The following is a 115,343-nucleotide window of genomic DNA, read 5'->3' as shown; positions in this document are numbered from 1 at the left end:
CAAATCATAGTAATACAAATAAAAATAATAGCGATTCTAGTACAAGTAAATCCACAAAACAAGACAATCCTTTTGACGGGTTTGGAATGGCTGGAGCGGTTACCAAACAAGTTAGGAGCCTTGCTTCGGGCTCAATGCTAGATCCGATGGCTGCAATATCTAAGGCAATGGAAACCTTTAAAATTGCTCAGTTAGAACAGTTAAAGATTACACAAAACTTCTCTTTGAAACCAGAATATAAAAACAAAAATGGAAATACAGATTGGTTAAAATTAGATAATGATACTGGAAATCTAATGAATAATGTACGTGATTTATCCACTCTTTACGGTATTGATTATGAAAGAATGTCTAAGGTAGCTGGTATAGCATCAAATGTAACAGGAGATAAACAATCTGCACGACAATTTGTTGATCAAGCTTCTAAGGTTTATCGCTTAGATAACAAATCAGACTTAGTTGAAACAATTGCTCCAGGATTACAGACAATTATGGCACAGTTTAAATTATCTGTCTGGGAGTTGGATGGAGTAGTTAACTCTTTTGCTGTTGCTACGAGTCAAACTAAAGCGAACAGTGAAGATGTTATGAAGGCTATGTCAAAATCGGGTACAGCACTCCATTCAGTGGGAGTGAATGCAGAAGATGCTGTGACATTAAATGCTTTAGCTATTCAAACTTCAGGAGAAACAGGGGAGAATGCAGGTGCAGCCATAAAAACGATTGCAGAGCGTATTACTTTACCATCTGTTTCTAAACAATTAGAAAATTATGGTGTAAAGGTATTTGAAAAAAATGAGAGTGGTATGAAAGTACGTCGGAATTTCATTGATATCCTATCAGACACCGCGAAAGCAAGCAAAAATAAATATATTGGAGAAGATAAAGTAAAATCCATTCTGTATGGAGAAGGTGGGGCAAATCAGCCACCAAAACTGATGTCCTTTTTAGAGACCATGCATAAAGAGGGTATAAATAACAGTAAGGATTTATCGTATTGGAAAATTAAGCAAGAAATTAATGAATTTAAAAAAGATCCTGCGCGTCTTCAAGAAATGATGGCTGTGACAATGAAATCACCTACTGTGACAATGGAACGAGCTGGGGTATCTGTTAATAACGCATTAGTATCAGTATTAGATGCGCTAAATCCAGAGGTACAAACTTTAGCAAAAATTATTACAAACTTAGCCCAGGGAATGGAGAAACATGCAGGGCTATTTGCACAGTTAATTACGATTTTAGGTAATGCCTTGGTAGGTTTTGGTGCTATTCATGGAGTAAAACGATTAGGTCAATTGAGTAATTATGAAGAGCATTACAAGAAAGCTACTATGGAAAACAAATTCTTTGGTGGTACATCTTTAACAAATCGTAAAGTGGACGGAGCGATAGGGTTTTTAAATGATCATGTTTTGGGGGAGAGCCAAGATTTACGCAATCAAGTAAATAACAAAAAGTTCTATCGTGCGGCTATGAAAAATGATACGTTAAAAAGTTATTTTGAAGAATTAGCGAATTTAAAAGAGGATAGAAAGAATGAGATAAAAGAATATGTAAAAGATCATGGTGGAAAAGCTGAAAATATGTCCGATTTTCTTAGCATCATGGATGAATCTAAAGGCTATTATAAGGGTGAAAAGAAAGAATTAACAGCTGATGAATTACATACTCGTTCAGCCTATAATGCTCGCAACCTTACCCAAAGTAAATTATTAACAGATGTTTTTACCACAAATTTCTCAGAGCATTTAGTCAATACCTTATCAAATAGAACTAACTTTGACAGTATGAATGAGAATCAAAAATCAACAGCTGGTCGTTTGGCTCAAATGGATGATCAAAAACGTATTGGATTTGAGACCTATCTAGATCAAAACTATCAAAGTGTAGGCAAATCAATAAATAATATGGATGGACTTAACAAGGCACTCGATGAATATGAGGCTAATAACCGTAAGGCTACTATACAAACAAGACAAAGTACCACTGCGTATAGAGATTTATCGAGTGCTGTAAAAAAAGTAGCTGATGAAGCTGAAGGTGCATCAAAGAATAGAATGCAGGGTTTTCTTGATTTTCTTGATACTATCCCACAGCGAACAAGAGGAGCTGGTGGGGCTATTATGGGACTTGCACGCAGCGTAGGGAAATTTGCTAAACAATTAGCTATTGCAACCGCTGTTGGTGATGTTTTATCAAATTCTGCTGAGAGCTTAGGGTTAACGCCCAAGCAAACAAAAATACGAGATTATCATAATCAAACCGCAGGTGCCGCTGAAGCATATGTTAAATATGAGGAAGATGAAGGCTGGAGTGGCTTTCTAAGGGGAGCTGGACTAGCGTGGAATGGAATTACAAATCTTTTTTCACCAGGAACTCCTGATGTAGGTATTAACGAGGTAGGAGTAATTAAGGATTGGCCTATTATCGGGAAAGGAGGATTTAAAGAGGGATTTGAGAATTGGATTAAGAAAGAATATGGAACATCAGATTGGAATGAAGCTTTAGGAAAAGAGAATGAGAAAAGGGCAAATGATGCAAAATCTAAAGGTCAAGATGGGAATTATTCAAAAGCATCTTTAACAGATTTAACACAATCGTATTTAAATCAAACTGGAATGTATGCTAAGAAGCAGCAATTGGAAAAAGAAGAGTTTATAGATCAATATACGAAAGCAGCCATCTCTGAATCAGAGCAGAATATGCGAAGGGATGATGCAGAAAAAGCTCGTAAAGCCCGGGAAAATAAAATGTTAGGTGAGGGTCAATATGATTCCTTTTCTTATGATGATTTAAAATCTCGTATTCAAGAGAGCCAGAAAGTTGCTAATAATAAGGGAGAACTTAACTTAATTACCGCCCTTTTAGATGGTGTGAAAGCTGACTCAAAAGAGTATATGAAACTTAGATTACAAGTAATTCAACAAGAGCGCGAAGCTTACAAAAAAGAGATGGACGAGCTTCATAATTTTACTCAACAGCGAGAAGCTGAGTTGGAATATTTAGAAAAAAACGGAAAAAGATATACTGAGGATCCAGAAACTAAAGAAAGAATAGAGACGGATGATTATAAAAAAATTAAAGAATCTGTTGAAAGAAGTAAGGACAAAGAAAAGAAATTAAAAGCTGATTTTGATCTAGAATATAAGAAAAAACAAATTGAAGCACAACGTATTAAAACAGAATTTTATGTTAACGACACTCAGAAAGGGTTTTCTAGAGCTCAGGCTAAGAAACAGTATAAGGATACATTAAATGCTATTAGCATGAACACAGAGAGCCCTACTTATATTGATTCGCAAATTGTTTCAAGCCAATCTATGATTGGAGAAATGAAAAGTAAACTGGCAAATCTGCAATCCCAACAGTTAGCAGATCCAGATGGTCAGTTACAAGATACTATTCAAGGATTGAGTCAACAAATCGCAAGTGCTGAATTAGAAGTTAAAAATTTAAGGATACAAAGGCTTACAGCTTGGAGACATGATTTCGGTAATAATATGGATGATTTGGAAATTAAGTACATGCAGGAACGTGTGAACTTTGGACCAAGTATAGGAGATGATAGTTTCTTAGCACGTGACCTAAGAGTAAGAGAATTACAAGATCGTAAATCACTTATAGATAAGACCTTAGCGGTAAGAATTGCAGAGCGAAATAGTGGTAAGTTTGAAGAAGGTTCATCTGAATACGAACAAATCATGAAAGATATTCGAGAATTGACAAAGCAATCTTTACAAGCACAGATTGGTATCCACCAAGAGTTAAGAGCACAAATGGGTGGAACGTTTAATCTTCCTGAAGGCGTACAGGTTATGTCTCAGTATGATTATCTAACAAGTAAAGGTACACATTCAAACTTTAGTGTTCAATCAGGAGATATGTATGTCAATATTACTTTACCTAATGTAACTGGACAAACTTCTAGTCAACAGTTAGCGAATCTTGGAATGAATTTAGGAAAAGGGTTAGCACAAGGTAGAACAACACCACTACGAAATCAGTTAAATTCAGCCCCTTGGGGATATCCAACATTCTAATTACAAAACCCCATCTAATTATTAGGTGGGGTTTCTTATAATACTAAGGGGTGATTAAATGGCACAACAAAAACCAAGTAAATCTAATGATGATGTATTTAAACGTAAATTATTTTATGATAACGGGATTCGTTTTGTACAAGTAAGGGGGCGTATGACTGGCGATTATAAGCCACCAACACCAGTATTAAAATCCCATATAAACGAAAATATTCAATCTTCTGCAGGATTGGTAGGGAAAGGGACTTCTCATTATTCTACTACCATTCAATTTTTATTTGCGAGCAAAGAGGAATTTGCAGATTGGCTGCAGTTTATTGGTACAGAACACAAATACTATGATGAAAAAGGCACGATTTATTTAGGGATTGTTAATGGTGATTTAGATATTAAAACAGCAGAATTTGAGACGAAATATATCATTACTGTAAACCTTATGTTAATTCGAAAACAAGATTTCGAATATCGTCATCAATATCCTTTTATAGATATTGAAAATCATTGGGCGCAAACGTATATAGATGAAATGCAAAAAAGGGGCCTTGTCACTACTTATGCTAGTGATGGAACACCTGTACAATATTTTCAACCTGAAGTTTGGATTACAAGGGCTCAAACGGCATCCTATATGACAAGGACTTTTAAATACATCGAAAAGATATTGAGGGGGTATTAAAAATGCCAAAGCGATGGTTAGATGTGGGTCCAAAGGATTGGTTTTATCGCGCAGTATTAGAAACAGATAATATGTTTATTGATGCAAAAAAAGAAGAAACCTTATTTAGTGGAAAAACCTATAACCAATTTATTGGTGGCAAGTCACGTCAGGTTCATAATTTTACTTCAACAGAGGGACAAACCAAGTTTGAAGTAAGTGGATATAAACCTGATTCTAGGGAAATGGTGTTTGTTTATATTGATGGGGTGCCTACACTTCCATCTAAACTTGAGGATAATTTTATACATATTGGTTACCCGTTAACCAATGGAAGAGAAGTTAGTATTCTTTTATCTGGTGTAGTGGAAATGCATGAAGGAGATCATACACCTGAAAACTGTCAGATTTATCCTTTGATGAGCGGATGCTCATTAGCATATCCGGCAAAAAAGTTAGAAAAAGCAAATAATTACGTATTTGATATCACTTACTCTTTAAATGAAATAGCAGTTTGCATGAACAAGAAGTTAAAGAGAATACATGTAGATGTAAATGAAGATGAATCCATACAAGATGCGCTTACAAGAACCTTAGGATTTAAACGAGACTGTTTTACTATAATTAATGGATATCTTTATGTATCTTATAATTTAAATCAATTTCCTATTTATGTAAATTATAATTATCAAAAGGGTGCTCAAATCAAAAATAGGCAGGGAGAAAAAGTTGTCCCTATGTCAAGTTGCGCACTCTATAATGATAGATTCTTTCCTGATATAACGATATATAGAGGAGAGTTTTTTACTTTGTTACAACGTTTTAGAATGAATATTTATAATCGATATACAGATAGAGGATATGTGAATAATACAATTAAGCAAACAGAGAGATACATTAAAGATAAAGATAAGATTGTAGGAAAATGGTATGCCGAATCAGTCTTAAATATATTAGATGAAAAATTTAATGATGGTTGTTATGTATTTCCACTTTACGCAGATGATTCCTTTCAACCTGAGGTATGTGTAACTAGAGCTGAAGCAATTGTATATTTACATAGATTTACAGAATGGGCACTAGAAAGATTTAGATAGGGGGGAATAAGGTATGCCGAACGTATTTGATCATAGAACTCCTGCGCCTCAGTTGTTAAATGACGTAATGAGAAAAGTTAATGCTTTAGGTCATGAACCTAGGGTTATTATTGAATTTGACAAAATGGCCTATGTACCAGGAATGAAAAATAAGTTTGAAGTTTGGGACAGAATTCGAGAAGCATCTATTGTGCATCAGGCAGCAGAGGCGACTTTAACAACACCAGTAGCAGGTGCTGAGCCAAGTTCTGTTACAAAAGGTGGAGAGTCAGGGAATAGATTTGAGTATATTAAATGTGCCTTAAATAAATGGGTAAAACATTATAAGTGTCCCAATGTTGCTTATTTCTTTCTATTAGCTGTAGCGAAACATGAAACAGGATTTGGAACATTGGGACAAGGGAAACCTGAAAATGGAAGTTATATAGTAGGATATGGTTGCCCGGGTTCATGCAAGCCTGCATATAAAGGTATAGATACCCAAGCGAAGTATGCTGCAAAACGTTTTTCCGAGGCAATGAGGAGCAGATACGGAAAAATTTCTAATGGATATATGGATGCTAGTGATGTTGATTATTTCCATGAAGGTGGAGATAAAGGGTATAAAAAATGGAAATGGTCAGCAGATGGACCTAACTGGAAAAAACTTGTGAAAAGCTATTTTGATAGAATTATTGGTGAATCTAGTCAAAAAAAATGGCATTGTAAAGAATCTGGTTCTATTATTAATAAAAATCTGTTTCCAAAGCATTCTACAAATCTAAATGTTTCGAAGAAGGAAGACTGTGGTTGTGAGAAAGCTGAGACTTATACAATTGAGGAACAAAGGAAAGAAGTTCATAATGCAAGCTCTAATGCGTTATCCGGTGCTACTTTTCCTGTTGAAGGAATTTCATTTGGAAATGGTGCGAAAGTATCTTCACACCATATGAAACATAAGGGCGGAGGTGCACGTTCAGGGCATAAGGGTACTGATATTGTACATACATCCCAAGGTAAGATTAATGGTATGTGGGTAGTAGCGGCTTGGGCTGGACATGTACATAAGGCTTATAAAAGTACATCTTATGGTAATTGTGTAATGATTCAACATGATAATGGATATATGACAGTTTATGCCCACATGCAAAATAATTCTTTACAGGTTCGAAAAGGTGATTTAGTTACTCCAGGAACACGTTTAGGGAAAGTCGGAAATACAGGTCAATCTTATGGCGCCCATTTACACTTTGAAATTTGGAAAGGTGAATGGATTTATGGTGGAAATAATCATATTGATCCATATCCTGTTTTAACAGGTGCTCAAAAATTAGGAGTAGCACCAAGCGGTAAAGATAATAATGGAGGCGGTAATACGGACGGAAATGATAATAGTACAGGAAATGGAAGTGGTGTTAGTCAACCACCACCCCAAATGACCATTACCCAAAATATTAAGTTTAATAAGTGCTTTGATAAGGATGCAAATCTGGATGGGAATTGGCATGGACAAGAGAACATAACCCATTTTACAGCTTGGTCAACAGGTGAAAAGTATTTAGGTTTTAATGAGAATATTGCCAAAGGAGCAGTTGAAGATTTTGGATATAAACATAACTTCTCTTCAGATGGATTTTATGAATATGCTTTCTATGCAGATCTTAAAGAAGGAGATTCCGTAACGGTTACATATGACGGAATGATTGTAAAACGATATACAAAAGAGAACAATACAACACAACCTACATATGAACCTCCAGTTTATGCAAAATGGGTTGCAAGTGATATACAAGGGACCAATTCACATATATTAGATTTCTCCTTAAATAATGTAAGTGGTGAGGCTGTATTTGGACTAAAATGCTTTAAGGTAGTGGAAATTGAAACTCAATACGGTGCACAATATGTTGATGAAAGAATTAAGGCTCGTAAACGTGATGTATGGGTTGATACAGGGGCATTTGTATACGATAAAACCTTTACAGTAGACCAAGATGTATTACAGTGGGAGATAAATAGCCATTTTGACGCCAGAGTCGCAACTGCAAGAATTACTTTAGACAATAAACATGGTATTTATTCTCCTACATATGAACGAGCCAATATCTTCCCTGAAAATTTAAGAGAAGCAGAGATGTCATATTATGAGAATGGTGCAATCAGACATGTGTTAAGTGAAGCTACCCCAGTACGTATTTATGCAGGCTATGGTGAAAACCTAGTAAGGGTTTTTACAGGACGTATAAGAGGAGAAATTGAGCAAAATTCTGATGAAAAAACAATTACTATTAATTGTGTAGATATGTACGATATGTTAGAAGAACATGTTTTTGATAGGGTCCTAACTTTTCCTCGAAGAGATGAGATACATGGTGATGAAAAACAACCAGTAACCATGTGGGTTAAATCATCTATTATTCATAATATCGTAAATGAGGCAGGAATGATTGGATGGAGAATCCATGAAGATGATTTGAGATATGCTGATGCAATCATTGAAGAAACGTATTATATTGATATTGATAGGGGTGGGAAAAAGGCAATCGTCTGGGATACTAAAAGTCAACAATATGTTGAAAAAGATATAGCAACTGTACAAGATGCACAAGGTTATAAAAATCCTTATGTACAGGCGATAGATTTTTTAGAAGGTACAAGGGCATCTGATGCGGTTCATGAAGTGATTGGAGATATTATGTATCGCTCCTACTGTGATCGTTATGGAACATTTAGATTGGAAAATATCCGTAAAATTAATGCAAGTGAGGCAAAATGGTCATTTATAGATGGTGAGAATTTATATTCTCTTTCCACTTCTATTGACCATTCTCGTATACGTAATCATCTTATTATTGTTGGTAATGGTGGGCAAATTGAGCATTTTGTAGATAAAGATCTTCTTATATCTACAAAGGGTAATATGAGAACGGCTAAGATTGTTGCTGATTGGATTGATGAGCGATTTGGTTCAAATGCAAGAGGAACCAAAGAGGATATTTCGAACAAATTATTTTTTGATATGAAAAGACAAGCCCGTACTTTTAATGCCGTTGTTAAAGGAAATCCAATGATAGAGTTATTAGATGGTTGTTATGTTTATGATAGTAATACTTCTAATGCAGGGTATTATGTCATAAAAGGGAACCGACTTGTTGGAAATAAGGAAGGGATGTTAAATTTCCTAGAATTTACTTGGCATGACAAAGAGAATTATTATAGCTAAAAAAACAAGGAGATTCCTACAGAACGTTAGGAATCTCCTTGTTTTTTCTTATAATGCTATGGAAAGCGAGGTGGGAAAATGGCGCAAAAGAGTCATATGAACGTAAATGATGTATATCCAATACTTGATATGATCAATAGAAAAGTTAATCAAGGAAAGGGAACAAGACACCATTTTACTAGTCCGCTATTCAATAATGATAACGACAATGGTGTAACAACATTGAATTCTTCTCAATGGCAAGTAGAGTCATTTGAAGTCATAAGGGAAACAGAAAATTCAATAGCTAATCATGTAATTAATGAGATTAGAATTATTTATCGAAATGGTGCAATAGATAAAATCTCTTTAGTCCGTGGGCTCAATCCACCTGTATCTGATGAAATTCAAGATTATGAGTACATCAACAATATTATGATTACAGAAGTTTCTATAAGAACAGAGTGGTTTGGTAAATCCCAAGAAGTTGTTGCAAAGATTATAAGGGAAAATGATTACGGTAATTTTAAAAAGGTTAAACTTACGTATTTTGACTCGGAATGGGGCTCGAGTGAGGAAGAAATCGAAGAAGATTCTATACCGTCTAAATATGAAAATCCATCTGATTTTTATAACGGTAAATATAGTAATTATGAAGAAGTGATAGTAGAAGATTATGTAGACTATGCAGAAATAGGATATGCATCTAATGAAGAAATTGAAATCTCTCCAGATGGTTGGTCTGATGGATACAATCCATCGTCTCCTGTAGATGTGAATGTGGAACTCGGACCAAAGGTAACAGATGAAATTTAGAGAGGAGGTCCTACATGAGTTTTGGAGCAAATGTAGTAGTTGGAGGGGAAATAGATAGAGTAGGTAGATTGGGTGGTGGACGTTTAGATTATCCATTTATGCCTACAAAAACAGTTCCTTATATAAAGGGGAAAATTTTAGAGGTACTAGGTACTTTAGGGCACTTTGATATTCAATTTATCCCTGATTTTGATATTGAGCTGGTTTCCGTAGCTGTAGGAGCGTCTAGATATCATTCCTTTGATAATTGGAGTTTGTTTATTGGAGATGATCATAAAAATAACTACATATTTGATGAAATATATACGAAGGATTTACCAGAAGGTGCTTATTTAATGGCTGTGAAAACAGTAAAAGCAGGTACCCCAATTACATTCCGCTTTGATAATAAAGGTGGGCAATCGAAATATGTTTGGATAAACTTTCAATGTTTAAGGGATAATCCCAACAAATAAGAGAGGTGGATATAAATGCCTTGGGTAGAGGAAACATTAAGACACGATAATTTTTTAGATGATATGTTTGATAAAGTATTTAGAAGATTTAAAGATAAATCAGGTAATTACTGGTGGCAGAATTTTAACAATCAAGTTTCAAAAGTAGATCTATATAAAATTACTTTTGAAAAAGGGTTATTTGTAAAAGGAGAAGAGGGATATCTAACCCCTTTTGAATCTCGAGAAGGTATGTTATGCATCACTCGGCATATGATTATGCGTAGGTGGGATAATGAGTATTTAGCATTCGCACAGTCAACAGGGGCTGTAAAAATTAACACTAAAGATATTCCTAGAGAAAAAGAAGGTTTCTTAGAATGGATTTCTAATTTTTATAGAAAATCTGTAGACTATACAACTGTTTATTCATACACACTAGACACATATGCTGGATATACGCATTATGTATCACCTAGTGGTGAACTTGCCCCAGTTACTATCATGAGTGAAAATCATGGTTTGGATATATTTAGGGATAGCATGGATATAGAGTACTACGGTGAGGATGAATACTATGAAAGTATGAAACAATCACCGATTATTACCATGCAATTAAAAGGAGATACAGGTGATTTAGTTGCCTCCATAGGGAAATTAAATTATCGAACTAATACGAATTGGTGGGGGGACTCTTTAATTCAGTTAAAAGGTGTATTTGATGAGACAAGTGCATTTTTCACATTAAAAGTAGATTCGGCTCCTAGCTGGGAAAATAATATGGTGACTTTAATTCCCTTTTTCTTTGGAAATCTAGTATCTAAAAATACATCTTCGAAAAATGAAACACCAATCGCTATGCTTGGAGGTAGGCAAGTAGGAGAATTTTTTGACTTCGATAGTATAGGGACTAAAACTGAAATTTTACAACCTATCACAAGAAATTATGTAAACCATCCATCAAACGGAGTAGATTCCGTTATGATCAAAAAAACAAAATATGGAGCACGTTATCAAGAACATTTTTTACGTTGGAACGTGCCACCTAATCTAATGCCACCTACTCGTGAAGAATTAAGACTGGTCAAAAATGCACAAGGAACCGAGAAGGAGGAAGAATATGCTCGTAAGTACCCAAGGGCATGGAATTATTTAAGATATGGTTACTATCAATACGATTTTCATGCATCTAGGTATAGTAATAAGATTCATACATCTCGTGCAACAGTCATGCATCCTGAAGATGGGGTATTAGGGTATATTCCTAATATCGTACTTCTGCCCGTTATTAATGTTTCCGAAGGTGAGAAGTTAGTGTTCCCTTATTGGTGTGAAGAATGTAATGAATCTCAATATCAACCTGAGGTACCTAAAGAATCTACTAAATTAGAGTGGGGAATTGCTAAGAGTACAAGCGAACTGAATAATCTTCATGTGAATTTAGGAGATTCAACCAATAATTCTAATTCCAATTCTGATAAAGGTAATAAATTTTCTTATTATTGCGATGGGGCAGTAAGGGCACAAGCAGTAGATGATACTTATTGGAATCCCTCTGTTATTACGCAAGATTATTTGGCTAACAGCACAGATGGTATTGGAAAGGAATTAAGCAAATCGTTCTGGGAGGGGCGAAATGATTGGTTAGATTATTTACAGGAACCTCAAAGTCAGTATCATTTGGATAACTCTAAAATAAAAATTGAAGATTTTCATAAATTTTTATGGAAAACTTTAAAAGATATTAAAGAGGAAGGTTATAGTTTACAAGATAGATGGCTAGATTTTAACGAGTGGGGAAAGGCAAATTTACCTTGTTTAAATGAATTGCAAAAAGCCTCAGTATTTATGTCAGCTAAACTCAATAAACCTGTCTTATTTTTCCCAGGTTCAGAGGGGTTTTTAAAGGGCGATATATTAGATAAAATGCTTCCTTTAATTAAGAAAGTACCAAGTGCTATATATGATTGGATTGACTTTAATAACGTATTTATTGAAAACGAAGATGATACAGGTCTTGTTGGAGCTTGGGTAATGGATAGTTTTGCTACAGCCATGCATAGTAATGGGAAAAAGGAAAATATTTTATCTTCTTTTCGTTCTTTAGTTAACTTTGAACCTCAGGTGCTGCTTTATAATATTTCAGCTGCCAAGGCACATCGCCCATATGACTATATAAAACCTAACCTGGGTTTTGGCAGTCATGTTGTTGATGGAGAATATAAAGCATATTATTTACCGGATATGACTAATGATAATTATATACCTTACGTTGCCGCAGAAGTAGCTGTACATGAGATGGGCCATGCATTATCTAATTATGGATATGACATATTAGGTGAAAAACTACATGAAATGCAAGAATGGTTAGATATTAGTGGTTGGATCGAGAATATTGATGGTTCATTTAATGAACTAACGAAAAGCTCGCCGGGTACAGCGCTAGATAATGGAAAACTTGCTCCGGTATCAGATTATGGATGTTTTAGCCCGGCCGAAGACTTTGCTGAGGCCTTTATGATGTATATCATTAATAGACAGTTTTTAGCTAGCAATTTTAAAGATAAACACGATTTTATAGTTAATAAATTAAAAGAAATGGGTATTGATTCAAAAATGTAGGAGGTAAAATATAATGATTCTTAAGATAAAAAGAGGAGAAGATTTTGCCTTTATTGATAATGAAGGTGATATTCAGCATAAAGTCAGAGTAAGCGGTAATAATGAATCTCTTGTAAAATCCTTGGATAATATTTTGAATGTTCAAACTGGAATAAGGTTTAGAGGAGAGATTAAGGGGATTCCACCTAAATTAATTACAAAGGACGGAAAAAATCCTTCGACAATCAATAAATCTAATAAATTATATCTTATGGAATATTTTAAAAGAGACTTAGAATTACAAGGCTTTACCGTGGAAATTATAAAAGCGTAGAGGTGATTTTGATATGGCATTAACTCCCGTTCCTAATTTATCAGTACCGCAAAATAAAGGGTTTAAAGGAACTGATTCACTACCAATTATACATTCAATTAGATGGAGGCATTTACCATCGAGGTACATTTTTAAAGACGTAGATGATGTAATTACATATCATTCTCATGGGCCACTTACTATAGATATTAACAAGCATGGTGTATCTTATCTTGATGTTTATTTCCTAAAAGATACTGATATTGTTGAAGTAACAGCATATATCAGATTTTTAAGAGAAAAAGATCAGCTATTAATAGAGGAACCCTATAAAATTGGAGAGGCTGGGGCAGTAATTGCTCTAGAGGATGATGAAGTAAACCATGAATTAAGGAGAGTTAAAGGAATTGCTTTTACGCAAAAAGACTTAGGTGATGGTACACCTATGTACGACTTTATGAATATGTCTAAAGAAGGCATTTATGAAGTCTGGATAAAAGTAATTACAGGGTTAGGAAAAGAAATGCATTTAAGGGTTCCTTTTCAATGGGACAACTTGGTGCCTAGCATTCCTCCAGAAAAAGATGGTCATGATTCTGATAATGCGGGCAAGGATAACAAAAAATCAGAATATAATGATGAATATTACGTGACGATTGTAGAGGGGGACTCAGCTTTTACTAAAAGGCCTTCTACCCATTTTAGAATGGCAGGTATAGGTATGTTAAAAGATGCGGGTTGTTTTAAAAGAATAGAGACTCCTGTATTAGAACCAATTTCAAGGCCTTCAAAAATACAGATTATTAATGATATCCCAATTAGTAGCTGTGGTTTAAATTTAATTACATCACGATTTAATAAGGTAGTAGGAGAGGTTGTTACATTCTCGCTTGTACACACAAATAAATCTGGTATTCTACGTATTGATACGAACTATGATAAGAATGGTTTAAAGAGTCTTGGGAATGGAACGTTTAAAGTTATTAATAAGGGCGTATATAAAGTTACATTTATTGTAACGTATAACGATGGACAAGAATGTATAACTGAGGGGACTATTATTGGCGAATTTATTTGTGAATTAAACATTACTGGTCCTTCTTTAAAATCACATGTAGGAGATTCAATTGTTCTTCATTTAGACCATGGACAAAATAGTTCAGCTTCAAATATTGGTGTACTTGTTCAAACCCCTCCTAAAGTCATGCAGACAGGAAATTACACTTTTACTAGTAGTTCACCAGGAGTATATTCAATTAAATTTATCGTTGATTATGGTTTTGGAGTTTGCGAAAAAATAGTGAATATTGAATTTATCTCAAAAAATATTCCCCCTGAAAAACCAGAAGGTGAAGGTGGAAAACCAGAAGGTGAAGGCGGAAAACCAGAAGGTGAAGGTGGAAAGCCAGAAGGTGAAGGCGGAAAACCAGAAGGCGGAGGTGGAAAGCCAGAAGGCGAAGGTGAGAAACCAGGTAAAAATGTACTAAAATGCGGACAAACAGCACAGGGTGGCATGGGATATGGGGAATATATTCATGCTGTAAGTGAAGAGGGCATCTGCTATGTGGAGTATGATTTCTTCTCTGCACCAGATAGAATGCGAGTATTTGTTAATAATGAATTGATTTATGATACTTCACGTAAAATGGATAAAGAAGGAAGCCCATTTGGTTTTTATTATAAACCTGATGATGGGGAATTAAGAGTAGTAATGAATGATGGCCAAGATAAAGGGAGCAGGTGGAGTTATACCCTGTATTGTGGAAGTAGTGTACCTTCGGATGTAAAGCTAAAAGCTAAAATTATTAATTAGACATAAGTGTTGTTAACAGAATAAAAAGACTACTTATAATAAATTTAAGTAATTAGTTGCAACTTATTACCTACTCATAACGATAACTAAGTTGCAGAATAAGGGCGGGTAAGATCTCGTCCTTAATTAATAGAAAGAGAGGTGTAGAAATGCCGTATATTGATAGCACACCTGCACTTTCCCCTTATAAGGTTCGTGAAGGTAACTTACAACACGGTTTTATGGATTTACTGATTAAACACGGCTGGACCAAAGTAGTAGAGTTTAAAAAAGCTGTAACAGGTTCTTATTATGTTACAGATCATCCTTTAGAAGGAAGGCATGATGAAAAATTTACAGTTGCCAATCATATTATTCTACGTAATGCACGAGGTGATTTGTTTGGTTTTGCTGTAGTTGCAGATTGGAAGGAGTTTACTGCTCATGATAAAGGGATTCCATATTACAATGCTTTTAAATCAACAGCTACTGAAAAAGAGGCCCTTATTAACTATATGGCCAAAGAATTTGAAAAAAGAAAAGTAAATACATCTCTTTATTTTTATATGTTGGAAAAATTACCAGATGTAAAAGAGGGAGATAAATTATTTACCCCATGGGGAACGGGATCTAGTGCAGATGAAAAACGACTTCAAATGGCTTTAGATATTGAAGTTACACAAATTGATTTTAAATCTACAAGTGCTGGTTCAGAATTTGTAAAACAAGCGAATCCTATTGTGATGCAGTCGCCTATTGTAGAGTCATCTCTACGTTCACCATTACTTGAAAATATTGATTACCCTTATATGCATACAAATTGGTGGGTTGATTCGGAAATTAATATTAAAGGACATATTGACAGTAATAGTCTTTTCTTAATTATCCAAACGGATAATACACCAATGTGGGAAAATAATGTCGTACCTATTGTACCGATTTACTTTGGCGATATTGAAGCAATAGATGAAGGTGATCCTGCTATCGCATTATTCGCAGGAACTGTTCCAAAAGGTACTGATACAAATGGCGTTGCTGCTTATAACTTTGATGATATTAAGATTAAAGGTGGGCGTCAAATTATGCCTGTCCTGAAAAAATATCCTTCTAATCCATCTAATGGTGTTGACTCTGTAATGGTGAGTCGTACTAAATTAGGTTCTCGTTATCAAAGTTATTACTTGTCTTGGAATGCACCTGCACAAGATATGCCTCCTAAGCGTGTATCTGAAGTAGGTAATAAACAATACCCACGAGCATGGGAACGAATTAATAATTATCAATTCAATCCTTCACGTTATTCGGATAAAGTACAAACTTCATTTATTTATCTGATTCATCCAGAAGAAGGAGTAAGAGGATATTTAAAGAACTCTGTAGGATTTAATTCAATTAATATGGGATCTAGTGAATTAAGAATTCGTCAAGAGAGTTGTCCAGAAAAGGTTTTTGATGTATATCAGTGTGTCCCAGTTAGTGCAATTTCACCACTAACGAAGCGACCATCCACACAATTTCGACCAATGGGATTAGGGTTGTACAAAGAAGCACTAAATACTTCTAAGAAACCAGCAGCGAATAAGACTCTAGTTAATGTTTCTAACCTAAAAGCTACAAATCCACAAGAAGGAACTGTATTACTTACTTGGACAAATCCGAATGATATGGAGCTCTCAACGGTTAACATCTTCGTAAATGGTATGAAGTATGCAACAGGTGTCACTGAAGTAGAATCATATACTATTAAAAATGTGACAAAAGGAAATGGTGTAAAAATTAAACTAGTTTCTGTAGACATGAAAGGAAATGAATCTGCAGGTATTGAAGTATCTGTGAACGTAATGTAGTAATGCAACTTACATGTTATGAAAGAAAGGTACCTACCTATAATATACATGACATAGAAGAATTGCTATTTATAAAACTAATTAACCTATTATTAAAATAAAATGATGAAGCGGGTGATGAGATGCCATATATTGATTCAACTCCTCAGGATTATCCCTCTAAGTTTGAAGAAGATAACTTGCAGGACGTATTTGCACAAATGTTAATTGATAACGGTTGGACGTTAGTGAGGAACTTTTATAAAGCTGCGGTAGATACTAGGGCGTACAATCGCCGAACGGATCAAGTCAATTATGCAATTGCAAGACATACCATTTTTAGAAATGCAGATGGGAAATTACTAGGTTTTGCGACAATTAGCCAATTCCCTCTTAAGTACAAGTATGAGAAGAAACAACCTATTCGTAGACCTCACGATGATACCGATCCTAATGATCCTAACTTTAAAATGAAACCTACTTGGGATGAATGGATTAAACAAAAGTATGTAGATAATACAACAAGAACAAACTTGTATTTCTATATGTTAGAAAAGTTACCAAACTCTAATCTTGTTAAAGAAGATGGTATTGTTTCAATCGTTACTATGCCAGGTATGGGTGGTACATCCTTTGAGCAAGACAGAGATAGGGATAGAGATGACTGGTCTAAGTGGTGGTATGAATATTTTGAAGGAAACTACCATGTAGAAGATAGAGACTACGATCCAGAAGACTTAATTTATGAGGAAAAATTATTATCAGCTTCTCCTTTCCATGTAATACGTTCAGCACTAGATATTGAAGTGTTAGAAACACGTTGGGATACTGATATGCAAGAAGCGGTAATTGAAAAAGCTGATCCTCGTGTAATGCAGTCACCAATCGTTAAGACTACATTACGCGCTGAATTTTTAGAGCATATAAATGATCCTTTATGGCATACGAACTGGTGGACAGATTCAGAAGTTCGTGTCAAAGGTCATATTGATAGCACAACATTTTTCCTAGTTCTTCAAGCTGATACAGCCCCTGTTTGGGAGAAGAATTTGGTTCCGACTATACCGCTATATTTCGGTAAAGTAAATTCTTTAGATGGAGATAAAGATGAAGGCTATGCATTATTTTCAGGAACTATTCCACCTGTAAAGCGTGTGGATTCAACTAGAAAAGAAACTACATTTTCTTGGCGGAAAATTATGCCTGGCGATACAATCCTTTATGTAAATGATGCAACAAAATTACCTGAGGCACCAGCGTTGTTAACGATTAATGGTACAGAGGTAGTTAAACTTATTGAGAAAAAAGGTAAATATTTAACTGTTGAACGTGCGCAACTAGGAACATTCATGCGTGCACCTTATTGGGACACAGGTGCGACAATTGCTCGTCTATCGACTAATAACGCTAGCAAACGAGTGAAGAATGAAGATGTAGTATCTTTATTTGATTTTGATGATCCTGGCGCAACTGTTGGCGAAACGATTTATCCTTTACTTAAATTATATCCACATCATTCTTCAAATGGTGTAGATTCTGTAATGGTTTCCCGTTCTAGATTTGGTGCACGTTATCAGGCTCACTATCTCTCATGGAATGCACCTTCGAACCAGCTACCACCAAATAGAGTAGATGAAATTGGTAAGAAATATCCGAGAGCATATAATCCTGTTGAAAAAACTAACAATTATAAATATCAATTTAATACTTCCCGATACTCAGATAAAGTACACTCCTCTCGAATTTATGTAGTTCATCCTGAAGAGGGTGTGAGGGGATATTTAGATAAAGCAATCGGGTTTAACTCACAAGGAATGAGTGCAACGAATTTACGCGTTGCAAAACAAAACTGTCCGGAAAAGGTTTATGAAATGTATAAACCACATAGTATAGGTGCGGTATCTCCTCTAACGAAGCTACCTGTTACACCTTTCCGTCCTGTAGGTTTGGGGATTTATTCTGAGGACATTAATCCAAATGAAGTTCCTCATGACAATAAGAATGATAAAACTCCTCCAGGAGAAGTGAAGATTACTAAAGTATTAAGTCCAAAGTCACAGACTATTGATGTAGAATTTGACCTTCCTACAGATAAGGATTTAAAGCATGTCAATATCTACTTAGATGGTAAGATCTATGCTACTGGAATTACTGGAACAACTTATTACAGATTAATGGGATTAAACACAGGATTTAAACCTGAGATCAAAATTACTACGGTGGATTCAGCCGGTAACGAATCTGTAGGTATTACTGTAACACCTATAGAGGTTTCTTAATAAATATAGAAGGGGTGACCAATATGTCATTAATTAATACAGATGGATTTTTCGATGTAGATTTGTCCGTGCAACTTCTACCTTTAGATTTAGAGAAGTTGTTTAATGCGGGAGGATGGAGTACTTTAGGGAAATACCGTGCGGTATCGCCTTTAACAGATGCAAATGGAAAGAAGGATCCATACCGAAAAACTTTTGCTGAAACTTTTCTATTTGAATCGAAAGGTAGCGATAAACAACATCGCTACTTTGGATTCACCACAGGTTATGGTGGGAATGTGAGAAAGCTTGGAGAGGAACCTGTAATTTCAAAAGATACATTTTTAGGTGAAATGAAGGATGTAACTCCTAGTGGGGCCAAAAAAACAAAGACAGTATTTGAATTTATGGTTAAACCAGTTATTCCTTCTAGTGTAATTTTATATCGTGAAGATGGTTCAATGATTGACCAAGCTACAACAAAGTATTTAATAGATGGAGAGAAAGGGACTGTAACATTCAATGATAGTCAAGTAGGTAAGGTTCTTTCTACATACTCGCTTACAGATAATGCTCCGGATCTAGTAAAACGCTTATGGTTCTTTACGTTTGAAGGATTTATCCCTACTCGATTTATTTTACGTTCTGAACGCCCTGACTTGGCTGAGTTAGAAGACAAAAAAGGTGGAGTATTTAGCTTTAAAATGAAGAAAGGGAACCAACGTATCCGCGAGAATTCATATAAGTTCTATGATAAATTAACTGGAACAGTACCCCTTGATTCCGCTGATTATACTGTGGACCATGAGGCCGGTACAGTAACGTTTTCAGGAGGAACTGAGCCGTTAGCATTATTCGCTGACTATGAATTAGAATATGTAAAAGATGCAAACGGTAGTTATGGAGATATTGAAGTAAATAAGTTTAATCCGCAAGTTCCAACAGAACTTATGGGGGCCGCTTATGATGCAGTTCGCTTTGTGTATCCTTCATTACCAACAGCCGTATCGTTTATTCCGCAAAATGATATCGGTTTAGGATGGGGACGAGATTCTCAAGTTTATTATTGGGGAAATATTACAAAGGACCGTATCGTTTCTTACTTCCGTTTAGATCCTGCGCCGGATCCTGAAAGTACGTTCTTTGCACCATTATATATTGGACGTCTATCGACAATTGGTAAGACTCCTCGAATGAATAATGTAATTATTGGTGGAGCTCGTTCTGATGATGAGATTCAATATAAGACGGGTATGAAATTAGGACGTAGTGTAGTTGACTATGGTGTAAATACATCTAACGGTAATAGTTCTGTACTTGTACAACGAACTGTTGGCGGGGCAATGTATCAAAAACATTACTTAGCATTTATCACTCATGATGCTGACGTAGATCCAAGCCATGAGTCTCGTTTTAATCCGTCTGTATATTCTAATAAATATCACATTTCGCCAATGTATATTGTTCATCCTTCTGATGGTTATGTGGGTAGACTAGATGAAGTTTATGCGATTCATCCAAAAAATATCTCACAATTAGATGAATTAGAAGTAAAAGAACGATCTGAAAACGAGCAAGTAGGTACAGGAGATGGAGCAATCAAAGAGTTTCATTTATTCCATAGACCTACAATCGATGATGAATTTGAAGTTCGCTTAGTAAGTTCAGCTGGATGTAATACGTTAACTAAAGCGAATTATGTTGAATATAAAGCAGATACACCTCCAGCTGCTGGGAAATTTACAGTAGATGGTTCTACCAAACGATTAATTTTGGGTGATGCTCCAAAAGATCGCGTAGAAGTGATTGTTTCTTATAATTACGCCCAAACATATCGTTACACTTTAGCAGATACACCTAGAACACCTTTCCGTTTAGCGAACATGACTCCATATGCTCCTATTGGACTTGGTTTCTTAAAAGAAAATTTATAATAACCGCAACTAAGTCATGACTTGTACCGAATACTACGGTGCAAGTCTTACTTTGTCGAAAGGTGGGTGGTGGAAAATGAGTAACAGTAAGCATTATTTACTCAGTTTCACTACCCTTTTTTATAATAAAAAGGGATATGTATTCAGGTTCAATCGTCATCAAAATGTACCTAATCTAGATGTTGTCCCATTGGCTTTTGATCCTTGGAATAGGTATAGTGCGTTAGCTTTAGATGATATGAAAATGGGTACAAAAGTGAAACGAGCGGCTGGTGCGATGCACTCTGTATTAGCTGATTACAAAACTATATTTGAAGGCTCCAATTTAAATTTAGAAAAAGGTAGTCTTATTTATATAGCGGAGGTAGGAGAAGCATTAACTAGAGGGGATAAAAGTGCACGACAAGGGGATTTAATAGAAATAACAGAGAATAAGGATTTTTTACGCTTATTTTGGAGAGGTTATTAGTCAAATAAACACAAATCTAGTTAAGAAACTAAACAAATATGACTTGAAATCTAGTAAAAAGTCGATGAATGATACAGAAACTCCATTTGAATTTAAGAGAAGTAATAAGAGGGTTTATAGTGAAAGGAATTCTTATGATTTTGGCTTTTTGAAAGAGTTAATTGGAGAAAATATTAGTTTAGAACTACTCGAGTTATTACCGAGTTTTGGTCATAATCAAGTAAAAGAGTTAGCAGATGTATTATTTAAAAGTGGGAAAATTAATACGGGAGAAAGATTACTAACCTTACAATATGGCGAGAAAGTTGTAGAAATAGCAAAAGCTAATTTTTTAAAAGTGGTTTGGGATGCTCTCTATAGCCAATTGGATAAGGGTAACAAATTAAGTGAATTTGGGAAAGAGCCCAATAAGATTGAGAACTTTAAAGTTATTTTTACAAGTTATCATGATGAAGGAATATTAAAAGGAAAAGATACACCAATTCAAGGCGTTCTGAATTTAGGAGATATAGGTGAATCCTATAAAGGAATTTTAGGTTTTCTACAAAAGCATGAAATGAGTAATGGAAATAAGCTGTTATCAAGTAAGATTGCAAATACGGAAACAGGATCTTTAATTGCATTAGAAGGAAACGTTTCTCAGGATAGTAGAGGGAATTATCATTTATATGGATTAGTCCCATTTGATGTATATGAGGCGTATATTGAACCTAAAATTTACGAGGGTGTGTCTCATATAGCTGCATTAAGTGAAGCGAGTGAAGTCTATAGATTAATGAATCAGAAAGCTTCATTAGATGAAACACAAAACGTACATGATGTAATTATTCAGGGTTTAGGTGCAGGTAAGAATATTTCAGACGTAAGAGTAGATTCAATGACAGTACCAAGGGCAAATGTGAATTATACTTTGAATGATTTTAGTCAGTATATTGGTAGTACCTCTTTCAAGTCTGTAAAACAGCTAATTCATAGAATGGAAGATAGTAAATCTTATCAGTATACGAAGAATAGTGAGAAATTTATCATTGCAGATAAGTATAAAAATGTTCAAAATAATTTATCAGGATTCGAATTAGGTCAGGTTTACCATTCTGGTTCTGAGTCACTGGATATGGAAAAAACACAAAGCAAATCATTTAAGTATGGATTTGAAGATTCAGTATTAAATAGTAACTTTAGTAGTCATTATCAAGCGAATGTTACTACTTTATTGGATAGCACAGAATTTATTCGTGAAGCAGAAAAGTTAAATCTACTTAGTGGAGATAGAAATTACCAAGTTGGTGAAAAGGTTGTTATAAATTCCGGTGAAACATTCCAGATTCAAAATGGCCATTTGAATAATTTAGAGAATGGCGCTAATCGTTTTGCTTTTAAAGGGGAATTAATAGCTATAGAACAGGTCTTTAGCAATGAGGATATGATAGATGTTGAACTTAACGAGTTAAATACAATGCAAACTCACTCTTTATTAAAGGACGCTAAAATAGATGGTTTTTCTTCAAGTGTGTTGGAACAATGTGAAGATGTAGTGGTTACACATGTAGTAAAAAAGAGTGAAAAGAAAAAAACAAATGAAACAAAAATTGAACAAAATATTTCTGTTAAAAATAGTGTAGCTGATTATGAGATAACTATAGAAAATGAAATTAAGTATCATCTAGATAAAGAATTTGACACATTTATTTCAACGACTATCTTAAGTGATCAAAGAGAAATCGTAGTTGATATTTCGAATGACTATGGAGATTTTGGGGAGATAGAGAAGAATTTAGAACTTTATGTAGAAGAACAAAGTGTAGTAAATAAACCCGAAAAGAACATGGAAATTCAGCAAGACACACTAATCAATTCAAAACTTGAAAAGATATTTGAATCTTATATTCAAGATAGTAATGTAGTAAATCAATTGAAACAAGAAGAAGAAATAAATTTAGTGAATTTTTTAGATGCTAAAAGTGAAAAGGTATTGAATACTGATGTGTCAGCCCACATGATAGCAGATGATATACAGAGAGAAGAAAAAGCTCATGTTGATAATCTAATTGGATTGGAATTAGAAAATATAGTTGAAACCTATATTCAAAATAACGATTCAGCAGCGCTTGCAGAACGAGAAGAAGAGCTGAATGAAATATATCTAATTAATGCTGTTCTAGATAATACAAGAGACTTGTATTTATTAGATAGTAGTAGAGCGGATCAAACTGATCATAAAGAACAGGTATATATTGAGAAGTTAGTTAGTTCGAAACATGAAAAGATATTAGAAACGTATGTGCAAAGCGGTAATATGGCAGAACAAAATGAAAATAGAAAAGAAACGCTAGAGACGTATGTACAAAATAGTAATAAAGCAAAACGAATGAACGAAGAAGAACTACATGTCGAGAAGCTATTAAGCACTAATCTTGAAAAAACGTTAGAAACGTATGCGCAAAGTGGTGAGATAGCAGAACAAATTGAATACGAAGAAGAAACAGCTGTAGAGAAATTGTTAGGCATAAATCTGGAAGAAACGCTAGAAATGCATGTGCAAAGTATGGATAGATTGGATCAATTACAACGTGAAGAAGAACTACATGTCGATAAACCACTAAGTATGAATTTGGAGAAAACACTAGAAACGTATGCGCAAAGTGGTGAAATAGCAGACCAAATTGAACGCGAAGAAGAAACAATAGTAGAGAAATTGTTAGGCATGAATCTGGAAGAAACGTTAGAAATGCATGTGCAAAGTATGGATAGATTAGACCAATTACAACGTGAAGAAGAACTGCATGTCGATAAAATGCTAAGCATGAATCTTGAAAAAACACTAGAAACGTATGTGCAAAATGGTGAGATAGCAGACCAAATTGAACGCGAAGAAGAATTACACGTCAATAAATTACTAGATATGAATCTGGAAGATACGCTAGAAGTGTATATGCAAAGTGACGATAGAGCATTTCAAAATCTTCGTGAAGAGGAAAATTACCTCATTAATCTAAGTACAGCAAAATCTGATGGGATAATTGATAGTGTTGTCTATAAGGAAAATACAATGTCAAATATGGCTGAAAAAGACAATGGTATTCTATTGGATTATGTATCAGAAGGTATAGTAGGAGAGACTTATGAAACGTTAATAGAAGAGGTAGAACCATTAATTATTCATAAAGAATATGAAACAATGATACAAGATGTAGAAAACGCATTAAGTGGAAGTGAAGTCCACGTTGCAGTAGAAAGAAAACATTTAGCTCATCTGTTTAACATATTTGATATTGAAATGAACAATCAAGTACTAACCAATGTAGGGAAAGAAAAGGATGCTACCATTGAAGATACAGTTTCAGGTAATCAAACAAATGAAATTGGAGTTGTAGTTACTGATGGGGTTCTTATGAGTTTGGGAGATACCTATGAGTCAATTATTGATCCTACTATTAAAGGTGAAATGGGTGCAACTATAGACACTGTAGTTATAGATGCGAATTTAGCAGATCACAATGCATCAAATGAAGTGGATATTGCAACAATTGAATTCGTAAATAGTGGTAATGATAGAGAAACAACATTAGAAGAAATAGAGTTTGCAGGTTCAGAAAGTAATTGCGAAACTACTATAAATCACTATGATTTTGCGAGTAATAGTCAAGAAACAGATTCAATTATAAACAATAATGAAATGGCAATTTCGGGAATTCATGTAGATACAGAGGTAGAAGAAAGTACCTTAGCAGAATGTAATGTATTCTTAGATGTTATCGAAGAACAATTTGATAAAACAATATTACGTAAAAATAGAAAAATGACAATAGAAGATGAAATGCAAACAGAACAGGTAAATAAGAAGAAAATAAGGATTTTCCAAGAAGAAGAGGGAAGTTCAAGTAATGAAACTATAATGATACTGGATGAAGAAGAACAGATAAACATTAATTCTGCTTCAAATATCACAATAGATAGTGAAACTACAACGAAAAAATTAATATTAAATACAATGTCTATAGAAGATGATGAATTGTTAAATATTAATAAAAGGAATTATGGATTTATTGATGAGATTGATGAGGGAATGCATTCGAATTCAAATATAATTTCTATAGAAAATGAAGTTGATTTAAATATTGAAAGACAGCATGAAATGAATGTAATTGATGAAGATGATACAGGTATAGGCTTACCTGAACCAGATAAGCCATGGGATGAAAAAGAAAAGGATAAAGTATGGCTCATTATGGGTAAACCATTCCCTGCATGGAATGGTTGGAATATCAAGAAGACGCGATAGGAGGAAGTTACTATTGAGCATTCATAGGGTTCAGACTGGACTTATTTTTGATGATAATTTTGAAACACTTGATTCACGTTGGATCGTATCCCCTACTGACTCTTATACGTACAGTGATTCTGATAAACAATTAGTACTTAAACACAACTCTACTGATAGAAGTACAAATGCTCTTTTTTCTCTTCCTCAAAATGAAGATGAATTGTTACTACAAGTGCATTCGAACTATACACCAAAATATTTGGGAGATGAAGGTGGTCTTGTTATTTGGAAGAACGCTCTTGAGAAAGTTGAGTTTTTGGAAAGTGAAGATAGCATTCATGAGAATACCTATAATATTTGGAGAACAGTAAAAAAACAAAATCTGTGGACCTTTTTTGCAGAGCGAGGAAATGCGTGGGAGTTATTTGACTCAACAATTTGTATCGATCCAGCTATGGCTGGAGTTGTATTAAAAGGTACGCCAAGGGATGGGTATACCCCCCTTATTGTAGAAAGGGTTATCCTGTGTAAGGGTACTAATATTAGTGTGGGTAATTTAAATAGCTTTTATAAAGTTGAGCTTATTGATTATGAAAGAAATGTTGTAACTACTCAAATAGTTCCAGATGGATATTCAGGTATAGAGATTGAATTACCTACCATTCCTTTTAAGGGGAAAATTAGAGTTTACGATAAGAGTGAGACTGGTGAGTATGTTTTAATAGATGAACAAAAAGAATACGCTGAAATGTACGGCGGAGATTTGTTTTTAAGAGGTACAAACTTAAAAGTCAAATGGAAAGGCCAAGAGTTAAGTGAAACAAAAGCTACACATTTAGGTGCACTGAAAAGTGACATAATTGAACAAAAATTGACTGTCTTAAACGATACTTCGGGAAATGTAGCGGAGAATATTGAAATTCAGATTGCTGTTTATAACAAAGAGTTTGGCTGGGAATGGTGTGACCTTGCCACAGACAGCAACGGTACTCCTAATCAATATGAAGATACAACAATACGTATAGGAACGTTACATGAGGGAGAATCAAAGGATTTTTGGGTGAGAATTGCTAGGGTCGATACAACCGATCCTGAAAAAATAAAACAACAGATGAGACCTTCGCACTTCTTCTTGGAAATAAGAAACGAATAAGGGGTGGCTAAATGGGAACAAGAATGAAGCTCCATAGATATAGTCCTATCACAAAAGATTGGGATGAAATATTACACGTTGTTGATCAAGATTTCGTGAAAACATATGGTACATCAAATCCTATTTTACCAGTTGGTCATACTTATGAACCAAATAAAGGGTTATTAAAAGTGTATTATAATGGCCGGCGTTTACTAAGCGGAGTTGATTATATTGAGCTGGATGATTATCACATCCATTTAGGTGTAGGTTCAAAAAATGAAGAGCGTTCTATACAGCTACAAATTGGTGATGAGGTGTACATAGAAGTGTATAAAAACCAATATTGTAGTAGAGGGCAAGCTACTATTAGTGGAACCCAATTTTATGACTTACAAAAGGAAGTTTATGATGCTCGGCAATTCAGAGAGAGTGATAAGCCTCATATTTCATTAGATGCACGTCTAGATGAAATACAACGCCAGTTAGAATTGGTGTACGGTGGAAATTCTAGTGTAGATATAGATTATGAATATAACGAAAGAGGTCAAATTATTCGTGAAATTATCACGGGAGATCATACTATTATTCGAGAGTTTACGTATTATGAGAACGAGGCACCTATGGTAAAGGGTGAATTGAAAACAGAGACTGTATATTATACAGATGGTCTTGGAAGTCTATCTCAACAGGTTACAAGGGAATTTTCATATGATCCTGCAACTAGAAGACTATTAAAGACAACAGTACGAGGGGATAGCTAAGTCTATCCCTTTGTTAATTTCCAATGGAAAGTTCTTATAATGACAGTGCATACCTCGATTTATAAGGAGGATAAATTTATGGATTTTATTGCTTACAATAGAGCACATCTCAATAACAGGCGTATACGGAAGCTTGACGATAAAGTGATGGTATTTGTTGTGCCATCTATTGTACAAGTAGGTATTGTTCGTACAGAATTACGTTTCCCTTATAAGGGAGAGTTAATTGATGCGTATGTAACGTGCGGCACAATGGGAGAATCAAAAACGTGTATTGACATTGAAAGATGCAGTCAAAGTTCATATGATACAACACCTATTTGGCATAGCATTCTTGCTGATGAACTTGTTATTGATGGAAAGAGCAAATCTAATCGTACGTCCTCTACACCATATTCTTTTAAACCGTCACAACTAGCTGTTAATCGTGATGATCACTTTAGAATCAATATCAAAGAGGTAGGTAAGGGCGTAAAAGATATTACTGTAGAGTTGGTAGTTGAATTAGCTCTCGAAGAATAATAAATAATTCATCACAACTTTATAAAGAGATGTAGCGATAATTAAAGTGTAAATAAAAATTAGGAGGTCATTTATATGCCAGCACCACAAGTGAATTGGAGAAAACAAGACAACTCAGGAGCTGTACCGTCTTGGAATATTGGGACCATTGATGCAGGAACACCTTCCTCTGATTTTGGAGTATTAATTTGGAATAACTTTACGGGAACAACAGATTTATCTACTATGACAAACTGTACTATTACGACAAAAGATAGTGCAGGGGGTAATACGGGTGAGTTAGTAACAAATAAATGGGTTGAGGTGACTGTTGCATCGGCAGCTGAAACTGGTCGTACACCTATTGGAGGTAATTCTACTCATCCAATCCAAGCAGGAGGAAATTCAACGAATACTGATGGTACGTTTTCTCCAAATGCAAATGAAATTTTAGGTGTTAAAAATGATGGTAATAAAACTAGTGCAAAAGGTAACTATGCAGAAGTTATCCTTCGTGCCAATGTTCCAGGTAACGCGACAGCAGGAAACGTAGCATTCTTAACACGTGTTGCATATCAGTACGTATAAAAAATAGTTACTTCAATGCAATGAGGTAGGGGGAAGCAAATTGATTTTACAAAATGATAAATATACACATTCTCCTGTGGCACAGGATTTTATCTGGGTGGCTGAGTATCCTGACGGTACTCATCTCCCAGAATTTGATTTTAATACAAAAGAAGAGAATAGCTTTTATAAGATTGATAGAAATAAGCTTTTCAGATTCGGGTTAATTGGTCATGGTAATAAAATTTATTTTGAACGTGATGGTATTTTCAGTATAGCAGGTCATCGCATTCAGTTCTTTTATGAGTTTGATGGAAAAACTATACCTTTAAATGGCGATTTTAAGTATGACATTAACGATATTATCACATTTAAAGATGCAGAAGCATCAGGACTTGTAGCTGGTTTTCAGGGAAACGGAATGTTATCGAATCGTATCACTCATTACAGCTTAGGTTATAAAACGAATATTAATGTAGAAGGTATTAACTTTCATTTTAAGCCCATTGTAAAACTTCCACTTAATCAACCTGCCATGATTAATTTACGAATGGTAGCTGATCAGAAATTAGATGGAAAAGTGATTATAGTAAATAATGGACGAGTAGCTTTTGAAACTAAAGCGCCTCTTGAACCTAATATAGGTGGTGAATTGAATTGGATCATTCAGTAAAGTTAACAAGAGATCAACTTCTAAATATCCTTTATGGTACGTCTTATAACATGGATGGGAGTGTAGTAAAAGATACTGAAACGATTCGAAACTACACAATAGAAGTTATAGATAAGAAAGTTCACTTAAAAACATTTAATATACCAGTTCAAATCTTAGTAGAAAACGAATGGTGTGATATTGAAAATGTAGTAAGTGATGAAGATTTAAATCTAGTATATTCAACATTTCAAGAAGTTCATCTGGACAGTGAAATTATTTTAGATACAGATGATCCGACAGGTATTTCTGTACGAAGTCGTGAACGAGTTCGCGATTTATCTAATTTAATCTCTGAAGCAGGTATTGTTTTGCCGAGGGAATTTACTTGGGTAGACGGGGCATCTGAAACAAGTGGCGTTATTATTTTACCACAAGATGACTACGACAAAGTATTTATTGCTACTGATCCGGACAAAGATGGAAATCCTTTAATTGTCTTTATTAAACAAAAGACAGAAAAGGATCAAGAAAGACCATACTTTGTAAAAGAAAAAGGTAAGACATATATATATGTTGACCATTTCTCTGGTGGAGGGGGAACACAATCTAGTCCCTATTTAGTTGAGGATGAAAAGGATTTAAATAATGTCCGAAGTAACTTAGGTGCTTACTACACGCAAACAAAGGATATTATTATGACTAGTTATCAAACTGGTTCTGGTTTTGCTCCAATTACTAGCTTTAAAGGTTATTATGATGGTGCGGGATATGATATTAAAGATTTATATATTAATCGTACCCAATCTAATGTGGGTTTGTTTGGTGAACAAACCGGGGGGACTATTAAGCGTGTTCGATTAGTTAATGTAAATATTGTGGCCAACGGATCAATGGTAGGTGCTTTAGTAGGAAAGTCTGATGGAGATGTTGAAGATTGTGCCGTAATTTCGGGAACAGTTAAAAATGAGGGGAGCTCTGCTCAATATACAGGTGGCTTAGTTGGTTACCAAAATGCAGGGAGAATTGTAAGAAGCTATAGTCATGCGGATGTGATGTCTTCAGGTAATAACTGTGGTGGTTTTTTAGGAATTGTTAATGGTGGATCTGTATCTCAATGTTTCTCAACAGGTTCTGTTACTGATTTAACAGTTGCTAAAAATGCTTCGTATCATGGGGGGTTTGTAGGTTCAGGAAGCAGCATATATTCTTGCTATTACAATCTTACAAAACAAGGCGGAGTAGCTAAAGGTGGAGGCACTGCACTTAATGAAGCAGACATGAAAAAAGCTTCTTCATACTCGTTTGATTATCAGAATTATTGGCATATTGGCGATTATAAAGTTAATAAAGGATATCCTGAGAATAGGAAGTTTATTAAGTATAGGAAAGGTAAAGGTACTTCAAATGATCCGTTCCTCATTTATAATCAATTTGATTTAGAACAAGTCCGTCATTTCGCGGACAAACATTTTCGTATGGAAAATGATATTATACTGAACTATCCCAAATCGGGTCCTGGTTGGCTTCCAATTGGAGATGGCATGACTAATCATGAAACTGGTTGGTGGGCTAATAGCTTCGAAGGGACGTTGGACGGTAACAATAAAGCTATAGGTGGGCTTTATATGCGTAGACGTTCTACTTCTAAATGTGGAATGTTCGAAACATTATCAACTAATGCAGTTGTTAAGGATCTTATAATTATTGATGTTGATATGGAAGTAGGAAACCATTGTGGTATTATCGCAGGTTCCATGAATAAAGCAAAATTACTTAATGTGAGTGTAAGGATGTTTAATTCTTTTTCATACAAGACTTTTTCTAGTGCAAGTGATGGAAATGGTTCAGGTGGTTTAGTAGGTTTGGCAACTAACGATGCGGTTATTGATAATTGTCTATTTGATGCACCAATACAGCAACAAAGCGGTTACTTTGGTGGTATAGTTGGCTGTGTAGATATGAAAGCTACTATTTCTAATTGTACTGTTTCAGGAATTTTTGATCAAGTCAGTGGATATATGGGAGGAATTATTGGAAATATAGCTTATACAACTTATTCAAATTCTTCCAATCAACTGATAAAGATAAATGATTGTGTGGTCCATGCAGATATGAGTAAGGCAAGTGCTGGGGGGACTATAGCTGCAATTCACTATAGAAAAGATGATTACTATAACAGTGATACTGCTAGAAAAGGTGTATGGAATGTCAATATTTCCCGAGTCATTATTACGGGTACTGCTTCTGCTTCTAATTTATTAAGAGCGGAAGCAGATCGTGTTTATAGTGGACAAGCAATAGACCTATCATATTACTTCAGTAGTAGTTGGCAAGTTAGTAACAGTTTTTATAATAAGAATAAGGTGTCAGCCAGCACGTATTACAATTTTCAAGCCAAATATACACCAGAAATTCGACATCCTTCCACTTACAATGCCTATGATTTTGTAAATACTTGGACGTTTGATGAAAAAAATCGAGATGGAGATCCGGTACTAATTAAACACATTCCACCAAAATTACCAATACTAGGTTTTAGGAATGAAATAGGCCTGTATTATACTGATGAAGCCGGTAACATACTAAGATACTTAGAGTATGGGACACTGGTAGCTGGTAGTACCTCAGAAGCTTATCCCATATGGCTGCAGAATAATGCTGATTTCCCTGTTAAGGATATGAAAGTTTGGGTCGATCCACCTACAGTAAAACCAGGTATTACAGTCCAACTAAGTTTATCAAACAATCCTTTCGTACCTGTAAGTGAAATACCTTTCTCTGGAACTATACCTATTGGAGATGCTAGACAGTTTTATATTAGGTTTTTGTCCGAAGTTACAGTTACAGAGGGTGGTACATTTGATATGAAGGCAAAAGCAAGTCCTGCTTAATGAGCTTTTCATCTCAATACAATGGGATTGGATGTGATTAGAATGGCATATCCGTTAAAGGGACTGACCTTACATTTACACTCTGCGTTAGCTAACCAAGGTTATTCACAGGGTGTAAATACAATCCCTGTTAATTCTTGGTTTGATTTAGCAAGAAAAGGGCATAACGGAAGTTTGATAAGTTTTAACTTCTCGCAAGATAAAACTTGGACAGGTATGAATATACCTACGGATCCTTATTCACTTTACTTTAACGGCCTTAACAATCACGTGGTAATCCCTAATCATTTGGAATTACTGCCAACAGACTCAGGTTTTACTTTTGAAACTTGGGTCAAACCAGTTAAGTCAGGTTATATCGCATCTTATGGTGCGGGGAGTGAACGAGGGTTTTCACTTTATTTTGACTTAGATACTCGTGAAATTCGGGTTCAAATAACGACAGAAACAAAGAAAATGTCTTTTGTTTTTACTGAAGTTAACGTAAAGGCTTGGCAACACATAACTTTACTGTATGATGGAGAACGCTTATGGGGTATGATCAATGCAGCTCCGCAGGGCTTTAGCTTACCTGTATTGGGGGAATATGTTAATACAACAGCCCCATTAGTATTAGGTAAATCATCAACAGCAAATAATAGTTATTTTGAAGGAAATATAGCAACTTTTAGAATATATCAAAGGTCACTTAGTTGGGATGAGGTAACGAATAGTTATAATGCAGGTTTTCTTATTACCGACAATAAAAGTGAACTATCTTCTAAGGGATTAGTATTATGGCGTGATGAGATAGAAGCTACCTTAAATGTAAGCATAATGTCTCAAGCAACAGCGAAATATGAGACAGCCAAAGTAGATAGTCAAAATATAAAAGGCTTCATAGATATTATGAAACCTGAAGATATGATAAGTTCTATTATAATTAATCCAAGTATTAGAATAGCCGCTAACTATGAGATTGATAAATTCGGAGAAAACGATTTAGTTGCTACAATTAGTGTTACACATTTCCAAAAAGATTTAAGATGTACATTGAATATCAATCCTATCAGTTATATGCGTTCTGAATATAATATGGAGGGTTATGGATCTAGCGATTTAAAATCAGAAATTAGAGTATGTACACATAATAATCTATTTTCAAATATATCTATTAATCCTTATGTCAAATTAGTAGGTCATTATGAGATTGATGAACAATATATTTCAAGTTTACTTTCTGAAGTAAATGTATTGACGTATCCTGCACATTTAAAATCAAACATTATAGTGAATATGAAAGAAATTCATTTGTCTGCTAAGTATGAAATGGACAAAGCTTCATATCATGACTTTAAAGGTGCTATTTCTGTAACATATTTTAAAGATTTACCTTCCAATATTGGAGTTAATATAAATGTAGATAGATTGGTAAGGGCTACATACTTTACTGAGCCTTCGTATTATAGTGATCTTTATTCCGAGATTTTTGTAATGGGTACGAATAACTTGGAATCAAGTATACACATTTCGACTAATTCATATATAAGAGCAACCTATGGAGTAGATGGTATTACCATTAGAGATTTCCCTGCAAATCTTACTGTAAGAGCTGTACAGGAACTTCTCTCTACCATTAACGTAACGACCCGTTCATCCATGAGAGCACAGTATGGTATGTCTGGGATTATCATAGATGATTTGGTTTCAAAAATTACTATTACTAGTCTTTCAGAGCTCGATGGTACCTTAACGGTAGCTGTAAAAGGAATAATGTCTGCCAGTTATGAAATTTCTCCAATCTTTATAGCAGATTTACCTATGGATTTAGGGATTAAAGAGTGGAATGAATTATATGGAGACATGTTCATTAATTTGAAAAACAGTATGATGGCTACCTATGAAATAGCGCCTATTTATTTTGAGTGGTTATCATCTGAGTTATCGATTAGAGTAACTGAAAATTTACAATGTAAATTGTTTGTCTCTAAGCCATTCGTATTAAGGGCTAGTTATGGCATGATGGAAAGGCCAAAGTTTAATATGAAACTGTATCCGAATAAGGATGCATTTGTTCGTGAGTTTTTCCCGAAATTAAACTATGGTTCAGAAACACAGATGTATATAGGTAGGACTGGATCACCGTTTCCTGAGAAATATCGTTCCCTTGTGGGATTTGATATTTCAACAATACCTACAGTAAATACTGAAATAGGTAAAGCTATTTTACGACTGTATTATGATGGGAGAGGACAAGGTTCTCAGTCTGTCCAGGTCATTGAAAGTAATAGTCAATGGAATGAAACAGGTGTAACGTGGGCTAACCAACCTCAAGCTGCAATAGATGGATTTTCTGTAACTAGAGTAATAGGTGGAGCAGCTGGATACGTAGAGTTTGATGTTACGCAGTTAGTTAAGAAGTGGCATATATATGAAAAACCTAACCTTGGTTTCTTAGTGCGGGCAGTAGAAGAGTCCGAAAATTTATCTAGAGGATTTTATACAAAAGAAGCAATCGAGCGAAGACCAGAGTTAGAAGTTACATACTATGACATGCAGATATATTCTGATGATCATGCGTATATTTCAGCAGAAATCACAATTATTCAAAATAAGGTAAAAGATTTAATTGGTAACATTCTTGTTAGAGATAATAAAGGATTTGGTAATCTATCATCTAGTTTACATGTTCATCAACCTAGGGAGTTAGAATCCCGAATTTGGATTAACCATCCACAAATTATAGGTAGTATTGTATCTAGACAAAAAGATTTTAGTGAAATTCTTGCAAAAATAGCTATTAAAACAATAGGTGCATCTGACCTTGATGGTTATATTCGTGCCAATGAAATAGAAAAACGTTCGAGGATTTATGTTCTTTATAGAAATGATTTGAGCACTAATATTACCGCTCGTGTATGGGGGAACCCTATAGTTAATGGTGGGCAAATAGTCTCTACTATGAGTATTACTGAAAATAATAAAGTCTCTAGTGTTTATGTTCTTTATAGGGATGATCTCATTTCTAATTTTGATATAAGAGTATGGTCTAATGATACTGACTTGCAAAATAATCTACTCATGGAATTTGAAATCACACGTAGTTTTGAGTTGCCTGGTAGTTTAGATGTTAAAGAGCGAGTTGAATTAGATAGTACAATTGGAATTAGGGTTGAAGAATGTACGGATCAACATTCTGAAATGTACGTTAAGTATAGAGTGGATTTAGAAGGTTATGGTAACATAGGAAATCCTAATTTAAAAACGTACATTAATGTTTGGGAGAAATCTTTATTAAATGGCCATGTAATTGCAAGACAAAATAATGAGAACAATCTTCCTGCGACTATTCATATTCCGCTAGGTGGGTGGGAGGAAATTCCTTCTTCAATTAATCTACGCATGATGTATGATGTTCCAGGTATTGTAACAGTAAATTCAGGTAATTTACAATCGTTTATTACGATTCCTATTAATGCGCAAAAAAATTTGGTTTCCATGTTAAATGCGCGAGTAAGAAGAAGCTCAGATTTAGACAGTATATTTGAAATAAATTCAGGTAACTTCTATTCAGAACTAACTGTAAGAGCTATAGGTCATATAGATATTAGAGGTTATGTAAGAGTTAAACAAAATACTGAAGATAGGCTTCCGATTAAGGGGTATGTAAGGCCGTGGGTTAACTTGTTCTCTAGCATTACTGCTAGTAAGCCACGGTATAGAGATTTAGCTTCTTCTATTAGAATAAGACAAACTGGTGCAGTGATACTAGAAAACTCTATTGCAGTAAGGGTATGGGGTGACTCTTGGCTTGATGGTGGACAACTAGATGGAACAATAGCTATTCGAATATGGGATAACCAGAATCAAGAATCAAGTATTAGTATTAGACGAAGTGCTGAAATCGGATTAAATGGATTTATTCAAGCTAAACAAGTTAGTGATTTACCTTCCATGATTGCTGCAAGACAAATTGCCTTAGCAGATTTAGCTTGTGAAATAGCTTGCTATGATCATGTTAATTTGTTCGGGAACGCTACTGTACGAGTATGGGGTGATTCTCAAACAGATGGTGGTTTACTTAATGGTAAAATTACCGTAAGACAGTCTTCGAATAGTAATCTTGTTGGTTTAGTTAAAGCATTTGAACATTACAGTGTAAATTCCACGGTTATTATAAGGCAGAGTGATAAGGAAGATTTAAGCAGTACAATTGCAGTAAGACGATCAGCTGTATATGATAAACTTGGAACAGTAGCTGTTAGACAGTCCGATAAAAGTGAACTACAAGCTTACAATTTCTTTGTAAGACAAAGTGATAAATCACAGATATCGGTAACAGCTTTAATTAAGCGTGTTAGCAATTTAGAGAGTAGTATTGAGGTCGTAACAGCATATCCTTATGCTTATATAATGTAAAAGAGAAAAGTAGCCTGCCATTTCACTGGGTAGGCTATTTTTTATGAATAAATTCTTATAATTTGTATTGAATAAGATAATAAATTTATAAATATATGAGTCCTATAAATTCTTATGATTTTGTTGTAAAATCCAAATTTCATTGTCTAAAGAACTTTCAATGGTTTAATTAAAGTACCTTTTCTTAACGGATTGTATTGTAGATATTGTTTCTCTAAGAAAGGTGTAATCTTTTTATTTTTGAGTAATGTGAGAGGGAATATATACATTTTCTACTTAAATTCTTTAACAGCGTAAATATATTCAATGTAGAAAGTTAGTTTTATGTATACTGACTTGAAAATTGTTTTAACTTGTTTACGTAAGAAGCGAGATAAGACTCAATGATAGAAAGTGATAACTGCCTTAAGTTATAAGGATAAATGAAATAGGAATACGTTTTATCTCTGACAATACATGGAGATAAAAATTTTGAGTGTATTTCATGTGTAACATCTCTTTACCTTGTAATAATTCACATTAGGTTATGTCTAAGGTAGGAGAATTTCTAAAAGTAGGAGGCTATTATATATGCCTAAACAGGGAAAATACAATCTTGTTGAAATTGGTTTGATCAGTATAGCACTGTGGTGGGCAGTTCTATTGTTATCTCCCATTGCTACATTTAAAAATTCTGTATACAGTACTATGGAGCAAGTTATGCCGGAACAGTTATGGGGCATGCAATGCTTATTTATATCTTTCTTCTTATTATATGGGGTGGCTACAGATAATAAGATTATTAGAAGTATTGGATTGTTAATTTCTATTGGATTTTGGACATTTGTTTCCGTTTCCTTATGGTTAAGTGATAGTGCTACAACAGGTACAAGTTATTTTGTTTGGGCACTTATGGCCGCAGGTCTCTATCTTAAGCTGATGAAAGTAGGTGACGGTTAATGAAAGATAGTTTAATTTCTGCAATTGCTTCTGTATTAGGCATGTTTATTACAGGAGGTTTTGGTTACTTAACTTCTAAGAACAAACCAACTTCTAACACCAGTATCGATACAAGTACAAACCGTCATTCTTTATCTGATGACGAAAGGCAGTTTCGAATTGAACTCAAAGATATGATGTTAACATATCAAAATCAGGTGAAAGAACTAACTCTAGAGGTTGCTAGATTAACAAAAGCGAACCTTCAATTAGAAGTACAAGTAAGACAATTAACGGCTCGTAATGAGAGTCTGGAAACGCAAGTGCATGAATTAACCACTGCGAATAGAGAATTAAAAGAAGAGGTACAAAGGAGACGCAATAGTATTACGGAATAAGGTGACTCATGGGAAATGCATTCAGAATAATTAGTTATTTTAAAAACAAGGACTACCTCTATATGTTTTTATTTTAAATATATTTATTATTCTTAGTAAATGTTAAACCATTAAATATTCTCCTTATAATAATGCAAATCAAGTATTGCAATACGAGATTAATGTTCTTCGTTTTATTCAGGCATGAGGAGGTCTTGATGTGGGATTTAAGAAAAAATTTGAAATTGAAACGGATTATCTGGATGAAGGATCAACCAAGCGTCCTGGTAATCGTATTTATGTTCAATTTATTGTGGCACATGGTATAGAGCATCCAAACTTAACAGCAAGAGAAAGTGTAGATTATTATCAACGTACACAGAATCAATCAAATACTGCGGTACATTTTCTCGTAGATGATAAACAAATTATTGAGTGTATACCTGCTGTGACACATGAACCAGAATATGCCTTTCATGTAATTTATGATGTTAATACTAGTAATGCATTATATGATACATGTGCTAATAATTCTGCCATCGGAGTGGAATTATGCTACGGTGAAAAAATTGATAAGGTAGATTCGTATAAGCGCTATATTTGGCTGCATGCTTATATTTGTTATAAGTTTGGACTAAATCCTCGCCGAGATATTATAGGGCATGATGTACTAGATTCTAAGCTGAGAAGTGATCCCACTAAAGGACTAGAATTTGTAGGTAAAAGCTTTAATCAATTCATTATGGATGTAGTAGACGAGTTTGAAAGTTGTACAAAGGAAACCAATATGATAGCTAAACAGGTATCGGTCAAAAATGGAAAGTTATATACAATACGTGCAACTGATACGCTTCAGTCTTTAACCACACAATTTGGTATAAAAGCAGATTGTTTAAAAAAATTAAATCCAGAACTGGACATCCATGCATTGTATGAAGGACAAAGTATTTTAATCGAGCCAGGTTCACCTCAATTAGGCAAGAATTACATCAACTTAGAACTAAAAGAGTATATGAGAATTCCTCCTGTTCGACCATATCCAGGGAAGCCTATAAAACAAGGCGATAGGGGACGGAATATAGAGGCGATTCAAAGAACGTTAAAAGTGAGTGTTGATGGCATATTTGGTAAGGAAACAGAAGAAAAGGTTAAAGAGTATCAGCGTAATTCTAGTTTCTTATCTATTGATGGTGTAGTTGGTATGCAAACTTGGTATGCACTATTTTAAATTGGAGGAATAGAAAATGAATGACCTTTTACAGTCAATGCTAGAGAATGGAGCATTGTTAGTGATTTTAGCAATTCTAACAGAATCTCTTACAGAGATTCTAAAAAACATGATACCTAATAGAACCATTCAAGATCGTTTCACGTATCTGTTATCTATTTTGGTAGGTATTTCTTTAGCATTTGCTTTTAATTTAAACTTCTTTGACTTGAATGGATATGGAAAATATATATCCATTATATCTGCAGGATTATTGGCAAGTAGAGGGGCAAATTATGCGAATGGATTTTTGAAAAAATTTGATATTTTACGTTAAAAAAGGATGGGATTAAAGTATGGGATATATTGTTGATATTTCAAAATGGAATGATAATATTAATTGGGCTGTGGCGGCGAAAAATCTAGATCTTGCTATTTGTCGTGTGCAATATGGTTCATTGAAACGTGATAAATTGTATAATCAGCATGTGCAAAAATTAGAAGCATATGGGATCCCGCATGCAGCATATGCTTACGGGTGTTATGTGAGTGTTAATGATGCAATTGTGGAAGCGAAAGATTTTATGGCACGAGTTAGTCCAAATGCTAGATTCTTAGTGTTAGATGTAGAAGATGATACACTCGCAAGTTGTGGACCAAGTAAATTAGCTGCAGCATCTCAAGCATTTATTGATACATGTAAAGCGGCAGGGTGGAAGGTTGGTTTATATGTAAGCCACCATATGTATGAAAAATATGGGTTAAGTAATGTAAAAGCTGATTTTTTATGGGTTCCACGCTACGGCAATAAGCCGAAATATAGTTGTGATTTATGGCAATATGCAGACAATACAACAGGTGGGTATGTGTCTGGAATTGGGAATTGTGATGTTAACCGTTTGAATGGTGACAAATCTCTTAAATGGTTCTTGGGAGAAGAGGAAAACAAAACGTTTTATCGTATCCACCTTGGTGACTTTAATACGTCTGAGTGGAAGGATTCCACAATGAATAGAGTAAAAGAAATTCTACCTGGTTATGGTTTGTGGGAGGAGAATTTAGGAAATGATAATTATCGAATTATCGTAGGAGATTTTAATACTAAATCATGGGTTGATGAAACATTTAATAAATTAAAATTAGCTCTTCCTAACTATGGTATGTGGATTCAAGAAATTTAATAAATAAGCAGATTCTTTATTTTAAAGAATCTGCTTATTTATATATATAACTAAAATGATTTTTAAAGAGTGTTGTAGTTTGAATTTTCTGTTATTTTCTGTTATATACTTTCTTAATTAAGTTTTATTGCGAGCAATTATTGCATTCAGATAGGTTTTGATCTAAGCGACTTATAGCTTGTTGACGAATATAATATAAAACCCGAGAGCTATACTTGCTTATAGTGTAACCACATACATCTAATAAATCTTTGAGTTGTTCTATATTCATTATGCAGTTTAATTCGATCATTTCTTCTGCAATTAGTCCAATTTCACTTTCATATTTGGACAATCGTTTTGACTCAAAGTTGTTATCTAATTTATTCTTTATACGGTTTAAAGCACGATTAACTGTCATTGGATAGACATTTAATTTTTTTGCTATCTGTGAGTTATTGTTACCATCCATAATAAGATTGATCACTTGAGTTTCAAATTCGGATAAATCGGAGTTTTTAAGTAGATTTTCTACATAGATTTTATCCATTACTTTACTTTCATAACCTATTGAGTAATCCTCGGGTTCAAAGCTTTCAAGTGAATTTAAAGAAGTTAATTCTGAAGCGAATCGAAGAACATTTTCAATGCGCTCTACAGTAACATCAAGTAATTTTGCTAATTCTTCAGTTTTTGGGAAATAACCTAGTTCATTTTCAACTTTCTCCATTTGTTTGAGTAGATCTACTGCACTTCGACTTAAGCGTACTAGTCTAGAATCATTATAGAGCAATTGGTTAATTTCCCATATAATTGGCCGATAAATATAAGTTGTAAATTTAATTCCTTTATTAAAATCAAAATCTCTAATAGCTGTAATAACAGCTATATAAGCGTGTTGAAGTAACTCCTCTTCATCCACGTTGAATTTATTTTTTAGGGATTCAATGCTTCCTTTGTAGTGAGCAATGATTGAGAAGAGAAATTCTTTGTTTTCATATAAAAGTTCAGAGAGTAAATCAGGATCCTCTTGGCAAGCTTTCAATAACACATTGTTATGCAAGTCAGGTAAATTATCTTCTCTAAGGTCAATATATCTTTGGGAAGGCACTTTAATTCACCCCAACTCTATTAACAAAGAAAAGACTGTTGGTTAATTTTAAGAAATAAGGTTGATGTAATGAATCAAAGTATGGGTCCCGATTTAAAGTGTTCAAATTGAAACATGATGTCTGTAGTAACTTGTTTTTTGTCATTTTTAAATCCTCCTATTTGTTGAATCTGCATACTAACTGTCGTTATGAGAAGTTAATAGGTTGCGATGGAAAAAGTAGAATGATCTAAAGGGGGAAGAAAATATAGATTTATCGAGTGAACAGATGGAGGCTACTTGTAAGTATGGAATTAGAGGTTAGAAAAAACTATTTTTATATTAGATTTTTAAAATCTAACAACTATTATTAGGGATATTTCGATAGCTACTATGAAAAAGGAGGAGTAATGATTCTGTTTTATTCAAACTAAATTTCAGTTAAACAAAACTAAAAGCAAAGAAAACTTTTTAAAGAGTAATAAAGCTGTTAAAAGTTGGATTTTCTTAGGAGGTGAAGAAAGTGGCATTGACTCCGCATGGTTATAGAATATACGGTGATAAAAAATTGGAGGATGTTATTTCTATTTTAGATGAAAACTTAGAAATTAAGATTGATGGAATAGTATACAATGTCATATTAAAGACAGGGGAATATAAAACTTATCATGAGCAGTTCGAAAGTGAAATTCCTGAAATGATTACAACTATCTTTCGAGATAATAACATTCCTGTGTTTTGTAAATTAGGTGGGGTATATGATTTTTCTAACAATCGTACTGTATTAGTGTTTGAGCACATGGATACAAAGAAACATCATGATATTAATTTAATTGGCGGCTCAGCATACAATTTATTAATTGGAAAAGTATTAAATACGGAACCATTTGCAGATGGTACTTATTATAAATTTATGGAGATTCATAGCAATATTTTAGTGGTGTACCCTGATATGTCACAAATAATGTCTACAATGTTAACAAGACAGTATGCGAGTTATACTCTTAGTGGAACTGCTATTATTAGAATGAGTATGTTTGAAGAAATAAAAAGTTCTATTTATGTAGCAAGTGCATCGCGATTAGAGGGAAGTATTTCAATTCGCAAATCAAGTAACTCTCATATTAAAGGAACTATATCAATACCTATAGATGCTTCTCATGATATTGGCTCGTTTTTAATTATTAGGAAATAAGTTCGCAACATTCTAGTTAAGTAAAACGACTATAAATATATAACTGTAAGGATAAATTCCATATCAAACTAATTAACCTATTGAAGCTTTAGAGTAAGATCAGGTGTAGATGAAAGATTATAATCTAGGAGGAATTTAAATATGAAAATAAATAAATTTAACGTTTCTGCAGTCTTTTATTTTAAAAGTGGAAATTCAAAGAAAGTTGATTGGTTGGAGGATAAATTAGTAAAAAAATTAAAGAGTGAGACACAAGAATTAACTGAAGGTCTTAGCTTAGAGGAAGCAGATGTTTTTTTTCAAAGTAAGTTTAAGGAATGGCAAGAAAATGGTACTACTATAATTCGTAAAAATGCTAAAGGTGAAAATTCTATCATATCCTTTGCAGAAGTTGAATATATGACCATGTTAGTTAGCTTAGCTAAAGATATCTCTCTAGATACAACTGAGTTGAATGAAGATGAATCTAAAGCAACAAGAAGTATTCAAGAACATCCTGCATTTAAAAAATAACAATGAATAAGGCAGCATCATTCAAAAAATATATATTCGAATATAGAGAACTTTCCTTTTGGGAAGTTAAACAATATGACTATACAAAAAGCTAGAATTATTCTACAAAAAATTAAATAAAAAATTTTGTAAATCCTTATAATGAATGCGATACAAGAGGGAGGATGAAATATGAGGGCAAAAGAAATTTTAACGAAGTTAGGCACTTTAGAGCAAAAGAGAGATGAGGTAAGTTCTGCTTTAATTGAGACTTCCTATAGAGAAGCAAAGTTAGTTTTGGAGGACTCTCTAAAGAAGTACCAGAAGAAAGTTGATGCTTTTCTTAATACAGAATTCGAGCCTTTATCATCAACAGCTTTTCTAATGGTTTCCCACAAGAGTTTAAATCTCAACACGGGTGATCAAGTTCAGTTGAATGTAGAAGCTTTAACTAGTGATGGGGTTACAAGGAATGTTACTGCTGAACTTCGTCCGGCCATGTTATTTAAAGATATAGATAATTTATATAATAATAAAGGTTTAATTACAACGGTAGACATTAGTAATTATAAATACGAAGAACGAACAGTTGAAATAGTAAAGACTACCAATGGTTTTGGTGTGGGTGATGATAGAGAAACACAAGGATTACAAGTTATAGCAACGAATAAACGAAATGAATATCGAATTGTAAATTTAAATGGTGACTATTTAGGGATTACTTTCCAAACAGATGGTAAAGAAGAAGTTGGTGATAACTGGTTAATTTATGTATATTGGGCGAGTACAGGCACTACTTATTCTGTCAAAGATAAATATATAGCAAAGGTGAGCCCTGAAGGAATTGTAACAGGCCTTAGTGGAGGAACTACAGATATAGTCATTACAAATGGGGTGCATGAAGTATTTTTACCAATTACAGTCGTAGGAAATGAAGCCCCTGAACCACCAGCTATTACTTCTGTGAATAATATGGAAAGTGGAGTAGAAGTTAGATTTGATTATAGTACGTCACCTGATAGTGAGACTTATAACATTTTTGTAAATGGTGTATTAGTTTTAACAGGTGTTGAGTATTCACCTGCTAAATTAGATCATAACATTTTTAATGATAAAGTATCTGTAATTGAAATGACGGCAATTAATTTAGAGGGTAAAGAGTCTGAAAAATCTAATGCATTTCAATATAAACCATTAGATGAATTACCGACTACTTAAGATTTTTTAATGTGAATGTAAAAACATAGTACAGTATTTTTCATAAGGAAGTACGTATTATAGCAAGTTTAATATTTAAATTTGCTATAGAAAAAAATCGCAACTAAATTGATATATATTTCGACTACTATAATACCAGTATGAAATAGGAGAGGTAAACGATATGGAATTATCTAAGAAAATTAGTCGATTAGTACAGTTAATTCAAAGTGGCGAAAATTTGTCCATTAGTATCGACATTAATTCCGGACTTGCTAGAATTTGTGACATAGATTTTTCTATGGAAGAACAAAACAAAATTATTAATGGTCATATTGATAACACATGGCTAGTCCAATGGTTTAATTACTTGCAAAAGGCAATAAAAAAAGAATTAGAACAAGGTGAAAATAATGCCTTGAAACATGTAGATTTGCTTGAGGTACAACATTTGCAAGTAAGAGATAACATTGAGGAAAAAAGTCAATTGAATAAAAAGGCTAAGAATGCTTCTGAATCAGTTTCTAATAATGAGGCAGATATGAGTAGAAATCTTTATATTGCGGAGCTGGAAAAGAGCTATCGTAATATGGAGAATCGGCTTAAAAAAGCAGAAGATTATGTGAAATATTTAGTGAAACAACTAAATGTAAAAAATGTAACGGAGCAAAACTTACAGTATCCATTACATTTTTCTAATAGTAGCAACAAAATAGAAAATGCAATGAAAGTTAAGAATAAAGAGATTCAAAATGTTATTGATGCAATGAAAGATATTGAGGTACCTTATGGATCATTTATAAATCATCAAATTAACGAAGTGATTATAATTAAAATTCATAATGATTCAGGGATTAATTATATTGTATCAGGGGATTATGATTCAGCAATTTTAGTGTAGTTAATAAATGAGATTTAGAGGGTATGATTTTAAGGTTGGTGATAATTTAATATGCTATTAAATACATTTACAACGGATCAGTGGAAAAAGCATAGAGAAAACCTCGCTAGTAAGTTAAAGGAGATACATATCGAACATTCCATTAAGCGAATGGTAAGATATGATTCCACTTCACTTGGTTTACAAGATTACCATCTTTCTTTGGTATTTGATACTGAAAAAGAACGTCTCTATATTTGCAATAAAGCATCTAAAAGAATGATTGAAAGTACTTCTATAAGACGTTTGCAGGAAATAGAAATGGTGTTAGTAAATTGGTTAAAAGAAATGAAGGAAATTATTAAATAAATTTATATGAGGATTATGTTTAGGTTGAGGAGATATGGATAATAAAAAAGTTAAAATCTATAGATATTATAAGGGTGGAATTTATCTCGTTACTGGTAAGGGAAAACAAACAGGAACGGATGAAGAAATGGTAATTTATGAAGATGCTAAAGGAAATACTTGGATTGAACCTCAGAGTACTTTTATGGCGGATATTGAGGTATGCGGAGTAAAAGTTCCTCGCTTTGAGCATTTAGGTAATTTCTATAAAAGTAATTAAGGAGAGGGTTAATTTGTTAGGCAAGCGAAAATATATGGTTTCTGGTCATGATGCAGAAGGAAAATATGTAGAAAAAGAAGTTTGGGCTAGTTCTGCTCGTAATGCATTAAATATTTCTCAAGAGTGGAATGACGGTAATACATATACGGTAGCTCGTAAGGTTGGATGCGGCTGTGGTGGAAATTAAGTAGACATAAATGTATGCAAATATATAATTATTTTATATTAATATACGGTATAAAGAATTTATTGGCGTTCTTCCTTATAAATACTTTACAGGAGGTAGGAATAACATGTTTGAAATTAATACAGTTGAAGAATTTAAAGAAAAGATAGTAGAAGGGTTTGTTTTAGTTTATTTTTATACTACTTGGTGTGGCCCCTGTAAAATGATTACACAGGATATTAAGGAATTGTCAAAAGAAATTGACGATATTAAATTTATTCAAGTTAACGCTGATCAATTTTTAGATATCACTAAATTGTGTGAAGTTACTACGATTCCAACGCTTCTGTTTATGAAAGATGGTAAAAATATTGAAAAGAAAGTGGGATTTACTCCTAAGCAAGAAATTCAGGAGTTTATTGAGGCTAGTAAATTAGCAAGCCAAATGGAGGCTGAAGAGGAAGTATTAGAAAAAGATGCTTAAAGTGAGAAGAAACATGAAAAGGTAATACCACAAAGGTGTGTCATTTGACACACCTTTTCCTATAATGGGCTTACTATATTTAGTTAGGAGGTTACAATCGATATGCCTAAACTTAAAAGTATTATGAGATATGTTAAAGAAATAGATAAAATGATTAAAGATTTGCGTAAGGGTATGGCACATAGCCATCCATATTCAGTAGATGCTTTACGGCAATATGTAGATGAATTAGAAGCTATACGTGAAGTAATCATGGAATCAGGACTTGAATCTGGTGAAAACTTGGATACATTAATGTATAAAATCAGGGAATGTATAAGGGAGTGCGTGAGACCTTCTTATGCACGAAAACCACAAGTTTTACCTTATCCAAAACCGGATCCGTGGGTACCACCTGTTACAGTCACAGGGGTTAATATTATTTTCGTTGTGGATATTTCTGAATCCATGTTTGAAGGAGGGGGCCTTGAACCTGGAGGGCGTGTTAGAAACTTATTGGTTGCCACAGCAAATGAAATCGAACGTTATGCTAAAGCTGCTAAAATCCCATGTAAAGTATCATTAGTGGCCTACGCTGATCCAACAGACAGAGCAGGAGATAATAGACCGAACTTTTGGAGAATTCTACTGAATAAAAGTGTAGATGTACAAGGGTTAGCACAAGCATTTTCTGATATTGGTACGCTAACATTTAAGCGAGGATCGGATTTCCCTGAATCTGGTATGTCTGCAATTTATCATTCAATTGATCAAGTGATAGATAAAAGTGTAGTAAATGGTAAACCTGTAGAGAATTCTCTTATTCTTGTATCAGATGATAGACAAAAGTTAGAGGGCAGTAGCGAACCTTCACATCGCCTGTATAAAGAAGTTACATACGATCAGGTTGATGGGAAGCTAAATAGCCTTAAAGTATTTAATCGTTATGCATTAGTGCCTATGAAAACTATATATACAGTTCTTCCTGGAAGAAACGGACCTGGGAAAATAGGGCCAGGGAATTGGAATAGTCCTATCATTCCTTTCTTTAGACAGTGTAGAGAGTACTTCCATGTAAGTACTTTAAAAGATGTAAGCGATTGGATCACTTGGACATTAGATCCTACTAAGGCTCCGAAAAAAAAGTGAGGAGGAAGTGATAATGACAATTAGATTTGGAGATTTGTATGAGGAGATTTTAGCTATTGAAGATGCTATGCAGCGTATGAGAGATGATATAGCTAGTTCAGATTGTTCCTCTATTACAAAATGTCGTTTGGAAATAGAATTAGAGATGCTTGAACAAAAATTATATGAATTAGAACGTACAAATATAGATTTTGAATTATTAAACTTTGTTACAATTATAGAATCTATTGAAAGATGCTTTAATTGTATTGACATTCCAGGTGAATTATCTCATGATATAGCTCCTGCACCATATGATACAGCAAGCAATTGCGGAGGTAAAAAGAGACAATTATTACTTAAAGATATTGAATTAATTAAAGTGTTTGAGATGAGTACTAGAAAGCCCGACAAACGACCAAATGTATTTGAATTTGTTAAGAGCGCAATGCCGTATAAAATCCTTACAATTGCATCAGAGAAGTATATTGTATCGTATGACTCGTTACGTAATGGTATTGCGGTTAAAGGGTTCAATAGGCAAACAGGGGAGTCAGTAACGAACTTTGGAAATATTTCTAGAATTGATGTGAAATTAAATGATTCGGCGCGTCAGAAATATGGCGTAGAATGGGTAACTGCATGTAAGGTTTTATTAACAACACCTACACCAATGGTTAGTATTGCACCGTTATCGTTAGCTATTGATGGTAATCCGAGCACCATGCCTAGGGTTGAATATACAAATGAGGCAGAAGTTGAAATGGTATTTCAATTTTTTGTATAGATAATTAGGAACTATAAAGATAAAAAAACGTACAGAAGTGTACGTTTTTTTATTATCTCGTTTGATCAAAGTGGCAATTATAATGTTTAATTTATTTTCTATTAAATTCACCTAAAACGTTGAATTAAGGAAGTTGTTTATTTTCTGTTTAAATTGTTGATGAAATAATCTGTTCAGATCTACATCACTATTAGAAAACTCTTTAATTTCTTCGATTGAAAATGTACCACCCCAATATGGAGAGGTATGAATATCCGAACGGAATGTCACTCCTAAATGGGTAGAAGGAATGGCATTTAGCATGATGTTTGAAATTTCTTTTAAAACGTCTTGGGAAACATCTTGTGGTACATCAAAGATTAATTCATCATGTATCTGTAATACGATGTGTATATCATGCTCTTCAAGTATAGATTTGAAATTCTCCTGTAGCCATTCATCTCTATCTAAGCATTTTGTACCATCTGGCCGGGTGGGATAAAATAAATTTACCATGGCTTTTTTAACTTGTGTCGCAGACGTTCCTTGTATTTTAAAGTTACAACTTTGCCGTTTTATTTTCTCTAATCTCCAATCTGAATTTTTGTTCTTAAAGGTGGAAGAATTGGTAGCTTTTAATATTGTTTCTTTAAAACGTCTTTTTCTACCAAAAAAATCTTTTACATAACCATTGGTTAAAACTTCTCTATGTGTTTCAGCTTCCCATCTTAAAAAGTTGGGTAATTGTTTTTTAAATTGATTAATTAACGAGGTCGCTGCTACTTTTGTAATATTTAATTGATCAGATAAGCCGATTTCTGTTATACCATATAAGGTCACTTAAACCCCTTAGTTTCCTAAGGGAGTGGACTATACCTTAGCAACTATTTTAAGCTGCTTCTCACATTAAGCGAACTCGTTAGATTGGTTGTTTATTAACCGCGGAACGCTATAAGTCTCTGCACCTGCCATTCAAATGAACGCTTTGGCACAGGATTACCATATGCTTATACACTTAGGTTTCCCTGTTTTGAGTGAGATTTTAATTCGGCAATCCCTTTACCGAATACAATGCTTTTCATTTCTTTTCTAAGCAATTCAAAAGCATTTGCTAGAGTAGGAATGGTAGTACTATTTAGTTCCTTCATATTATATATCTTCAAGATATATAGACATTCTGGAGTATCTGACCATTTATTTATAAGCTGTTTTATATGATGCTGAGTCTCTTTTAGTGTCTCTCTTTTATAATTTCGAATATCCTCAAACAAGTGATAAGTAAATCCCTTAATTTGGCAAGTGATTTGACTATGTACATCTAAACCTTTCTTAAAGGCTTCAATTAGTACCGGTTCTTGTGTTACTATTGCGAGCCAACGTAATTCTTGTTGTATGTATACCGCCATTTTCATGGTATTTCAACACTCCTTAAAGGAGCCGGATTAGACTATACCTTCTGTTGCATTCCTGCAAATAATGGGCGAATTTTGTGACCACTAAGCCCATAGCCTACCGTATAAATGAGTTCGATTGATTTATCAATTCTGGTTGATAGACGACTCATTATTTTGTTAACTATGAATCGAGATGATAATTAACAAGCAGTCGTTGCACTTCTTGTCACTAGAAGCACAGGATTCGCTCCACCGTTACATGAGGGCGTTCCCTGTTTTGAGTAGGTTTAGATTAACGACTTCAGCCAACGTTTTGTAAACTGAAGTCAATACTGGTGAACAATCTACCTCTTTCTGCTCTAAAGGCCATACGTATAAAATCAGCTTTACTTGGTACTTGTTGTCATTGTAGTAATGCAAGGCTCTTTATCCTTGCTCTCTTTTTTCAAAGAGTATCGGACTATATCATCACCCTGTTGTAGAAGGGTGGATCGCTTTCGTGCTTATTTCGCCTGTTCTAGGTTAATTTAAGTAGTCTCTGCACCTTTCTAATATCCCTATTAGACTTGGCTCAGGATTGACATAGGTAATTACCCTTAGTTTCCCCTGAATTAACGATCTGCTTACACATAAAGTCACCTTTATGCAGCCCACAACTTTAGGTTTGGTGACGAGCAACTCATACGGCCTGTTTTAGTTCCTACAGAGTTATAGATAGGATGGATTTTATTATCAATAGTACCTTGTTGTTCTTTGGGTAGGGAGTCACAAAAAGAACTTATTAATTTCACTAAGCGACGATATTCTAGAATTAGAGGAATTACAGGATGCTTTGATAGATTATGTATCAGCGTTTTTCTATCTGTTTTTAGTTTGGAAATCACACTTTTGCAACCTTTGTCATATTCCATGATAGGTTTTAGAATAGCGTTATCAATATAAAGTTTTTGGGCCAAATGGGCTGGAGAATTTATATTAAACAAAGTGCTTGTTAATTTATTTACGCCATTATATTTATTTTGTTGCTTAGGTGGGTGTATACAATTATTTAATGTGATAGTGGAACCTAGGTAATTCAATATTTCTTTTTTTACGGATTGTAATTTCGTTTGGAGTATTTGTTTTACATCATTACTTAGAAATTCTTCACTAATTTTAATTCCTTTTCTTTCAGCGGTAGTAAGTACGGCTATTAAAGGCATCTCTATTTCCCTAAATAATTTATATATAGAAACAAGATTAAATTTAGGGTTTTCAAAAATTCTTTTCTGATACTCGAATACAGACTTTAGCATAAAAATATCATAGCAAGCGAAGTAGGTAGCTACATGATGTTGTAGCTGATCATAGAGTGTCTTTTCAATCATATATTTTTTTCTATCAATGGTATTTAAAATGGTTCCATTTGAAATAAGACGAGGTAATACATATTCTTTATACCATTCTTTTACACCTTTTGGATGGTTCTCATTTAATAGGCTTGCAGCTATCTCAGTATCCCAAAAGATATTATATGTAATGTCAAAATCACACCAATTATATAGAGCATGAATGTGTTGCTTACTGTTACTAAGTATTAATAAGGTATCTTTCTCTAATAGTGGTGAGAGTTTTTTCATCGTGTATTCTAGACTTAATGTAGAGATATGCTGTGATAATCCATGTTTAAAAGGCTTAATAGGTATATAAAAAAAACTGTTATCAATAAATCCAATCGTAATTGAGATGATTGAGTCTTTAAAAGGATTAAAACCAGTGGATTTCGTATCAATAAATGTATAAGCTTGCGAATGTAAGGTTTTATACACCTTATACTTGGTAATAAATTCTTCAAATTGTTCAGGTGTATGTATTAAATAGTAATTTGAAGGTAGTTTTACTGAATGATTAATTCCGTGAACATATTGATTTTGTTTTATCGTAATCTTTTTTTTCTCATTTTTTTTTATACGAGTTTTTTGTGTGCTTTCTTTTACTTCGCGCCTATTTAATAGTGTAAAAATGTCCTGATTGGATTCATTTGATTTAAAAAACAAAATTTACAACTCCTTACTTCAAAAAGGGACGAAATAATCGTCCCTTTCTATATTTAATAATAGAAATTAAAATTCCATACTGTTTTCTAAAATGGTAATTTATGATTAGTAGTTCTCAATTGTTCCTTTTCATCAAAACCTTCAGTAGCCAATGGAAGAGTAGGGGAACTACATTGAAACTGTGCTTGCTGTAAATTATATATTGTTGATGCTGCATTCATAAATTCTTGGATTTCATCAGGACTATGAGAAGTTATATATGTTGATATATCAAGCATTTCAATTTCATTAAAGTCTGGTTTCTTTAATATAGGTTCTTCATCCACTGAAGTATAATGGTATGGTTTAGCTGAATAAGTGGTATCATTAGCACCTGTTCCACTTCTAGAAATAGTGACAAAGTCTTTTGTAGGATCAATCATGTAAAAATTAAAATCTGTGTGTAATTTTTGAATGTGAGTTTTCGCTAAAGAGACTAGCTTAATCTTATTATCTAATGGATCATATACACGTAATTTAATCTTTAAATTCGGATATTTACTCGGATTAACGTGACAAAGGGGGCACACACCTGTCCCTGGACAACGTATATATTTGGGTTTTAAGGTGGGTTCATAATGCTCGCGAATACCAACCAGATTTTCATACCAATCGATAAATAAAAGTGTAAGTGGTTTTTTATCTTTAAACGTAAGAAAGGTATTTCCCACTTTTAAAATTGCATCTAATCCTTTTATTGTTGTCATACTTTATTTCCTCCTTAAATTGACAGGATATATAATGTTATTAAATTGTTATATATCGGTATAAAGGTTTATTTGAATTAATTTTGTTTATTCTATTTATATAAATAAACAGAAATTAATTTTTTAAATGCAGACTGTAAGTTATAAATCTAGCTAATATTTAATAGTAACAAATCAATAATTAAGCTTAATAATTTTCCAGTAAAGTTCATGTAATGAAGTGTTATATATAAAAGAAGGCTGAAATCTAATAAGAAACAGATAAAACGCCTTTGAAAATTATTGTCGATGTTGTATACTAGTTGTATATACTAGACTAATTAATAGTTATCGTAATAACTAATTAAAAAGTTGCAGAATTTATAATAAAAATAAAAGTTACTTTTGTTTACAAAATGTTCTTAATTATTTTACAATATTTTTAGGTGATTGTTGTTTGAGATAGTAGGGAACTAAGTATATTAACAACAATAAATGCTACGCAATTTCTTTAATGCTCTTGTTGAGTGCGATTTATTAATTTTAAGTTCGTTTGCGATTTCAGCTAAATTCATACAGACTCCTAAGCCGTCATATAGCATGTATTCGATAACATGTTGTTCAGTCGGAGTAAATTTATTTCTATGTATTTCATAATCTGCTTTAACAATTGAGAATTCATATCCTTGTTCGTAAGACTCTTGGCAAAATGTAGGGCAATTGTTTTCACTAGATTCGTCTTCAATAAATCCATCACAATAAAATACAGAAGTCGAATTTTGTTCTACCATTCTATTTGTATAACGATAGTAATCAACCACGGTTCTTTTAATAATTGTTTGACAGAATGAAGGTAGCTTTTCAGATGGAACTGTTGTTTGTTGAAGAGATTTCATTATGCGCAAGATACAATCTTGTTTCACATCCTCTTTGTCTTGATTTCTCACTTTAAATAATTCGAAATTAAAAATTTTAGCTATAGATTCAGAGTTTAGTATTTCCATTATTAAATCTTGAAAGTTTATAGTTGCTGTGTTCATTATATAAATCCCCTTTATTTGAATGAATTAAAATTTACTGCTTAGTAAACTAATTGAATTTGTATTTAATTTATCTAGTAATCCCATTTTAAGTAAGTCATTGGAGTCGATTTTTGAATCTTCAGTGAATTGGGGTGGATAGAGCGTATGATTGACCGTGAATCCTTCCTGTATTAATTGTTTTGTTGCTTTTTGTGTTGCATCTTTTCCAGCTTTGTCATTGTCAAAAAATAGATCAACAATCTTTATACCTGCTAGATGTAATTCGCGTATTTGGTTTTTAAATAATAATTTCCCATTAATTGCAACAGCAGGAATACCTACTTGATAGTTACTCATTACATCTATAGGAGATTCTACGATACGAACTCTTTTAATTCGATTGGCTGATGTACGTAATTGATTAATTAAATGAAGTCCAAATAAAATATCTTTTTTGTTTGGTAATCCTTCGTTGATAAATTTTGAACCCTTATAATTGCTTCCAATTTTTCGTTTTTGTAAAAAGCGAAGATCCCCGTTTCGAGTACGCTGCGGAAATACTATACATTTATTTCTGACATCTATTTTTATTTCGTAAGTATCTAAAGTCTTCATGTTTATTCCACGCTGATTAATTAAATAGGACATTGCTACATTGTAAATCCCTTGATTTTTAAATTTTTCCGCATCCAATTTTTTGAGTGTTTCTTCGGATAACGTATTTGCTTTTATACATTTTTTTCTTGTAGCTAAGAGTTTTGAAATGTCTAAAGGTTTACGATTATTTTCAAAATAGTAATTCGATAATAGGGCTTTTAATCCGTTGCCTTGTTCTAAAACAAAAGCGGTTTCAATTACACAATCTATGGTTCCTAAGTATCCACAACAGAAACAGTGTGTGTGATAGGGAGGGGTTTTAGAAATACCAAATGATGGTCTTGTTTCTGTATGATTCGGACAGCAACACATTATATAATTGCCGTTATCATTTTTCTTTGAAAATGCTGCATGGTTACTTTGATATCTAAGGGAATACTGATACTTAAAACGCAAATCATCTATTAGATTTGGTATATCAAGTGATGTATTTTCGAGAATTTCTATATTTTTTGCTTTTTGCATGTATTTTCATCTCCATTATTAAGACTAGAAGAACTGTTTTTCATACTGATTGTTTATGGTACTAATCAGTCCGGTATCAAAGTTATATCGCACAATGAAACTTTGACCACTAGCATTGCCACGATTTTTTATAACCTGTACTTTAAAGGTAGTTTCATTTATTTTGATAATAGATACACCTTTGCTAGCATCTTGGAAAATTGCATAAGTTTCCCCGATATCTTCACCAGTCATCGTGCTATCATTTAGACTTTTTTTTATTCTTTTAGCGGACTCTCTGTTAGCTTGTGCTACTACATAACCTGGAATTCCTGTTCCTAAAATCATTTCACGTACTGCTGCTGATATATCAAATAATCTTTGTCTTAAATCCCCAAAATTATTATTGGAGCTATTTAAACGTACTTTGGATAATTGATCTAAAACAAAGCGAGTATGTCCTTCAGACTCAAGGATGCGTTGTATTTCAGTAACTGTATAGGGGCGACCACCATTTTTTTGAATATCATAGATGACCATATCTTTTTGCTTTTTCTTTAGTTGATCTAAAAAGAAGATATAACGGTCTTTTTGTTCAGCTGACATAGTACCACGTTGTATGCCTAAATTTGATACACCAGCCAGGACATGATCCCAATTTCGGGCAATTTCTTCGGCACGTTGTTCTAAAGCAAAGTATGCAGGGAAATCCCACTCGATATTACTATTCCAAGCGGACATTAACATAAATGAGGATATTAATGTTTTTCCCATATTAGATGGTGCGAAAACAAGAAAATAATCAGTTTCTTGCCCATCACTTACTAATCCATTAGTCACTAAATCTAATGTTTTAAAGCCTGTAGTCGCTCCTAAAATTTCATTTTCATCTCTACCATGAATTGATAAGTATTTACTCTTACGTGTATCCGCCATTCCAGTATATGAGTATCCTTTGTTGTCAATATTCGCAAGTTTTAACATATTCGTGGCATTTAATTTAATATCTAAAATAGCTTCTACAGTTTTCTTTTCAGCGACAAGGTTTGCTGCTTTTTGAAGAAAGGGCTTGAATTTTCTATGTAACCAATCTTCTTTAAGAGCATCTACTACAAATTCTGTTTTTTCTAATTCGACCATTTCAAATTCTTCAAATATATTCATTACGGTTTCTATTGTTGGAAGTTGTTTTTGTGATTTTTTAAAATTTTTAATGTAATTAAAAATATCTTTATGTATAGGAAAGTGTTCTTCATCAAGGCCATTTTTATCAACTGAAGACCAATCTTTGTTTTCTAATATATGGTTTAATAGTTGTAATTCTTCAATGGATGGCATAATATAGACTCCTTTTCATCTAATCTCGACATAATAATCGATGTGATAATGGAAATAGTTGCGATTTTTTTAATAACAAAACACGGAACTTATGTTCGTTTTTAGGGTGAAAAAATAAAACGTATGTTCTTTTGTGATTTGAAATAAAACGTATGTTCTATTTTTATCGAAAAATAAAAGAACTTATGTTCGTTTTTGGGGCGTAAAAGAATAGAAGATTAAATCAGATCCCTAATGGAATAAAGCATCTTACTATCCAAAACAGATATTGATGCTTTATTAAGTTCTGATTAACTTCTTTTGTTTTACGGGTATTTATATATAAGGATTTAATGCATTTCTACTCAATTCATAAGCTGAAAATTTAATCATGTAAATTAGTATACTATGGAAATATATTAATTGTAATACTATTTTTACATATTTATCATATTATTGTTAAATGGATTCTAGAAAGAACCCGTTACATGACGAGATCTTTATATAATTGGCTTCAGAATATAACTTTTTTCTTGTCTTCTATCACGACCTCCTAATTGATATACAACAGTATTAAATAGCATACGAGATGTAATAATATCCCCAAGACAATTCTCTTGTTCTAATAGTTGGAGTGTAAGATTAGAAGTGAAAAATGTTGATTTTTTGTTTTCTTTACGAAAATCAATCACATCATAAGTAAAATCCTTAATATAATTTGTAAATCTTCCATTTCCTATATCATCAAGTATTAGTAGGGGAACCGTCTTCATGAGTTTTACTTGTTGTAAAACTTTTTGTGTGAAATCTTCATCATTTAATTGATAAATTTGCCGTAGATCATTTGCCCATGAACCATACTTAATATAGAGTACAAGCGGAGACTCAAAATTAAATAAAGAAGGATTCATTACTGATTTAAATATATATTCCATTGCAAAGGCTATAGCAGTATATGATTTACCAGTTCCTTTTTGTGGATGTATAAAAGCGAGATTATTTCCATTCTTAACAATTTCCTCTATTGAATTAAAAGTATCTATAATGTAATCTTTGTACATTTTGTTATCCGTGTCTATTATAAAATTTCTTTTATTTGCATTTTGATATTCTAAAGGAATCTGAGAAAGCTTTATAGCTTGATTAAGTAAGATATAACCGCCACACTCAGGATTTATCGTATAATCCTGTGGCAGGGGAGTAGTACCATTTCTACGTTGGCACCAATCTCTAACGACACATTGTGCACAAGTAACATAAGGTTCATTCAATATTCACACCACCCATTATGCTTATAAATTATTTATATGATTTTGTACTTTCAAAACTGTTATATAATAGATTGATTTTTAAATATAAAATTACTAGTCAATAATTCAATATTTAATTCTTTTTTCTCTAAAACATGAAGGAATAAAGCATTTAAGTGATTTATTGTATTTTGCTGAATCTCCATATGATGTAATGAATATTTATTTTGATTAAGAAAAGACAATATTGAATTCTTGCATTTCATAATATCCTTCCAACCATATTTTTTTGCAAGTGTATCTATTATTTCCCATATCATTTCTGATACTTTTAGGAGTGGAATCTTATCACATTCTATTATGTAGTATCGATTACTTTTTCCGCGACCTGGGACCTCTTTTTTTATAAATCCTTTTTCAACTAATTCATTAATATAACGAATAATTGTATTTATTGAGCAGGAACAAGATATAGATAATCTATAAATACTTGGGAATGCAAATTCTCCTTTTTTATAAATGTAATTCAAAATGTTAGAATACACCAATTTTGCGTGAGTACTTAGGCCAATACAGTGAGCTACCATGCTAGGAGTGCTTATATGCCCTTTGTTGTATGAGCTATTGTATATAAATTCTCTTTCTTTTGAATTTGGCATCGTTTTATACAATTAAAACACCTCTTTCTATTATAAGTATCGTTTTATATGCTGAAAAAGTTGAGGGGGAATTTTAAGGAAATAAAAAATAATTCTACATTCAGATAAAAAATAATCCAATTTACCTATAATACTATTAAATAAAATCCAATAAACACGTAGTTTTTTAATAATGGAAAGCTTTAATTGTTTATATTCTTGCGTAGTTTGGGTTTGATTATAAAGAGCGATTATAAAGCGGGTATTACAACTTGAATAGTTTAGAGGTGATGATATGAAGAGTAATTGGAAATCTCATCCGATTTGTGAATTAGGAGATCAAATTGGAAAAGCTATTATGCTTACATGTAAAGAAAATGCATATATTGGTGGTTTAAAAGACATCACTGAAAAATCCATTATGATTGAAGTTGGTGAGGGGATGGTTATTGCTGTGGACCGTACTGTATTAAATGATGAATCAATAGAACTACATGTTGTGGGAGGATAAAAGATTGTCTGATTTTGTTATAAGTGAAAATACGCGTAATAGTATTAGTACTATTAATGCTCCTAGACCAAAATTAGATCCCCGAGATCCTAATATTGGGAAAATAGCATTGGTTAAAGAAGGGGCATATAAGGGTCTAAAAGGTATAATATATCCACCTACTAAGGAATTGAAATATGATGGAGAGTTTGTAAAAGGATTTACAGGGCATTATGAAGTAGAAAAACTCTATCATGTAATGTTCTTTTTTGAAGATGGTGCATTTTTTTGTGCAATGGAGACAGATTTAATGGATTTAGAGGTAGAAGGGGGTATATTCATTATTGATGACGGAGATGGAACTGTTGCAAAACCCTATGGATGTGGTGAAAGATTATATACGTCGGTTCCAGAAATTTATCATGAATTACCTTTAAATAAATCAGGTTATATCATTATCAATACCTACCAAAGCAGGCGGGTAGATTCTGTATTTAAAGTGTTTTGGATTAACGATCTTACTACACCAATAGGACAAACTCATACACGCGTGCATGGAGTAGTTTTTAATAGTCCACATGATATAATATTTTATTATGATCCCAGGTATAACCCAAATAAAATAGTCATTAAGAATGATTATATAGGAAATTGGTATCATAAAGTCAATTGTCTTACAGAACTTGATGGCTCAATATTTAAGCCGTATACCTGTGGGACTAATATTGTTCTTAATAGTCCCATAGATATGAAAAAGTGTTTTTTTCAACTAATTGAACGTACAGGGGAAGTTGAAGTTGTATATAAATACTTGGGAGATCCTAAAAGTGAGGCTTCATTAGAAGTGTTTTGGCAGAATGAAGTCATAGGGAAAGTAAACACTAAGGAAAAAAATTTTGAGGAGAAAAGCATTATCTTTAGTGTAGATGAAATCAAAATGTTTAATCCTCAGGTGAGAGTTACAGTACATGGACACTGGGAAGTGAAAGTAAAATGTCCGGTAAATAAGGGGATATCAAAGTTAAGAGAAAAGAATTTTTGAGTACTAGTGGTATGGGTTCGTTAAAAGTTGAACTGACCCCAGAAAGTTTGACAAGTCGTTTCATTAGGCAGCTTTTAGGGCATGAGTTCGATATTGTACCGGGCTCATGCCTTTTAATTTTGCCTTAATTCGTTTGTGATTATAATAATCGATATATTTTTCAAATTCTTATTTAAAATGTTCTATGCTTTCAAAATCTTTTAGATAAAGAAATTCAGATTTCATAATACCAAAGAAACTTTCAATAATCGCATTATCGTAACATCTTTGATACAAGTGAATAGGTTGGTCTTGAATCAATTGTATAAGCGATTATCTCTCAATTAAATAGATCTAGCATCGGTGATAAGTAGAGCTTCTCGCCGCATAATTTAAATTCTGTTATGTCTGTAACTCATTTTTCGTTTGGCTTTTTAGCCTTAAAGTTACGTTCTAAAATATTTGGCGTAATCTTACCTACTTTCCCTTTATAAGAGCGATATTTTTTCATACGAACTAGGCTCTTTAAACCTAACTTTTTCACAATTCGTTGAACTTTTTTAAATAAGCATTCTCCATACGCAAACGCTCCAATTCAGCTTGTAATGCTTCTACTGACTCTTCTGTTTGTGTTTGTTTCTTTCTTTCTTTCTTTCTTTCTTAATTGATTTTTGATTGTCCTTAGTCATAGACTGACGCCCCTTTTTCTTAGATTTAAGGGCGTCTACTCCTTTTTGACGTAGCTGAATACGCCATTTTCTAATAAGTCCAGATGAAGAAATATTAAAAATAACTGCCGTTTCGTTTGGAGACGTCCCATTTTCGAACATATAATTTGGTAAGCCTAGTTTATACTGTACAAAATACGTTGTATAGCCTTTTTCAAATGCTCGGATTCCATGATATTCAAATTGTTTTATACATATTCGAACCACGTCGTGATTCGCTCTCAATGATTTCGCAATATCTTTTATACTCTCACTTCCATCTTGATAATGTATTGCTGCATTCATTTTGTTTTCTGAAGTAAATTTAGTTATAAAAAAACTACACCTCCAATTGTTAGACTGTGTCTAACAATTGGAGGTGTAGTTCATAAGAAGTAACCTGTTTTTATTTATACATTAAAAAATCGGCGGAGTAACAGAAAATAAGACTATCGCATTTTTCTCAAAATGATTCACCCATTTATGTTTCAAATAAGCAGGTATCTTTACACTGTCGCCAGTTTCTAATACGTATTCTTCCTCGTTTAAATATAATGTGATTTTCCCATCTAAGACAAATGCTAATTCTTCTCCTTTATGTTCTAGCACATTTTCTGATGAAGCTGTATTAGGCGGGACGGTCATAATTGCTGTTGCTAAATTTCCAGTGAAATCAGGTGAAAGCATTTCATATGATAAATTATCGATAATCATTTTCTTTCGTTTATGGGAACGTACAATTAAATCGTCTGTATTTGTATCTTCAAGTAAAAAGCTAAATGTTGGCACATCAAGAGCTTTAGCAAGCACTTTTAATGTTTGAATAGAAGGGTTAGCGGACCCACGCTCAATTTGACTTAACATAGATGGTGTAATATCGGCCATCTTTGCTAGTTCTTTACTAGTTAAACCTTTTTCTTTTCTTTGGTTTTCAATTTTTTTACCAATATCTATATTTTCCATAATGAAAATCTCCTTAAGGGTTATTAAATTATATTTAAATAAATTAAATTAAAATTAACTAAAGTTAACGATTTGTGTTAAACTATATTAAAATTAATTTAATTATAATTTATTATATGGTGAGCTACAAGGATATAAGGAGGAAACAAAATGAAAGAAATAGGGGCATTACAAGCAGAATACCCATTAGTGAATAAACTTATTGCAACAGAAGAAGTATTTTGGATAAATCCAAACATAGAAAAGTATGCAACAGCAATAAAAGATACACCATTGAATGAAGAGAATGTAAAAGATGCGGAAGAGAGATTAAAGCGTTTTGCACCATATATTGCGAAAGTTTTTCCTGAAACGAAAGGGACGAACGGCATAATCGAATCATCTTTAGTGAAAATACCTTCTATGAAAGAAGCTTTAGAGACAAATTACAAGCAACCTATTTTAGGAGAATTATTATTAAAATGTGATAGTCATCTTCCGATATCAGGATCAATTAAAGCTAGGGGCGGCATTTATGAAGTGTTGAAACATGCTGAACAACTAGCATTGCAGCATGGTATGTTAACAGAAGAAGATGATTATTCCATTTTAGATAGTGATACATGTAGAGAGTTTTTTGCCAAATATTCAATTGCGGTCGGTTCAACAGGAAATTTAGGGCTAAGCATTGGGATTATGAGTGCGAAACTAGGTTTTAACGTAACGGTTCATATGTCAGCAGATGCGAAACAATGGAAAAAAGATTTATTAAGAAGTAAAGGTGTAAACGTTATTGAGTATGAAGCTGATTATAGTAAAGCAGTAGAAGAGGGGCGTCAGCAAGCAGATGCCGATCCTAGCTGTTATTTTGTAGATGATGAAAACTCCCATGATTTATTTTTAGGATACGGAGTAGCAGCATCGCGATTACAAAAGCAATTAGAAGAGTTAGAGATTGTAGTAGATGAAAATCATCCTTTATTCGTTTACCTTCCGTGCGGAGTAGGAGGCGGACCTGGCGGCGTCGCATTTGGTTTAAAGTTATTGTATAAAGACAACGTGCACTGCTTCTTTGCGGAGCCTACGCACTCTCCATGTATGTTACTCGGTTTAATGACAGGACTTCATGATAAAATTGCTGTTCAAGATATCGGGATTGATAATGTAACAGACGCGGACGGACTAGCGGTAGGAAGACCGTCTGGATTTGTCGGTAAAACGATGGAACCATTTTTGAGTGGGAATTACACAGTAAGCGATGAAGAGTTATATAGATTGTTAAAAGAACTAGCTGACACGGAGAATATTTATTTAGAGCCTTCTGCACTAGCAGGTATGATTGGGCCAGTGAAAGTATGTAAAGAAGATGAGTATTTACAAAAGCAACAGTTAACAGAGAAGTTGAAAAAAGGTACTCATATTGTGTGGGGAACGGGTGGAAGTATGGTTCCTAAAGATGTAATGAATGAATATTATAGGAAAGGTTTGGAATTAACGATATAAGAAAAATGAGGCTAGTTGTAGCCTCATTTTTTCATGTACATAAAAATCTTTGTTATTTTCACAATAGTTCTTTATAGTATATATAAAGGATAACTAATATTGAATAAATACAACAAAAAAGCTTTATTTTACATAATAAGAGGATGTGTATACGATGTCATTACAGACTAAATATATAGCGGGTATTTCGCTTGGGGTTATGGGTGTCGGCTTTGCGGCTTCTATCCCTTTTCAAGGAACGGTAGCAGGAGAGATTATACAAGGGGGATTTGAAGCTGGATTGGTTGGCGGGCTTGCAGATTGGTTCGCGGTTACTGCTTTATTCCGTCATCCGATGGGAATACCAATTCCGCATACAGCTTTGTTACCTAAAAACCGTAAACGGGTAACGAAAGGGCTCATCAATACGTTAGAAAATGAATGGCTGACGAAAGAAAGTATTACGAATAAAGTAAAAGAGATGCAGTTAGCACAAATGATACTGCAAATTGCTGAGAGAGAAATGCAGTCTGATGCTGTGAAAAAAGGCATTGTAACGATTGCTGAGAAGGCGATTGTTTCAATCGATACAGAAAAATTAGCGGTTATTATTGAAAAAGAATTAAAGACGTATTTACATACAATTAATACAAATAACATTTTACAAGTGCTTGTTGATCAATTAGTTGTGCAAGAATATGATGAAAAGACACTTGATTACATATTAGTGAAGGTAAAAGATTGGACAGCGCAAGATGAAGCTCGTTACCAGCTCGGTAGCTTAGGTATGAAGGCGATGGAAAATATAAAAGTAGATGGATTCTTGCAGTTTACTTTGAAATCATTTATGAATATTGTAGATGAAGATAAGATTGGCGGCATTTTGCAGAAGTTTATCATTAGTAATATTAACAGCTTACAAGAGGCTGATAATAGCACAAGACAACTTATATTAGCGAAGATTCGTCAAGAAATTATCAATGTAAAAGAAAATGAAGCCTTATTACAGGAATTAGAAAATTGGAAAGAAAAGTGGATTGCGAATTGGAATGCTACTGACAAAATAAAAGAGATGCTAGAGCAAGTACAGCAAAGAGCAGTTGCTTTTGTAAATAATGAAGAATTTGCTGATAAATATGTTATTCCATTTTTACAAAAACAAATGAATAAAATAAAAGAAGATGAACAAACTGTTCAAAAAATAGAGAAGTGGTTACAAAAGCAAGTTGTCACACTTGTGGAAAAGAACCATTCGAAAATTGGTAAGCTTGTACAAGAAAACCTTGATAAGTTAGATGATAAGACGTTAATCGAAATGATTGAAAATAACGTCGGTAAAGATTTACAGTGGATCCGAGTGAACGGGGCGGTTTGCGGATTTATGATTGGATTAGTGTTAGAAGGAATTAAAGCGATTATATGAGAAAAACCTTCCGCAATTGCGGAAGGTTTTTTATTTTTCGAGAACACTCATATTCAAATTATAAGCTTTCTCAATATTTAACTTGTACGTCCCATTTCCAGTTTTAATCGAATTTTTATACCAATGTTCTTGGTTGTTTAATTCTGGATGTTCTTCTGAAGAAGTATTTTCGTTTTTCGTTAAATCTTCTACTTGTTCCCAAGGTGTACTTCCATGTGTTTCTTTTTGATTCGTTACTGCTGTTAAAGATACATCACTTTCTTTTGCAAGATGGACAGACACTCTTGAGCTTTCCTGTACAAACCAATTATTTTGTAATTGACCTGGATAAAGAGATAGTTCGTTATTTGAAGCACGGATTTCCACATTTTTATTTTGCGGAAGAACAAGCGTTGGTTTCACCTGTGGTGCTGAATTAAATAATGTATGCTGAACAGGTAAAGATTTTAAAGTGATATACATCGTTTCTCCAGCCGTTTGAACTGAAAGGAAATCATCTCGTTTTAAATTGAGTTTTTCATTTGCTTTCGTTGTCATTTCATAAGTTCCCAAAAGATGAATTTGATTTGTATTATTTCCCTCTATCGTTAGAGGCTGATGTCCTGCATCTACTACGATTTTTTTGATAGATTCAGGTATATCAAATTGTCCGTCTGGAATATTACTCGTTTGCCTCGTTGTGTTAATAGAGTGACGAACTTCTTCTAGTAATCCAGTTGATAATAAACAGTAAAAAGCAATTCCGACGCTTCCTAAAACGCCGATAAAGAAAATACTAAAAATATCATATTTAATAAATGATTGTTCCTTCTTAGAAAATAGAAGGTATAGTAAAACTTCGGCTCCAAGTATGATGAGTAAAACTGGCCACCATGCAGTTAGTGTATCTAATACTTGAATTCCTTTTACGACTGAAAATAGTAAAAAGCATCCTAACGATATAATAGAAAGCCCCATTGAGAATGTTCCAACACGCCAAGTCCTCATTCGCTTGTCCCACCTTTGTTTTCTTTATTTCCAAGTAACAATTTAAAGCCGCCGCCAATTAAAAGGAGCGCAACGATAGATGTTTGGAAATAGCGATAATATAGTTCACTAAGATGAATATTAAATATAGTTACAAAATAATCATTCAAAATAGGAAGGACTGTTTGATTTAATAAATAATAACCACCGAGTGTAATTAATCCGATACCGATCCATCTTTGATGATTTATAAAATAATCGATAATGGGTTCGTCTTGAACTCGTTCTTTTCCGTATTTTGCTGTTTGCTGTAACGCATCAAAAAAGCTATAGAACCAAATGATTGGTACTAAAAATAAAAACGCAGAAAGTCTTAATAAGTCGAGTAAATAAATAGATAGTAAGAAGGCTGCCATAAGCTGAAGACCACGGCGTTGTAAGCCTAAATACATATGACCTGCTCCAGGGAACATTGCTAAAATAGAAGCAAATGTTTTACTTTTCTTTCCCTGCTCTCGATGTTCTTCAAAATCTTCGAAAATAGTACGGTCAATTAATTGCTCGCCACGTTCTTTTTTCTGTAGTTGCTGAACAACGTCAAAGAAATTATAAATCCATAAAACAGGTAACGTAATAAGGAAGATAAGAAAACTTTCTTGCGATGTTAAAAGTGCAACGAAAATGATCATACTTCCGATTCCTGTGCAAGCTACTAAAAATGTAAGTCCGCGTTGCATAAGTCCTAATTGGAAATGGCCAAGTCCAGGGATGATGGATAAGAGAATGATATAAAATCGTTCGCTCTCTTTAGAGGAATTTATCACTTCTCCAGCTTCTTGCTTTTTCGTTTGGTTTATAATGGTGATAACTAAATCTAGTAAGTTAATTACCCATAGAACAGCTAGTAAAAATAGAGAAAGAAAAGCAATATCACGTTCTCTTACTACTATGGTACAAAATACTGCAAAGGAGAATAGAAATAGTGATCCCCCGCTATATAAAATAAACCGTCCTAGCTTTTTTAAGTATAAATGTCCAAGCCCAGGAATTAGCCCTAATACAAGTGCTAAAAAGGGATTTTTATTCATGCTTTGAACCTCCGTCCTTTTTCGATGTGTCTACCGATTTGTTTACAATTTGTTGTGAAATAGAAGACTCGTTATGTTTTGAAGATTTCTCTAAATTTGATGTCGCTGTAAAAATATACTGAAATAAACCACTTACCATAAAAATAATTGTAGCCGCAGTCGCAATTATGTAATGAATGATCGTGCGCTTTAGTGAGGTTGTTTTTATATTTTCATTAGACTGTAGTGTTTCAAAATTAATTTGCGTCATAACTTCGTTCGTAAATGAATCATCATTTATCATTGGAAGGTTTTCATGTTGTTCATCAATACTTTCCATATAAAGTGCTAAACAATGATCACATTCATAAAGATGTTCTTCCATAGATTCACGTTCATTACTTTCTATAAAATCTAATGTATAATTGCGCCAATCTTCTTTTGAATAATGCATCATAGAAACTCTTCCTCCTTCCAATGTTTTTTAATCCATTTTCGTGCTCGATACAGTTTCATTTCGACTGTTTTTACTTCGATGTTTTCCTGTAAAGCAATTTCTTGATAGCTCTTTTCTTCTAAGTAATGTGCGAGAACAACGTCACGGTAATTTTCGGGAAGTTCTCGCAGTTTTTGAGCAATGAGTAATTTTTGCTCTTTCGTCAATAATAAAGCCTCAATATTATGAGAGGACTGTATATTTTCCTCAGCTTCTTTACATAAGGAGAGTTCTTCACTTTCTCTAGCTTTCTTTCTCTTATAATCAATAGCGTGATTGGTGGCAATACGTGCCATCCACGTTTTTAATCCGCGAAATTGATAATTTGGGAGAGAGGTGTGAATTTTTACGAATACTTCTTGTGTAACATCTTTCGAATCTTCTTCATGTCTTAAAATAGAAAAGATAACTTGAAAAATATAATGACGATATGTTTGTACAAGGATACGAAAAGCATGCTCGCTTCCTTGCTGTGCTTTTTCAATTAATTGTTTTTCCTCAATCGGTCTCTCCCTCCTTTTTGACGCATTCTATTATATAGACGTAAAGAATGATAAGTCACCCTACACATTTTGTAAAAAAAGAATAATATATTTTTTGCGGGAGAGCTAGATGAAAAAAGGTGTGAAAAAATGGTAAAGAGAAGTATATAATGAGCAAGTAGGAAATGTTACACGGAGAAAGGATGTGAATGTTAGTAGGGAAAGGTCCATACTAACAAACATGAAAATTAAAATATTAATAGCAGATGATAACTCTTTTATTAGAGAAGGCATGAAAATTATTTTAAATACATACGAAGAGTTTGAAGTAGTAGATACTGTAAATGATGGGGAAGAAGCTGTAGCGTATTGTAAAAAGCATGAAGTTGATATTGCTCTTTTAGATGTTCGTATGCCAAATATGAACGGTGTAGAGGCGACGAAGTTCATTTGTGAAGAGACGAAAACAAAACCGCTTATTTTAACGACGTTTGATGATGATGAATATATTTTGGATGCAGTAAAAAACGGAGCGAAAGGTTATTTATTAAAAAATAACGATCCGGAGCGTATTCGTGATGCGATAAAAGGAGTATATAACGGTCAAACTGTTATGCAAGATGTTGTCCTCGATAAAATTAAGTCTAATTTAATGGAAAGTAAAGAGGAAGAATGTAAAATTGATAAGAGCCTTTTCACAGAAAGGGAGCTTAGTATTATCGCATTAATTGCAAAAGGTTTCTCAAATAAAGAAATTTCGAAACAGCTTTTTATATCTGAGGGAACAATTGCAAATTATATTACGTCAGTTTTAGGGAAAACTGGACTTGAACATCGCACACAAATTGCGATTTATTACTTAACAGGGAAAGTAGATTAATGATATGGAATTTTGGTTAACTGTAAGTAAATTAATTGTCTTTTTATATATTGTGTTCAGTTATATTTACGCAAATGTAGCAAATTTACCGTGGGTTATATTTACTTTACTTATTTACCTTTCTGTAAACGTAATGATTTCTATATTTAAAAAAGATACGTATAAAAAAATATTAATCTGTATATCCATTGGCATAGTTATGTTATTTACATGGAGGGTTCATCCATTTTTTATTTTGTTTTTACCTTTGAACTTATACGAAATTACATTCTATTACATAGAAAAGAATTGGCCAAGCTTTGTCGTTATGATGCTCCCAATTACGATTGCAGATGAAAGTATTCGAATGACTTATGGATTAATTGTTGCATTTTCTTTTCTCGTTTTAACTATTGCAGATCGATATATATCGCGTGTAGTAAAGCTTGAATCGCAAAATGATAAGATGCGAAAAGATATGCAACGACTTACGAAAAGCTTACATGAAAATAAAGAGTACATAAGACAATCTGAATACACATTTAAGCTAGAAGAGAGAAATCGGTTATCGCAAGAAATTCATGATAAAATTGGTCACTCGATGACGGGTGCACTTATTCAAATGGAGGCAGCAAAGAGGTTAATGGAAATAGATAAAGAAAAATCTGCGGAGTTATTACAAAATGCAATTCACATTTCAAAAGATGGAATTGAAAGTATTCGCATTACATTGAAAAATATGAAGCCACCAACTGAGCAAATTGGTATTCATCGTATGAAATTATTCATAGAGGAATTTGCCGGTAAGAATGATGTGAATATTCCTTTCGTTTATAAAGGGAACTTAGATATGATTTCTCCGATACAGTGGAAAATTATTGGTGAAAATGTTATGGAGGCATTAACGAACGCGATGAAGTATGCTGATGCGACAGTCATCTCAATTGATATTCATGTACTTAACAAGATGGTGAAAGTACAAGTGAAGGATAACGGAAAAGGTGCGGTTCTCGTTAAGAAAGGTCTCGGGATTATGGGGATGGAGGAGCGAACAGCGTCAGTAAACGGAAAAATTATTGTAGATGGAACAAGTGGTTTTGCAGTAACAATGTTGTTGCCGATATGAGGATGAATCATCTCATATGAAAAAAGTGAATAATCTCATGTGAAAAGAATGAACTTCTGCACTGAGCAGGTTCATTCTTTTTGTTTATACTAAAAGCAGAGAAACCGAAATAGGGGTGAAATGATGAATACATTAGAAATTAAAAATTTAACGAAAAAATTTGGTGATTTCATCGCAGTTGATAATATGTCTTTATCTATTAAAGAAGGAGAAATATTTGGCTTTTTAGGATCGAATGGTGCTGGTAAGAGTACAACGATTAATATGATTGCTGGTTTGTTAAGAAGTAATGAAGGCGAAATTAGCATACTAGGAAAAAATATAAAGAAACATAACCGATTTGCGAAGATGAATATCGGTATCGTTCCGCAAGATATTGCGATTTATGAAGAGTTAACTGCCTATGAAAATGTGAAATTCTTTGCTGGGTTGTACGGATTAAGAGGAGTTGAGCTAAAAGCGAGAGTGGAGGAAGCACTGCAATTTGTGGGGCTTAGCGATAAACATAAAAGTTATCCGAAAAACTTTTCTGGCGGGATGAAACGAAGATTGAATATTGCTTGTGCAATTGCACATAGACCGAAGTTAATTATTATGGATGAACCGACAGTTGGAATTGATCCGCAGTCAAGAAACTATATTCTTCAGTCTGTCCGGAAGTTAAATGAAATGGGAAGCACTATTATTTACACGAGCCACTACATGGAAGAAGTAGAAGAGATTTGTACGAAAATCGCAATTGTCGACCACGGTAAAGTGATTGCAGAAGGTACGAAAGAACAGTTAAAAGCGATTATTACAGATACGAAAGATATTTGGATTGAAGTGAAGTCAGTAGAAAATTTAGATGTAGAAAAGTTAAAAGAGATAAACGGTGTGAAAGCTGTTCAAATTGAAGAGAACGTAATCAAGGTAAACTCGGATGCAGGATTAAATAATTTAAATCAAATTATTCAGCATTTCATTAATCATGACATTGAAATTCGTTCGTTAGAGGAGCAGGCTCCAAACTTAGAAACAGTATTTCTTACGTTAACCGGAAGAAACTTACGAGATAAATAAAAGGTAAATGAAGAAAAGGTAAAGGGAGGTTCATCAATTGAACATCTTCAATATTGCAATTATGCATATTAAAAGAGATTTCAGAGACGTAAGAACTTTAGTTTTTATGTTAGCATTTCCGATTGTACTTATGCTTGTGTTAGGAACAGCGTTAACCAACGCATTTAATAGTGATAGTCATTCGATTAAAGATATACAAGTGCTATATAAAGATGAAGCGAGTAGCACGTTTTCTCAATCATTTGCAGCATTTACGAAAGAAGTGGATAAATCAGGTATTCATTTTAAAAAAGCTTCCGGCAGTATAGATGGGAAAGAAGAAGTGAAGAAAAATAAATATGCTGCTTATGTAGAGTTAAATAAAGGTGGTGCAAAATTTTACGGAAGTGACAAAAGTAGTATTGAGGGGAGTATTGTGGAAGGAATGCTTACAACATTTGTTGATAAGTACAATGTAGCGGTCGAAGTTGCAAAAGTAGATCCTACTAAGGTGAGCACAGTTATTTCAAACGGAAACCATAATGATTATATAAAAGAAACATCTTTACAAGCTGCGAAAAAACCAGGTTCTATGGATTACTACGCGGTTGTAATGACAACGATGATTGCACTGTATGCTGCGATGGGAGCGAGTTCTTTAATTCGAGGAGAACGAATACGTAAAACAGGAGATCGTCTCATTGCTGCACCTATAAGTAAAGCTGAAATATTCATTGGAAAAGTACTTGGTAGCCTAGTAGCAAATGCCCTGTGCATATTACTCGTCATGTTATTTAGTAAATTTGTTTTTCAAGCGAATTGGGGCGACCATCTTGGAATCATATTTCTTATTTTATTAACACAAGTCTTTCTAGCAATTAGCTTCGGTTTAGGAATCGGATATATCACGAAAACAGCTGAAGCGTCTAGGGCAATTATTATGGTTGTTGTGCAATTAGCTTCTATTTTTGGAGGTGCATATTTCGTAGTAGAAGAAAATTTCGTTACGAATTTATCGCCATTAACTTGGGCAAATACAGCTGTTATGAAAATTATTTATGCAAATGATGTAGGGGCAGCACTACCAGTCATTTCTTTAAACATTGGAATTTCAGCACTCTTTTTATTAATTGCAATTATTGCATTACGTAGACGGGAGGGGCTATAGTATGAAGGATATTTTATGGCTCATACAAAAAACGTTATCTGTGCTTTTGAAAAATAAAAAAAGTTTACTAATTATAATTAGCTTGCCGATAATAGGGACGCTCATTTCCTTCTCGATATACGGAAATGCAGGGCAAGGAACGTTAAATATCGGGATTGTAAATAAAGAAAATGAGCCGATAGCAAATGATACGATAAAGTTTTTAGAAGGATTAAATCATGTGAATGTGAGTAAGGTTAAGGAGTCTCAAATAGAAGATAAACTCACTTCCAAAAAACTTGATGGAGTTATTACATTAGATTCTGGTTTTTCAAAAAGTGTTCGAGAAGGGAAACCAGAGCATATTGAAATTTCATCGATTAAAGGTGATCAAGTAACAGGATTTATAAAATCATATTTATATAATTATATTGATAATATAGCAGCTATTAGTAAAGTAGCCGGAACAGATCAAAGCACATTCGACAATATGTACGCAGGGTATCAAAAAAGTTCATTTAAAATGAAAACTGAGACGCTAGAAGATACTTCGAAAAATAAAGATATGACAAATCAAACGATGGGTTACCTTATTATGTTTATGCTGTTTTCAGCAGCGAACTTATCAGGTCATATTTTAAAAGAAAAAGAGAATAGAACGTACTTTAGACTATTATCAACGCCGATAGATGGGAAGAAGTTTATATTATCTAATGTCGGAGTAAATATGATAATACTAACAGTACAAATTTTGATTACAATCCTATTCCTAACGAATGTTTTTCATACGAATATCAATATGCCTTTCATAGTGATGATGGGCGTACTAATGCTATTTGCATTAATCGCAATTGGAATATCATTAGTCCTTGTAGCTTTTTCGAAAAACTCAGCATCGGCAAATGCGATGCAAAATATGATCATTGTACCAACATGCTTACTTGCTGGATGTTATTTCCCATATGACATTATGCCAAGTGCAGTACAAAAAGTAGCTAATTTTCTTCCGCAGCGCTGGTTGTTAGATACGATATCAAAACTACAGCAGGGAATACCATTCTCGGAGTTGTATTTAAACATTTTAATTTTATTCGCTTTCGCAATTGCATTCTTCTTAATTGCTATTTATAAGTTTGGAAGAAATAATGACGCGAGAAATTTTGTTTAATGTGAAAAGGTGTGGCTTAATGCCATACCTTTTTTGTTTGAAACTTAGAGTATCTTTTGTAGTATAGGAATGCTTTTGTAGAGCACTTCGTTATGTGAAGCATGCAAAACATATTTATTTCCCTCTAGAAGAAAAACGCTATGTAGAACAGCGTTACCGTCACCATGTTTTGTAAGTAAATCACCGACGACTTTGCCGTCTGTCCATTTCAGTTTGGAATGTGAAGGGACGACTTGTAAATATTGAGTTGTTTCCTCTCCATCTCCGGCAATGAGTGTCGTTTCAATATTTCTTTTTTGTATAATAAATCTATTTGTATTTAATATATCGAGGAAAGGTTTTTTCATTTTCATCTTACTATAAGGAAGAAATGTAATAGAAGAGTCGGATTTTATAAATAAATAATTTCCGTAATCTTTACAAGGAATAACATCTTGTAATCCTGGAAAGTAAATGTGTATCGCCTCAACTTTATTGATTTTATGTAAGATGCTTAAGTAACAAATATATTGTTCCATATAAAAATGAACGATATTTATTTTAGAAGAGGCATGGATAGGGAGACTGCCTCCAGTCCAATAACTATAATTTGGTGGAGATCCAGCGTTTGGTGTGCAGAGTATTATAAGTTGATTCACATCATTTTTATATTCGTCACTTTGAACGTAAGAACGTCCAAGAAGGCCGCCCATACTATGACAAATTAAATTTAGTTTATCGCAACCTGTAATCTTTTTAGCATAAGCAATCGTTTGTAATAAATATTTTTGTGTAGAAAGAACAATACGCTGCCGCCAGTCATAAAAACAGATGAACAAGTCTTTATTTCGTTCGTACCCCATACTTTCTAGCATCATGATGAATGGTTCGTAAACAAATGCAGAAAGTCCAAAACTCCAATTACCAGTGCCGGGAATAATAATATTGCTCATTGAACCGAAAAGACCTGGGATAAAAACAATAGGAGTTTTTCCTTTTCTCATATTCGTATCTCCTTTAACTGTTCAGTATCAATAAAAATAAGAAATACATTTCGTATGAAAACATATTTAAATGAAACACTACGAAATAGTAAGGAATATGATTGGAAGGAAACCAAAATGATAAAAAAAATATTAAGAGTTACTTCTATTATTATTGCTATTTTCGTTTTTATTTTAATTTGTATGCATATCGATGTTACCTTAGGTAGGAAAATGGAAGCTGGAAAAAACATGCCGACAGAGTATGCGCCTCATTATAGTGATTTTCAATTATATGTAGAAGGGGAATCATTATATGAGCAGCTATTTGAAGATATTAAAAAAGCGAAAAGCTCCATCTACACTTATTTCTTCATTTTGTCGGATGATAAAAGTAGTCATACTTTTTTAAACTTATTAAAAGAGAAGGCAAAAGAAGGAGTAAACGTCTATTTATCAGTTGATCGCATTAATGATTTATCATTTGAAAGAAAGATGATAAATGAATTGCGGGAAAGTGGTGTGCATTTTACATATAGTAGAAAACCTGCATTGCCATTCGGATTTTATTCACTTCACCATCGTAATCATCGCCGTATTACGACGATTGATGGGGATATTGGCTATACAGGCGGATTTAATATAGGAGATGAGTACTTAGGGAAAGATAAGCGATTTGGATATTGGCGTGATTATCATGTACGGCTTAAAGGAGAAGGAGCAAAAGATTTAGAACAGCAATTCGCTTTAGATTGGAAACGAGATACGAAAGAAGAGATAAAGAGGAGTACGAATAAAGCTAGTAAAGGGAATACATTACATACTATGACTAGTTACAATGGGCATTACGTTGCTGAAAAATATATAGAGCTCATAAAACAAGCTCAGCACTCCATTGTAATTGCAACGCCGTATTTTATAGCAAAAAATAAAGAGTCCATGAATGCTTTAATCGCAGCACAAAAGCGTGGTGTTACAGTAAAAATACTTTGGTCATATAAACCAGATCTACCTCTTATAAAAGAAGCGGCGTATCCATACATACGTCAAGCTGTTAATAATGGGATTACTGTATATGGGTATAAAAAAGGAATGTTCCATGGCAAATTAATGCTTATTGATAATGAATTAACCGTTATTGGTACAACAAACTTTACTTCGCGTAGCTTCAATATAAATGATGAAATGAATTTTTATATTTATGGTGGTCCTATTGTAGGACAAGTTAATAAGGCGTTAACAGAGGATTTTCATGATTCGAAAGAAATGACGAAAGAGTTTTTTGAAAAGTTATCTTTTTGGGAGCGTTGTAAGGAGAAAGTGGCGGGATTGGTTGAGTTCTATTTGTGATGATGGATTAGGAAAGGGTGCCTACAAAAGGCACCCTTTTTGGTGGGAAATCATTATTTTTCATGCACCAGCATCGTAACATCATCATTAATCAACGTCCCCACATGTTCACCTAAACATATTTTTTTCATCACTCCAGGCTCATCAAAGTTAAAGACATGTGCTGGTAAATTGTAGTCCCGGGCAAGCAGTAATGCCGCTTGATCCATGACTTGTATATTTTGTCTAACGACATCATTATAGTTTAGTTTGCTGTACATTTTTGCTGATTTGTTATGCTTTGGATCACTTGTAAAAACACCGTCGACACCTTGTTTTGCGACTAATATGGCATCACTATTCATTTCGATGGCTCTTTGTACACTTGGATAATCTGTTGTCACGAACGGTTGCCCGTTTCCGCCTCCAAAGATAACGATATAGCCGTTATCTAAATGGTGGACTGCACGTAAGCGAATGTATGGTTCAGCTACTGCATTAAATGGAATGGACGTCATAACGCGTACTTCTCTATTTGTTTTACTTGTTAAAACACCGCGAAGCATTAAGCTGTTAATGATTGTACCTAGTGTACCGATATTATCAGCTTCTACGCGATCAATTCCCCACTCTTCAGCTAGATGCCCCCTAAAAATGTTACCGCCACCGATGACGATGGATACTTCGATACCTAAATCAACAATGGATAAAATTTCGTTTGCGATATGTTCTAATCGTTTGGAGTTAAAGCTATTTCCAGTTTGATCGGCAAGTGCACCGCCGCTTAATTTAATTAAGACACGTTTATATGGCCTCATAACAATTCCCCCTATATAGATCGCAATAAAAAAGGAACAAAGGCGAATGCCTTTGTTCCTTTTTAAGAAAATGAAAAAGAAAAGAAGAAGATAGGACGAATTGCTTTGTATAGTTTTTCATAACATCCACTCCTTTTCATTTTGATTTGTTTTAAGTATATATCTTTTTGATTATACGAAACAATCTGATTACTTATCAAGTTTATTTTATCGTTTTTTAACAAAATGGTGTCAATGAAAAAAAGAAGAAAAATATTTGAATTTTTTGTGACGAACTTGTAGGTTTTTGTATGATTTTGTAGGTTCGCTTATAAGATGTGTGAGTAGCTTTTATAAATTCAAATTGAAAGCGTTCGCATGAAGGGGATGAACATAAATGAAAAAATTCGGATTGGCAACACAAATTTTTGTCGCGCTTGTTTTAGGGATTGTAGTAGGGGCAGTCTTTTATGGCAATAAAACGGCGATTTCTTATATCACACCAATTGGGGATATATTTATTCACTTAATTAAGATGATTGTAGTACCAATTGTTATTTCAGCATTAATTGTTGCAGTAGCTGGTGTAGGAGATATGAAGAAGCTTGGGAAACTGGGTGGTAAGACAATTCTTTATTTCGAAATTATTACGACGATTGCTATTCTAATGGGATTACTTGCAGCGAATATATTCCAACCAGGTACTGGTGTTGATATGAGTAATTTACAGCAAAGTGATATTTCTTCTTATAAACAAACTGCAGATGCAACAGAGAAGAAAGGTTTCGCTGAGACAATTGTTCACATTGTACCGAAAAACGTATTTGAATCGATTGCACAAGGTGACCTATTGCCGATTATATTCTTCTCAGTATTATTCGGCTTAGGAGTTGCGGCAATTGGGGAAAAAGGAAAACCTGTCTTTAACTTTTTTGAAGGCGTACTCGAAGCCATGTTTTGGGTTACAAATCAAGTTATGAAATTTGCACCATTTGGTGTATTCGCATTAATTGCCGTTACGGTTGCAAAATTTGGTGTAGCAACACTACTTCCGCTAGGAAAACTAGTGCTAGCTGTATACGTAACTGTTATACTATTCGTTGTGATTGTATTAGGTATTAATGCACGAATGGTTGGAGTAAACATTTTTACATTAATAAAAATTTTAAAAGAAGAATTGATTCTTTCATTTACGACAGCAAGTTCAGAAGCTGTTTTACCTAATATAATGAGAAAAATGGAAGAGTTCGGTTGTCCAAAGGCAGTTGCCTCTTTCGTAATTCCGACAGGTTATACATTTAACTTGACTGGATCGGCTATTTATCAAGCGTTAGCGGCATTGTTTGTTGCACAAATGTACGGTGTGCACATGTCACTAACGGAGCAAATAACGTTATTATTCGTTCTCATGTTAACATCCAAAGGTATGGCGGGAGTTCCAGGTGCATCGTTCGTTGTTGTATTAGCAACGTTAGGTTCAATGGGGTTACCACTAGAAGGTATCGCATTAATTGCGGGAATTGACCGCATTTTAGATATGATTCGCTCATCTGTCAATGTATTAGGAAATGCATTAGCGGCCATTGTTATGTCGAAGTGGGAAGGCGAATTCGATAATGAGAAAGCAAAACAATATGTAGAAACAGTCAAAGAAACAAAAGCAGCATAAGAAATCGTTAAGGAGTGAATAATCATGGCAACATTAACTGAAGTTAAAAATGGTGTTCGAATTGAAAAAGATTTTTTAGGTGAAAAAGAAGTACCAAACTATGCATACTACGGCGTACAAACAATGCGTGCAGTTGAAAACTTCCCAATTACAGGATACAAAATCCATGAAGGTTTAATTAAAGCGTTCGCAGTTGTAAAAAAAGCTGCAGCGCTTGCGAATACAGATGTAGGAAGATTGGAATTAAACAAGGGCGGTGCGATCGCAGAAGCTGCTCAAGAAATTCTTGATGGAAAATGGCATGATCATTTCATTGTAGATCCAATCCAAGGCGGAGCAGGTACTTCAATGAACATGAATGCAAATGAAGTCATTGCCAATCGTGCTCTTGAATTATTAGGAATGGAAAAGGGAGACTATCATTATATTAGTCCAAATAGTCATGTGAACATGGCGCAATCAACAAATGATGCATTCCCAACGGCGATTCATATCGCAACGTTAAATGCATTAGAAGGCTTATTACAAACGATGGGTTATATGCATGATGTATTTGAATTAAAAGCAGAACAGTTTGACCATGTTATTAAAATGGGTCGTACACATTTACAAGATGCGGTGCCAATTCGTCTTGGACAAGAGTTTAAAGCATACTCTCGTGTACTTGAACGTGATATGAAACGAATTCAACAATCGCGTCAACATTTATATGAAGTAAATATGGGGGCAACTGCAGTTGGTACAGGCTTAAATGCAGATCCAGAATATATTGAAGCAGTTGTAAAACATTTAGCTGCAATTAGTGAATTACCGCTTGTTGGTGCAGAAGATTTAGTAGATGCGACGCAAAATACGGATGCTTATACTGAAGTATCTGCAGCGCTTAAAGTATGTATGATGAATATGTCTAAAATTGCGAATGACCTTCGCTTAATGGCATCAGGTCCGCGTGTTGGTTTAGCGGAAATTATGTTACCAGCTCGTCAACCAGGTTCATCTATTATGCCAGGGAAAGTAAACCCTGTTATGCCAGAGGTAATTAATCAAATTGCGTTCCAAGTAATTGGTAATGACCATACAATTTGCCTTGCTTCAGAAGCAGGACAATTAGAATTAAACGTTATGGAACCAGTACTTGTTTTCAACTTACTTCAATCGATTAGCATTATGAATAACGGTTTCCGTGCCTTTACAGATAATTGCTTAAAAGGAATTGAAGCGAATGAAGATCGCTTAAAAGAGTATGTTGAGAAAAGTGTAGGAATTATTACAGCCGTGAACCCTCATATCGGTTATGAAGCAGCAGCTCGCGTTGCGAAAGAAGCAATTGCAACAGGCCAATCCGTTCGAGAACTTTGTGTGAAAAATGGTGTATTGTCACAAGAAGACTTAGAGTTAATTCTAGATCCATTCGAAATGACACACCCAGGGATTGCAGGAGCAACTCTTTTAAAGAAAAATTAAAAGAAGAGGGGGACAATCCCCTCTTTTTTGTTTACAATATAGAAATGCTATATATGAATAGAGGTAGGGATGTTATGAGCAAGTTTACAGTAGCTTCTAATGGTGCATTAGAAACAACATTAAGAGGAGCAGAAGTATTATCAACACCACTTTTAAATAAAGGGGTAGCTTTCACACAAAATGAAAGAGAAGAGTTAGGTTTAAAAGGGTTATTACCGCCAGCGGTTTTAACGTTAGAAGAACAGGCACGCCGAGCATACGAACAATTTAGTTCTCAGCCGGATGATTTATTAAAGAATGTATACTTAACTGCGTTACATGATCGAAATGAAGTATTATTTTATCGTATATTAACAGATCATTTACGTGAAATGTTACCGATTGTATATACACCAACTGTCGGTGTAGCAATTCAAAGATATAGTCATGAATATCGTAAACCACGTGGTGTTTATTTATCAATTAACGATCCATCAGGTATTGAAGAAGCATTCACGAATATCGGTGCAACAGCTGAGAACATTGATTTAGTCGTTGTAACAGATGGAGAAGGCATATTAGGAATTGGTGACTGGGGCGTTGGTGGTATTAACATCGCAATCGGAAAATTAGCTGTTTACACTGCTGCAGTTGGAATCGATCCTAGTCGTGTATTACCGGTAATTTTAGATGTAGGTACAAACCGTGAGGAGTTATTAAACAATCCATTTTATATTGGAAATCGTCACCCTCGTATAACAGGTGAAGCTTACGATGAATTTATTGATACGTTTGTACAAGCGGTAAACAAACAATTCCCGAAAGCACTTTTACATTGGGAAGACTTTAGCTCTCGTAACGCACGAAAAATTTTAGATAAATATCGTCATGATGTTTGTACGTTTAATGATGATATTCAAGGTACAGGTGCAGTTTCACTTGCGGCAGTATTATCGGCAGTGAAAGCTTCTGGTGTACCGCTAAGTGAACACCGCGTTGTTGTATTTGGTGCTGGTACGGCTGGAATCGGTATCGCAGATCAAGTTAGAGATGCGATGGTCCGCGTAGGCGTATCTGAAGAAGAATCATATAAGCGTTTCTGGTGTATTGATCGTAACGGGTTAGTTACAGATAATATGGAAGATCTTCTTGATTTCCAAATTCCGTACGCAAGAAAAGAAGCAGAAGTAAGTGAGTGGAAAGAAAATGATGTGATCGGACTTGCTGAAGTTGTGAAACATGTAAAACCGACAATTTTAATTGGTACATCTACTGTTGCAGGTGCATTTAAAGAAGAGATTATTAAAGAAATGGCTTCTCACGTAGAAAGACCAATTATTTTACCAATGTCGAATCCGACGCCACTTGCTGAAGCAAAACCAGCAGATTTAATCGAGTGGACAGAAGGAAGAGCGTTAGTTGCAACAGGAAGTCCATTTGAACCAGTTACATATAACGGTGTAACGTATGTGATTGGACAATCAAATAATGCACTTATTTTCCCAGGTCTTGGTCTTGGAACAATTGTAGTACGAGCAAGTGTCATGACGGATGGAATGTTCGCAGCAGCTGCTGAGGCAGTTGCAAGTATGGTAGATACAAGTCAGCCAGGAGCACCTATTTTACCAGAGGTCGAAGAATTACGTAATATCTCAGAAATGGTTGCAATTGAAGTAGCTAAAGTTGCAGTTGCAGAAGGTGTTGCAAGAGTGAACTTAAGTGATAACGATATCAAGATGGCAGTGAAAGAAGCAATGTGGAAGCCAGAGTATCGCCAAATAAAAGCGGTAGAAAAGGTTAGAATATAGAAAAAAAGCCCGTTTATAACAATAAGCGGGCTTTCGCTTTTACTACTGAAAAAAAGTATAGGAAGTGTCACCTTTGAATTGGAATCAATTATGGAAGAAAGATATGTCCCTTTTAATTATATTAATGGTCGTTGTTCCGATTGCTGGGGAGCTGAACTTTCATCCCTTTAATGATACGTTTCGAGTTAGCTTCGGTACACCGCTATTCTTCTTTTTATTATTATTTTTAAGAAGAGTACCAGCAGGAGTTGCAGGTATTCTTGTTGGTATATCTGTAGTCTTATTCCGAGTATGTCTTGACTGGATCATGCAAGGTTCATTTCATATGACAGAATCATTTTATTTGCGTTATCCTGTGTTCTTCTATTATTTTATTTATGGCAGTTTTTTTTCGCTTTGCAGGGTAAATAAGTTCCATCAGAAACCAATCATTATTGGATGCCTTGGGATTTCAATTGAAATTGTTGCAAGTATGTCAGAACTTGCGTTTTATCACATGTTAGTACTAGGTACAACAATAACGATTTCTGAAGTAAATAAACTCATCATTATTGCTATTTTTCGTAGTTTCTTTGCACTTGGTTTTTTAAATATGATGAATTTATATGAAACGAAATTAAAAGAATCGCAAGTTCGAAAAGAAAATGAAAATATGTTAATGCATCTTTCTAATTTATATGTGGAATCTGTTCATTTGAAAAAGACGTTACAAAATGCGGAGTTAATTACACAAGAAGCATATCAACTATATCGAAATTTACAAGTAAGCGCTGATTCAAGTAGTAAAACAGCATTGAAAATAGCGGGGGAAGTGCATGAAATAAAAAAGGATAATCAAAGGATATTTGCAGGATTATCTAAACTGTTATTAGATAAAAATGTGGCTGAATATGTAGAAGGACATGAGTTAGCAGAAATGATTGTTAGAATAAACGAGAAGTATGCTGAAATGCTAGAAAAGGATATACGTTTTTCTAAACATATAGAAGGTGAGCATGCTGCATACCACGTGTATACAGTTCTATCAATTTTTAATAACCTCGCTGCAAATGCAGTTGAAGCAATTGAAGATAAAGGTGTCATTATTATTAAGCTATATAAAAGAGAACAACATATATTTTTTGAAGTAATTGACGATGGACCTGGTATTGCACAAAAATATAAGAAATTAGTATTTAAGCCAGGATTTACTTCTAAGTATGATCAAACGGGAACACCGTCAACTGGTATTGGGCTTTCTTACATAAATGAAATGGTAACAGAGCTAGGCGGAGAAGTGAGATTAGAAGGCCGAGAAAATAAAAGAGGATGTAAGTTTATCGTTTGTTTACCAGAGGGTAGTTTAAAGCGGGAAGGGGAATAGATTTGTTTTATTATATCGTAGACGATGATGAAGTTTTCCGTTCGATGCTTTCGCAAATTATTGAAGATGGAGATCTTGGAGAAGTAATTGGTGAGGCGGATGACGGAGCTTTTATTGAGGCGGATCAACTAAATTTTAAAAAAGTAGATATTTTATTTATTGATTTGTTGATGCCGATGAGGGACGGAATTGAAACAGTTCGTCACATTGCGTCAACTTTCACGGGGAAAATCATTATGATTTCTCAAGTGGAATCGAAGCAGCTTATAGGTGAGGCATATACACTTGGTGTAGAATATTATATTACAAAACCATTAAATAAAATCGAAGTTGTATCTGTTGTACGCAAAGTGATGGAGCGTATTAGATTGGAGCGTTCTATACACGATATTCAAAAATCATTGAATAACGTGTTTCAGTGGGAAAAACCGCAATTGCGTACTGAACCAGTGCAAGAAGGAAAAAAGATAGGGGATTTAGGGCGCTTTTTACTATCAGAACTCGGTATTGCGGGAGAGAATGGAAGTAAAGATTTACTTAGTATGCTGGAATATTTATATGGTCAAGAAAAGGCACAGACATTTGAGTTTGGCTTTCCTGCGTTAAAAGAAATTTTCCATCATATTACGATAAGAAAATTAGGGGATTTAGCTTTAGAGGCGGATATTGATAAAGAGAAAAAAGCGTCTGAACAAAGAGTACGTCGAGCTATTTATCAGTCGTTAAATCATTTGGCTTCTTTAGGATTAACAGACTTTTCAAATCCAAAATTTGAAAGCTATGCTCCAAAATTTTTCGATTTTACCGTAGTTAGAAAACGGATGACAGAAATGACGAAAGATGAACTCGCATCTTCTGGTCATACGCGAATTAATACGAAGAAGTTTATTCAAGTATTGTATTTTGAGGCGAAGAGGTTGATGGAGATAGAGTGAAGAAGATGCTTATAAATAAGCATCTTCTTTTGTTAAATCAACATTTTATATTTTCTCGTGGAGCATGTAAAATGTTAAGTAAGAGAAAATGGTTTTATATTAAGGAAGTGTCAAAGCGATGAGTTTCACATTGAATAAATCGATTATTAAAGAAGTGTGCGGAGAGACCTCATATAAAAGAGGTGAAGCCTATTATAAATCAAATAAAGTGATAATAGATCAGTACGATGAAAATAAAGAAATTTGTGAGGCGACAGTAAAAGGGAACGAGGATTTCCATGTTACAGTAGCAAAAGCCAAAAAGGGTGATGTTGTTGCAAAATGTAGTTGTCCTTCATTAGCGTCTTTTCAAACGTACTGTCAACATGTTGCAGCAGTATTAATACAAATAAACTATAATCAACAAACAGGTGGAATGAGCTCCACTAGTAGCAGAAATGATCAATTGACAAGTGGTATGTTTCAGCTGTTTGCAGACAAACCACTGAGGCCAAAAAGTAAACAACACCGTTTTGATACACGTGAAATATTAGATATTGAGTTTATATGTACACCAGTAGCTACGAGAAGTGGTGGGGCTCTTCTTGGAATTCAATTGAAACTTGCCAAAGTGTATTTCATAAATCATATTAGAGAATTTCTTTCTAAGGTGGAGAAAAGGGAATCTTTTCATTGTTCAAATGAATTTACATATACACCAGATGTACATAGTTTTAAACAAGAAACGGATGCGATTATTCAGCAGCTCATTAAAATGTATCATAACGAAAAAATGTATGAAGATACGCTAGAAGTACATGCGAAACAAGATGAAAGTATGATATTTATACCACCAGCTTCATGGAAAGATATGCTCTCTTCACTTTCTAAAGTTGAATATGTACAGCTGAAACAAAATGAACAACTGTTTCAGGGATTACAAGTTTCAAAAGGGTTGTTGCCGTTACACTTTGAATTTACGAAGGGAAATAATGGCGGATTTACACTTCATATAGATGGTTTAAATCGTGTACAAGTTATGGATATGTATAACAATGCACTTTACGATGGGAAATTATATCACTTACACATTGAAGATTGTATGCGACTTATTGAATTACAAAAGATGATGAGTCGCTCAAATAGTAATCAGTTTTATATTCCAGAAAGTAAGATGGAACATTTCGTCGCGAAAGTTGTACCAGGATTAATGAAGCTCGGAACTGTACACATTGATGAAGTAATATCGGATCGTGTTGAAACACCTTCGCTAAAAGCGAAATTGTATTTAGACCGCGTGAAAAATCGCTTATTAGCAGGTCTTGAATTTCACTATGGGAACGTCATGATTAATCCGCTAGAAGAGGATGGACAGCCGTCTGTTTTTAATCGTGATGAGAAAAAGGAAAAAGAGATTTTAGACATTATGAGTGAAAGTGCTTTTGCAAAAACAGAAGGCGGTTACTTTATGCATAATGAAGAAGCTGAGTATAATTTTTTATATCACGTCGTGCCAACATTAAAAGGTTTAGTTGATATTTATGCGACTACAGCAATCAAATTGCGAATTAGTAAAGGGGATGCAGTTCCTCTTATTAGAGTGAGAAGAAAAGAAAGAATTGATTGGTTGTCATTTCGTTTTGATATAAAAGGAATACCAGAAGCAGAAATTAAAGGTGTATTAGCGGCCCTTGAAGAGAAACGTAAATATTATCGATTGGCGAATGGTTCGTTTTTATCGCTAGAGAGTAAAGAGTTTAATGAAATTAATCAGTTTATAAAAGAATCAGGTATTCGGAAAGAATTTTTACATGGAGAAGAGGTAAATGTTCCACTTATTCGGAGTGTAAAATGGATGAACGGACTTCATGAAGGCAATGTTTTAAGTTTAGATGATTCTGTTCAAGAGTTAGTAGAAAACATTCAAAACCCGAAAAAATTAAATTTTGCTGTGCCAAATACTTTAAATGCAGAAATGAGAAAGTATCAAGTATATGGGTTCGAATGGATGAAAACACTTGCTCATTACCGTTTTGGGGGTATTTTAGCAGATGATATGGGACTTGGAAAAACGTTGCAAAGCATTGCTTTTATAGATTCTGTTTTGCCTGAGATTCGAGAAAAGAAACTACCTATATTAGTCGTTTCACCATCATCTCTTGTTTATAATTGGTTTAGTGAATTGAAAAAATTCGCCCCGCATATTAGAGCAGTTATTGCAGATGGAAACCAAGCAGAGCGCCGGAAAATTTTGAAAGATATAACGGAATTTGATGTCGTAATTACGTCATATCCATTACTGAGAAGAGATATAAGATTGTATGCAAGACCATTTCATACACTATTCCTTGATGAAGCGCAGGCGTTTAAAAACCCTACAACGCAAACGGCAAGAGCTGTGAAAACAATTCAAGCTGAATACCGTTTTGGGCTAACGGGTACACCTGTAGAAAATTCATTAGAAGAGCTATGGTCTATCTTCCATGTCGTCTTCCCAGAATTATTACCAGGAAGAAAAGAGTTCGGTGATTTAAGGCGTGAAGATATAGCGAAGCGAGTGAAACCATTCGTATTAAGACGATTAAAAGGGGACGTATTAAATGAGTTGCCAGAGAAAATAGAGCACTTACAATCATCGGAGTTATTACCCGATCAAAAGAGTCTCTATGCTGCTTATTTAGCGAAGCTAAGGGAAGAAACGTTAAAGCATTTAGACAAAGATACGTTACGTAAAAATAAAATTAGAATTTTAGCTGGTTTAACGAGATTGCGACAAATTTGTTGTCATCCTGCTTTATTTGTTGATGATTACAAAGGAAGTTCAGCTAAATTTGAACAACTGTTAGAGATTTTAGAGGAATGTAGAAGTACAGGAAAGAGAATATTAATTTTTTCTCAATTTACGAAGATGCTTTCCATTATTGGTCGTGAGTTAAATCACCAAGCAATTCCATACTTTTATTTAGACGGGAGTACACCAGCGCAGGAACGTGTAGAGCTGTGCGATCGGTTTAACGAAGGAGAAGGGGATCTATTTCTCATTTCTTTAAAAGCTGGTGGTACCGGACTTAATTTAACTGGTGCAGATACAGTAATATTATACGATTTATGGTGGAATCCAGCTGTTGAACAACAAGCGGCCGATAGAGCGTATCGAATGGGGCAAAAAAATACAGTGCAAGTTATAAAGCTAGTAGCCCACGGAACAATTGAGGAGAAAATGCATGAACTGCAAGAAAGTAAGAAAAATTTAATTGCTGAAGTGATTGAGCCGGGAGAAGAAAAATTAGCATCCATCACGGAGGAAGAAATACGAGATATTTTAATGATTTAATATGAAAAAGCTATGCTTTCACATGTGAAAGCATAGCTTTTTGTTGTAATAATTATATTTTGTTTTGTGCAAAGTAAAGAAATCAAATGTTATTTAAATTACTTCTTTGTACCTTTACTTTTGTATGGCTTTGCAGCTGCCTTTTTCTTTGCACTTGATTGCCAACGGTTCCATCCTTTACTTCCTGTACCTTGTCCTACACCTTTTTTCGGTTTTGCCTTCGTTTTACTCATATGATCACTCCGTTATTTAAAAATCTTATTTGATAATAGTCAATGATTTAGAAAATACTCTTTATAAATGACTATGATTGCTTTAAGTAAAAATAAACTGCTTGAATGCTATAGTATATCATGAAATTGCAAGTAAACTGAAAGGAATTATAAAGAAAATGAAAATAATAAGAAATACTGCGGATTCTATATTCCGAACGATCACATTAATTATTGTTTATACGTTAGTTTCGGTCAGTGAAACATTTTTTGGATTGACGAGGCAGAAAAAGTAAAGATGTTAAATTAACAACAATCAATAAAGCCGTAAAATAAAGAATTGAAAAATATTTTAAAACTTTTTGTTGACTTTCTTTATTTTTTGTATAGAATAATCATTAATAAAATGTTTCAGAGATGTGACAACAAAACGACTATGAAAGGACGAGTAGTAGTAGGACGTAGTTTAAGCGAGTCAGGGGTGGTGTGAGCCTGATACGAAGCCTATTATGAAGAACCTCCTGGAGTTGCTAACCGAAATCCTTTATAGGAAAGTAGACTTAGCCGGGAACTTCGCCGTTACAAGAAGAACAGTATCGAGATATTTCATCTCCGTATTGTATAAGTGAGCAACCTCTGTTGCTAATTTGGGTGGTACCGCGGAACCAAAGCCTTTCGTCCCAGTTTTTTGGGAAAGAAGGGCTTTTTTTGTTGGCTTCTTTTCACAACATCCAAACATTTTAGGAGGAAACCACCATGTATCAATCATTAATGACAGTAAGAGAGACTCAAATTGCAATTAAGGAAGTTAAAACATTTTTCGAGGACCAATTAGCAAAACGCCTTGAACTATTCCGCGTATCTGCACCATTATTCGTAACGAAAAAATCAGGATTAAACGATCACCTAAACGGTGTAGAACGTCCAATTGAATTTGATATGTTACATTCAGGAGAAGAATTAGAAATTGTTCATTCACTAGCGAAATGGAAACGATTTGCATTACATGAATATGGATATGAAGCTGGTGAAGGTTTATATACAAACATGAACGCGATTCGTCGTGATGAAGAACTTGATGCAACGCATTCCATTTACGTTGACCAATGGGATTGGGAAAAAATCGTTCAAAAAGAATGGCGTACTGTCGATTACTTACAAAAAACAGTACAAACAATTTATGGAATATTCAAAGATTTAGAAGATCACTTATTTGAAAAATATCCGTTCCTTGGAAAGTATTTACCGGAAGAAATTGTTTTCGTTACTTCTCAAGAATTAGAAGATAAATATCCAGAATTAACACCGAAAGATCGTGAACATGCAATTGCGAAAGAACATGGTGCAGTCTTCATTATCGGAATTGGTGATGCACTTCGTTCAGGTGAAAAGCACGACGGACGCGCAGCTGATTATGACGATTGGAAATTAAACGGTGACATTTTATTCTGGCACCCAGTACTACAATCTTCATTTGAATTATCATCAATGGGAATTCGTGTTGATAGTAAATCACTTGATGAGCAGTTAACGAAAACTGGTGAAGACTTCAAACGTGAGTATGATTTCCATAAAGGTATACTAGAAGACGTACTACCATTAACAATCGGCGGTGGTATTGGACAATCAAGAATGTGCATGTACTTCTTACGTAAAGCTCATATCGGTGAAGTTCAATCTTCTGTATGGCCTGACGATTTACGTGCAGCTTGTAAAAAAGAAAACATTCATCTGTTTTAATAGAAGTGAGGGAATAGCTTAAATATAGAGCTATTCCCTCTTTTTTATAAAACATTACTTATTTATTACCGAGTTCTTCCGCTAAACCGATTAAAATTCCTTCGACTCCACGAATGTAGCAGAGACGATACGAGTTCTCATACTGAACTACTTCACCAACGAGATCTGCACCATGCTTAGTGAGTCTCGATACCATTTCGTCAATGTCTTCAACGGTGAACATGACGCGTAGATAACCGAGGGCGTTTACAGGAGCATTTCGGTGATCTGATATAGTAGGTGGGGTGAGAAATCGCGAAAGTTCAATTCGGCTGTGGCCATCTGGAGTGGCCATCATAGCGATCTCTACGCACTGAGAACCGAGTCCAGTTACGCGACCAGCCCATTCACCTTCGACATTGGCTCGACCTTCGAGATTCAAGCCAATCTCCTCAAAGAAAGAGATTGCGTTATCAAGGGATTCTACAACGATGCTGACATTGTCCATTCGTAGTAATTTGTTTTTTGCCATAGTCTTATCTCCTTATGTATAAAAGTCTATTATTTAATTATCCTCATAATTATACTACTAAGTAGTTACAAATTCCTTTCAGTCAAAAACACCTTGTCACAGTATAGGAAAATGTGACAAGGTGTTTTTTAATATGTCATATAGCATCGTGTTAACGAACAGCTTTTTATTTAATAGGAAGGTAATACATTAATATGATTTTTTTAGCATTACTAAATATATCAGATTAGCTCATTTGCACTAAAGGCTCAATTTTCGCCATAAATGATTGATGCAGCGCCTCAACGCCTGTTACTAAATGAAGGCGGTCAATAACGACAGACACTTTAATTTCTGATGTACTTACCATTTTAATATGAATATCTTCTTCTTTTAAAGTAGTGAACATATTTGCAGCGACACCTGGGTTAGATACCATGCCAGATCCTACGATTGATACTTTTGCTAAGTGATTTTCATGTTCTACAGATTCATAGTGAAGAGTTTCTTGATTTTGTTCCAAAACTTCTAAAGTTTCTCTTAAATCATTCGAATGAATGGAGAAGGAGAGGTGTACAGTTCCTTCATTTGTAATACTTTGAATGATGATATCTACATTAATGTGTGCTGCTGCTAATGTAGAGAAAACTGTTGAAAGCGAGCCTTGTTCTAATCCTTTAATTGTGACACGTGTAATGTTATCCTCAAATGCAATACCTTTAACGATTGATTGTTGTTCCATGTTACATTCTCCTTTTACAATTGTTCCGTTTTCTTGTTCCATACTTGAGCGAACTTCTAAAACTACATTATGATTTTTAGCAAACTCAACAGCGCGCGGGTGTAATACGCTAGCACCGAGATTAGCAAGCTCTAACATTTCGTCATAAGAAATTTCGTCTAATTTGTAAGCATCTTTTACAACTCGTGGGTCCGTCGTATATACACCTGTCACATCCGTATAAATATCACATTTTTTTGCTTTAAGTGCAGCAGCTAATGCGACAGCAGTCGTATCAGAGCCACCACGGCCAAGCGTTGTAATTTCATTTTCTACACTTATACCTTGGAAACCAGCTACGATAACAATCGTACCTTCAGCAAGATAAGATTGAATACGATCTGTATGAATGTCAGTAATCCGTGCACTACTATGTACAGATTCTGTCGTAATACCTGCTTGCCACCCTGTTAATGAAATTGCATGATAGCCTTTTGCTTGCAGTGCCATTGTTAATAATGAAATAGTTACTTGTTCTCCTGTAGATAGAAGCATATCCATTTCACGTTTACTTGGATTTTCTGTGATAGCGTTAGCGAGTGCGACAAGTTCATCTGTGCTTTTTCCCATTGCTGAAACGACAGAGACAATGCTATGACCTCGTTCATATTCTTCAATAATTAAATTTGCTACATGTTGAATGCGTTCGACGCTTCCGACAGAAGTGCCACCAAATTTTTGAACAATTGTTTCCATTACAAATTCCTTCTTTCGTCTATTTTTAAGAATAGATTAGGAAATATATAAATCCCAATACTCCTGTAGTTACCAGAAAGACAAACAAAAAACACCATCTCAAATAAGTGAGGATGGTGCTGTTACAGGAAAAGGGAAACAGAAAACGGAGCTAATAAAAAAACCGCCAAAAAAGGAATATCATAAAAAAATGATATCTCTTTTTTGTAGATAGCTCTTCATACGTACACGTCTGTACATATGACAGTTCTGTTTCTATTCGAAAACAGCCCCAATTGATAAATGCAGAGAAATTTATCAATTTCGGCAATACTTCCTTTCATCTAAGTTCATAGACATCTCTGTGTCTCCATTAGAATACTCATAAGTATCGCAACCTCTATCTCACGTTTTAGGCGAGAGTGTTTGATTTATGAAGTTGTTGGTAACATTTGTTTTATAATAATTTAAATTTTTCGTGGAATCAAGTGTTTTATATATATTTTAAAAATTCTTTCTTTTTTTGAGGAAGTTTGTGAAAAATGTAGCAAAATAAATTCATTGCATGTACATTAAACTTATAGTGCATAGGAGGTGGGGAGAATGAAAAGGAAACAGCCTATTTATGTTGCGACAAAAATGAACACGACGATGGAAAAATTATGGGAATATACGCAAGAACCAGATATACATACAGAGTGGGATGCTCGCTTTACTGAAATTTCGTATTTAGAGAAAAAAGAAGGAGAACCACAGAAATTTTTGTATAAAACAAAGATTGGATTTGGGCTTGAAATAGTTGGAGAAGGGGAATCAATAGGTGAAATAAGAAAAGAAACTGGTGAAAGAATTTCTTCTTTAAAATTTTGGACGGATAATACATTATCTCTTATTCAAATAGGACGTGGTTATTGGAAGTATACGCCCAATAAAGAATACATCCATTTTGAGACACAATATGATTATGATACAAGATTTGGTCGTATAGGAAATGTGATAGATTCCTATATTTTTCGTCCGTTATTAGGTTGGGCGACTGCTTGGAGTTTTGATGCCTTAAAATTATGGTTAGAAAAGGGGCTTCATCCTAGGTTACTAATTAGAAGAACAATGACGTATTGGCTCGTATGTTCTTTATTTGCTTTTGTATGGATATATCAAGGGATAGTGCCAAAACTACTGTTTACTCATTCAGAAGAAGTAAAGATGCTTTCTTTATTAATCGGTTCAAATGAAAGTAGTGTATGTATACTTAAAATAATTGGGGGGTTAGAAATAATTTTCGGTGTCGTATGGCTGTTGCCACTAACAAAACGAAAATTATTTATACTGCATATTATTGTATTACTAGTTTTAACGTTAGCGGCAGGATTTACGAATATCGCAAGCTTTACAGGACCGTTTAATCCGATTACATTAAATGTTCTTTTAATGGGGTTATCAATTGTCGGTTATATAAATAGCTTCGATTTGCCAAGTGCAAAAAATTGCAAGAGGACGAGAAAGGGATAATGTATGGCTAATATTTACGAAAGACTATTAGGGGATTCTTATAAAAAACTTCATCCGAAATTACAGAAACGTTATGAGATTACAGAAGAAAATAGCTTTACTGGAGAAGGAAAGATGGATGAAATTTACGGTGGTTCTTTTTTCGTAAAATTCATATTAAAAATTGCATCGAAGTTTCGAATATTTTTCTCTGAGAGAGGTAAGGGAGTGCCATTTACAATACATAATACCGCTGAGCGTGATGAACATGGACATGAACTTGTGCGGTGGAATCGTACTTTTTATTTTCATAATAAGAAAAGATATTTTAATGCGGTAATGAAACTTGATGAAAATGAAATTGTAGATTATTTTGGCGAACCACATTTACTCGTTTCTACACTGCATTTTCATATCGATGAGTTAGGGGCAATGCATATTTCTTCAAAGAAACAATGGTTTTATATGTTTGGAAGAAAAATGCCGTTACCAAAATTTTTGTATGGTGAGGCAAAAATTGTTGAAAGTTATGATGAAACACTTCAGTGTTTTCGAATTCATGTACAAGTACGAAACCCGTTAATTGGTTCACTTTTTTCATATAAGGGAACATTTGTGGAAAGGGAATAAACGATATGAAAAATATAATATTTGGGCTTGCTTGCTATGTTGTTTTTCTAATATGTGAGTGGTCGAATATAAATCCTGTTGAAGCAATTATATTATTATCTGTTTTATTATTTATACCAATGTCATTTTGTATTATTGATAAAAGAAAAAGAGATGGATCGCAATTATTATTTTATAAATCCGTATCATTTTTATATCCAATCGCAGCAATTTGTGCAATGCTAGCTTTCGTCACAAATCAATATGTATTTGCGCTAGTTTGGTTTGTATATACAGGAATTGTTGCGTTATTTGGTGTAAGTAGATTGCTAGAAAGAGGATGGAAGCCGTTAGAAGAGATCGCCATAGATAGTGCGTTTATTTATTTGTTTTTAGGTGGTTTTTGGTTTTCTGCTTCAGTAGCAAAACTTTCAATTATGCATTTTAGCTCTGACATTGTTTTACTCACAGCTGCACATTTTCATTACTCGGCGTTTCTATTGCCATTATCAGCTGGTTTAATAGGGAGAAAAAGAGAAAAGAGAAGTGAAGTGTATGATGTTATTATGTTTATCATCATGATTTCACCTATGACAGTTGCAATAGGAATTACATACTCAAGAATATTTGAATTTTTTGCAGTGTTCCTATATTTATGTGCGATTTATGGGTATGGATTTTACGTTTGGAGAGCAAAATTTAATGCTATCAGTGCAAAGATTCTTCTAATCGTTTCGTCTAGTACACTCATGGTTACAATTATGTTCTCACTTATATATTCATACGGGAATTTGAAGCATGTCTTGACGATTACCATTGCTCAAATGGTTTGGATTCACGGTGTTGTCAACGGAATTGGAGTAGCGTTACCGGCATTTGTCGGCTGGGTGATCGAAAAGAGTGTTCCGAATTATAAATACTATGGGAAACCAATGAGTAAGTTAAGAGGAAATATGGCAATTGGTGAGGCTTATTTATATAGCAGCAATTTAGTAGACAGTAAGGAATACAACGGTTTAGTTGATAAAGTAAATGACTTTCATAGTGAGGCATTTGATGTGACGAAGGTTCCTTTAAGTATGATTCATTTTTATGAAAATACAGTAGAGTATGAATTGCAATCGAATATTAAATGGGCTCGTTGGTTCCGTCCGTTCGCACTTTGCTATGAGAAAATGAGTAAGCGTGTAGAACAAATACATTTAGGAATGGGCGGCAATTGGGAAACGATGCATGGCTCTATCATTAGTGTCATAGATGAGAAAGATGGAAGAGAGAATGTAAGGGCTTGGCTAAGAAAAAATGAAGCAGGTAAATCTATTTTTGTAGCTCTTTATTCAAAGCATACAAATAAGAATGAGACATATATGAATATCGCCTTACCTTTACCTTATTCGAATATGACTGGTATTTTGAAACTATATAATGATAGTCATGATTTAATTATTACTAGTAAGTTAAGAGAAAATGGTCAGGGAGATGAGGGGATTTATTTACATACTCGGTTCTTGACAATCCGTTTACCGTTAGCAGAGACTTTTATTATAAAAGAGCGCACGGATCACATACTAGAAGCTAATCATAGAATGTGGATATTTGGAGTTAAGTTTTTAGAAATTGATTATAAGATTAAGAAAGTACAGGAGAAGTAAGAAAAGCTTGGAGAGATTCCAAGCTTTTTTACGTATGTGTAATTGTTATAGCAACTTGTTTATCTAGCTCATTATCCCAAACACGTTGAATTTCAAAGGTGCCTTTTTCAAAAAATAATGGGAATCTTTCTTTAAACCAATCTTGCATAGGAAGCTTTAGTGCTGTATCGATTGGTATCCATAATAATTTGCCCTCAGGTGGGTTTAAAAGAAGTTCACCTTCAAATGAGTCTGTCCAGTAGTTAAATACCATGTACCGAACATTCCCTTTCGGATTTACATATTCATCTAATCCCTTAAAATTTAAATCCGAAACAAGTAATCCGGTTTCTTCTTTTACTTCCCTTATAGCGGCTTGAACGATACTTTCGGGAAAATCTACTTTGCCGCCAGGAGCTATGTAGCCAGGGAAACCTCGATGATTGGGTCGTTTTACGAGTAAAACTTCATTGTTGCGCTGGATCATACACATTGTATAGATTTGGTGTTCGATGTTATGTGAATTTGGAGGCATAATGATGCATTCTCCTTTATATTTTTTTGATAATTTTACCATAACATAATGGTTTCTTATATAATTGGAAATATAATATTATGAATTTTCAGTCGTATATTATGTATTCTATAGTCATTTGAAAAGAGGAGAGAGACATGCAAGGGGAAATACAAAAGGAGAAAAGTTTAAGTTATATTGGAAAATTATTATTACCAGTTAAAGTATCAACGCACTTTAAGTTTTTATGGATTGGACAATTACTCTCGGCCTTAGGTAGTTCGATAACTATGGTCATACTTCCAGTTGTTTTGTATTCATTAACTGGCTCAACAGTTGTAATGGGGATGACGATGGCAATGTACATGCTACCTAATATTCTTGCTTTACCGTTTGCAGGTTTAGTTGTAGACCGAATTGATCGGGTTAAATTAATGTTATTTACGGATATAATCCGCTGTATATTAATGCTATTACTTGCATCGCTTATATTTATGGATTTATTAACAATTACGATTTTATATATTCTCGTTGCCATATACGGACTTATGGAAGGGATATTCCAACCAGCATATTCTGCTGTAAGGGCGAAAGTATTCGTTCCTGAAATTCGTAATGCAGCTAACGCACTCACTCAAATGAGTAATCAAGGTATACGATTGATTGGGCCAGCACTTGGTGGGTTAATCGTATCGGTTGCATCTGCAGGGATAGGTTTCGGACTAGATGCAGCAACGTACTTATTATCATTTTTATGTTTATTATTTTTAAAAGAAATTAAGTTTAAAAAAGTAAAACCCATTGAAAAGAGTAAGCTTACTTACAAACAAGAGTTTATGGAAGGTGTTTTAGTTTTAAAAAGTCATCCGTGGCTGTGGATTACAATTTTAGTTTTTTCTTTTATAAATATTTGTTATGCCGGCATTATCGTCGTATTAATTCCATGGTTATTTAATGTTCATCATCATTTTGAAGCTTACGTGTATGGGCTTGGCATGGCCTTTTCTGGTGGTGGGGCTATAATTGCCGCAGTAATATTTGGTGGGAAAGAGCGGTGGCATAAGAGAGGATTACTGGCTTATGGAGGTGTTTTAATGAGTGGCATTGCTTTATTAATTATGCCATTCATTTCTTGGGCACCCGCTTTAATATTCTTAATGGCAATTGAAGGATTTGGCATGATGATATTTGGACTCATTTGGGAAACGAGTTTACAGGAGCTTGTACCAGAAGAAGCATTCGGAAGAGTGGCAAGCCTTGATATGTTGGGTTCTTTTGCTTTATTGCCATTAGGGTATGTAGTTGTAGGCTGGTTAGCTACTGTCATAGGTGGCGAAATAACTATTATAACACTAGCTAGTTTAGTAATTTTAACAATTGGAATAGCATTGTCTGTACCGAGTATTCGTCGATTTAATTGATTATATGGGAAAAGAGGGCTAGACCTATATAGAAAATAACTTAGCATATAATCAACTAGTATTAATAAAACACCTTTGTAATGAAAAACTGTCCGTACATATTTGGCACAACAAAATTAGAAATCACAAAAGAAGTGACGGAAGCGATACAAGCAGGTTTCAAAAAAGAAGACTAAGCCCTAAAGAAATTAGGACTTAGTCTTCATTAAATACAAATGTTTGTTTCATTTTTTTACCTTCATTTACCGGATGGCCATTGTAAGAGAAATTCTTTTCTTCCCAAGTGATTACAACTTTAAAATTATGACTATTAAAGTCTAATGGGAATACCATGTAGTCAAAGCTTGTATGACTTTTAGAAATATTTTCATTAGGTGTAGTAGGTTTAAAGGTAGCTTTAGAGGTAGGGTTGTTATCAAGTATTTCCACAGATACGTTTGATACATCATGACCGATGTTTTTTACGAGTAAACTATACGTATCAAATACACCTTGCTTTGGCTGGATTGCTTGCTTGTTTGAGTTATGAGATTTATCAATTTCGACATACCATTGTTTAGACTTTGACGCAATCGGTAGTGACTGAAATGTGTAAGCACTAGCTTGTATTGGTAGTGCTAAGCATAAAAGTGTAAAGAGAGTTAATATTTTTCGTTTCATTTTTTTAGAGCTCCCATTCTTTAATGGATTTACTTGTTATTATCTTCTTTTTACGAGTAAATATACCATATAATGTAAAGTGGCTATAAGAGTAGTGAATCAATATCTTATTCAATACTCTTATAGCCGGCATAATTACGTATGTAGTAAAAAAGAATAAATTTGTTTTTCTATACTTAGATTGCTGCCCTTTTTAAAAGGACTATTTTTACGTTTTAATAAAAAGAATATACTAAGAGTTCAGTATAAATTATTTATTTTAATGTAGTTAAATGTGCTTATATATGTGAAATTAGAGAAGGAAGCTGTGTAGAGATGTTTCTACACAGTTTTTTTAGGATATGAAAAAATTACCAAAAATATGTTAAAATAACATTGTCATACAACAAGGGGGATTTGTTTTATGGAAAATGGACATCTTGCTAAAGTAGACTTAACGAAAAAAATTGAATCAAAATCTAAGTACAATAAGAAATTAGAAAAATATCAAAGGCGCTTATTAGCATTACAGCAAATTTTGAAAGAAGAAAAAATCGCGGTTATGCTTGTTATGGAAGGATGGGATGCGGCTGGTAAAGGTGGGGCAATTAAGCGGGTGACGGAACATCTTGACCCGCGTGGGTTCCAAGTAAATCCAATTGGAGCGCCTGCACCTCATGAGAAACGTTACCATTATTTGCAACGTTTCTGGCGCAAAATTCCACAGTACGGGCAAATCACCATTTTTGATCGCTCATGGTACGGTCGTGTGTTAGTTGAGCGTGTTGAAGGATTTGCTACAAAGGAAGAGTGGATGAGAGCATATGATGAGATTAATGATTTTGAAAAACTACTAACAGATGACCATTACATAATAGGGAAGTTCTTCTACCATATAAGTAAAGAGGAACAGTTAAAGAGATTCAAAGATAGAGAGAAAAATCCTTTGAAAAGATGGAAAATTACAGACGAAGATTGGCGTAATCGTGAAAAATGGGATGAGTATGTTGAAGCAATGGAAGACATGTTTGAAAAAACAAGTAAGCCAAATGCAAAGTGGCATATTATTGAAAGTAACGATAAATTGTATGCTCGTGTGAAAACGTTAAAAATTATTATTTCATTCATTGAGGATTATTTCTTAGAACATGGTATAGAATTGCCTTCTTATTATTATGAAATGAAAGAGGATATTGAAGTTTTGCAAGGTGTAGGTGTTAAAGAGTAAATAAGAAAATGGCCCTGTGAATTGGTGAAACCAAATTATGGGGCTTTTTTATTTAGAAACATTTTACAATTAACAGAATAAGGTATATAATCAATAATCATATTAACAATGTTAATATGATTATTGATTATATACTATGTGGGGGTTTTACTTTGAAGGGAAGAGATGTTGTTTTAGGTTTATTAATGGAAAAGGAATTGTCTGGTTACGATATTAAAATTGTGTTTGAAGACGTATTTACTCATTTTTTTGATGGAAGTTTTGGAATGATTTATCCAACGTTACGACAATTGGAGAATGAAGGGAAAATAAAAAAAGAGGTTGTCATGCAAGAGGGGAAGCCAAATAAGAAAATGTACTTTATTACGGATGAAGGACGTGAAGAGTTTTATCAATACATGCAGACGCCTATAGAGAAGGATGTTTTACGTTCGGATTTTTTAATGAGAATGTATTTTGGCAACTATAGTGATGATGTAACAATAAAAAAATGGATTAAAGATGAAATTGAAAGAAAAGAAGCGTACATTGCAGATCTTCGATTGAAATATGAAAAGTGGAGAGTAGGTATTACTTTCGTCGAAGAAATTTCACTAGATGTAGGTATTGCATCGTATAGTGCACAAGTGGAGACTTTGAAGAAAAAATTAGAAGAGTTTGAGGCGAAAGAAAACAATAAAACAGAAGAATGAAAAACGCATTCACAATAAATAAAGGGGTATATAAAGATGGAGCAATCAAAGGGTATTAAGATTGTCTTTTTAATGTGTCTAGGTATCTTTCTTTGTATGATTGATACGACAATTATGAATATAGCTTTACCGGCAATACAATCGAGTGTAAATACTTCATTAGAAAAGATGTCTTGGGTATTAAATGTTTATACAATGACGATTGCAGTACTTGCCATTCCGTTAGGGCGGATAGCTGATATCTTTGGAAAAGCAAAGATGTATATTCTTGGTCTGGTGATTTTTGGGGGTGGATCGGTACTTTGCGCTTTTGCTAATACAGGTGATTTTCTTATTTTTTCTCGTTTTATACAAAGTATTGGGGCAGCAATTTTATTTCCAACAAGTATGGTAATTGGTGTATCAGCTATGCCGTTAGCTAAAAGGCATGTTGCACTTGCAATTTTAGGAGTAACACAAGGATTGTCAGCTGCTATGGGGCCAGTAATAGGTGGAATTATTACGCAAAATTTAGGATGGAGATGGGTGTTCTTCGTTAATGTTCCGGTTTGTATAATAGGAATCGTGTTATGTTGCATCATGCTACAAATAAAAAATGAAGAACGTATTATCTCAAAAATAGATTGGATAGGACTACTATTAAGTAGCACAGCAATTTTTTCATTTACTCTCATATTAGTAAAAGGTAATACATGGGGATGGCAAAGTAATATTGCTTTGTCTTGTTATGCAATTAGCACTATTTCTCTTATTCTATTTATTTTAGTAGAACGAAAGATTCATAACCCAATGGTGAATTTAAAGTTATTTCAAGATCGAATGTTTGTCGGAGCGTCAATCGTTGTTATATTGAGTAATTTATTTTTAATTGGAGTTACTGTATTGCTTCCAACGTTCTTGACGAAACTACAAGGTCGAACGGAAATTGAAGCGGCTTTTTTAGTGACACCTATTTCAGCGATGATATTTTTTGTCTCACCAGTTGCAGCAACTTTAATTAAAAAACTCGGAAAAGTAACTATTATTTTGTCAGGATTTCTTGTTATGGGGCTTTCCTACTATTGGTTGCAAATGATTGATGTTCATTCAACAAATATAGAAATTATTATTCCATGTATGATATTAGGTGTCGGATATGGCTTAGTAGTGGGGCCAATTACAGTTTTAAGTGCGTCTTCGTTTGAAGGAGAATTATTAACTGCTTCTCAAAGTGTTGTATCAATGTTACGACAGGTTGGAATTGTATTGGCGGTCGCAATATTTGTCTCTAACTTAACTCATAATTTAACTATAAATAAAGAAAAAGTATATCATTATGCAGAAGAAAAGGTGCGGAATATTCATGTGAATAGTACTGAGCAAACTGAAATTTTACAAATGACTAAAGAAAAAATAGAGAATCAAAGTTTAGAGTCGAATATAAATAAGAAACAAAATGCAATGACAATGGGATTAAGTAAAGAGAAAAAGGAAGAATTGATTCGCGACAAGACGGATGAAATATTAAGAAAAGTTCCAGTAGAATATAGGGATGTAAAAAGAGAAGAAGTTATGAGGCAAGTAACAAAAGAAGTTGAAAAACAAGAGGAAAGTATAAAGAAAGAGGTACTCACATTTTCGAATGATGTGAATCATTATGCCAAGAATCAGATGGCAATGAGTTTTACAGATTTATATAAAGCAAGTGTGCCAATTATTTTAATTTGTGCTTTCGTAAGTTTGTTGTTTTGGGAAGGAAGAGCTTTGAGTAAAAAGAGAAGGGGAAGGATAGTAGAAGAAGTGTAAAGGGAAACAGGCTGCTATTAGCCTGTTTTTTCATTGTTTTCTCCTTGCATATTGTGAATAGTAGTATTTTTAATATAGCATGGGATAAGTCGAGTATGATTAGAAAGTTTTTTAGAATGAAAGGGATGAATGGAAAATGCCATTGAATATGTAACGTTATACATAGTACATTAACAAGAGGGATTAATTTTAAAAGGAGGATGGGGAATTGTTAGATAAGGCAGGGGCTTTAATAGATAATCATGTGTACACAGAAGAAGAGCAACAAAAACTATACAAACGAACGTTAATAATCGTCAGCATTTCACAAATGTTTGGCGGTGCAGGACTAGCTGCTGGTATTACAGTGGGAGCACTTCTTGCGCAGCAAATGCTTGGAACAGATGCATTTGCAGGATTACCAACTGCTATGTTTACATTGGGATCAGCATTAGCAGCTTTCATAGTAGGGAAGCTTTCGCAACGATATGGACGCCGGATAGGTCTTGCAACAGGGTTTATAGTAGGTGGATTTGGAGCAATTGGTGTTGTAATGGCAGCTTTAACGAATAGCATTATTCTTTTACTTATTTCTTTACTCATATATGGTGCCGGTACAGCCACGAATCTACAAGCTCGTTATGCAGGTACAGATTTAGCAGATAAGAAGCAGAGAGCAACGGCTGTTAGTATTACGATGGTAATGACGACTTTCGGTGCAGTTGCAGGACCAAATTTAGTAGGAGTAATGGGTAGTTTTGCGCATTCAATTGGAGTTCCTAAACTTGCAGGTCCGTTCATACTATCGGCAGCAGCATTTATACTGGCGGGTCTAGTTCTTTTTGTTATGCTTCGTCCAGATCCGTTAATTATTGCTAACATAATAGAAAGATATAAACAGGAACATACATATAAAGGGCAACCAATAACAGAAGAAGTGAAAGAAAATAAACGAGGTATTACAGTTGGAGCAATCGTAATGATACTTACGCAAATCGTGATGGTTGCGATTATGACGATGACGCCAGTTCATATGGGACACCACGGTCACGGTTTAAGTGCAGTAGGACTTGTGATAGGTTTTCATGTAGGTGCAATGTATCTTCCATCTCTCGTTACAGGAATGTTAATTGATAAAATTGGCCGAACTACAATGAGCATAGCTGGTGGAGTGATTTTACTTGCAGCGGGTGTCATAGCTGCGATAGCGCCAAGTGATTCTTTATTACTATTAATCGTTGCTCTGTCTTTACTTGGGCTAGGATGGAACCTCGGATTGATTAGTGGTACAGCACAAATCGTTGATTCCACAACACCGTCTACACGTGCTAAAACACAAGGGAAAATAGATGTTTTTATTGCGCTAGCTGGAGCTTCTGGTGGAGCGATGTCAGGTATGGTAGTAGCGAATTCAAGTTATGCGGCATTGTCATTGGCTGGAGGCGTGTTAGCGTTATTACTTATTCCTGTTGTGATATGGTCTCGAAAAGGGGCAAGAAATTAAATGAAAAAGAGGTTCTAGTTACTGACTAGAGCCTCTTTTTATACACTTAAATTAAATTCCACTCTACAATAAGCCCTAAATGTGTAAGACCACCACCGAATCCGTATAGTAAAAGTGTGTCTCCATTATTTAACTTTCCTTCTTTTATAGCTAAATCTAGAGCGAGTGGAATGGTGACTGAAGAGGTATTCCCCATATATTCCACGCTCGTTAATGTTTTTTGTATTGGAATTTGAGATTTTTCGCAAATAGATTCAATCATTCGTAAGTTAGCGCTGTGGGGTATGAACCAGTCTATATCATCCCCTTGCATATTTGCGTTATGTAATAAATTTTTTATGCCTTTTGGCACTGTTCGTGTTGCCCATTTATATACTTCTCTTCCATTTTGAACGATTTTTTCATTTGTTTGCAGTGGTGTGCCATTCATAGTAGTAGATAAGTTTGTTCTATATAGATGAATGCCGCCATCACCGTTTGTTCCCATGTGAGCAGCGATAAAGCTTGGGGTGTCTTCATCTCTTTCTAATAAAATAGCTCCAGCACCATCACCGAATAAAATACAGGTCGTTCTATCGGTATAATCAGTAACTTTAGATAATGTCTCTGTCGCTACGACAAGTATTTTTTCATGTGATCCAGAAGTGATTAAGCTATTACCGACGTGTAGTCCATATGTAAAACCAGCACAAGTTGCATTTAAATCAAAAGCTAGTGTATGAGGTATGTTGAAGTATTGTTGTATTTGGCAAGCAACACTAGGGAAAACGTAATCAGCAGTAGTAGTAGCGACAATGATACAGTCGACATCTTCTAAGTTTTTCTTATATGTTGTACATAAATTTTTAATTGCTTTAATGGCTAAGTTTGAGGAATATTCTTCTTCGCTAGCGATTCTTCTTTCCTTCATTCCTGTTCTTTGTACAATCCATTCATCATTCGTATGGACCATCTTTTCTAAATCGTTATTAGACAATATTTGATCTGGAACATAAGTACCAATTGCAGTAATACGAGATTTAGAATGCATAGGAACATCTCCTAATTTTTATTTTTATAACCTGATACTAATATTAGGTTATAAAAATGTCAATATAGATTTTTGTTGTATTAAAACGATAATACTTAACTTACTATGAAGGAATTTGGCGAGTGCTGTAAAAATAATATACGAGAAGTTTCTAAAATTGATAATTGCTTTTGTTATTTTTATTGTGAGAAAAACTCGCAAAAAATGACGATTAAAGTAAAAAAATAACGATTTTCTTTAGTGTGATATAGGTTGTTAAACCTTGTGAAAGCGAATTACTTATGCTACACTTTATGTAACTTAAAATGAACGGAGGGGCTTCCTTTGATCTTAATCAGATTACGTCTCAATACTTTGTGCCAATAATTGAATAGCGCTCAAAGGCTCTGTCTGTGTACAGAGTGAACGGGATTGGTCTGCCTATTTTAAAGGAACCCTTTATTAAGCTTATATGTGAAAAAGAGGGAGGGACGAATACGCCCTCTTTTTGTTTTGCCTTTATAAATAGAATGGGATTGTATAGGTGAACGCTTATTGTGTATACGTATACGATCTTGGGACTTTTTGACTATAAAATAGGATGAAAGCATAGCTTTCTTCTATTTCTTTGGTGAACCCTTATCCGTTTACGAAAACACAGGCAGCGACCTGTGTTTTTTATTTTACGTAATCGAAATGGAGGAATAAATATATGGAAGAAGTATTACAAAGAGCAGTTTTAGTTGGAGTAAATGTAGGTAATGAAGATGATTTTGCATATTCGATGGAAGAGTTAACAAATCTTGCGGAAGCTTGTGATGTAGAGGTAATTGGGCAAGTAACGCAAAATTTACAACGAGTAAATCCATCGCATTATATCGGAAAAGGAAAGATTGAAGAAGTAGCAGCGTATGTACAAGAAATAGATGCGAATATGGTCATCTTTAATGATGAATTATCTCCTTCACAAATTCGAAATTTAGAAGAGGATTTAGATTGTAAGGTGATTGATCGTACCATTTTAATTTTAGATATTTTTGCGCAACGTGCGAAAACGAAAGAAGCACAGCTGCAAGTAGAAGTAGCACACCTTCAGTACATGATGCCTCGTTTAATTGGTCTTCGTGAATCGTTAGGGAGACAGAGCGGCGGCGTTGGTACGAAAAATAAAGGTGTCGGTGAGAAGAAGTTAGAGTTAGACCGTCGTAAAATTGAAGAACAAATTTCAGTTTTGAATAAAGATTTAGAAGCGCTCGTTGCCCAGCGTCAAACGCAGCGAAAGCAACGTAAGAAAAATGAAATACCTGTTGTAGCATTAGTAGGTTATACGAATGCAGGAAAGTCAACGACGATGAATGCAATGCTTGAAATTTATAATGGTACAGAAGAAAAACAAGTATTTGAAAAAGATATGTTATTTGCGACGTTAGAAACATCTGTACGAAATATTGATTTGCCAGATAATAAATCATTTTTATTAACAGATACAGTTGGATTTGTAAGTAAATTACCACATCATCTTGTGAAGGCGTTCCGTTCAACGTTAGAAGAAGTAGCGGAAGCAGATTTACTTATTCACGTCGTAGATTACGCAAATCCAAATTATGAACAATTAATTGATATTACAAATGAAACGTTAAAGAAAATTGGAGTAGAAAATATTCCAACGATCTATGCTTATAACAAATCAGATATGGTGGATGTTGAAATTCCGAAAGTACAAGAAGACCGCGTGTATTTATCTGCGAAGAAACATGTTGGAATTGAAGAGCTTGTAGAAATGATTCGTTCCCATATTTATAAAGAATATACGAAATGTGAAATGTTAATTCCGTATGATCACGGACAGGTAGTTGCGTATTTCAATAATCATGCGCACGTTTTATCAACGAGTTATGAAAATGAAGGTACGAAACTAGAAGTGGAATGTAAGACGAGCGATTATGAGAAGTATAAGCGTTTTGCAATTTAATGTAAGAGGCAACCCAGTTTGTGATTGGGTTGCCTTTTTCTATAATGTTTTACTGCTGAAAGTTACAAGGATGCAAGTCAATGATGGGAGTTAAGTTATATTTCTGGAAAAAGAAATGAAAGCAGTATAGAATAGAAATGTTTCAAAAGTCAGAATTTATTACACCTACTGTAATAAATATATATTTTGTACAGAAAGGAGCGATTCACATATGCAGGCAGTTTCACAAAAAAACACAGTAGAAACACCGACAATATATCGAATATTATTTGCGATTAGTTTCGGACATTTTTTAAATGATTCGATGCAAGCAGTTGTGCCGGCGTTGTTTCCTATTTTGGAAAAAACGATGAATTTATCCTATATGCAAGTAGGGTGGATTGCGTTTGCGTTAAATATGACGTCATCGATTATGCAACCGGTGTTTGGTATGTATTCAGATAAGAAGCCGTCACCATTTTTATTACCACTCGGTATGTTTTCAAGTATGCTTGGAATGATTGGACTCGCGTTTGCACCAAACTTTATTATTGTTATTATTTCTGTTTTATTTATTGGCTTAGGTTCCGCAGTCTTTCATCCAGAAGGCGCTCGTGTTGCCTATATGGCGGCAGGTGCAAAACGAGGGTTAGCGCAAGCGATTTATCAAGTTGGGGGAAACACGGGGAATTCTTTAGCTCCTATTTTTACAGCGCTAATTTTCGTTCCACTCGGTCAAATTGGTTCATTAGGTTTTACAGCATTTGCAGCAGTAGGAATTGCATTATTAATTTTCGTATCGAATTGGTACAAAAATGAATTAGCAACCGGCGCTGTAAGAAGGAAGAAGAGAGCTGCGCTTGAGGCGGAAAATGCAATTGTAAGTACACACATTAAATTTGTTATTATACTTCTTGTTTTTCTTACTTTTGTGCGCTCTTGGTACGGTGCCGGTATCGGGAATTTCTATCAATTTTACTTAATTGAGCATTATGGTTTATCTATAAAAAATGCCCAGTATTTCGTATTCGCATTTATGATTGCTGGTGTGTTAGGCACTTTCTTCGGGGGACCGTTAGCAGATCGATTTGGTAAGAAAAACATCATCGTATTTTCAATGTTAGGTTCAGCGCCACTTGCGCTGTTATTACCACATGTCTCACTTGTGTGGGTCGTACCTTTATTTTTATGTATCGGTTTTATTAGTTCAAGTAGTTTTAGTGTAATTGTTGTATACGCGCAAGAGCTTGTTCCGGGAAAAGTAGGGATGGTATCAGGTCTAATTGTAGGTCTTGCGTTCGGCCTTGGTGCTCTAGGTGCTGTAGTACTAGGAAAGTTAGCTGATATATATAGCCTTCAGTTCATTATGATATTATGTAGTTGTTTACCGTTAATTGGACTTACTTCATGGTTATTACCAAGTGATAAGAAAACGATAGAATAGGGGATGCACTATGAAATTATGTGAAAACGTAACAGAATTAATAGGAGATACACCTGTCGTCCGATTATCTAAATTTATTCCGGAAGACGCAGCGGACGTGTATGTGAAACTAGAAATGTTTAATCCATCACGTAGTGTGAAAGACCGTGCTGCTTATAATTTACTTCACGTTGCAGAAGAAAATGGTCTCATTAAACCAGGGGATACAATTATTGAACCGACAAGCGGGAATACAGGAATTGGTTTAGCGATGAACGCAGCAGCTAAAGGGTATAAAGCGATTTTAATTATGCCAGACAATATGTCAAAAGAGCGTATTAATTTATTGAAAGCATACGGGGCAGAAGTAGTTTTAACACCAGCAGAACAAAGAATGCCAGGAGCAATTGCGAAGGCGTTAGAACTGCAAAAACAAATACCGAATAGTTTTATCCCGCAACAATTTGAAAATCCAGCTAATCCGAATATTCACCGTTATACGACTGCACTTGAAATTTACGAACAAATGGAGGGAGAGCTTGATGCTTTTGTTGCAACGGCAGGAACAGGCGGAACGATTACAGGGACTGGTGAAACGTTAAAAGAGAAATTGCCAAACTTATATATTGCAGTAGTGGAACCGAAAGGATCTCCCGTTTTATCCGGTGGTGTACCAGGTCCTCATAAACTAGTAGGAACAAGCCCAGGATTTATTCCGAAAAACTTAAATACAGAAGTGTATAACGAAATTATTCAAATTGCAGACGAAGAGGCTTTAACGACAATGAGAAACTTAGCTAGACAAGAAGGATTATTAGTTGGGCCATCTTCTGGAGCATCTGTTTACGCTGCAATCATGATAGCGAAACGTCTAGGCGTTGGTAAAAAAGTTTTATGTATTGCGCCTGATACAGGTGAACGTTATTTGAGCATGGGGTTATTTGAATAAAAAGGATAGAAACACCTTAATAGTGAATAGCTGCTATTAAGGTGTTTGTTTTATGGAATGAAGAGGGGGAGAAGAACAATGAAACTATTAAAACCAATCCATGAATATAGTGAGCGTATTACGGCGTATAGACAAGCGTTTTTACACTCAGGGGAACAACCACATGGAAGTAGTTCTTTACAAAACTTTGATTCTCTTGATGAATGGTTTGAAAAAGTGAGTAAACAAGAACTAGGAGAAAATTTACTAGCTAATCGAGTGCCATCTAGTCAGTTTTTAAGTTTTGAAAAAGGGGAACTTATAGGTTTTGTGAATATTAGACATAGATTAAATCCAGAATTATTACGGGAAAGTGGTCATATTGGATATAGTGTCCATCCGAATAAACGTCGCCACGGTTACGCTACGAAACAACTACAACTTGCATTAGCTGAAGCGCAAAAATTAGGATTGCAGAAAGTATTAATAACTTGCGATAAATCCAATATCGGTTCTGCTAAAACGATTCAAAAGGTTGGAGGTGTGTTAGAAAATGAAGTAGTTTCTTCTCGTACTGGTGAAGTTATTCAGCGCTATTGGATAGAAATATGATTAAGTAGGAATTTGAAAAGGTAATGCAAGCTGTAATATCGAAATAGATAAATGAAATATAGGGGATTACTGCAATTTTAGGGGGAAATGAAATGGGATTAAAAGAGAGAGCGATAGAGATGTCAGAGATTTATAGGCAAAATCCGAAAGTAGAAGCTATTATTTTAGCGGGTTCAGTAGCTAGAAAGCTTGAAGATGAACATTCAGATATAGAATTACATATTTTATGGTCAACACCGCCAGAAGATGAGGATCGTAGGGCCCCTATTTATCATATTGATGGGACAATATTATCGTATCATCCGTATGAGGAAGAAGAATGGTCGGAAACGTATTTAACGAAAGAGGGAATTAAATTAGAGATTAGTAACTTTTTAACAGAGACAGTAGAGAAAGTGATTTCGGATGTGATGGATCAATATGATATAAGTTATGAAAAACAATGTATTGTATCATCCGTTCATGATGGTGTTAGTTTGTATGGAGAAGGGAAAGTGAATGAATTAAAAGATAGAGTAGTGGCATATCCAGATGAACTAGCAAAACGAATGATTTCAGAAAATCTATGGTTAAGTAATCGTTGGCACAATCGAAAGGCGCTTTTAAAACGGAAAGATTGGCTTATGCTTTATGATGTTATTTGCGAAGTACAAAGGAACGTATTCGGTGTTTTATTTGGTTTGAATAAAATGTATGTACATCATCCAGCGTTTAAATGGATGCCTAGTAATGTGGAACGAATGACTATTAAACCTGAAAATTTATATGAACGTATGGCGGACACATTAATAGGGAGTCCAGAAAATTGTGTGCAGGAGTTAGAGTTGCTAATAGAAGAAGTGTTGCAACAAGTTCATACATACGCGCTAGGAGTAAATGTGGATGAGCAAGAAAAATCTATTTTTTATTTTGTGAAATAGAAAATAGATTTTTATCGATTGTTCCTAAAAGAAAACTCACATTTTGAATTTTGGAATAGATTGTAATACATAAAAATTCGAAATATAAGTTGACACTATTTTTAATGTGTGATAAAAATGATAGTAATCAATTCGGAAAATAATATTTGGGCAATGAAAGGGTATAGTAGTGAATATCTCCCTATTTCAGAGAGCTGATGGTTGGTGTGAATCAGTATATAGATTATTCATGAAGTTCGTCCTGGAGCATCTTTCATAAATCTCGCATTATGAGGAAATGAAAGACGGTAGTTTATACCGTTATCAAATAAAGTGGTGAAGATTTTTTCACAACTAGGGTGGTACCGCGATATTTATCGTCCCTACGTATTTACGTAGGGACGTTTTTTATTTAGGTCCCAACTTTGGTGTGGCTTCATAACTAGGGTGGTACCGCGATATTTTATCGTCCCTACGTTTTTGCGTAGGGGCGTTTTTATTTAGGTGGTTTCTTAGTGTTCTTCACAACTAGGGTGGTACCGCGATATTTTTGTCGTCCCTACGTATTTACGTAGGGACGTTTTTTTATTAGGGAGGAAGTGAACGTATTAGAAAAGAGTATTGATAGAACAATATAAATACCGAATTGTAACAAAGAAAAAGAGATAGAGAGGAGATTAACAAATGAATTCACAGCAATGGACATCGAAATTAGGTTTCGTATTAGCTGCAGCAGGTTCGGCAATTGGTCTTGGGGCGATTTGGAAATTCCCATATATGGCCGGCATTGGAGGAGGCGGAGCGTTCTTCCTAATTTTCATCGGTTTCACATTATTAATTGGTTTACCGCTATTATTAGCTGAATTTGTTATTGGAAGAAGTACACAAAAAGAGGCTGTCGATGCATATAGAGAGATTGCTCCTAAAACGTTATGGCCTTGGTTAGGTAAATTAGGAATTGTAACATGTTTCATATTACTTTCTTTCTACAGTGTTGTAGGAGGCTGGATTTTATTATATTTATGGAATGCAATTACAGGTAGACTATGGGAAGGAAATGGAGCATACGAAGCTACGTTTGGTGAAATCATTTCCAATCCATATTTAGCAGTTGGATCACAGCTATTATTCATCCTTATTACTATTTTTATTGTAAGTAAAGGTGTACAAAATGGTGTTGAAAAAGTAAATAAATATTTCATGCCAGCACTATTCGTTTTATTCTTTGTATTAATCGTTCGTGCACTTACATTAGATGGTGCTGGAGAAGGAGTTCGTTTCTTCTTACAACCTGATTTCTCACATGTAACATCAGAAGTTATATTATACGCAATGGGGCAATCGTTCTTCTCATTATCTGTCGGGGTAGCCGTTATGGTAACGTATAGCTCATACTTACCGAAAGAAGAAAGCTTACCACGTTCAGCATTTTCTATCGTAGCCTTAACTCTTGTTATTACATTACTTGCAGGACTTGCAATTTTCCCAGTTGTGTTCGCATTTGGAATGGAACCATCTCAAGGACCGGGACTATTATTTATCGTATTGCCAGCTATTTTCAGTAAAATGGCATTCGGAAAATTATTCTTCATCGTTTTCTTATTACTATTCTTCTTCGCTACGATTACATCAGCAATTTCGATGTTAGAAATTAGTGTTGCATCTTTAACATCAAAAGGTAAAGGGAAACGTGAAAAAATGGCCTTAATCGTAGGGTTATTAATCTTCGTTGTTGGGGTACCATCAGCATTATCATTCGGTATATTAAGTGATCTGAAGATTTTCGGGAAGACAGTCTTTGATTTAGCGGACTATGCAGTAAGTAACGTATTAATGCCACTTGGTGTATTATTAGTTTCTATCTTTGTTCCTTTAAAAATGAAGAAAGATGTATTAATGAAAGAGCTAGGTGTAAGTAAAAATAAAGGTTATAAACTATTCGTATTATGGTTATTCTTACTTCGTTATATCGCACCAATTGCGATTATTATCGTATTCTTAAATGTACTTGGCATTATATAAAAAGAAAGGTAGCGTATCATACAAAGATACGCTACCTTTTTATTTTGCTCTTTTTTGCAATTCATTTACTGTTACGAACTGATAGCCCTTCTTAGATAAAATTTCGTGCTTTAAGAAGGGTGTGGATGCAAGGAGAAGGAATTTATCATATAATAAAATGCAAAAGGTATATTAGGAGGTGTTTATATGGCGATTATAATTCAATTGCCAGACACTGCAACGTCTCATGCAAAGCCAAGTATGGAAATGGCGATACTTTGCGTGAGGTAGACAAGTAATATACAATCGCCTATATGAGCTCGTATCATTTTTTATATTTGGCTTTGCACCTTATTGAAATGAACCATAAAAAATAAGGGGCGAGCAGAAATGAAATACGTAAAAGCTAATGCTGTTTTACCAGAGAGTTTAATTACTGAAATTCAAAAGTATATACAAGGTGAAACAATTTACATTCCGAAACAAGAAACGAAACATTATAAATGGGGTACACGATCTGGCGGAAGAAAACAACTAGATGAAAGAAATAAAGCAATTAAAGAAGCGTTTAAAAGTGGGATTGCTATTCATCAACTTGCAGAAGAATATTTTCTTTCTGGGGAAACGATTAAAAAGATTGTGTATTCTAAATAAGAGGAAAAGAGTCTGATTCATATATTACTTTGAATCAGACTCTTTTTGTTTTATTTGTATTGGATATATGAGGTGTGAACGGGCATGATAATAGAAAAAATGTGCCGTTTTTTTATTAAATGGTATACAGAGCACTTGAAAAGTAGAAAGGTGAACATATATGAATCATATTGGACAAATAACGATAGAGCTTTTAGTTGGTTTTTTTGTTCTATTAATTGCTACAAAAATATTAGGGAAAACACAAATATCTCAGCTAACGCCATTTGATTTTATTTCTGCAATCGTCCTAGGTGAGCTCGTTGGAAATTCAATATATGATCCTAAAATTAAAGTATGGTCTATTTTATATTCAGTATTTGTTTGGGTAATTTTAATTTATACTATAGAAGTGATAACACAAAAAGTAAGAGGAACAAGAAGGTTTTTTGAAGGATATCCTTCAATTATTATTCGTAATGGAAAGATTGATCGTGAACAATTAAGCGTAAATCATTTGGATATAAACCAATTACAACAAATGCTTAGGCAACAAAAAGATATATTTTCAATCCGAGAAGTTGAATATATGATATTGGAGCCTAACGGAAACATAAGCGTTCTGAAAAAAAGTAAATACGAATCTCCTACTATAAATGATTTAAGTTTAAAACATAAGCCTGTATACTTACCAATTTCATTAATTAGTGATGGAAAAGTAGTTAAGGATAATTTGAGGGAAGCGGGATTTGATGAAGGGTGGCTTTATAAACAAATAAAGCAAAAAGGAATTACTAAATTTGAAGACGTATTATATGCGGAATGGAAAACAGATGATGGCTTCTTTTGTCAGGAAATGCATCGGTAGAGAATAAGTGATATATGTAATGTTTGTTTCTAAGTTATCTTTTACATATCAAAAAACGTAATCATTGTATACAATAAAACTAGATCAACAATTTGTATGGAGTGATAAAGATGGAAGCGTTTATTAGAAGTGATCAATATAATTTTATAAAATCACAAGCTTATATTTTAGCAAACGGGCATGCAACGGCAAATGATAGAGGTGTAATTCAAGCGTTAAAATCGCTTGCGATTGAAAAGATAATACATGTATTTGAGAATTTAACGGATGAACAGAAAGAGTTAATTGATACGGTATTAACAGTTCAAAATAGAGAAGATGCAGAATCATTTTTAATGAAAATAAATCCGTATGTAATTCCGTTTCAAGAAGTTACAGCACAAACATTAAAAAAGTTATTTCCTAAGGCGAAAAAGTTAAAACTTCCTGATATGGAAGAAATGGATATGAAAGAAATATCTTATTTAAGCTGGATTGATAAGGGATCAAGCAGGAAATTTATTATAGCGAAAAATGATAAAAATAAATTTGTTGGTCTGCAAGGAACGTTCCAAAGTTTAAATAAAAAAAGCATTTGTTCATTATGTCATGGGCATGAAGAAGTAGGAATGTTTTTAGTTGAAATTAAAGGCGATGTACCAGGAACTTTCGTTAAAAAGGGAAACTACATTTGCAAAGATGGTGTAGCTTGCAATCAGAATATGAAATCGCTAGATAAATTGAACGATTTTATTGATCGCTTGAAGAAATAACGAGAAAACCTCTAGTATTTAAACTGGAGGTTTTTATTTTTTGAAGAAGTAAAATAAGCTTTCTTTGTAAATGTAGATTTATAATGAAATTTGATAAAAATATCTATTATGATACAGTTGCTTATATGCAAGGAGGTAAAACATGGATTACCTTTTATCGAAAGAAAAAGTGAAGCGATGGCCCAAAGATATGATAGCGGCGGGGCGTTGTCATACTGTTGGCCTTAAATCGGATGGCACGGTAGTAGCGGTGGGCCGGAATAAAGAAGGAGAATGTAATGTAAGTGGCTGGCGAGATATTGAAGCAGTTGCAGTGGGCAATGTTCATATGGCAACGAACACGGGTAATGCTCATACAATCGGTCTTACATGTGACAGTACTGCGGTAGCAGTGGGTTGGAATAAGCATGAACAATGTGATGTAAACGACTGGCATAATATTGTAGCGGTTGCGGCAGGGTGGCGTCGTACTATTGGCCTTAAATCGGATGGCACGGTAGTAGCGGTGGGCCGAAATAAAGAAGGAGAATGCAATGTAAGCAGTTGGCAAGGTATTGTGGCAGTCACAGCGGGTGACTGGCATACAGTCGGTCTTAAATTGGACGGCACATTGACGACTGTGGGGAATAATCGATATGGTCAATGCAATGTAAGTAGCTGGCGAGGTATTGTAGCGGTCAAGGCTGGGTATCTTCATACTGTTGGTCTTAAACGAGACGGTACGGTGACGGCAGTGGGGAATGATAAACATAACCAGTGTGATGTAAGTGGCTGGATAGATATTGTAGCAATAGCGGCTGGTACGAATCATACAATCGGACTAAAATCAGACGGTACCGTGGTGGCAGTGGGCTGGAATGAGTATGGTCAATGTAACGTAAGCGATTGGCGCGATATTGTAGCGATAGCGGCTGGTTGTGCACATACAGTCGGACTAAAATCAGACGGCACGGTGGTAGCGGTAGGTAATAATGAATTTGGCCAATGCGATGTAGGTAGCTGGCGCGACATTCGGTTGCCTGGCAAATAGTCAATTTACAATAAATGATTAGTAATATTATTCTATTTTAGGAGTAATTATGGAATAGGATATGTAGAAAATAATTAAACTTAAATCTACTGAATAAGAATCTCTTTTGAAAAGGGATTCTTATTATTTTTCATAAAATGAGGGTCTAAATGGAATTTTTGAACAAACTATATTTCAAAATTACAGTAGAAGATATAAATAAAGTATAGAGGAGATAAAGAAATGCTTAAAAAGTTTTTGCTTTCTTTACCGGATGTTTTACTTATATGTATCGTTCTTTACATAACGTACACAAATTCTTTTAGCTTTGGACAAATGTTAGTAATTTCAATTGCAATCGGAATCATTGGTGGTCTTGTTATAAGGATTGGTAAGGATGTATTTATGTATATAAGGTGGACAATGAAACAGAGGAAATCTTGAATACGTTGTATTGCTATTAGGAGGAGATGAAATGACTAAGAAAAAGAGTAGAGTGAAAAATGAAGTAGCGCTTTGGGCATTAACAGCGGTTGTTCTCATCATTGTATGGTACTTTTATCAAAAATAAAAACGCATCGTATTAAAAAAGCACGATGCGTTTTTATTATTTTTTTTGCCAATTTTCTTTAATAAAGTCTTCACGACCAGATTCCTTTTGCTCAGTAGCATATTTCTCTGGATTCTTTTTATAGAAATGTTGGTGGTATTCCTCTGCTGCGTAAAAAGGTGCAGCAGGACGAATTTCAGTCACGATTGGATCTTTAAACATACCGCTTTCTGTAAGAGCTTGTTTTGATTTTTCAGCAAGCCCTTTTTGTGTTTCGTTATGATAAAAAATAGCGGTACGATAAGATGGACCACGGTCAAAAAATTGTCCGCCATCATCAGTTGGATCGATTTGTGGCCAATATAAGTCTAGTAATTTCTGATAAGGAAAAATAGAAGGATCGAATGTAATTTGAACAACTTCTAAATGTCCAGATGTTCCAGTTTTTACTTGTTCATATGTTGGGTTTTCTACATGACCTCCTGCATAGCCAGAAAGTACTTTATGAATACCAGGAAGTTCATCAAATGGTTTTACCATGCACCAAAAGCAACCGCCTGCGAAGGTTGCGAGTTCGTATGTTTTTTCGGACATTGCTGTAATCCTCCTAAATGTATATGTTTTATATAGTATTATATAAATTGTTTTATTGCGCAATAAAAAAGATTTGAAAATATATGTTTTTTATAAACAAGATCCTCCGCTCACATCAATTAATTGTCCAGTTACCCAGCGGCTGTCTGGAGAAGCAAGGAATGCAGCAGTATCGGCAATGTCTTCTACTTCACCTAAGCGATTGAAAGCGGAAATAGTAGTAGCGTATTGCTTCATCATCGGGTCGCTCAAGAGTTCTGCATTCATATCTGTTTTAATAAATCCTGGAAGTATTGCATTCACCGTTATTCCTCGTGCTCCAAGCTGTTTTGCTAGCGTAAAAGTCATTGTATTAATAGCGCCTTTCGTCATACTATATGCAACAAAATCAGGTAAAGAAATGCGGGTGGCAGCGGATGAAATATTAATAATTCGGCTATTGTCACGTAAACGTGGCAGTGCTTGTTGAATGATAAAGAATGGTGCTTTTGCATTTACTGAAAACATTCTATCAAAAAATTGTTCAGTCGTTTCTTCAATAAAAGCACCAGGACCAATGCCAGCATTGTTTATTAAAATATCAAATTGTGTTTCACCAGTGCGCTTTTGTAATTCAGTATCTAAAGCGTTATAAAGGTTTTCTACACCGTGTAAGGATTCTAAATTTGCGCCGATAGAAAAAGCTTGGCCACCATCTGATCGAATTTCATGAACAGTTTCTTCAGCGTCATCTTTTCGATTACCGTAATGAACAGCAACCAATGCACCGTCATTTGCTAAACGTTTAGCGATCGCTCGTCCAATTCCTCGGCTTGCTCCTGTAACTAACGCTACTTTCCCTTTTAACATAGTTTCCTCATCTCCTCATAAACTTTATAAGTTTTTCTTTATGTAGTAATGCAAACATACTTAAGTAATATATGAGTGTATGTAAGTAATGCATTCC

At 34.2% G+C, this 115,343-nt stretch carries 98 protein-coding genes, 1 pseudogene, 1 riboswitch and 2 other annotated features (1 of these 102 cut by a window edge); of the genes and pseudogenes, 72 read left to right on the top strand and 27 right to left on the bottom strand.

Going from position 1 to position 115,343, the window contains the following annotated elements; genetic code table 11:
- The 26 genes from AB6801_RS03520 to AB6801_RS03395 form a co-directional block, all read left to right on the top strand.
- On the top strand, positions 1 to 4,043 hold the 3' portion of the coding sequence (locus AB6801_RS03520) for a phage tail tape measure protein (RefSeq protein WP_097999156.1). It extends 1,309 nt beyond the left edge of the window; 4,043 of the gene's 5,352 nt are visible here — the last part of the coding sequence; the start codon falls outside the window, past its left edge; it ends in the stop codon at positions 4,041 to 4,043.
- A 58-nt stretch (positions 4,044 to 4,101) separates the two neighbouring features.
- Positions 4,102 to 4,719, top strand: a complete 618-nt coding sequence (locus AB6801_RS03515) for an S-layer homology domain-containing protein (RefSeq protein ID WP_097997260.1) — start codon at positions 4,102 to 4,104, stop codon at positions 4,717 to 4,719.
- Between the two features lie 2 nt (positions 4,720 to 4,721).
- The gene (locus AB6801_RS03510; RefSeq protein ID WP_001126627.1) at positions 4,722 to 5,795 is read left to right on the top strand and encodes a hypothetical protein; all 1,074 of its coding nucleotides are present in this window, start codon (positions 4,722 to 4,724) and stop codon (positions 5,793 to 5,795) included.
- 13 nt (positions 5,796 to 5,808) lie between these two features.
- Positions 5,809 to 8,997, top strand: a complete 3,189-nt coding sequence (locus AB6801_RS03505; RefSeq protein ID WP_098330457.1) for a M23 family metallopeptidase — start codon at positions 5,809 to 5,811, stop codon at positions 8,995 to 8,997.
- 78 nt (positions 8,998 to 9,075) lie between these two features.
- Positions 9,076 to 9,792: a hypothetical protein gene (locus AB6801_RS03500; protein ID WP_097999158.1), complete on the top strand. Its 717-nt coding sequence runs from the start codon at positions 9,076 to 9,078 to the stop codon at positions 9,790 to 9,792.
- Between the two features lie 14 nt (positions 9,793 to 9,806).
- A complete protein-coding gene (locus AB6801_RS03495) occupies positions 9,807 to 10,247 on the top strand; it encodes a hypothetical protein (protein WP_000007797.1) in 441 nt (146 codons plus the stop codon).
- A 15-nt stretch (positions 10,248 to 10,262) separates the two neighbouring features.
- The gene (locus AB6801_RS03490) at positions 10,263 to 12,848 is read left to right on the top strand and encodes a hypothetical protein (protein ID WP_097999159.1); all 2,586 of its coding nucleotides are present in this window, start codon (positions 10,263 to 10,265) and stop codon (positions 12,846 to 12,848) included.
- Positions 12,849 to 12,861: 13 nt separating this feature from the next.
- The gene (locus tag AB6801_RS03485) at positions 12,862 to 13,161 is read left to right on the top strand and encodes a hypothetical protein (protein WP_000601026.1); all 300 of its coding nucleotides are present in this window, start codon (positions 12,862 to 12,864) and stop codon (positions 13,159 to 13,161) included.
- A gap of 13 nt (positions 13,162 to 13,174) precedes the next feature.
- A complete protein-coding gene (locus AB6801_RS03480; protein WP_097999160.1) occupies positions 13,175 to 14,953 on the top strand; it encodes a hypothetical protein in 1,779 nt (592 codons plus the stop codon).
- Between the two features lie 149 nt (positions 14,954 to 15,102).
- Positions 15,103 to 16,779, top strand: a complete 1,677-nt coding sequence (locus AB6801_RS03475) for a hypothetical protein (protein ID WP_097999161.1) — start codon at positions 15,103 to 15,105, stop codon at positions 16,777 to 16,779.
- Between the two features lie 122 nt (positions 16,780 to 16,901).
- Positions 16,902 to 19,037: a hypothetical protein gene (locus AB6801_RS03470; RefSeq protein WP_097999162.1), complete on the top strand. Its 2,136-nt coding sequence runs from the start codon at positions 16,902 to 16,904 to the stop codon at positions 19,035 to 19,037.
- Positions 19,038 to 19,060: 23 nt separating this feature from the next.
- Positions 19,061 to 20,950, top strand: a complete 1,890-nt coding sequence (locus tag AB6801_RS03465) for a hypothetical protein (RefSeq protein ID WP_000052789.1) — start codon at positions 19,061 to 19,063, stop codon at positions 20,948 to 20,950.
- Between the two features lie 76 nt (positions 20,951 to 21,026).
- Positions 21,027 to 21,419 (top strand): hypothetical protein, encoded by a 393-nt coding sequence (locus AB6801_RS03460; protein ID WP_370941031.1) that lies wholly within the window; start codon positions 21,027 to 21,029, stop codon positions 21,417 to 21,419.
- A 64-nt stretch (positions 21,420 to 21,483) separates the two neighbouring features.
- Entirely contained in the window at positions 21,484 to 25,701 is a 4,218-nt protein-coding gene (locus AB6801_RS03455) for a ring-infected erythrocyte surface antigen domain-containing protein (RefSeq protein WP_370941030.1), read from the top strand.
- Between the two features lie 13 nt (positions 25,702 to 25,714).
- Positions 25,715 to 26,836 carry a hypothetical protein gene (locus AB6801_RS03450; RefSeq protein WP_000022191.1) on the top strand — a complete coding sequence of 374 codons (1,122 nt, stop codon included), beginning with the start codon at positions 25,715 to 25,717 and terminating at the stop codon, positions 26,834 to 26,836.
- An 11-nt stretch (positions 26,837 to 26,847) separates the two neighbouring features.
- The gene (locus AB6801_RS03445) at positions 26,848 to 27,579 is read left to right on the top strand and encodes a hypothetical protein (RefSeq protein WP_000537241.1); all 732 of its coding nucleotides are present in this window, start codon (positions 26,848 to 26,850) and stop codon (positions 27,577 to 27,579) included.
- A gap of 78 nt (positions 27,580 to 27,657) precedes the next feature.
- The gene (locus tag AB6801_RS03440; protein ID WP_000345538.1) at positions 27,658 to 28,101 is read left to right on the top strand and encodes a hypothetical protein; all 444 of its coding nucleotides are present in this window, start codon (positions 27,658 to 27,660) and stop codon (positions 28,099 to 28,101) included.
- Positions 28,102 to 28,176: 75 nt separating this feature from the next.
- On the top strand, positions 28,177 to 28,668 hold the full coding sequence (locus AB6801_RS03435; protein WP_001111329.1) for a hypothetical protein: 492 nt from the start codon (positions 28,177 to 28,179) through the stop codon (positions 28,666 to 28,668).
- Positions 28,669 to 28,708: 40 nt separating this feature from the next.
- Entirely contained in the window at positions 28,709 to 29,320 is a 612-nt protein-coding gene (locus AB6801_RS03430; RefSeq protein ID WP_000602965.1) for a hypothetical protein, read from the top strand.
- Positions 29,305 to 32,193, top strand: a complete 2,889-nt coding sequence (locus tag AB6801_RS03425) for a fibroblast growth factor (protein WP_097999164.1) — start codon at positions 29,305 to 29,307, stop codon at positions 32,191 to 32,193. Before AB6801_RS03430 ends, AB6801_RS03425 begins: the two co-directional genes overlap by 16 nt.
- Positions 32,194 to 32,235: 42 nt before the next feature.
- The gene (locus AB6801_RS03420; protein ID WP_097999165.1) at positions 32,236 to 36,591 is read left to right on the top strand and encodes a DNRLRE domain-containing protein; all 4,356 of its coding nucleotides are present in this window, start codon (positions 32,236 to 32,238) and stop codon (positions 36,589 to 36,591) included.
- A 570-nt stretch (positions 36,592 to 37,161) separates the two neighbouring features.
- Positions 37,162 to 37,530: a hypothetical protein gene (locus AB6801_RS03415; RefSeq protein WP_001125914.1), complete on the top strand. Its 369-nt coding sequence runs from the start codon at positions 37,162 to 37,164 to the stop codon at positions 37,528 to 37,530.
- Entirely contained in the window at positions 37,530 to 37,907 is a 378-nt protein-coding gene (locus tag AB6801_RS03410; protein WP_000655296.1) for a hypothetical protein, read from the top strand. The genes AB6801_RS03415 and AB6801_RS03410 overlap by 1 nt, the downstream gene beginning before the upstream one ends.
- A gap of 199 nt (positions 37,908 to 38,106) precedes the next feature.
- Complete coding sequence (locus AB6801_RS03405) at positions 38,107 to 39,114, top strand: N-acetylmuramoyl-L-alanine amidase (protein ID WP_097999166.1); 1,008 nt, start codon at positions 38,107 to 38,109, stop codon at positions 39,112 to 39,114.
- A 16-nt stretch (positions 39,115 to 39,130) separates the two neighbouring features.
- The gene (locus AB6801_RS03400; protein WP_000998964.1) at positions 39,131 to 39,430 is read left to right on the top strand and encodes a hypothetical protein; all 300 of its coding nucleotides are present in this window, start codon (positions 39,131 to 39,133) and stop codon (positions 39,428 to 39,430) included.
- Between the two features lie 19 nt (positions 39,431 to 39,449).
- On the top strand, positions 39,450 to 40,274 hold the full coding sequence (locus tag AB6801_RS03395) for a GH25 family lysozyme (protein ID WP_053514173.1): 825 nt from the start codon (positions 39,450 to 39,452) through the stop codon (positions 40,272 to 40,274).
- A gap of 124 nt (positions 40,275 to 40,398) precedes the next feature.
- On the opposite strand, the gene AB6801_RS03390 is transcribed toward AB6801_RS03395, so the two are convergent.
- Entirely contained in the window at positions 40,399 to 41,364 is a 966-nt protein-coding gene (locus AB6801_RS03390) for a sigma-70 family RNA polymerase sigma factor (RefSeq protein WP_097999167.1), read from the bottom strand.
- 502 nt (positions 41,365 to 41,866) lie between these two features.
- On the opposite strand from AB6801_RS03390, the gene AB6801_RS03385 reads away from it, so the two are divergent.
- From AB6801_RS03385 to AB6801_RS03340, 10 genes are all read left to right on the top strand, one after another.
- Positions 41,867 to 42,538 carry a hypothetical protein gene (locus AB6801_RS03385; RefSeq protein WP_053514172.1) on the top strand — a complete coding sequence of 224 codons (672 nt, stop codon included), beginning with the start codon at positions 41,867 to 41,869 and terminating at the stop codon, positions 42,536 to 42,538.
- Between the two features lie 141 nt (positions 42,539 to 42,679).
- Positions 42,680 to 43,051 carry a hypothetical protein gene (locus AB6801_RS03380; protein WP_088047530.1) on the top strand — a complete coding sequence of 124 codons (372 nt, stop codon included), beginning with the start codon at positions 42,680 to 42,682 and terminating at the stop codon, positions 43,049 to 43,051.
- Between the two features lie 171 nt (positions 43,052 to 43,222).
- Entirely contained in the window at positions 43,223 to 44,248 is a 1,026-nt protein-coding gene (locus AB6801_RS03375) for a hypothetical protein (RefSeq protein ID WP_097999168.1), read from the top strand.
- Positions 44,249 to 44,411: 163 nt separating this feature from the next.
- Positions 44,412 to 45,128, top strand: coding sequence for a hypothetical protein (locus AB6801_RS03370; protein ID WP_046945445.1), 717 nt, complete (start codon positions 44,412 to 44,414; stop codon positions 45,126 to 45,128).
- A gap of 51 nt (positions 45,129 to 45,179) precedes the next feature.
- Positions 45,180 to 45,476 (top strand): hypothetical protein, encoded by a 297-nt coding sequence (locus AB6801_RS03365; RefSeq protein ID WP_046945444.1) that lies wholly within the window; start codon positions 45,180 to 45,182, stop codon positions 45,474 to 45,476.
- A 34-nt stretch (positions 45,477 to 45,510) separates the two neighbouring features.
- On the top strand, positions 45,511 to 45,735 hold the full coding sequence (locus tag AB6801_RS03360) for a DUF1653 domain-containing protein (RefSeq protein ID WP_000369000.1): 225 nt from the start codon (positions 45,511 to 45,513) through the stop codon (positions 45,733 to 45,735).
- A gap of 13 nt (positions 45,736 to 45,748) precedes the next feature.
- Entirely contained in the window at positions 45,749 to 45,922 is a 174-nt protein-coding gene (locus AB6801_RS03355; protein WP_000900867.1) for a hypothetical protein, read from the top strand.
- 106 nt (positions 45,923 to 46,028) lie between these two features.
- Positions 46,029 to 46,385 carry a thioredoxin family protein gene (locus AB6801_RS03350; protein WP_046945443.1) on the top strand — a complete coding sequence of 119 codons (357 nt, stop codon included), beginning with the start codon at positions 46,029 to 46,031 and terminating at the stop codon, positions 46,383 to 46,385.
- A gap of 102 nt (positions 46,386 to 46,487) precedes the next feature.
- Entirely contained in the window at positions 46,488 to 47,513 is a 1,026-nt protein-coding gene (locus tag AB6801_RS03345; protein ID WP_090976098.1) for a vWA domain-containing protein, read from the top strand.
- A gap of 13 nt (positions 47,514 to 47,526) precedes the next feature.
- Complete coding sequence (locus AB6801_RS03340; protein WP_046945441.1) at positions 47,527 to 48,279, top strand: hypothetical protein; 753 nt, start codon at positions 47,527 to 47,529, stop codon at positions 48,277 to 48,279.
- 111 nt (positions 48,280 to 48,390) lie between these two features.
- On the opposite strand, the gene AB6801_RS03335 is transcribed toward AB6801_RS03340, so the two are convergent.
- The 9 genes from AB6801_RS03335 to AB6801_RS03295 form a co-directional block, all read right to left on the bottom strand.
- Positions 48,391 to 49,098: a DNA polymerase gene (locus AB6801_RS03335; protein WP_090976102.1), complete on the bottom strand. Its 708-nt coding sequence runs from the start codon at positions 49,096 to 49,098 to the stop codon at positions 48,391 to 48,393.
- Between the two features lie 167 nt (positions 49,099 to 49,265).
- Positions 49,266 to 49,670, bottom strand: coding sequence for a DNA polymerase I (locus tag AB6801_RS03330; RefSeq protein WP_090976104.1), 405 nt, complete (start codon positions 49,668 to 49,670; stop codon positions 49,266 to 49,268).
- Positions 49,671 to 50,293: 623 nt separating this feature from the next.
- On the bottom strand, positions 50,294 to 51,688 hold the full coding sequence (locus tag AB6801_RS03325) for a DNA polymerase (protein ID WP_090976106.1): 1,395 nt from the start codon (positions 51,686 to 51,688) through the stop codon (positions 50,294 to 50,296).
- 86 nt (positions 51,689 to 51,774) lie between these two features.
- Entirely contained in the window at positions 51,775 to 52,434 is a 660-nt protein-coding gene (locus tag AB6801_RS03320; RefSeq protein ID WP_046945437.1) for a hypothetical protein, read from the bottom strand.
- Positions 52,435 to 52,895: 461 nt separating this feature from the next.
- Positions 52,896 to 53,453: an RNA polymerase sigma factor gene (locus tag AB6801_RS03315; protein WP_046945436.1), complete on the bottom strand. Its 558-nt coding sequence runs from the start codon at positions 53,451 to 53,453 to the stop codon at positions 52,896 to 52,898.
- A gap of 27 nt (positions 53,454 to 53,480) precedes the next feature.
- Positions 53,481 to 54,557 (bottom strand): toprim domain-containing protein, encoded by a 1,077-nt coding sequence (locus AB6801_RS03310; RefSeq protein ID WP_097999169.1) that lies wholly within the window; start codon positions 54,555 to 54,557, stop codon positions 53,481 to 53,483.
- A 24-nt stretch (positions 54,558 to 54,581) separates the two neighbouring features.
- Positions 54,582 to 55,874, bottom strand: a complete 1,293-nt coding sequence (locus AB6801_RS03305; protein WP_097999170.1) for a DnaB-like helicase C-terminal domain-containing protein — start codon at positions 55,872 to 55,874, stop codon at positions 54,582 to 54,584.
- A 479-nt stretch (positions 55,875 to 56,353) separates the two neighbouring features.
- Positions 56,354 to 57,124, bottom strand: a complete 771-nt coding sequence (locus AB6801_RS03300; RefSeq protein ID WP_046945433.1) for an ATP-binding protein — start codon at positions 57,122 to 57,124, stop codon at positions 56,354 to 56,356.
- A gap of 59 nt (positions 57,125 to 57,183) precedes the next feature.
- Positions 57,184 to 57,774, bottom strand: coding sequence for a helix-turn-helix domain-containing protein (locus AB6801_RS03295; protein ID WP_046945432.1), 591 nt, complete (start codon positions 57,772 to 57,774; stop codon positions 57,184 to 57,186).
- Positions 57,775 to 58,036: 262 nt separating this feature from the next.
- On the opposite strand from AB6801_RS03295, the gene AB6801_RS03290 reads away from it, so the two are divergent.
- Complete coding sequence (locus AB6801_RS03290; RefSeq protein ID WP_046945431.1) at positions 58,037 to 58,252, top strand: hypothetical protein; 216 nt, start codon at positions 58,037 to 58,039, stop codon at positions 58,250 to 58,252.
- 4 nt (positions 58,253 to 58,256) lie between these two features.
- On the top strand, positions 58,257 to 59,273 hold the full coding sequence (locus AB6801_RS03285) for a hypothetical protein (RefSeq protein ID WP_090976112.1): 1,017 nt from the start codon (positions 58,257 to 58,259) through the stop codon (positions 59,271 to 59,273).
- A gap of 63 nt (positions 59,274 to 59,336) precedes the next feature.
- On the opposite strand, the pseudogene AB6801_RS31245 reads toward AB6801_RS03285, so the two are convergent.
- The 3 genes and pseudogenes from AB6801_RS31245 to AB6801_RS03275 all read right to left on the bottom strand — a co-directional run.
- Positions 59,337 to 59,814, bottom strand: a pseudogene (locus AB6801_RS31245) (IS3 family transposase); the annotation flags it as partial.
- A gap of 49 nt (positions 59,815 to 59,863) precedes the next feature.
- Positions 59,864 to 60,265, bottom strand: a complete 402-nt coding sequence (locus AB6801_RS31240) for a helix-turn-helix domain-containing protein (RefSeq protein ID WP_423249718.1) — start codon at positions 60,263 to 60,265, stop codon at positions 59,864 to 59,866.
- Positions 60,266 to 60,376: 111 nt separating this feature from the next.
- On the bottom strand, positions 60,377 to 60,922 hold the full coding sequence (locus AB6801_RS03275; protein WP_097999171.1) for a helix-turn-helix domain-containing protein: 546 nt from the start codon (positions 60,920 to 60,922) through the stop codon (positions 60,377 to 60,379).
- A gap of 150 nt (positions 60,923 to 61,072) precedes the next feature.
- Between AB6801_RS03275 and AB6801_RS03270 the strand changes: the two genes are divergently transcribed.
- Positions 61,073 to 62,404: a D-serine ammonia-lyase gene (locus tag AB6801_RS03270; RefSeq protein ID WP_053514159.1), complete on the top strand. Its 1,332-nt coding sequence runs from the start codon at positions 61,073 to 61,075 to the stop codon at positions 62,402 to 62,404.
- A 154-nt stretch (positions 62,405 to 62,558) separates the two neighbouring features.
- Positions 62,559 to 63,806 carry a DUF445 domain-containing protein gene (locus AB6801_RS03265; RefSeq protein WP_097999172.1) on the top strand — a complete coding sequence of 416 codons (1,248 nt, stop codon included), beginning with the start codon at positions 62,559 to 62,561 and terminating at the stop codon, positions 63,804 to 63,806.
- Positions 63,807 to 63,836: 30 nt separating this feature from the next.
- On the opposite strand, the gene exsE is transcribed toward AB6801_RS03265, so the two are convergent.
- The 4 genes from exsE to AB6801_RS03245 are packed head-to-tail and all read right to left on the bottom strand — an operon-like array spanning position 63,837 to position 66,781.
- Positions 63,837 to 64,793, bottom strand: coding sequence for an exosporium protein ExsE (gene exsE, locus AB6801_RS03260; RefSeq protein WP_001261427.1), 957 nt, complete (start codon positions 64,791 to 64,793; stop codon positions 63,837 to 63,839).
- Positions 64,790 to 65,860, bottom strand: a complete 1,071-nt coding sequence (locus AB6801_RS03255) for a hypothetical protein (protein WP_001039124.1) — start codon at positions 65,858 to 65,860, stop codon at positions 64,790 to 64,792. The genes exsE and AB6801_RS03255 overlap by 4 nt, the downstream gene beginning before the upstream one ends.
- Positions 65,853 to 66,296, bottom strand: coding sequence for a hypothetical protein (locus AB6801_RS03250; protein WP_000972351.1), 444 nt, complete (start codon positions 66,294 to 66,296; stop codon positions 65,853 to 65,855). The genes AB6801_RS03255 and AB6801_RS03250 overlap by 8 nt, the downstream gene beginning before the upstream one ends.
- The gene (locus AB6801_RS03245) at positions 66,293 to 66,781 is read right to left on the bottom strand and encodes an RNA polymerase sigma factor (protein ID WP_071686419.1); all 489 of its coding nucleotides are present in this window, start codon (positions 66,779 to 66,781) and stop codon (positions 66,293 to 66,295) included. Before AB6801_RS03245 ends, AB6801_RS03250 begins: the two co-directional genes overlap by 4 nt.
- A gap of 277 nt (positions 66,782 to 67,058) precedes the next feature.
- On the opposite strand from AB6801_RS03245, the gene AB6801_RS03240 reads away from it, so the two are divergent.
- The 5 genes from AB6801_RS03240 (at position 67,059) to AB6801_RS03220 (ending at position 72,158) form a co-directional block, all read left to right on the top strand.
- The gene (locus tag AB6801_RS03240) at positions 67,059 to 67,697 is read left to right on the top strand and encodes a response regulator transcription factor (protein WP_000694093.1); all 639 of its coding nucleotides are present in this window, start codon (positions 67,059 to 67,061) and stop codon (positions 67,695 to 67,697) included.
- A gap of 4 nt (positions 67,698 to 67,701) precedes the next feature.
- Entirely contained in the window at positions 67,702 to 68,802 is a 1,101-nt protein-coding gene (locus AB6801_RS03235) for a sensor histidine kinase (protein ID WP_065704408.1), read from the top strand.
- 123 nt (positions 68,803 to 68,925) lie between these two features.
- The gene (locus tag AB6801_RS03230; RefSeq protein ID WP_001093830.1) at positions 68,926 to 69,864 is read left to right on the top strand and encodes an ABC transporter ATP-binding protein; all 939 of its coding nucleotides are present in this window, start codon (positions 68,926 to 68,928) and stop codon (positions 69,862 to 69,864) included.
- 37 nt (positions 69,865 to 69,901) lie between these two features.
- Positions 69,902 to 71,011 (top strand): ABC transporter permease, encoded by a 1,110-nt coding sequence (locus tag AB6801_RS03225; protein WP_097999174.1) that lies wholly within the window; start codon positions 69,902 to 69,904, stop codon positions 71,009 to 71,011.
- Between the two features lies 1 nt (position 71,012).
- Positions 71,013 to 72,158, top strand: coding sequence for an ABC transporter permease (locus tag AB6801_RS03220; RefSeq protein WP_058839107.1), 1,146 nt, complete (start codon positions 71,013 to 71,015; stop codon positions 72,156 to 72,158).
- Between the two features lie 44 nt (positions 72,159 to 72,202).
- On the opposite strand, the gene AB6801_RS03215 is transcribed toward AB6801_RS03220, so the two are convergent.
- Positions 72,203 to 73,141 (bottom strand): esterase/lipase family protein, encoded by a 939-nt coding sequence (locus tag AB6801_RS03215; RefSeq protein WP_097999175.1) that lies wholly within the window; start codon positions 73,139 to 73,141, stop codon positions 72,203 to 72,205.
- Positions 73,142 to 73,258: 117 nt separating this feature from the next.
- Between AB6801_RS03215 and cls the strand changes: the two genes are divergently transcribed.
- On the top strand, positions 73,259 to 74,470 hold the full coding sequence (gene cls, locus AB6801_RS03210) for a cardiolipin synthase (protein WP_097999176.1): 1,212 nt from the start codon (positions 73,259 to 73,261) through the stop codon (positions 74,468 to 74,470).
- Positions 74,471 to 74,523: 53 nt separating this feature from the next.
- On the opposite strand, the gene pyrH is transcribed toward cls, so the two are convergent.
- A complete protein-coding gene (gene pyrH / locus AB6801_RS03205) occupies positions 74,524 to 75,267 on the bottom strand; it encodes a UMP kinase (RefSeq protein WP_001248059.1) in 744 nt (247 codons plus the stop codon).
- Positions 75,268 to 75,643: 376 nt separating this feature from the next.
- Here pyrH and AB6801_RS03200 point away from each other — a divergent pair, with 376 nt between their 5' ends.
- From AB6801_RS03200 to AB6801_RS03175, 6 genes are all read left to right on the top strand, one after another.
- Entirely contained in the window at positions 75,644 to 76,915 is a 1,272-nt protein-coding gene (locus AB6801_RS03200) for a cation:dicarboxylate symporter family transporter (RefSeq protein WP_000713291.1), read from the top strand.
- A gap of 24 nt (positions 76,916 to 76,939) precedes the next feature.
- The gene (gene aspA / locus AB6801_RS03195) at positions 76,940 to 78,379 is read left to right on the top strand and encodes an aspartate ammonia-lyase (protein ID WP_000224190.1); all 1,440 of its coding nucleotides are present in this window, start codon (positions 76,940 to 76,942) and stop codon (positions 78,377 to 78,379) included.
- A 74-nt stretch (positions 78,380 to 78,453) separates the two neighbouring features.
- Positions 78,454 to 80,166 carry an oxaloacetate-decarboxylating malate dehydrogenase gene (gene malS / locus AB6801_RS03190; RefSeq protein WP_016109742.1) on the top strand — a complete coding sequence of 571 codons (1,713 nt, stop codon included), beginning with the start codon at positions 78,454 to 78,456 and terminating at the stop codon, positions 80,164 to 80,166.
- Between the two features lie 64 nt (positions 80,167 to 80,230).
- Positions 80,231 to 81,529, top strand: coding sequence for a sensor histidine kinase (locus AB6801_RS03185; protein WP_097998996.1), 1,299 nt, complete (start codon positions 80,231 to 80,233; stop codon positions 81,527 to 81,529).
- 2 nt (positions 81,530 to 81,531) lie between these two features.
- Positions 81,532 to 82,464, top strand: coding sequence for a response regulator (locus AB6801_RS03180; RefSeq protein ID WP_000500302.1), 933 nt, complete (start codon positions 81,532 to 81,534; stop codon positions 82,462 to 82,464).
- A 118-nt stretch (positions 82,465 to 82,582) separates the two neighbouring features.
- On the top strand, positions 82,583 to 85,777 hold the full coding sequence (locus tag AB6801_RS03175) for a DEAD/DEAH box helicase (RefSeq protein WP_097998997.1): 3,195 nt from the start codon (positions 82,583 to 82,585) through the stop codon (positions 85,775 to 85,777).
- Positions 85,778 to 85,875: 98 nt separating this feature from the next.
- Here AB6801_RS03175 and AB6801_RS03170 read toward each other — a convergent pair whose 3' ends face one another.
- A complete protein-coding gene (locus tag AB6801_RS03170) occupies positions 85,876 to 86,010 on the bottom strand; it encodes a DUF3934 domain-containing protein (protein ID WP_000047588.1) in 135 nt (44 codons plus the stop codon).
- A 406-nt stretch (positions 86,011 to 86,416) separates the two neighbouring features.
- Positions 86,417 to 86,675: a binding site (T-box leader), on the top strand.
- Between the two features lie 70 nt (positions 86,676 to 86,745).
- Here AB6801_RS03170 and asnA point away from each other — a divergent pair.
- On the top strand, positions 86,746 to 87,729 hold the full coding sequence (gene asnA / locus AB6801_RS03165) for an aspartate--ammonia ligase (protein WP_000284914.1): 984 nt from the start codon (positions 86,746 to 86,748) through the stop codon (positions 87,727 to 87,729).
- 58 nt (positions 87,730 to 87,787) lie between these two features.
- On the opposite strand, the gene AB6801_RS03160 is transcribed toward asnA, so the two are convergent.
- Together AB6801_RS03160 and AB6801_RS03155 are read right to left on the bottom strand one after the other, a co-directional pair.
- Positions 87,788 to 88,240, bottom strand: coding sequence for a VOC family protein (locus AB6801_RS03160; protein WP_097998998.1), 453 nt, complete (start codon positions 88,238 to 88,240; stop codon positions 87,788 to 87,790).
- 226 nt (positions 88,241 to 88,466) lie between these two features.
- Entirely contained in the window at positions 88,467 to 89,696 is a 1,230-nt protein-coding gene (locus AB6801_RS03155; RefSeq protein ID WP_097998999.1) for an aspartate kinase, read from the bottom strand.
- 203 nt (positions 89,697 to 89,899) lie between these two features.
- Positions 89,900 to 90,086, bottom strand: a riboswitch (Lysine riboswitch).
- A gap of 192 nt (positions 90,087 to 90,278) precedes the next feature.
- On the opposite strand from AB6801_RS03155, the gene AB6801_RS03150 reads away from it, so the two are divergent.
- The 3 genes from AB6801_RS03150 to AB6801_RS03140 are packed head-to-tail and all read left to right on the top strand — an operon-like array spanning position 90,279 to position 93,427.
- Positions 90,279 to 91,187, top strand: a complete 909-nt coding sequence (locus AB6801_RS03150; protein WP_000823949.1) for a DoxX-like family protein — start codon at positions 90,279 to 90,281, stop codon at positions 91,185 to 91,187.
- A 3-nt stretch (positions 91,188 to 91,190) separates the two neighbouring features.
- Positions 91,191 to 91,796 carry a DUF4166 domain-containing protein gene (locus AB6801_RS03145; protein WP_087968088.1) on the top strand — a complete coding sequence of 202 codons (606 nt, stop codon included), beginning with the start codon at positions 91,191 to 91,193 and terminating at the stop codon, positions 91,794 to 91,796.
- Between the two features lie 5 nt (positions 91,797 to 91,801).
- Positions 91,802 to 93,427: a YndJ family protein gene (locus AB6801_RS03140; protein WP_097999000.1), complete on the top strand. Its 1,626-nt coding sequence runs from the start codon at positions 91,802 to 91,804 to the stop codon at positions 93,425 to 93,427.
- Positions 93,428 to 93,455: 28 nt separating this feature from the next.
- On the opposite strand, the gene AB6801_RS03135 is transcribed toward AB6801_RS03140, so the two are convergent.
- Complete coding sequence (locus AB6801_RS03135) at positions 93,456 to 93,941, bottom strand: 8-oxo-dGTP diphosphatase (protein ID WP_001134949.1); 486 nt, start codon at positions 93,939 to 93,941, stop codon at positions 93,456 to 93,458.
- A gap of 137 nt (positions 93,942 to 94,078) precedes the next feature.
- Here AB6801_RS03135 and AB6801_RS03130 point away from each other — a divergent pair, with 137 nt between their 5' ends.
- On the top strand, positions 94,079 to 95,341 hold the full coding sequence (locus tag AB6801_RS03130; protein WP_097813833.1) for an MFS transporter: 1,263 nt from the start codon (positions 94,079 to 94,081) through the stop codon (positions 95,339 to 95,341).
- 195 nt (positions 95,342 to 95,536) lie between these two features.
- Here AB6801_RS03130 and AB6801_RS03125 read toward each other — a convergent pair whose 3' ends face one another.
- Entirely contained in the window at positions 95,537 to 96,001 is a 465-nt protein-coding gene (locus tag AB6801_RS03125; RefSeq protein WP_000823343.1) for a hypothetical protein, read from the bottom strand.
- Between the two features lie 403 nt (positions 96,002 to 96,404).
- Between AB6801_RS03125 and AB6801_RS03120 the strand changes: the two genes are divergently transcribed.
- The 4 genes from AB6801_RS03120 (at position 96,405) to AB6801_RS03105 (ending at position 101,168) form a co-directional block, all read left to right on the top strand.
- Positions 96,405 to 97,208: a polyphosphate kinase 2 family protein gene (locus AB6801_RS03120; protein ID WP_000427320.1), complete on the top strand. Its 804-nt coding sequence runs from the start codon at positions 96,405 to 96,407 to the stop codon at positions 97,206 to 97,208.
- Positions 97,209 to 97,360: 152 nt separating this feature from the next.
- Positions 97,361 to 97,900 (top strand): PadR family transcriptional regulator, encoded by a 540-nt coding sequence (locus AB6801_RS03115; protein WP_097999001.1) that lies wholly within the window; start codon positions 97,361 to 97,363, stop codon positions 97,898 to 97,900.
- Between the two features lie 36 nt (positions 97,901 to 97,936).
- Positions 97,937 to 99,685, top strand: a complete 1,749-nt coding sequence (locus AB6801_RS03110; RefSeq protein ID WP_000438113.1) for an MDR family MFS transporter — start codon at positions 97,937 to 97,939, stop codon at positions 99,683 to 99,685.
- 208 nt (positions 99,686 to 99,893) lie between these two features.
- On the top strand, positions 99,894 to 101,168 hold the full coding sequence (locus tag AB6801_RS03105) for an MFS transporter (RefSeq protein ID WP_000884517.1): 1,275 nt from the start codon (positions 99,894 to 99,896) through the stop codon (positions 101,166 to 101,168).
- A gap of 46 nt (positions 101,169 to 101,214) precedes the next feature.
- Here AB6801_RS03105 and AB6801_RS03100 read toward each other — a convergent pair whose 3' ends face one another.
- A complete protein-coding gene (locus AB6801_RS03100; RefSeq protein WP_000555756.1) occupies positions 101,215 to 102,198 on the bottom strand; it encodes a ketoacyl-ACP synthase III in 984 nt (327 codons plus the stop codon).
- Between the two features lie 691 nt (positions 102,199 to 102,889).
- On the opposite strand from AB6801_RS03100, the gene hflX reads away from it, so the two are divergent.
- From hflX to AB6801_RS03045, 11 genes are all read left to right on the top strand, one after another.
- Positions 102,890 to 104,149 carry a GTPase HflX gene (hflX, locus tag AB6801_RS03095; protein ID WP_065704389.1) on the top strand — a complete coding sequence of 420 codons (1,260 nt, stop codon included), beginning with the start codon at positions 102,890 to 102,892 and terminating at the stop codon, positions 104,147 to 104,149.
- A 211-nt stretch (positions 104,150 to 104,360) separates the two neighbouring features.
- Positions 104,361 to 105,572 (top strand): MFS transporter, encoded by a 1,212-nt coding sequence (locus AB6801_RS03090; RefSeq protein ID WP_001149411.1) that lies wholly within the window; start codon positions 104,361 to 104,363, stop codon positions 105,570 to 105,572.
- Positions 105,573 to 105,582: 10 nt separating this feature from the next.
- Positions 105,583 to 106,500 carry a cysteine synthase A gene (gene cysK, locus AB6801_RS03085; protein WP_000762279.1) on the top strand — a complete coding sequence of 306 codons (918 nt, stop codon included), beginning with the start codon at positions 105,583 to 105,585 and terminating at the stop codon, positions 106,498 to 106,500.
- Between the two features lie 78 nt (positions 106,501 to 106,578).
- A complete protein-coding gene (locus tag AB6801_RS03080; protein WP_000771279.1) occupies positions 106,579 to 107,091 on the top strand; it encodes a GNAT family N-acetyltransferase in 513 nt (170 codons plus the stop codon).
- A gap of 92 nt (positions 107,092 to 107,183) precedes the next feature.
- Entirely contained in the window at positions 107,184 to 108,011 is an 828-nt protein-coding gene (locus tag AB6801_RS03075) for a DUF4037 domain-containing protein (RefSeq protein ID WP_097999002.1), read from the top strand.
- A gap of 144 nt (positions 108,012 to 108,155) precedes the next feature.
- Positions 108,156 to 108,378 (top strand) — a binding site (T-box leader).
- A gap of 296 nt (positions 108,379 to 108,674) precedes the next feature.
- On the top strand, positions 108,675 to 110,012 hold the full coding sequence (locus AB6801_RS03070) for a sodium-dependent transporter (RefSeq protein WP_001088187.1): 1,338 nt from the start codon (positions 108,675 to 108,677) through the stop codon (positions 110,010 to 110,012).
- A gap of 369 nt (positions 110,013 to 110,381) precedes the next feature.
- The gene (locus tag AB6801_RS03065; RefSeq protein ID WP_000878325.1) at positions 110,382 to 110,645 is read left to right on the top strand and encodes a CD3324 family protein; all 264 of its coding nucleotides are present in this window, start codon (positions 110,382 to 110,384) and stop codon (positions 110,643 to 110,645) included.
- 160 nt (positions 110,646 to 110,805) lie between these two features.
- Entirely contained in the window at positions 110,806 to 111,492 is a 687-nt protein-coding gene (locus tag AB6801_RS03060) for a DUF421 domain-containing protein (RefSeq protein ID WP_097999003.1), read from the top strand.
- Between the two features lie 110 nt (positions 111,493 to 111,602).
- The gene (locus tag AB6801_RS03055) at positions 111,603 to 112,244 is read left to right on the top strand and encodes a FusB/FusC family EF-G-binding protein (RefSeq protein WP_000387073.1); all 642 of its coding nucleotides are present in this window, start codon (positions 111,603 to 111,605) and stop codon (positions 112,242 to 112,244) included.
- A gap of 142 nt (positions 112,245 to 112,386) precedes the next feature.
- Positions 112,387 to 113,274, top strand: coding sequence for an RCC1 domain-containing protein (locus AB6801_RS03050; RefSeq protein ID WP_097999004.1), 888 nt, complete (start codon positions 112,387 to 112,389; stop codon positions 113,272 to 113,274).
- A gap of 222 nt (positions 113,275 to 113,496) precedes the next feature.
- Positions 113,497 to 113,697, top strand: a complete 201-nt coding sequence (locus AB6801_RS03045) for a hypothetical protein (RefSeq protein ID WP_000913386.1) — start codon at positions 113,497 to 113,499, stop codon at positions 113,695 to 113,697.
- 163 nt (positions 113,698 to 113,860) lie between these two features.
- On the opposite strand, the gene msrA is transcribed toward AB6801_RS03045, so the two are convergent.
- Together msrA and AB6801_RS03035 are read right to left on the bottom strand one after the other, a co-directional pair.
- Positions 113,861 to 114,397, bottom strand: coding sequence for a peptide-methionine (S)-S-oxide reductase MsrA (msrA, locus tag AB6801_RS03040; RefSeq protein ID WP_097999005.1), 537 nt, complete (start codon positions 114,395 to 114,397; stop codon positions 113,861 to 113,863).
- 90 nt (positions 114,398 to 114,487) lie between these two features.
- A complete protein-coding gene (locus tag AB6801_RS03035; RefSeq protein WP_000911808.1) occupies positions 114,488 to 115,246 on the bottom strand; it encodes an SDR family oxidoreductase in 759 nt (252 codons plus the stop codon).
- Between the last annotated feature and the right edge of the window lie 97 nt (positions 115,247 to 115,343).

This window comes from Bacillus sp. RCC_6_1, from assembly GCF_041360755.1.
Taxonomy (GTDB): Bacteria; Bacillota; Bacilli; order Bacillales; family Bacillaceae_G; genus Bacillus_A; species Bacillus_A cereus.
This window is presented reverse-complemented; position numbering and strand designations above follow the sequence as displayed.

Bases quoted from the DNA above. Each gene is read 5' to 3' on its own strand.
- AB6801_RS03515 (WP_097997260.1), top strand. From the start codon at position 4,102: ATGGCACAACAAAAACCAAGTAAATCTAATGATGATGTATTTAAACGT.
- AB6801_RS03510 (WP_001126627.1), top strand. From the start codon at position 4,722: ATGCCAAAGCGATGGTTAGATGTGGGTCCAAAGGATTGGTTTTATCGC.
- AB6801_RS03505 (WP_098330457.1), top strand. From the start codon at position 5,809: ATGCCGAACGTATTTGATCATAGAACTCCTGCGCCTCAGTTGTTAAAT.
- AB6801_RS03500 (WP_097999158.1), top strand. From the start codon at position 9,076: ATGGCGCAAAAGAGTCATATGAACGTAAATGATGTATATCCAATACTT.
- AB6801_RS03495 (WP_000007797.1), top strand. From the start codon at position 9,807: ATGAGTTTTGGAGCAAATGTAGTAGTTGGAGGGGAAATAGATAGAGTA.
- AB6801_RS03490 (WP_097999159.1), top strand. From the start codon at position 10,263: ATGCCTTGGGTAGAGGAAACATTAAGACACGATAATTTTTTAGATGAT.
- AB6801_RS03485 (WP_000601026.1), top strand. From the start codon at position 12,862: ATGATTCTTAAGATAAAAAGAGGAGAAGATTTTGCCTTTATTGATAAT.
- AB6801_RS03480 (WP_097999160.1), top strand. From the start codon at position 13,175: ATGGCATTAACTCCCGTTCCTAATTTATCAGTACCGCAAAATAAAGGG.
- AB6801_RS03475 (WP_097999161.1), top strand. From the start codon at position 15,103: ATGCCGTATATTGATAGCACACCTGCACTTTCCCCTTATAAGGTTCGT.
- AB6801_RS03470 (WP_097999162.1), top strand. From the start codon at position 16,902: ATGCCATATATTGATTCAACTCCTCAGGATTATCCCTCTAAGTTTGAA.
- AB6801_RS03465 (WP_000052789.1), top strand. From the start codon at position 19,061: ATGTCATTAATTAATACAGATGGATTTTTCGATGTAGATTTGTCCGTG.
- AB6801_RS03460 (WP_370941031.1), top strand. From the start codon at position 21,027: ATGAGTAACAGTAAGCATTATTTACTCAGTTTCACTACCCTTTTTTAT.
- AB6801_RS03455 (WP_370941030.1), top strand. From the start codon at position 21,484: ATGAATGATACAGAAACTCCATTTGAATTTAAGAGAAGTAATAAGAGG.
- AB6801_RS03445 (WP_000537241.1), top strand. From the start codon at position 26,848: ATGGGAACAAGAATGAAGCTCCATAGATATAGTCCTATCACAAAAGAT.
- AB6801_RS03440 (WP_000345538.1), top strand. From the start codon at position 27,658: ATGGATTTTATTGCTTACAATAGAGCACATCTCAATAACAGGCGTATA.
- AB6801_RS03435 (WP_001111329.1), top strand. From the start codon at position 28,177: ATGCCAGCACCACAAGTGAATTGGAGAAAACAAGACAACTCAGGAGCT.
- AB6801_RS03420 (WP_097999165.1), top strand. From the start codon at position 32,236: ATGGCATATCCGTTAAAGGGACTGACCTTACATTTACACTCTGCGTTA.
- AB6801_RS03415 (WP_001125914.1), top strand. From the start codon at position 37,162: ATGCCTAAACAGGGAAAATACAATCTTGTTGAAATTGGTTTGATCAGT.
- AB6801_RS03410 (WP_000655296.1), top strand. From the start codon at position 37,530: ATGAAAGATAGTTTAATTTCTGCAATTGCTTCTGTATTAGGCATGTTT.
- AB6801_RS03400 (WP_000998964.1), top strand. From the start codon at position 39,131: ATGAATGACCTTTTACAGTCAATGCTAGAGAATGGAGCATTGTTAGTG.
- AB6801_RS03395 (WP_053514173.1), top strand. From the start codon at position 39,450: ATGGGATATATTGTTGATATTTCAAAATGGAATGATAATATTAATTGG.
- AB6801_RS03380 (WP_088047530.1), top strand. From the start codon at position 42,680: ATGAAAATAAATAAATTTAACGTTTCTGCAGTCTTTTATTTTAAAAGT.
- AB6801_RS03375 (WP_097999168.1), top strand. From the start codon at position 43,223: ATGAGGGCAAAAGAAATTTTAACGAAGTTAGGCACTTTAGAGCAAAAG.
- AB6801_RS03370 (WP_046945445.1), top strand. From the start codon at position 44,412: ATGGAATTATCTAAGAAAATTAGTCGATTAGTACAGTTAATTCAAAGT.
- AB6801_RS03365 (WP_046945444.1), top strand. From the start codon at position 45,180: ATGCTATTAAATACATTTACAACGGATCAGTGGAAAAAGCATAGAGAA.
- AB6801_RS03360 (WP_000369000.1), top strand. From the start codon at position 45,511: ATGGATAATAAAAAAGTTAAAATCTATAGATATTATAAGGGTGGAATT.
- AB6801_RS03350 (WP_046945443.1), top strand. From the start codon at position 46,029: ATGTTTGAAATTAATACAGTTGAAGAATTTAAAGAAAAGATAGTAGAA.
- AB6801_RS03345 (WP_090976098.1), top strand. From the start codon at position 46,488: ATGCCTAAACTTAAAAGTATTATGAGATATGTTAAAGAAATAGATAAA.
- AB6801_RS03340 (WP_046945441.1), top strand. From the start codon at position 47,527: ATGACAATTAGATTTGGAGATTTGTATGAGGAGATTTTAGCTATTGAA.
- AB6801_RS03330 (WP_090976104.1), bottom strand. From the start codon at position 49,670: ATGAAAATGGCGGTATACATACAACAAGAATTACGTTGGCTCGCAATA.
- AB6801_RS03320 (WP_046945437.1), bottom strand. From the start codon at position 52,434: ATGACAACAATAAAAGGATTAGATGCAATTTTAAAAGTGGGAAATACC.
- AB6801_RS03315 (WP_046945436.1), bottom strand. From the start codon at position 53,453: ATGAACACAGCAACTATAAACTTTCAAGATTTAATAATGGAAATACTA.
- AB6801_RS03310 (WP_097999169.1), bottom strand. From the start codon at position 54,557: ATGCAAAAAGCAAAAAATATAGAAATTCTCGAAAATACATCACTTGAT.
- AB6801_RS03305 (WP_097999170.1), bottom strand. From the start codon at position 55,874: ATGCCATCCATTGAAGAATTACAACTATTAAACCATATATTAGAAAAC.
- AB6801_RS03290 (WP_046945431.1), top strand. From the start codon at position 58,037: ATGAAGAGTAATTGGAAATCTCATCCGATTTGTGAATTAGGAGATCAA.
- AB6801_RS31240 (WP_423249718.1), bottom strand. From the start codon at position 60,265: ATGAATGCAGCAATACATTATCAAGATGGAAGTGAGAGTATAAAAGAT.
- AB6801_RS03275 (WP_097999171.1), bottom strand. From the start codon at position 60,922: ATGGAAAATATAGATATTGGTAAAAAAATTGAAAACCAAAGAAAAGAA.
- AB6801_RS03270 (WP_053514159.1), top strand. From the start codon at position 61,073: ATGAAAGAAATAGGGGCATTACAAGCAGAATACCCATTAGTGAATAAA.
- AB6801_RS03265 (WP_097999172.1), top strand. From the start codon at position 62,559: ATGTCATTACAGACTAAATATATAGCGGGTATTTCGCTTGGGGTTATG.
- exsE (WP_001261427.1), bottom strand. From the start codon at position 64,793: ATGAGGACTTGGCGTGTTGGAACATTCTCAATGGGGCTTTCTATTATA.
- AB6801_RS03255 (WP_001039124.1), bottom strand. From the start codon at position 65,860: ATGAATAAAAATCCCTTTTTAGCACTTGTATTAGGGCTAATTCCTGGG.
- AB6801_RS03250 (WP_000972351.1), bottom strand. From the start codon at position 66,296: ATGATGCATTATTCAAAAGAAGATTGGCGCAATTATACATTAGATTTT.
- AB6801_RS03240 (WP_000694093.1), top strand. From the start codon at position 67,059: ATGAAAATTAAAATATTAATAGCAGATGATAACTCTTTTATTAGAGAA.
- AB6801_RS03235 (WP_065704408.1), top strand. From the start codon at position 67,702: ATGGAATTTTGGTTAACTGTAAGTAAATTAATTGTCTTTTTATATATT.
- AB6801_RS03230 (WP_001093830.1), top strand. From the start codon at position 68,926: ATGAATACATTAGAAATTAAAAATTTAACGAAAAAATTTGGTGATTTC.
- AB6801_RS03220 (WP_058839107.1), top strand. From the start codon at position 71,013: ATGAAGGATATTTTATGGCTCATACAAAAAACGTTATCTGTGCTTTTG.
- AB6801_RS03215 (WP_097999175.1), bottom strand. From the start codon at position 73,141: ATGAGAAAAGGAAAAACTCCTATTGTTTTTATCCCAGGTCTTTTCGGT.
- cls (WP_097999176.1), top strand. From the start codon at position 73,259: ATGATAAAAAAAATATTAAGAGTTACTTCTATTATTATTGCTATTTTC.
- pyrH (WP_001248059.1), bottom strand. From the start codon at position 75,267: ATGAGGCCATATAAACGTGTCTTAATTAAATTAAGCGGCGGTGCACTT.
- AB6801_RS03200 (WP_000713291.1), top strand. From the start codon at position 75,644: ATGAAAAAATTCGGATTGGCAACACAAATTTTTGTCGCGCTTGTTTTA.
- aspA (WP_000224190.1), top strand. From the start codon at position 76,940: ATGGCAACATTAACTGAAGTTAAAAATGGTGTTCGAATTGAAAAAGAT.
- malS (WP_016109742.1), top strand. From the start codon at position 78,454: ATGAGCAAGTTTACAGTAGCTTCTAATGGTGCATTAGAAACAACATTA.
- AB6801_RS03175 (WP_097998997.1), top strand. From the start codon at position 82,583: ATGAGTTTCACATTGAATAAATCGATTATTAAAGAAGTGTGCGGAGAG.
- AB6801_RS03170 (WP_000047588.1), bottom strand. From the start codon at position 86,010: ATGAGTAAAACGAAGGCAAAACCGAAAAAAGGTGTAGGACAAGGTACA.
- asnA (WP_000284914.1), top strand. From the start codon at position 86,746: ATGTATCAATCATTAATGACAGTAAGAGAGACTCAAATTGCAATTAAG.
- AB6801_RS03160 (WP_097998998.1), bottom strand. From the start codon at position 88,240: ATGGCAAAAAACAAATTACTACGAATGGACAATGTCAGCATCGTTGTA.
- AB6801_RS03155 (WP_097998999.1), bottom strand. From the start codon at position 89,696: ATGGAAACAATTGTTCAAAAATTTGGTGGCACTTCTGTCGGAAGCGTC.
- AB6801_RS03150 (WP_000823949.1), top strand. From the start codon at position 90,279: ATGAAAAGGAAACAGCCTATTTATGTTGCGACAAAAATGAACACGACG.
- AB6801_RS03145 (WP_087968088.1), top strand. From the start codon at position 91,191: ATGGCTAATATTTACGAAAGACTATTAGGGGATTCTTATAAAAAACTT.
- AB6801_RS03140 (WP_097999000.1), top strand. From the start codon at position 91,802: ATGAAAAATATAATATTTGGGCTTGCTTGCTATGTTGTTTTTCTAATA.
- AB6801_RS03135 (WP_001134949.1), bottom strand. From the start codon at position 93,941: ATGCCTCCAAATTCACATAACATCGAACACCAAATCTATACAATGTGT.
- AB6801_RS03130 (WP_097813833.1), top strand. From the start codon at position 94,079: ATGCAAGGGGAAATACAAAAGGAGAAAAGTTTAAGTTATATTGGAAAA.
- AB6801_RS03125 (WP_000823343.1), bottom strand. From the start codon at position 96,001: ATGAAACGAAAAATATTAACTCTCTTTACACTTTTATGCTTAGCACTA.
- AB6801_RS03120 (WP_000427320.1), top strand. From the start codon at position 96,405: ATGGAAAATGGACATCTTGCTAAAGTAGACTTAACGAAAAAAATTGAA.
- AB6801_RS03110 (WP_000438113.1), top strand. From the start codon at position 97,937: ATGGAGCAATCAAAGGGTATTAAGATTGTCTTTTTAATGTGTCTAGGT.
- AB6801_RS03100 (WP_000555756.1), bottom strand. From the start codon at position 102,198: ATGCATTCTAAATCTCGTATTACTGCAATTGGTACTTATGTTCCAGAT.
- hflX (WP_065704389.1), top strand. From the start codon at position 102,890: ATGGAAGAAGTATTACAAAGAGCAGTTTTAGTTGGAGTAAATGTAGGT.
- AB6801_RS03090 (WP_001149411.1), top strand. From the start codon at position 104,361: ATGCAGGCAGTTTCACAAAAAAACACAGTAGAAACACCGACAATATAT.
- cysK (WP_000762279.1), top strand. From the start codon at position 105,583: ATGAAATTATGTGAAAACGTAACAGAATTAATAGGAGATACACCTGTC.
- AB6801_RS03080 (WP_000771279.1), top strand. From the start codon at position 106,579: ATGAAACTATTAAAACCAATCCATGAATATAGTGAGCGTATTACGGCG.
- AB6801_RS03075 (WP_097999002.1), top strand. From the start codon at position 107,184: ATGGGATTAAAAGAGAGAGCGATAGAGATGTCAGAGATTTATAGGCAA.
- AB6801_RS03070 (WP_001088187.1), top strand. From the start codon at position 108,675: ATGAATTCACAGCAATGGACATCGAAATTAGGTTTCGTATTAGCTGCA.
- AB6801_RS03065 (WP_000878325.1), top strand. From the start codon at position 110,382: ATGAAATACGTAAAAGCTAATGCTGTTTTACCAGAGAGTTTAATTACT.
- AB6801_RS03060 (WP_097999003.1), top strand. From the start codon at position 110,806: ATGAATCATATTGGACAAATAACGATAGAGCTTTTAGTTGGTTTTTTT.
- AB6801_RS03055 (WP_000387073.1), top strand. From the start codon at position 111,603: ATGGAAGCGTTTATTAGAAGTGATCAATATAATTTTATAAAATCACAA.
- AB6801_RS03050 (WP_097999004.1), top strand. From the start codon at position 112,387: ATGGATTACCTTTTATCGAAAGAAAAAGTGAAGCGATGGCCCAAAGAT.
- AB6801_RS03045 (WP_000913386.1), top strand. From the start codon at position 113,497: ATGCTTAAAAAGTTTTTGCTTTCTTTACCGGATGTTTTACTTATATGT.
- msrA (WP_097999005.1), bottom strand. From the start codon at position 114,397: ATGTCCGAAAAAACATACGAACTCGCAACCTTCGCAGGCGGTTGCTTT.
- AB6801_RS03035 (WP_000911808.1), bottom strand. From the start codon at position 115,246: ATGTTAAAAGGGAAAGTAGCGTTAGTTACAGGAGCAAGCCGAGGAATT.